The following is a 115,343-nucleotide window of genomic DNA, read 5'->3' as shown; positions in this document are numbered from 1 at the left end:
GGTGAGAACACGGGCCTGGATCTGATCCAGGAGGCTACCCGCTCGGGTTGCCGGGCCCCCATGATCCTGCTAACCGGCCAGGACGATCTCTCCGTTGACCTCTCTGCGCTCGAAAAGGGAGCCGCCGATTATCTGGTAAAAGGGCGCATTGATGCTCAACTGCTGGGCCGGAGCATTCGTTATGCCCTGAAACAGGCCGAAGTTTTAGGCGAACTCTACGAAAAGGAGAATAAGTACCGGTCTCTGTTTGAGCGGTCAATCGATGCTATTTTTGTTACCGACAGCGACCTGCGTTTTCAGGATGCGAACCCGTCGGTCGAGCATCTGCTCGGCTACAGCCGCGAGGAACTCAAGCGGCTAAATGCATTGCGCCTGTTTGCCTCCGGTGATGATTTCCGTAAACTGCGGTTTTACGTGCGGGAATACGAACAGGTAAAAGACTTTGAAACGGTGCTGATCAGCAAGCAGGGCCGGAAGCGGGACTGTCTGGTATCTGTCTGGGCAGTAGAAGATGGAAGTGGTAAACCGGAGTGGTACCAGGGTATTGTCCGGGATATTACCGATCAGAAAAAGGCGCAGCAGGAACTGATTATTGCTGAGAAGCTGAGTATGACCGGAAAAATTGCCCGTAGCATTGCCCACGAGGTACGGAACCCGCTCACTAACCTGAGCCTGGCGCTCGACCAGCTGCGGGAGGAACTGCCGCCGGATGACGATTATTACACGATGTACACCGACATTATCCGCCGGAACGTCGACCGCATTGGGCAACTAATCACCGAAATGCTGAATTCCTCGAAGCCCCGCGACTTGGATCGTAAAGCGCAGGACGTTAACCGGGTTGTGCAGGAAACGCTGCAACTGGTATCAGACCGGCTTAAATTGAAGTCGATGCAGCTGGTTACCGATTTTGGTTCCGACGACTGTACGGCTCTGATTGACCGCGAGCAGGTTAAAACGGCCTTGCTAAACATCTTTATCAATGCCGTAGAGGCAATGGAGCCAGGCAAAGGCGTGCTCACGGTGCGAACCCGCTGTACAGACGACGATAAGGTGTGCATCACCATTTCCGATAACGGCAGTGGCATCAGTGAGGAAAACCGGCAGCGGCTGTTTGATCCGTTCTTCACGGGAAAACAGGGGGGTATGGGGCTTGGACTAACCACCACCCAGAATATTGTCAATAGCCACCGGGGAAGTATTGAGGTTGAAAGTCAGGTTGGTCAGGGGACGGCATTCCGGTTGAACTTTCCCAGGTAGATTCGATTGAACTATTTGCTGACTACAAAATAAAAGAAAGGGTTATGCCTAAACAGGTGTAACCCTTTCAGGTTTAATAGATAAGCAACTTGCTTGACCGATTTGCTGAACGTATTTTTTAGAAAGCGCCAAAATTTGGTTCATATATATACGTGGCGGGGAGTTTAGTATGTAAATTGCTTGGATTTTAAGGATAGGGTAAGACTCGACAGGTATGAGAACGCCAATTAAGATTTCGCTGGTTGTGTTGGGGGTAAGCTGCATAAGTGGATTTATGCAGTTCAGTTGTGATTCGCCGGCCGATCAGCAGGCGGCCACTGTTCAGGAAAAGCCGCAGGATGCCACAACGGAAGGCAGGGCGGCCGAAAAGTCGGTTCGGATTAAGCCGCGGCCGAAAACGACACCTGGGTCAGAAACTCAGGAACAAGCTCCGGAGGTAGCGCAGAATGACCAGGAGGGGCCGGTTGAAAGCACGGATCAGCCATTTGAAGAATCGCAGGAGGATGCCACAAGCTGGGATTCCGAACGAGAGGAGCTGCGCAAGAATGTGAAAGCAGAGATTGACGCTATTGAAACAAAAATCGACGAGTTAAAAGGTGAAATTGACGGTGCCGGCCCGGATGTACGCACCCGATGCCAGCGTGCTATCAGCGAACTGCGGTACGAACGGGCTAAATTAAGCACCCAGCTTAAGTCCATAAGTTCCGCCAGACGGGATAACTGGGAAAAGGTAAAGGTCCGAATCAGCAACGCTATTCACGCCACGGATGAGCGCATCAGCCAGGTATCTGAACAGGTTGCCCGTTAGTCTACCTTACTTACCCCTTTGATCCCCCATACAGGAACCTGATTCCCGCTGATACTGAGCCGGTCAAAAGACCGGCTTTTGTCGTTTTTATACTGTGTAAATTCCTACACAGCCACCCCACTTTTTCCACAACGGGCAGCATATACGTTTATAGGAGTCGAGTCTTATTTAAAGGTTTAGGATCTGCGCAATTTATTGATAGCCAAATACTTGATTTTAAGTTTAACTTTTTTTGCACAGCCGTTGGCGGCTGGCATAATTATCTCATTAGGATTAGCAGACCTGTAAGCAACAAGACTATGATGTGGAGTGCAACCCATTTTCCGGCCGCCATGCGATCCCTTAACCCCACAACGCGGGCTAAGGCTATTGAGATAGCCAACGACTTATTGAGTCGGGGAGGCTTGGAAAAGCAGCAGATCATTTCCACCAGCATTGACGAAGCTCGTAAGTGGGCTCGCCGAAGCTACACGGATGCGGACCGGAACGGAGCCTACATGCCACGCAGGTTTTAATTTCATCATCACTATTGTAAAGGAGACGAGCCATGATTTGGAAGAAAGAGATTTACGAAACCCTGACCAGCTGTGCCACCTTGTGTGACGAATGTGCAACAGAGTGCTCGCGTTCAACTGACATCGAAAACTGGTACCGTTGTATATTCTTAAACCTCGACTGCGCTGATATCTGCCGTCAGGTGGCAATGTTATACGTTCGTGGCTCGGAAAATACTCGTTTACTAGCCAAAACCTGCATTGAGATTTGCGAAAAATGCGCCGAAGAGATGTGTAAATTCGACGCTGAACGCTGCCAGCAGGTTCATGCCATGTGCCAGCAGACCATTCGGAGCTGCGTATCTATTCTGGATATGGCCCAGGATTCTGAACTGGCAAAACCCAGTACAACGCCGACTTCGTTGTTTTACGGCATTGATCTGCGCGAAACTCTTTATAACTAAATACGGCGCGTTTGAATGAGTTGGGCTTTATTCCCTAAACTTCTCAAACCATTCAAACGCTCCAGGTGTTTATAGTATGGTATAGCCGGGAAATCCGGGAGCATAGGTTGTTGGTAGTTAGCGGTTGCGGAAAGTATAGGATGCTGTCTTGTATACCTGCGGAAGCTGTGGAGTGAAATCTAAGCGGAACATGAACTAACAACGACCTGACCCTCCCGGATTTCCCGGTTTTCTTTTTATTCCCGGCGCCCCGACTGGCCCGGGTTAATCAGCAAAGCGTTATGGAAGCAAAAGAACAGAAAAACCCGCAGATGGAGAAAGTCAGGGAGATGATCGAAGACATCCGGATCGGGATGCTTACGACCATTGATGATGACGGTAATCTGGTAAGCCGGCCTATGGCCTGTATGCAGATCGACGAAAACGGCTCTCTGTGGTTTTTTACCAAAAAAGATTCCCCCAAAACAGATCAGATTGAACATCATGAACACAAGGTAAACGTGAGCTTTGCCGATGTAAGTGATGCTGATTATGTATCTATCTCGGGTACCGCTACTGAAATCTACGACCGCAACAAAATTAATGACCTGTGGTCGCCGGCTGCCAAGCCCTGGTTTCCGGACGGTAAAGATGATCCGAGCCTGATCTTGATCCGTGTAGATACTAAAATGGCCGAATACTGGGATTCCAACGCCAGCCGGATGGTTCGGCTCATGGAAATGGCCAGGGCTGCCGTAACGGGTGATACCTATAAGGAAGGCGAGAATAAAAAAGTATATAACTAATAGCAGGGTGCCGGCAAGGGCCCTGATAACCTGGTAAAATGGAGGGGTACCGTTCTGGTACTCCTTTTTTATTGATCTTATTATGATTGTTTCCTCAACTAATTCCGGCTGGGAGGTTATTCACCAGCAGGCGCACGGGTTACTGGCCTTTCAGATCGCCCTGCAGTGGCGGTTCGACAAACGGCCGGTTCACTGGCACGAAACGCTGGTGGCGCTCACCGAACACGATGATGGCCAGGATTCTTGGGAAGGGCAGAACCACCTGACTGCCGCCGGGGCTCCCATGGATTTTCAGATTCTGGAATACTCCGTAGAACAGTGCCGCAATATGATCCGGATTGGGCTGGAAAAAAGCCGGTGGAATGCCCTGATGCTGTCGATGCACACTACCTTTCTCTATGAAGAAAAACGCGGTAAGGATCTGGATCTGGACGCTTTTCTGGACCAGCAGCGCAACAACCAGCAAAAATGGCGGAAACAATGCGGAGCGACCAAAGCCGAAGCCGAATATGCTTATGATTTTCTGCAGTGGTGCGACGCACTATCGCTTCTTCTCTGTCAGGGGCAGGTACCACCCGAAGAGCGTCGGCTTGAGGTGAGCCTGGGACCGGATAAAGCTCCTTATTTCATTTTGCAACGAAAAAACGGTACGCTGACCCTCGACCCCTGGCCGTTTGAGGCTACGGAGTTTTTGGCGCATGTGGAGGTCTATAAACTAAACCAGCTTCAGTTTCGGGACGATCAGGAGCTGTTCAATGCACTGCAGGAGGCTGATGTAGAGCCGCGTGAATGGACTTTTCAGAGGTGAACACCTATATAAACACAACAGGCCGTTCGTTGATGAACGGCCTGTTGTGTTACTGATACTGGTTAAACGGCCCGCAGCAGCAGAACCGAGCGTCCTGGTACCGGTAATGTTGTTCCGCCCACAATGGGCTGGGTTTCCGGGCGAACCTGTCCGGCATTGGTATCTACCAGAACGTCCCAGTTTTTTTTCTTACTGTCTGAAACGGGTAGCACAAAGGGTACATCTTCCCAATAGCTGTTTAGAATCCAAAGCAGATGATCGTTGGCAATATCTACGCCTTCGGGGTCATGCTCCGTGACTTTTGACCCTTCGATAAACAGGCCCATGCAGCGGGTGCCGGGATCATTCAAAGTTTCTTCGTTAACCGGTTTTCCATCCGGACGCAGCCAGTTGATCTGGTCGCTTTCGTAGAACTTCCGACGGTGGAACAGGGGTATCTCGTGCCGGAGCGCCGTCAACTGGCTGGTGAAATCGTACAGAGCCTGCTGGCGCTCGTCCCAACTCCAGTTCATCCAGCTGATCTCGTTGTCCTGGTTATAAGCGTTGTTGTTGCCGTTCTGTGTGCGGCCGCACTCATCACCCATTACGAGCGTCGGGACCCCCTGGCTCAGAAAGAGAGTAGCCAGGAAATTGCGTTTCTGCCGCTCCCGAAGCTCCAGGATGTCTTTGTCTTTGGTTGGTCCTTCGACCCCGCAGTTCCAGCTCAGGTTGTCGTTATGACCGTCGCGGTTGTCTTCGCCATTGGCTTCATTATGCTTTTCGTTGTAGCTGACCAGATCATTCAGCGTAAAGCCATCATGCGCCGTAATGAGGTTAACGCTGTGGGCCGGAGAGCGGCCATCGGTTCCGTACATATCGGGACTACCCAGGAGACGTAAGGCCAGATCGTGGGCCTGGCCTTCATCGCCTTTCCAGTAAGCCCGAACCGTGTCGCGATACCGGCCATTCCATTCGGCCCAGCGTACCGGGAAGTTACCCACGTGGTAAGACTGGATGTCCCACGGCTCGGCAATCAGCTTTACTTCGCACAGTACCGGGTCCTGCGCCACCACGTCCAGGAACGACGACAGGCTCTGCGAGATATCTTCGCCCCGGATCAGCGCAGCCGCCAAATCGAAGCGGAAGCCATCGACGTGCATTTCGCTTACCCAGTACCGCAGGCTGTCCATCACCAGCTGAAGCGCCCGCGGATTGGTCAGGTCCAATGTATTGCCTGTGCCGGTATAGTCCATAAAGAACTGCAGCTGATCGGTTACCTGCCGGTAGTACGAGCGGTTGTCGATACCTTTCAGCGACAGGGTAGGGCCCATGTGGTTGCCTTCGGCGGTATGGTTATACACCACATCCAGAATGACCTCGATGCCGGCCTTGTGCAGCGCTTTCACCATCTCTTTGAATTCCGTCACCTGCTGCCCCATGGTACCCGAGGCCGAGTAGCCGTTGTGGGGCGCAAAGAAGCCGATGCTGTTGTAACCCCAGTAGCTTTCATCGGTAAACTGGTGGATCGGCATTAGTTCTACGGCTGTTACACCTAGTTTTTTCAGGTAGTCGATACTTTCAGGACTACCCAGACCGGCATAGGTTCCCCGCAGTTTTTTGGGAATGGTCGGGTGTTGATGGGTAAAACCTTTGACGTGCAACTCGTAGATGACCGAATCATGCATCGGAATGTCGGGCCGCTTGTCGTCCTCCCAGTCAAATTCGGGATCGACTACTATGCTTTTGGGCGCGATAGGGCCGCTGTCCTCCATGCTGGGAAAAAGAAACCGCTCGTCGGAGTCTATCTGGTAGTCGTAGCCCAGTTGGCGGTCGTCGTGAACAACCAGGGCGTGAATGGCGCGGGCATACGGGTCCAGCAGCAGTTTGTTGGGGTTGAAGTAGTGACCCAGCGCCGGTTCATACGGTCCATCGACGCGGTACCCGTATAGCAGTCCGGGTTTAATGTCTTCCAGGTAAATATGCCAGATGTGTTCAGTTTGCTCGACTACCTGGATACGAGCTAGTTCTTTATCGGGGTGTTTGGGGTCATACAGGCAGAGGAAAACTGCCGTAGCGTTTTCGCTGAACAGGGAGAAGTTTACGCCCTGACCATCATACGTGGCACCCAGCGGATAGGGCCGGCCGGGTTTGGATGTATAATTGGATGCTTCTCTGGGAGAAGTTACATGGTTTATCATAATCTGCGTTAGCCAATATATAAGTGTATCTACGCATAAACTAAAAACAGACCGGCTTGGTTGGCAGGTCTGTTGCTTAATGAGGTTCCGGTCTTCAAAGTATAGTGCGAGACCTGAGCTATCTGGTTATCAGGAGTGTAACAGAATCGTGAGCAAACAAAAAAGCCCTCCACCCAAACGGGAGAGGGCTTTCCGATCCCACCATTCACTACACTACCAAAGCTATTCTGGACATGCCCGAGTGGGCGGCCATTATTTGTTCCTTATGGCGCAACAACAACTCACGGGTGCTGGCCATTAATGTCGTATCATTCAGTATCTCGCTGTAACTATCGAGCGCTATCTGGTCACCGCGCTTACATTCTTCCACCGTCGCTTTATCGTCGTTGGCGGTAAACGCCGTCTTTACGTTAATCCAGGCCCGGTGCAAGTCACTGGCAATACTGGTATCGTGATCGGGTGTGCCACCCAGGGTCCGGATCTCCCGGTCAAGCTCCAGCGCAAACTCCCCACGTTGACGGGACTGAGCCAGAAACAGACTTTTTAATTCGGCATCTTTGGCATTTTCAGCTGCCTGCTGGTAGCCTTTTTCCGCTTCATGATTGCGGGTCATAAGCTGATTCAGCTTATCGAGGATTTCGGCCCTTGTTTCTTGTACGTTCATAACGTTGATGCATTAATATTTTCTAAACGTTGAATAACTGGCGCGTCAAAAAGAAAAGTAGACACAACGTTCAGAAGTAAATCAGAAAGCAGCCGGCCATTGGCGATTGTCAAACTTCACATTCCTCACTCATCTAAAAGCCGGCCGACTGCTTTCTGTTGGGATTGCTCCCTTTTATTTATTCTATAGTTCGGTTATTCCACCTTCCCGAGATCTCCTCGCTTAGCTGCCCGCTTCAACTCATCATTGGCAAAAATGGCAACTTCTACCCGACGGTTTTGCTGACGACCAGCTTCTGTGTCATTGTCAGCCAGTGGCTGTGCCTCTCCATACCCTTTTTCATCGATCCGTGCGCCCAGAACCCCGCGGCTTTGCAAATACCTGGCTACGGCGTTAGACCGCTGCTTCGATAGTCGCAGGTTATAATCGTCGGGACCAGTGGCATCGGCATGACCCTCAATCACGATCTGAGTGTCTTCGTACTTCTGCAGCGTTTTGGCGAAATCGTCCAGCTCCCGTTTTGTGGCAGACTTCAGGTCATATTTGTCTACATCGAACAGAATATCGGAACCAAACGTAATCTTTATTCCTTCGCCAACCCGTTCAACCCGTGCGTCGGGCAACTCGCGTCTCAGTTCTTCGGCCTGCTTATCCATATACCGGCCAATTAAAGCACCAGCGGCACCGCCTATGGTTGCACCCAGAATGGCACCAATTGCTGTTGATCCTTTCCGCTTACCGATCAAACCACCCGCTACGGCACCCGCACCGGCCCCTATCACAGCGCCACGCTGTGTTTTATTCGTATTGTTCTTAATGGATTTACATCCTGTCAGCACTTGTCCCGAAAGAAGGCTGGCTGTCAACACAATCGCTATTGCCTTCGTTCCGGAATATGTTTGCTTACTCTTCATGTTTCGGTGTTTGTTTCGTGATAATTCAGGTTTCCAATTCTATACCAGATTAGATACTAATTAGATAAAAAGGATTAATTAAAGCGCCTAGTCTTTTGTTAATGCTTTGATTGTCAGATGCCTACTTTGATGAATAAGATGCATTAGCTTTTTTTGTGGTCCGTGCGACAGATACGGCCACCAGCTGCCGAATGAACGTATATTCCTCAATCATGTAGAATTGATTCTACAAGTCGAGTTGGTTTGTAGAGAATGCCGAAACGATTTACAACCAATGACTGTTTTTTAAATAGACATTCATGGAAACTTCAACTTGGTAATTCTATCGTTTTTATTCACATACATGATTAAATCCATGTTCACTTTCGCGCTGGTAAGCGGTCTGTCTGTTTTGATGGTATTGGGCTCTACCGGCTGTCAATCGGAGCGACTACAGGAGGAGCAGTCCCAGGAGGCTGTTGCTCCGTTGAAGCCGGCGCTGGTGGATGCGACACTGATTGGCGCCTATTCGGCCGACCAACTGCGAAACCGCTTTTCGGGCTCACAGACGGCCCTCCGGTTCCTGATCCGGCACGGGATCAAGGCCTATCGGATTGTGTATAACACGACCAATACGGATGGTAAAACCATTCAGGCGTCGGGTGCGCTGCTGGTTCCGGATAGTGCCGGCACGTATTCGATGATCAGTATGCAGCACGGAACCATCCACAGTGACTACGAAGCGCCGTCTAACTATAAGCCGGGCAGTGAAGCCTATACCTTTGGGTCGGTATTCTCATCCATCGGCTATATCATTGCTGCTCCGGATTATATCGGTTATGGTGCTTCTAGGAACCTGCCGCATCCATATGAGCACCGGGAGAGCCTGGCCACGGCTTCGTTTGACATGCTGCGGGCGGCCCGCGAGTTTATGGAGAACAACAAAACGGGCTGGGATAAGCGGCTGTTTATTGCCGGCTACTCCGAAGGGGGCTTCGCCACCATGTCGCTGCAGAAGAAGCTGGAAGAAGAGTATCCCGGAGAATTTAACCTGGTAGCGTCGAGCGCCGGGGCTGGGGCGTATCACAAAACGGCCTTTATGAAGTACCTGGTCAATAACCAGACGCACGGGATTTCGGGCTTCAACCGTAATTACCTGTGGGTGATGCTGACCTACAATCGCTTATACAGTCCCGAGCGACCTGTATCGTATTACGCGAAGCCGCCGTATGCGGAGCGGATTAAAACCCAGCAGCAGCATGCCGGCATCTCCGTCAGCCTGAATCAGATTTTTACAGACGAGTTCAGGCAGGCCATCAACAACGGCACCGATAAAGCTTTTTTAGGGGCCGTGGCCGATAATGATGTTTATGACTGGAAGCCGAAAACGCCGACCCAATTATACCACGGCGATGCCGACAACATGGTGTTCTACTTCAATTCCAGGGATGCCTACGACGCCATGCGGAAGCGGGGTGCCACCAATGTAGAACTCATCACGCTGCGCGGCCGCAACCACGGTACGGCTATCATCCATTATATTCTGGGCACATTCAGCTTCTTCAATACGGTAGGGAAGGAGGCTTAAGCGGCTCATTGGATTTTCCATAGGTCATTAGGGTATCTTGCAGTATATTTGTACTTGCCTGAGATTTTTTATAAATCGACTGCTTCCGCTTGTGCAGTAGCGTTTTCAGGTGGAAGCGAACACTGGCGGTGTGTTGCCCGGAATGAGTGATGGACCTTTGCCATGATGAAGTATTTTTTTCTTCCCCTACTGCTTTGGTTCACGCTGAACGCCTGCAACTCCGGTCAGCAACGGAAAACGTATCGTATTGGCTTCTCGCAGTGTACCGGTGCCGACGAATGGCGCCGGTACATGCTCAACGAGATGAACCGTGAACTGACGTTTCATCCGAATTACACCCTCCTTTATCAAGACGCCGGCAACAGCACAGACCGGCAGATCAGCCAGATTCACTCACTGGTCGATGAGGGGATTGACCTGCTGATTGTATCGCCCAATGAAACCTCAACGTCCATCACCCAGGCGGTGGAATCCGTGTTTAAAAAAGGCATTCCCGTGGTGGTGATTGACCGGAAGATTGAGACCGAGTCCTATAACGCCTACATCGGAGCCGATAACGTGGAGATCGGCCGGATGGCTGGTGCCTACATCGGAAATCTGCTGAACGGCAAAGGCCGGATTGTGGAGGTCTGGGGACTTCCCGGCTCGTCGCCCGCGCAGGAGCGGCACCGGGGCTTACGTGAAGCCTTAACCCGTTATCCGCAGGTACAGATTAGTAAGGAACTGAATGGCCAGTGGGAAAAAGACACGGCACGCCGGGTAGCGGCTGCGCATCTTTCCGACCTTAAAGCCGCTGATCTGGTGTTCACCCATAATGATGTGATGGGACTGGGCGTCTACGAAGTTAGTAAAGCAGCCGGTCTTGATAAACAGCTCCGATTTGTGGGCATTGATGCCCTGCCCGGACCGAACGCCGGTATGCAGTTTATTAACGAAGGAATTCTGACGGCCTCATTTCTTTATCCCACCGGGGGACAGGAGGCCATTGAAACAGCTGTGCGTATTCTGGAGGGGAAATCGGTGAAGCGCGATAATATGCTGAATTCCATTCAGGTAGATGCGTCTAACATCCGGGCGCTAAAAGCCCAGACCGACAAACTCCTGGCCCAGCAATACGATATTGAAAAGCAAAGCCGGCGCATCGATGAATTAACCCGTACGTATTCCACCCAGCGAAACACGCTGTACCTTACTCTTGGCAGTCTGGTTATTGTCCTGGTATTGGGGGCCTGGGCGCTGTACTTGGTTCGCGAAAAGCAGGCGGCTTACCGAAAGCTGGAAAAGCAGAACGCGGAAATTCTGGAGCAAAAGGACAAAATAGAAGCCGTCTCTAAACAGGCCCGGCTCGCCACCGAAGATAAGTTGCGGTTCTATTCGTATATCTCCCACGAATTCAATACCCCACTCAGCCTGATTCTGACGCCGACGGAAGACCTGTTGACGAAGAAAAACGTCAGCCCGCACGAACTGAAAAGCAGCCTGTCGCTGGTCCAGAAAAATGCCCACCGCCTGCTGCGACTCGTGAATCAAATGTTGGACCTGCGCAAAACCGATGCCGGCAAGTTGGTGCTGAAAGCCTCAGAGCAGGACATCGTAGCCTTTGCGCGGGACATTGTGCAGGATTTTCGCCGGAAAGCCGACAAGCAGCGCATCGACCTGCAATTCATTACCGCGCGGCCGGAACTGATGGTCTGGTTCGACGGGGAAAAGCTGGACAAAGTATTGTTCAACCTGCTGTCCAACGCCTTTAAATATACCCCCAAGGGTGGCCTGATCCATCTGCTGCTGGATGTACGGGATAACCAGGTGATGATTCAGGTGCAGGATAATGGCGAAGGTATGACACCCGAAGAGCAGGCTCACGCGTTTGATCTTTTTTTCAGCGGTACAAAGCCCTTCAACCTCGGCAACGGGCTGGGTCTTGCCCTCTCCCGCGAGTTTGTAAGCCTCCATCAGGGGTATATAGACGTGCAATCGGAGAAAGGAAAAGGCACCACGTTTACCATGCTGCTGCCGTTGGGCAACACCCACCTGGCCCCGGAAGAGATGGCAGGTACACCCCTCGCCCATACTCCGATGGCTCTGCCCGACATCGAAGAGGTACCGAAAAAACTCGTGCCGGCTTCCGGCCGGAAAGGTACCCTGTTGGTGGTCGAGGATCACGACGATCTACGCCAGTTTCTGGTCAGCCGGCTCAGCGATGAATACGAAATACTAGCCGAGCCGACGGGCGAGAAAGGCTGGGAGCGTATTCTGGAAGCGGTACCGGATTTGATCATCAGCGACATTATGCTGCCGGGTCTGGACGGCTTGCAACTGACCCAGCGTACGAAAACCGATTTCCGGACGTCGCACATACCGGTTATTCTGCTGACGGCGAAAGGGCAGATGGAACACCGTATAGAAGGTACCCGCGCCGGAGCCGATGCCTACATTGCCAAGCCGTTCAACACCACCCATCTGATTGAAACTATCCGGACTACGCTTGCCAACCGCGAAAAATGGCAGCGCCGGATGAATACCGATTTTGTGTCGCAGTCGGGCAACCGGCAGGAAAAGAAATTCCTGAACGAACTCACTGCGCTCATTGAGCAGAACCTCACCGATAACAGCTACGGGGTGGAGCAACTGAGCCGCGATATGGGGCTGTCACGAGTGCAGTTGTACCGCAAGGTACAGGCACTGCTGGACATGACCATTACGGACTACTTTGCCCAGATCCGCCTGAAAAAGGCTAAATACCTCCTCAAAGAATCGACCAGGACCATGGCCGAAATCGCCTACGAAGCCGGTTTCAGTTCACCGGCCTATTTCACCACGTTCTTTAAACAGCATACCCAGCAAACACCGTCGGAATACCGCAGGTCCCCTTCGGTGAATGCCTGAGCGGATTCTTTTTCTCAGGTCCAAATTGGTCGAGCAATGGATAGCTTGTCGCTGAGGTGCTGTTCGACGACAGAATGGCGGTGCGATTACGGTGCAACAAAATCGAAAATCGGCGTAACAATTTTAGAAGTCTCCCTTCCCCCAAAATACCTACCTACTTGATTATAAGCGATTTACTTATACCATCAAATTCGAAAGGATTTGAACGGTTACCGAAAGGCTGTCCGTAGCACCGGCGGTAGCTTTGACTCATCGATTGACGCACAACGATTCCAAATCAGTCAACCATGAGTCAACAACAACGCATCTTTTTTTGGTCCATCACCGCAGCACTCGGCGGCTTTTTATTCGGATTCGACACCGCCGTTATTTCCGGAGTTGAGCAATCCCTGCAAACGTTATGGGGCCTGTCGGTCTGGCAGCACGGCCTCACCGTCTCCATCGCGCTTATCGGTACGGTTTTCGGTGCCATGCTAGGCGGAATCCCGGCTGAAGCGCTGGGACGGAAAAAAACGCTGTTCTGGATTGCCGTATTATATTTAGTATCGTCGCTCGGTACGGCGCTGGCGGTAGACTGGCCCATGTTTCTGGTCTTCCGGTTTCTGGGTGGTCTGGGGGTAGGTGCATCGTCGGTAGCGGCTCCCATGTACATTACCGAGATTTCGCCGGCCAAATCACGCGGCCGACTGGTGGCCCTGTTCCAGTTCAATATCGTGCTGGGTATTCTGGTCGCCTACCTGTCGAACTACCTGCTGGCGGGCATTGGGGCTGACTCGTGGCGGTGGATGCTGGGCGTACAGGTGCTGCCTTCATTGATTTTCCTGGTGGCCGTTTTAAACATTCCGGAGAGCCCGCGGTGGCTGCTACTGAAGAAAGGCCTGGTCGCCGAAGCCCGCGAGGTGCTAAACATGATTGACCCCACTACCAGTGAAGAAACCTTACTGAACCTCCAGGTAAGTGCCGGTCAGACCAACGCATCAAAAATCCGGCTGTTTTCCGCTCAGTACAAAACACCCGTGATGCTGGCCGTACTCTTCGCAATCTTCAACCAGGTATCGGGTATCAACGCCATCATCTACTACGCCCCCCGCATTTTCGAAATGACGGGGCTGGGCAAAAGTTCCGCCCTGCTGTCGTCGGCGGGTATCGGTCTCATCAACCTCGTCTTTACCATGATTTCCATGAACCTCATCGACCGCTTCGGTCGGCGGACGCTCATGAAAATCGGTTCGGTGGGCCTGATTCTGATGCTGGCGCTGGTCGCCCGTGCTTTTTACACCGAAGATTTCGGGGGCATGTCGGTACCGCTGTTCCTGTTCGTTTACATCGCCTTTTTCGCCTTCTCGCAGGGAGCCGTAATCTGGGTGTTCATCTCCGAAATCTTCCCCAACGAAGTCCGGGCCAACGGGCAGGCGCTGGGCAGCTTCACCCACTGGCTGATGGCGGCCGTGATTACGTTCACATTTCCCTACCTGGCCGAGCAGGTCGGTGGCGGCAATACGTTCCTGTTCTTCTCATGCATGATGGTTCTGCAACTGGTCTTTGTTTATCGGCTGATGCCCGAGACCAAAGGCACCAGCCTGGAGCAGGTTGGCAAGACGTTCGTTGTTCACTAATCCTTTTCCCGCGTTACCCCATGACACCAACCCTGATTTGTTTCGGAGAAATTCTCTGGGACGTACTCCCCACCGGCAAGCAGGCCGGGGGCGCTCCGATGAACGTGGCCGTTCACCTGCGTAACTTCGGCCTCGACGCCCAACTCATCAGCCGCGTCGGCACCGACGACCTGGGCCGCGAATTGGTTGAGTTTTTAGAAGCGAAATCTCTGCCCACTACATACGTGCAGACGAGCTATACCCACCTGACGGGCGTCGCCAAAGCCAATATCACCGACCGAAACGAGGTTATCTACAAACTCCTGCAACCGGTGGCCTACGACTACATCCAGTTCGACGACACCTTAAAGAACCTCTGCCGGGGCGCAGTACTGGTCTACGGCAGCCTGGCCGCCCGCAGCCAGACCACCCGCGAAACCCTGTTCCAACTGCTGGATGAAGCCTCACTGCGCATCTTCGATGTCAACCTCCGGGCTCCGCACTACACGCGGGAGGTCATCGAAGGGCTGATGAAGAAGGCAGATATTCTAAAAGTGAACCACAACGAACTCGCCGACATTGTGGGCTGGTACAGCGGGCAAACCGACGAGCAGGAAGCCATGAACCTGCTGCGGCAGCGGTATGCACTTCGCGCCGTGTGCCTGACGCGGGGCGAAAACGGAGCCGCCCTCCTCGACGAAACCGGCTATTACGAAAGCCCCGGCGTACCGGTGCAGGTCGAAGATACCATCGGCAGCGGAGACGCTTTCCTGGCGGCTTTCCTGAAGATGTACCTGGCCGGCGAAACCCCCAAACAAACCCTGCGGTATGCCTGCGCCGTGGGGGCCTACGTGGCCACGCAGCGGGGTGCTACGCCCATCATCCCGGAGACCATACCGGGTTACAACGCCATTACCACCAACCAAACGCTTTAATTTCTCTCAAACCTATTTCACATGAAAAGCTGTCTATTTACCCTCGCAGCCCTGCTGCTGACCCTGCAACTGGCCCTCGCGCAGCGGGTGCTGACGGGGAGCGTCACCGACGCGAAGACCAGTGAGCCCTTACCGGGGGCCAACATCATCGTACCCGGCACCACCACCGGTACCGCTACCGATGCCAAAGGTGTGTTTACTTTATCGGTACCTGCCAGCGCTACGTCGGTACAGGTGTCGTACATCGGCTACGCTACCCAGCAGGTGTCCATTGTCGGCAGGAACAGCATTGAGGTCGCCCTGGCCGATGGTGGTCAACTGTCCGAAGTTGTGGTAGTGGGGTATACTACCTCGCGTAAAGAAGATTTGACCGGTGCCGTAGCGGTGGTGGACCTGGCTCCCATTCGGAACGTCAGTCCGGGCAACCCCATGCAGGCCTTGCAGGGACGCGTACCGGGTCTCTACATCGAGAAAACGGGTACGCCCAGCGGAGCCAACTCCCGCATCCTGATTCGCGGAGCCAATACCCTCGGCAATACTGACCCACTCTACATCATCGATGGCGTTCCCACCAAACGGCCGGAGGTATTTCAGGGATTGAACCCCAACTCCATTGAGTCGGTGCAGGTGCTGAAAGATGCGTCGGCAGCCTCCATTTATGGCTCCAGAGCATCCAACGGCGTTATCATCGTCACTACCAAAAACGGCTCGAATACCAACGGCAAACTCACCATCGACTTTAACAGCAGCATCGCGGCCCAGTCGGAGAAATACGCCCGGTTCAAAATGTTGAATGCCATCGACCGCGGTAAGGCGCTCTGGCAGGCTTCGGTCAACGATGGCGTCAATCCGGAAGATGGCTACGGTGCGCTATACGCCTTCGACTGGAACAAGGATTTTAAAAACCCGAAGCTTAATGGCGTCACCGTAAAGCCGCTGATGGGAGGCAATGCCAATATGCCCACCGGCGATACCGACTGGCAGGATGTAATGTACAAAACCGGTATAGTCACCAACAACGAACTAACCATTTCGGGCGGCACCAAAACCTCTTCGCTGCAGGTCAACCTGGGTTATTACAAGAACAACGGCATGCTGCGCTACACGGGTGCCGACAAACTGAGCGGCCGTATCAATGCGCTGACCAACGCCTTTAACAACCGGCTGAAAATCGGGGCTAACATCCAGGTAGCCAGCCTGAACGAAACCCCCGTGTCGACCGACATTGGCGGAGCCCCTACCCCAGGACTGGCGGTTACCTTGGCGCCGACCATTCCGGTATACGCCAAAGATGGTACCTGGGGTGGCGCTATTGGTGCCGGGTATTCGGACCGCAACAACCCGCTGCACATGCAGTACATCAACCGCTGGGACAACGCCAACCGGTTTACCCTGTTCGGAAATGTGTTTGTCGAAGCGGAGCCCATCAAAAACCTGTTCATCCGGTCCAGCCTCGGTGCCGATAACGCCAATTACTACTACAAGAACATTGAGCAATCGTTTGAGGAGGGTTCGTTCGGCCGCTCCAACAACAACCTGACCATCGATCAGAACCGCTACCTGAGCATCACCTGGTCCAACACAGCCCGCTACAACCTGAATTTGGGTGAGAGCCACTTCAATTTCCTGGTCGGCGTCGAAGCCATCAAGAATGACTTCCGCAGCCAGACAGCCCGCAAGGAAGGCTTTGCTGTCCAGACCGAAGATTACTTCGTGCTGAACGCCGGTACGGGCAACACCAACGTTACAGGTACTGGCTCCGGCAACCGCCTGCTGTCGCAGTTTGCCCGCATCGACTACGGCTTCAACGACCGGTACCTGGTGGCCCTGACGGTACGGCGCGATGGTTCGTCTCGCTTCGGTTCCGAGAACGCCTACGGTATCTTCCCGGCGGCTTCGGTGGGCTGGCGTCTGGATAAGGAAGCGTTCTTCCAGGGCATCAAGGCCATCAGCAACCTGAAACTGCGGGCCGGTATTGGCCGCGTAGGGAACCAGGAAATCGGTGACCTGGCCCGGTTCGGTCTGTACGATACCCGCTACGGTGCCCGACAGTCACAGTTCGGAAACGGCCATAACGGCTTCTTTGACCAATTCTATAATGTCGGCACGGCCTATGACCTGAACGGAGCCAATACGGGTAACCTGCCTTCGGGTTTCGTCTCCATCCAGGGTGCCAACCCCAACCTGAGGTGGGAAACCACGGATGAACTGAACCTGGGTGTAGACTTCGGGTTCCTGAACGGCAGCTTCCAGGGGTCACTCGACTACTTCACCCGGAAAACAACGGATATTCTGATTACCCCGCCGATTGCCTCGGCCGTGGGCGAAGGGCAGTTGAAGGCCGTGAATGGCGCGTCGAAATCGAACCAGGGTTTTGAGTTCTCGCTGGGCTACTACGCCAAGCCGAAGGGGGATTTTACCTACAGCCTTATCACGGAGATTAGCCGGTTCCGCGACCGCATCACCCAGTTGCCCGAAGAAGTCCGGGCTGCGTATCCCGGTAACGCCATCAACAGCATTCTGGGTCACTCGCAGTTCGATATATTCGGCTACAAAACCGCCGGGCTGTTCCAGAGCCAGTCCGAAGTCGATGCCGCTCCGAAGCAGGTGGGGGCTGGTCCGGGCCGGATTCGGTACGTTGACACGAATAACGATGGTCAGATTAACGACGACGACCGGGTCTGGATTGGCACTACCCTGCCGGCCTTTGAATACAATATCCGCGTAGATGCTTACTACAAAAACTTTGATTTCTCGCTGTTTGGTTCGGGTATCGCGGGGCGCACCGGCTTCGATTCGTACACGTTCTACAACAACTTCATCCGGGGCCGCGATAACGTAGGGCCGGGGGTATTCAACGCCTGGTCGGCGACCAATACCAGCTCACGCATACCGGCATTATCACTATCTGACGTAAACGGCGAAACGCGCACCTCGGATTACTTCTTCGTAAACACCGGTTACTGGAAGCTGCGCAACATACAGCTCGGCTACACGCTGAACTCCACGCTGGTGGAAAAGGTCCGCCTGCAGCGGCTCCGGCTGTTTGTGATGGCCGACAACCTGTTCCTGCTTAAAGGTAATAGTTTCCAGGGACCGGACCCCGAGCGCACCGATATCAACGCCATACCCATTCCGCGTACGTACACTGCTGGCATCAATGTTTCATTCTAAGCTGATTCAATCGACATGAAAAATAAACTAACCTTCTCCTTACTGCTCGCAGGTAGCCTGCTGATTACCTCCTCCTGCAGCGATTTTCTGGATTACCAGCCGCAGGGCTTATTATCCGAGGACAACATAAAATCGGCTTCGGGTGCGGATGCACTGGCTACGGCCGCCTACGCCGGTATCGGCAACGACGAGATGATTGGTCCCATGACCAGCATGTGGGTATACGGCAGTGTCCGCTCCGACGACGCCTACAAAGGTGGGGGTGGCGTCGGTGACGTGGCCGACATCGATTTTTACGAGCACTACAACCTGACCCGGCCGGACCAGGGCTCGATGCACCCCTACACCTGGGAGAACTTTTACAAATCCATCTCCCGGTCGAATGCCGCCCTGCGCAGCCTGAATACCGTGTCTGATGCCGAGTTTCCGCTCAAGAAAGTCCGGCAGGCCGAAATGCGCTTCCTGCGGGGCCACGCCCACTTTATGCTGAAGATGCTGTTCAAGAACATTCCGTACATTACGGAGAACCTGTCGAGCGACGATATCCTGAAAGAATCGAATGTGAAGTACAAGAACGATGAACTGTGGAACAAAATAGCCGAAGACTTCCAGTTTGCCCTGGATAACCTGCCGGTTAAACAGACGCAGATTGGACGCGCCAACAAGATAGCGGCTGCGGCCTACCTGGCCAAGCTGCGGTTGTACCAGGCCTACGAGCAGGATGAGACCCACAAGGTCATCAACATCAATAAGACCCGCCTGAAGGAGGTTGTCACCCTGACGCAGCAGGTCATCAGCTCCGGTCAGTACAGCCTGCAGCCCGACTTTGCCGAGAATTTCATTGCCGAAACCGAGAATGGGCCGGAGTCAATTTTTGCCATTCAGTACTCCATCAACGATGGTACGGCGGTAGGCCGGCTGAGCTACGTAACCGGGCTAAACTACCCGCACGGTGCCCCGCAATACGGTTGCTGTGGCTTCCATGCCGCCAGCCAGAACCTGGCCAACGCCTATAAAACCGACGCCAACGGGCTGCCACAAATGGATACGTTCAACGACAAGAACGTCGATTTTAACACGGATACCGTTGACCCCCGCGTGGACCATACCATCGGTATCGACGGCCACCCCTACAAGTACGACCCGACCAAGCCGTTCAGCAATGCCTGGGTGCGTGACGCGGGTGTATACGGGTTCTTCCACACGATGAAAGAGCAGCAGTTGGCAACCAGTTCTTCATACCACAAAGAAGGTCCCTTCATCGGCTCGTCCAAGAACATCGACGTTATCCGTTACGCCGATGTGCTGCTGATGCAGGCCGAAGCGTATATTGAACTGGGCCAGCCGGACATGGCGTTGCCGCTGATCAATCAGGTTCGGCGGAGAGCAGCCGCCAGCACGGGCCGGCTAAAGAAGCTCGACGGCACCTTCGCGTCGAAATACAACCTCAAAGAATACCCGGCTGCCGGCTGGACGCAGGACTACGCCCGCAAGGCCCTGCAGTGGGAACGCCGGCTGGAGTTTGCCACCGAGAGCCCGCGCTTCTTCGACCTGGTGCGCTGGGGTATCGCCGAAAAAACGCTGAACGCATACATTGAGAAGGAAAAGGTTAGACGGCCTTTCCTGACAACGGCTAAATTTACGGCTGGCCGGGATGAGTACCTGCCCATTCCGCAGCGGGAGATTACCTTTACGAAGGGCCTCTACAAACAGAACCCCGGCTTTTAATTATCTGTTTACCCGATCAACCCGCTCAGCGTGGAGTTACCTGGTTAGCGGTAGCTCCGTTTTTCAACTCTTTCCCAAACGATCCTATGAAAAAGTTACTAGTCAGTCTGGCTATGCTGAGTACCCTTGGCACCACGACATTCTGCCAGTCGCAGCCGGCGCAAACCAACCGGGAGCCGCATCGTCCCCAGTACCATTTTTCGCCCAAAACGAACTGGATGAACGACCCGAACGGGATGGTATACCTGAACGGAACCTACCACCTGTTTTTTCAGTACCATCCCAACGGCACCACCTGGGGACCCATGCACTGGGGTCATGCCACCAGCAAAGACATGGTGCATTGGCAGGAACAGCCCATTGCGCTGTATCCGGACAGTTTGGGTACGATTTTTTCGGGTAGCGCCGTGGTCGATGTCAACAACACCAGCGGCTTCGGCAAAAACGGACAGACTCCTCTGGTGGCCATTTTCACGCATCATAATCCCGAGCTGGAAAAGAAAAAGACCGGTACGCATCAGTACCAGAGCCTTGCCTACAGCCTGGACGAAGGTAAAACCTGGACGAAATACGCGGGTAACCCCGTGGTGCCCAACCCTGGTATCGTTGATTTCCGTGACCCTAAAGTCCGGTGGTACGAACCGCAGAAAAAGTGGATTATGACGCTGGCCACCAAAGACCGGATTACCTTCTACTCTTCCCCTAACCTCAAGAACTGGGCAAAAGAGAGCGAGTTTGGCCAGAATGTCGGGGCGCACGGCGGGGTGTGGGAATGTCCGGACCTGTTCCCGCTGACCCATAACGGCAAACAAGCCTGGGTGCTGCTGGTGAGTATTAATCCGGGCGGTCCCAATGGTGGCTCGGCTACGCAGTATTTTGTGGGCGATTTCGACGGCAAAACCTTTAAGCCCTATTCTACCCAAACGAAATGGATGGATTACGGCACCGACAACTACGCCGGTGTTACTTTCGCCAATACCGGCAACCGGACCGTGCTGATGGGCTGGATGAGCAACTGGCAGTACGCCCAGGTGGTGCCTACCTCCGCCTGGCGCAGCGCCACCACCGTCCCTCGTGAGCTTGGCCTGACCGAAGTAAATAAGGAACTGTATTTAACGTCGGCACCCGTGAAGGAACTGGATGCCTTAAACGGCAAGACCATCCGGCTGAACAATATATCGGTAAAAGGCCAGTATGACCTGACCGCCAAAACCGGCGGCCCGTCCGGCCTGTTTAAACTCACCCTGTCGGCAGCGGCTACCCAGGATTTCGCTATCGTGCTCGCCAATGAGCAGGGGAATGAGCTGGTGCTTGGCTACGATAAAGCCGCCAACCAGTACTACATCGACCGGAGCAAAGCGGGTAAAACAGCGTTTGAAAAAGGGTTCGGCAAGCGGCATACCGCCCCGCGTTTATCGACAGACGGGAGCGTGTCGCTTACCCTGCTGGCCGACGTGGCTTCGGTTGAACTGTTTGCCGACAACGGGCTGACGGTAATGACCGACATCTTTTTTCCGGAAACGGATATGAAGAAGGTGTTCATCAAATCGGGTACGGGTGTATCCATCCGTACCCTGCAGTATACCCCATTGACTCCCTCCGTAGATGCCGGACTCTAGGCTACCGGCTGCTTGAACAATGAATTCTATGATGAAAATGTAGTGTTAGGGAAATGTAGTACAGACTGCGGTTAGGGGAATTGCCGGTTGAGGCCGGCACCTCTAACCGTTAGTTTTGGGTCATGTCACGACATCAAAAAAGCCACTCCAAATCGGAGTGGCTTTTTTGATGCACAGCGTATTTTTACTGAATTACTTTCAAGGAGTGAACACCACGAGTGACGCTGACGCGGCCCGACTGCTTGGTCAGCGCGGGTTTGTCGCCTTTAGTGACGCGCCAAAACTCGATACCGCCGGTGCGGGTACCATAATCAAGGTATTCCGAAACGGCGACGGCAATGGCATCGCCGGTCTTGTCGAATTCGACAGCCTGTGGCATGATACCATCGAACGGGTATTCATTGGCCAGCGTCATCTTGCCGTCCTGACCCAGCGAGTATACCGAAAGCGAGCTTTTTCCGGCTTTGCCGCTGTTGAACGGCAGGTACGACTGGTTGGAGTTCGCGATAATCACGGTAGATCCGTCGGGGCTGATGGCCAGGGCTTCGGGGCTTTCGCCGGTAGCTGCCTGCGACACAATTTTGTGCTCACCGGGCTTTTCTTCCGTACTGAACTGAACGACAAAGACTTCACCGGCACCGGTTCCCTGCGCATTGGCGGCTTTCTTGGAATCGGTTACTACGAAGAATTTACCATCGGCGGTGAACTTACCCGTTCCGGGCATGGCGCCCACTTTAATAGGCGCACCGTGGGCAATCAGGTACGGCTTCTTGCTGGCGTTGTCGATGGCGTATTTCATCAGACCTACTTCCTGGCTGCCGGCAATGCTGTAGGCCACGTATTGGCCGCTCGGGTGGAACGTCAGATCAGTAATCTGCCCGCTTTTCGTCGGCGCTTCGGCTGTCAGTACGCGGGTTGGTTTACCCGTATTATCAATTTCGATGATTTTCAATTCCTTACCGGCATCGGCTGAGGCCACAATTAGGGCGTTACTCTGCGGAGTAATGGCCAGGGCGGTGAGCGAACCGCCGGTCGGGAAGCGGAATTTTACCGTTGGTTTGGCTGCATTGCTGATGTCCACGATGTACATAGCGTTGCTGGCGGGTAAGTCGTTGATGCCGTTTTTCAGCGTGGCCACGCTATCGGAAACTTGTCCGCGGCCTTCCAGCACAAAGGCCACGCGGCCGTTGTTGGAAACGGCCAGCGGCTTATCCAGCAGCGTCATCGAATTGGAAACGACAACCGAGCCCATCTTGTCCGAATTTCGGTCGAGCGGGAACTGAATAGTGGTGAGCGCGTCCCGGACACCCTTGTCTTTGTACAAGTTACCATCAACGAAAGCAGAGGCCGCCATGTCGGCATCCGACAGGGCTACAATCCCTCTGGCACTAAACTGAACGGGACCCTGCTGCGCCAGAGCAGCCCCCGCCATCATGGATAAAGTAAAGGCTAAACTTTGTTTTTTCATGTTTTACGGTCGTCGTTAATTTTTAGGATTCCCGCAAATATAACCGAAGCAGGCAAATATCCTACGGAAACACTGCTAATACGATTTAGAATGTATGGTATTGTAAACCGCTGGTAAAATCATGTTCGGACAGGCCATTATTTTTTAATACTTCATCTCACCCCGGTCTTTTTCGACGGCCGAGCGGCCTTCTGTCATCCATACGGGGGCCGGTGTATCTTTCAGGTAATAATCGAAGAACTGGTACATCCGGATGCTCAGGTCTTTGGCATTGTGCCGCTGCGTCAGGTTATGGTCTTCGCCGTTGTACACCAGCATCCAGACGGGTTTGTTCAGCCGGCGGAGGGCCGTGAACATCTCAATGCCCTGGTACCAGGGTACCGAACCGTCGGCATCGTTGTGCATCATCAGCAGGGGCGTTGTTATGCGATTGGCGTAGAACAGCGGTGAGTTTTCGATGTAGTTCAGGGGCTTGTCCCATAACGTGCCACCAATGCGGCTCTGGGTTCGTTCGTACTGGAACATCCGGCTCATACCGGTTCCCCAGCGGATACCGCCATACGCACTGGTCATGTTGGCCACGGGTGCCCCGGCCATGGCGGCTTTGAACATATTGGTGCGGGTAATGATGTAGGCCGTCTGGTAGCCGCCCCAGCTCTGGCCCTGTAACCCAATACGCTCCCGGTCTACAAACCCCCGGTCGATCAGGTTCAAGACGCCCGGCACAATACAGTCGTAGGCGTTGGGCCCCGGTGCGCCGGTGGTGTACACAATGTCCGGCACAAAGACCAGGTACCCATTTGAGATGCAGTACGGGATATTGATGGTGGAGCGGCTGGGAGCCGGAGCGCGGTAGTCGTTCAGGGTCTGGTTGTTGCGCTCGTAATAATACACCAGCATGGGGTATTTCTTCTTCGGGTCGAAATCCTCCGGCTTGTACAGCAGGCCTTCCAGCTGCACGCCGTTGTTGCCCATCCAGTTAACCAGCTCTACGCTACCCCAGCGGATACTGTCCTGCTGTGGGTTCACGCGGGTCAGTTGTACGGGTGTGGCCAGGGTGGTATCGGTCGCGTAGAGGTTGACCGGCTCCCGGAAGTTGCCCCGGTAGAAGGTCAGTGTGGAGGCATTTTTCGCCTTGGCCAGCCCGACGTAGCGGTGGCTGCTGTGGGTCAGTACGGTGGGTTCTGCTGGCAGGTCATTGCCTTTTTTCTTCAGGATACCGGTCGATTTATCGCTTTCCCAGTAGCCGGTGAGCCAGAGTTCGGCGCTGGGGCTGATACCCTGCTCGTCGGTTGGGCCATCGCTGAGATCGGCCCGGCGGATCTGAATCTTGTTTTTGCGTCCGTAGCCGGCCGTCAGGTTAACCGGTTTTTCGCGGCCGGTCGGATCAATCTGCCAGATGTCGTAGCGGTCGTACAGCCAGACGTACCGGTCACCGGTGGTCCAGCCGGCCGCGCCGTAGCTGCCCGGCAGATTTGGGGTATCGTGTTCCTCGTCAAAAAACTTCGCCGGCAAACCACGGGTCAGGTCGATCCGTTTATTGTCCCGCACCGACCACGCCCGCCAGAGCGAATCACGTTCGTCATACCAGGTTACGTACTGGCCACCCGGTGACAGCCGCGGAGCCGAAATCATAGCATCGTTGGCGATTTTAGTGGGCTTCCCGGTTTCGGTATCAATCAGGTACAGGTCGGTATGGCCGGGGTCCCACGAACTGATGATCTGGTAGGGGAGGTCGCTGAGACCGACCAGGTAGCGTTGGTTCGTTTTATAGTCTACCTGCACCGTTGGTATCTCGCGGGTAGCCAACTGGGTCACCCGGCCGGATACTACGTCGAACACTGTCGTGAAGCCCTGCTCTTTTTCCTGCTTCAATCGCTTCTGCTGCATGGGTTGCAGGCGGTTGTCGGTCCAGCTCCAGACATCCATTTTTACCTTTTCGTCGTCTGGCGTCAAGGTATCTTTAGGGGCCGGTACGGGTTTTGGTGCCGTTGCAAAATACAACCGCTGGCCATTCTCGGAGAAGCGGAGCGCTGTAAATTCATTTACGGTCCAGCCTTTCGGCAGACTGGCGGTCGTGGTGTCCACCAGCAGGCGGAACGGTGCTGCGGTGGCCACGACTTTGGTGCGCTTGCTTTTCGCCGGAGCCGGCGGCAGCAGGCTTTTGTAGTACAGCGCAAAGACTTTGGCCTCGGCCCCGGCGCTGTCGGTAGTAGCCATCCAGGCCAACTGGGTACCGGCCTTGTCAATGGCCAGACCTTTGTACACTTTCCGCAGCGAGCTGGTATCGATCAGCGTCTCGGCCTGCTTCTGCGTATCGAACAGGTAAACGCCGGCGGTTTTCAGCGAATCGTTCACAGCTTCCTTGCTGTAGAAAAAAGTCCTGCCGTTTTCTGATACCACCACGTTCGATACGTACCGGAAAGTCTGCCGGGTACCGTCGGCCATGTTAAGCAGGGTCAGCAGGTCGCCCTTTGGTTTTTTGGTGGTGGTTTTCGGCTTAGCGGCAGCCGCCGACCGGGAGTTGGGAGCCGGCACAATGGAATCCGATTTAGCACCCGGTTGTACGGTTACCGATGCGCTTGCTACGGTATTGCCCGCATTGATTTCCTGCAAAATGGCCAGCCACGAGCTGCCTTCTTTACCCATCAGATACGATTTGACATTGGGGAGTTTCGTGCGGTTGCGGGTGTTCAGATCAAAGACCAGCAGGCTGTCTTTCGGCATCTGCTCGGCTTTTACTTTTTTGCGTTTGGCGGTGCGGGTAATAGCGTGGGGAACTTTCAGCCGCATCACCAGAAACCGGCTGTCGTGGCTGAACTGAGCCTGGTAACCACGCGGAAAACTATACTTGGCATTGGCATTCCGGTTACCTCCGTGCGGAAGCTCCCGGAGTTCCAGCATACCATCGCCTTCCTGCGGGTCGATCTGGTAGCTAATCCAGCGACCATCGCCGGATATCTTTTCGGCCCGCACACTCTGCCAGCGATCATAGTCAGCGTGCGTGAGCGGGCGTTTGGTTTGAGCGAAACCCGGGAGGTTCGTCAGGAGCAGAAAAACAAACAGAAAACTACTGCGGTGCATAGGGTAAGATGAAGCAAGATTCCTACGAATTTACAGAAATTTATCCGTTCGTTAACTCGGCCAGCCCCACTCCGTAATCGGCGGCACCGTAATAGACCCAGATTCGGTTGTCGGGCCATTGAATCCAGCCGTTGGCGAACACCACATTGGGAAAGAAACCCTCCCGCTCCCAGGCTAATTCCGGGGTCAGCAGGGGTACTTCGGAGCGGTCTATAAGGCGGCTGGGGTTTTCGTGGTCCAGCAGGGCCAGGGCCAGGGCGTATTCGGTGTTCCGGCTGGTACCGTGGTAGCAGACCAGCCAGCCGTCATCGGTCAGAATGGGCTCCGGCCCGGCCCCGATTTTCTGGTATTCCCAATCTTTCCCCGAAGGACCAAAGACATACCGATGCTGTCCCCAGTGAACGCCGTCCGGTGACTCGCTTAGCCAGACCGACGGTTTACCGATTTCGTGTACCATGGGCCGGTGCAGCATCATGTATTTATCATTGATACGGTCGGGAAACAAACAGGCGTCTTTATTGGGCGCGGGCAAGACTATACCCATGCGGGTGACATCGTTGAAATTAGTTGTCTGCGCCAGACCGACCGCCGGCCCGTGCTCAGAAACGGCCGTATAGGTAATCCAGTATTTGCCTTCCAGAAAGGTGATGCGGGCATCTTCGACCCCGAAGGCTTCATCGACCCGGGCCGGAAACAGAAATGGTTTATTGTCGGTGATAAAGTGAATACCGTCGTAACTACGAGCCAGACGCAGGTGGCTCAGCGACGTCAGGTACACGTTACCGTCGATGGTAACGACCCGGGGGTCGTAGGGTTCACGGGGCTCGCGAAAGGTTTTGACGGTCAGGCGCGGTACGCCGTCGGAATGCTCGACGACAGGGATATGCAGCCACCCTTTTTCGGGCCTTGGCGCTTCGGCTACCCGAAGCAGCAGCAGAATCTGGTCGCCCATCCGGCAGGCGGCCGGGTTAAACGCGCCCAGTACCTCAAACCCTTCCATAGAAGGTTTGAGGTCGGTAGTTTTCAGGATAGGCTGGTCGGAGAGCCGGCGTAGCGAATAGTTTTTCATGGAACAGGTTTCCAAAAAGATGAATCACAGGGAATAAACCAAAACCAGTGGGTTCGGTTACAGGCCGTTTACTCAAATCTTTTTACCACTCAGAAAACCTTCGGGAAAGTGGCGGGTTATGTGGATGAAAATCCAATCAGTTTGTGAACACCCCAACTACTTTGGTACTATGATAAGCCAGCACAAAACGCTCCGCGACGACTTTATGAATCCGGCTACCGCAGGCATGCTGACCGGCAACACCGGCGTTGAGAAAGACCCGACCATGACGAATCCCCGGATGGCAGCCGACTATGATGACACCGGCACTGGTGCCGGTCGGGGGTACGGTGGGGTAGACGATGACGAGAATCTGGACGATGAGGAACTGGAGGACCTGACCATCGACGATGAGGACGATCTCGATGAGGACGATGATTTTGATGATGACGACGAGGATCTTGACGATGATGTCGAAGATGATATGGACGACGACAGCACGTTAAGGGGGCGTTGGTAACAAAAACCCACTTAACAAATTCAATATGAATCCAAGAGAAACTAACCAGGAAAATCAGGAGGCTTACGAGTCGTCTAATTCACCCGAAACCGCGCCCGACAGCGAAACGCAATCCTCGGCCTCCAGCGCCCAGGGGAACCGCAACAACCTGGAGCAGCGGCTGGAAAACACCGGCGGCACCGTGTCGCCGGAGGAAGACAAGGCGGAGGGAAGAGACGATATTTAATCATTCATAACTCTCAGCAGCGTCTGGCATTTCATTTCCGTTTCGTGCCATTCGCGTTCGGGAATGGAATCTTCGGTCAGGCCGGCACCGGCGTACAGGGTGGCGGTCTGACCTTCTAATTTCAGGCAGCGGATATGCACGAACAGATGACTTTCGGACTGGATATTGACCGGCCCGAGAAAGCCACTGTATAACTCACGGTCGTGTGTTTCGTGATGCCGGATAAACGCTTTGGCGGTTTCGCGGGGCATACCGCAGACGGCCGATGTCGGGTGCAGCAACCGGAGCATGACCGTACCCAGCTGCGGAAAATTGACCGCTTTGGTATCGACGGTAAAATCAGACTTCAGGTGCATCAGGTTGCCGGCAATGGCCGTTTTGGGCCCTTCTTCAATATATTCCCGCAGGCGTATTTTTTTAAAGCATTCGATGATGTAGCGGCCAACCAGGGCCTGCTCTTCAATCTCTTTTTGCGTCCAGGCGGCTTCGGAGGTCTGTTTCAGCCGTCCGTCGGCATCGTACGCCGATTGGGTCCCGGCCAGCGAAACCGTTTTGAAAATACCGTTGGCGTCTACGCTAACCAGCCGTTCGGGCGTAGCACTAATCCATACCTGCCGCCGTTCGGGCAGCCATACCACCGAGACAAAGGCCGTGGGATACGCTTCGCAAAGTTTATCAAAAAGCTGTACTACATCCGGCTCCGTCGAAAACTGCACGGTTTTGGTGCGGCTGATGACCACCTTTCGCATCTCACCCTGCTTCATCCGGGCTGTCGCTTCCGCTACCGCAGCTTCAAAGCGCCGTTGCTCGTCGGGTTTCGATACATCGGTAAACAGGGGCGCTGCCGTTGGCTGGGATGCGGGGGCGGCCATCAAACGGTCCACCGCCTGACGGAATGCATCAGCTTGTTTATTTTCTATTTCTGAAACGTGTTCGTCTACTTCATCACCCGTAAAAATATAGTGGGCGTCGGCCCGCAGAAAGAGCGTGCGTTCGTTGTCCGGATTGTGGAAAGGGCTGACGGCAAATCCGGCAGGAAGGTCTTCCAGGTCGGCGGGTAGCTGCGGTAATTCGTCACCAAAATGAATAATCAGGTGTTTTTCGGGGCGATTGGGCAGCCGCCACAGCGCAGCCGGGCAGCCGGTTTCATAGGCGGCCCGCCAGAGGTCCAGGGCGGTGGGCTGGGTATATACGGTTACGGACGATGTCGGATAAAGCTCCATATTAAGCAATATAGACTACGGATCGGTTCATCAAAGTAACAGTTTGTACATGGTTTTTGTGCAAAAAATGAAAGGAAAATGTTCGGGCTAGCATCCCTTCCGGCCCGAACATTACACTGTCAACACCGCAATCGTAATCCGGCTGACGCAGACGAGTTTTTGCTGCTCATCGGTGATGCGTATGTCCCAGACATGGGTAGTGCGGCCCCGGTGAATGGGGGTTACCTTGCCGTAGACCCAGCCTTCGCGCACGGAGCGGATGTGATTGGCGTTGATTTCCAGCCCTACGGCCCGTTGCCGTTCAGGATCGTCCAGGGAAAGGAACGAGGCTACGCTGCCGAGGGTCTCCGCCAGGGCAACGGAGGCTCCCCCGTGCAGGATACCGAAAGGCTGTCGGGTGCGGTGGTCGACGGGCATCCGGGCGATGATATAATCGTCACCGGCTTCGACGTATTCAATGCCTAAATGGGCCGACATCGACTGCTGCCCGAAGCCGTTCAGTTGGTCTAAAGAAAATGGTTTGTTCATATTGAGCGTATTTTTTTCTAATTTTGCGGCTGATTTGGTGTTTATGAGTTAAACGGCAAAGCTAACCGCTTGAAACGAAAAACGATATATCTGATTCGGCACGGAGAGACGAATTACAATCGTCAGGGTGTAGTGCAGGGAAGTGGCGTAGATTCTGACCTGAACGATATGGGCCGCGCGCAGGCCATGGCGTTTTTTCAGGCTTATCAGCACGTCAGCTTCGATAAAATCTACACGTCCAGACTCAAGCGTACTATCCAGACCGTCCAGCCGTTTCTGGACCTCGGCCTGCCTTATGAAAGCCACGAGGGGCTGAACGAGATTAGCTGGGGGATCATGGAAGGCAAAGTGCCGAACAGCTACGACAACGAGTATTACCGTACGCTTATTGACAGCTGGGCCGCCGGCCAGACATCGGTTTCGACCGAAGCAGGCGAAAGTCCCGAGCAGGTGATGGAGCGGCAGAAACCGGTAATTGACCTGATCCTGTCCCGCCCAGAAGAAAAAACCATTCTGGTTGCCATGCACGGCCGCGCCATCCGGATACTGCTGTCGTGGCTCATGAAGCAGCCACTGTCTAATATGGATCAGTACGAACACAGCAACCTCTGCCTCTATAAACTGATCTATTCCTACGAGACCAGCGAGTTTACCATCGAACAGGCCAACGATAGTACTCATCTGCTCACCCTTGCCCTGGCGTAGAAGAAACCCTATATTTGTAATAGCAGGCCATTGCGTGTGGTGGCTTGTTGTTCCTGTTTTCTAAGCGCTACCTGAATGCCTGTTAACCCTGCAACGCTACTGGCCGTGCTTCTGTACGGCTGGTATAGTATTCTGCCTACCGTAACCTGGGCCGCACCCGGCCTGCAGCCCGGACACCTGACCTGCGAATACGTCCAAAATCCCTTTCTCGATGTTCACAAACCCCGGCTGAGCTGGACGCTGACCTCTCCCCGGCGCAATGAGCGCCAGACCGCCTACGAACTGCTCGTCAGCGAGACTCTGGCCGACATAAACCGGCCGCGCGGCACCGTCTGGCAGAGTGGTAAAGTATTATCCGGCCAGAACCTGCATATTGACTACGCCGGTCCTCCGCTCAAGCCGTTTACCCGCTACTACTGGCGGGTGCGGGTGTATGATGCCGGCGGACAGGCATCGGCCTGGAGTCCTCCGGCCTGGTTTGAAACGGCCATGCTGCAACCCGCCGACTGGCAGGCGCAGTGGATTGGCGACGGCAGTAAGCAGTTTGCGCGCGACGAGGACTTTTACCAGCCTGATCCCATGCCGCTGTTTCGCCGGGTCTTTAGCCCCCGGAAGAAAGTAGCTTCGGCGAGACTTTACATCAGCGGCTTAGGGTATTACGAAGCTTACCTGAACGGACAGAAAGTGGGCGACCATGTGCTGGACCCCGGCTGGACGACCTACAGAAAGCAGGTACAGTATGTAGTGTATGATATTACCCCTCAGATTCGGCCGGGGCAGAATGTGGCCGGTATTATGCTGGGCAATGGCTGGTATAACCCGCTACCGCTGCGGCTGTTTGGCCGGTTTAACCTGCGCGATGTACAGCAGACCGGCCGGCCTTGTGTGAAAGCCCAGATCCGTCTGCACTACACCGACGGCAGCACGGAGCTAATAGCTACCGACGAAAGCTGGCAGACGGCTCCGGGGCCGGTCATGCGCAACAATGTCTACCTGGGCGAAGCGTATGACGCCCGGCGGGAGCCGGCTAGCTGGACAACTCCGAACACCAACCCCACCGGCTGGAAACCGGCAGTGCGTACCGAAGGCCCATCCGGTGAGCTGTCGGTGCAGATGCAACCGCCCATCCGGGTGACGAAGGTGCTGAAACCCGTACGAATGACTGAGCCGAAACCCGGTGTGTTTCTGTTCGATATGGGGCAGAATTTTGCCGGTGTGGCCCGAATTCGGGTGCAGGGGCCGGCAGGAACCCAGATAAATCTCCGTTATGGAGAGGATATTCATCCGGATGGAACGCTGAACTACCTGACCACTGTAGCCGGGCAGATCAAAGAGATCTGGAACCTGAAAGGTGGCCCCGGCGCGCCCAAAACAGCCTGGCAGGAAGACCACTATACCCTGAAAGGGGAAGGCCTGGAAACCTGGTCTCCGCGCTTTACATTCCATGGCTTCCGCTACGTAGAGGTAACGGGCTGGCCCGGTGGCAAACCAACCCTGGAGTCCGTTGACGGCCTGCGTATGAATGCTGATTTGCCGGACAACGGCGAGTTCGCCTGCTCCAATGAGATGCTGACCCGGCTTAACGAAGTTATCAAATGGACTTTCCTGAGTAATGTGTTCAGTGTGCAGTCAGACTGCCCTGGCCGGGAGAAGATGGGGTACGGGGCCGATATCGTCACCACCTCCGAAGCCTTTATCTACAATTTCGATATGGCTAATTTCTACCGTAAGTCGGTGCGCGATTACCGCAACGACCAGCAGGCCGACGGCGGCATTACCGAAATTGCGCCCTATACCGGCATTGCCGACCGGGGTCTTGGGGGAGAGTCGGGACCGCTGGGCTGGCAGCTGGCTTTTCCGTACGTGCAAAAACAACTGTACGATTTCTACGGCGACCGGCGCATCATTGAGGACAACTACGAAGCCTTTGCCAGACAGATTGCGTTCCTGCGCTCCAAAGCAGACCGGAACCTGTTTCACTGGGACATCAGCGACCACGAAGCGCTTGACCCCCGGCCGGAGGCTTTCTCGGCCAGTGTTTTCTACCTTCACCACGTTCAGTTAGCCGTTGTGTTTGCGGGCATCCTGGGCAAAACGGCGGATTCTACCGAATATGCCAAACTGGCCGAAACGGTTCGGAAGGCCATCGTTCGCCAGTACCTGGTGCCTAAGACCGGCCGGTTTGACAATGGCACTCAGAGCGCGCAGGCGCTGGCACTCTGGTATGGTATATCACCGGAGAAAGAAGCTTCGTTCCAGGCACTTGCCGATGAGATCGACCGGCACAACGGCCATATCTCCGCCGGTATATTTGGGACCAAGATGTTGTTCGATGTTATGCGCCGGCAGGATCGCAACGATCTGGCGTATCGTGTGGCCAACCAGCGGGATTTTCCGGGTTGGGGGTATATGCTGAGTAAAGGGGCCACCACCTTGTGGGAAACCTGGGCTTATCCGGACAATGCTCCATCGCAGAACCATCCCATGTTTGGCTCCATCAGCGAATGGTTTTACCGGTCCCTGCTGGGCATCAACGCGGCTGCTCCCGGTTTTGCCCGTATTCAGATCAAACCGCAGCCGACGGGTGACCTCACCTGGGCTAAAGGCAGCTACCATTCGGTACGCGGCCCGATTGGCAGTAACTGGAAGCGGGAGGGGGAGCGGTTTACCCTTCAGGTCAGTATTCCTGCCAACACCACCGCCGAAATCTGGATACCGGCAATGCCCGGAACTACGATTACGGAGAGCGGTAAGCCCGTCAGTTCCGTACCGGGGCTGCGGCCGTTGCGGCAGGAGAATGGGTATGCCGTTTTCGAGTCTGGATCAGGTACGTACACGTTCAATTCGGCGTTGCAGGAATAGGTCAGGCACCTGCTGCCACTGTTCATTCTTAATTATTCATTGTTCATTAATATTTCCCGCTGGTGTATTTGCATCACATTTTTTCGTAAAAAGCCGTACTTTCGTATAAGCCCCGTTATTGGGCTGCTTTTATCAAGGCATGTCAAAAAAGAAGATATATTGGTTTTGCCAGATTACCGGCTGGACACTCCTGATCATGGTGGAGTTCCTGGCGTACTGGCTGGAGTATGGTTTTGAGATTGACCTTTTTTACCTGGCCATTGCCAACATTATTCTGGGTATTTTGCTCACCCATATGTACCGGCTGGCCATCCGGCACTGGAACTGGGTACGCCTGCCGTTTCATCAGCTGGTTCCCCGTGTGTTGACATCCGTTCTGGTGCTGGCCTTCATTATGACGGTTGTCAATGTCCCCTTCGACAGTGAACTGCTTCCCGAGTTGTTTGTCAAAGAACCCGTCGCCTTTATGGGTTACATGCTAAGTTGGGGCAAGACTATGCTGGCGTGGATTCTGAGCTATACGGCCTATCACTACGTTGAACGAACCCGCGATGCCGAAATTGAAAAGATTCTGCTGAAAACCTCGATCCGGGAGACGGAAGCCAAAGTACTTCGTTCGCAGCTGAACCCCCATTTCGTATTCAACGCCCTGAATAGCATCCGGGCGCTGGTCATCGAAAACCCCAATAAAGCCCAGCAGGGTATTACCCAACTCTCCAATATACTGCGGAATTCGCTGCTGGCCGACCGCCGGAAAACCGTCGAACTACGCGAAGAGATCAAAACGGTGGAAGATTACCTGGCACTCGAAAAGGTCCGGTACGAAGACCGGCTGGTGTGCCATATGCACGTCGATCCCAAGACAACTTACTGGCAGGTACCGCCCATGATGCTGCAGACCCTGGTGGAGAACGCCATTAAGCACGGGGTATCCAAACCCGTCGGGGGTGGTTTTATCGAACTGACCACCTGGCTGGAAAATGACATGCTGCAGATACGCATCCGCAATACGGGTGTGCTGGGCGACAAAGAGGAGTCTAGTGGTTTTGGTCTGAAAAACACATCGCAGCGGCTCGACCTGCTCTACGGCCCCGAGGCAACGTTCCGGATCTTCCAGGAAACGGACAATGTCGTCTGCGCCGAAATGACCATTCCCATGCAATCTGACAGTATCTTTAAGCGAGTTCCTGAAAAAGCAACAACGGAATAATTGTTTCAGGTTTCAGCGGGGCCGCCCGGCGGTTCCAAGTTTCAGGTTTTAGCTCCTGCCAAACGTAAAACTATGAACCCTGTAACACCTAAACTACACTTATGCGCGCCCTACTGATTGATGATGAGCGGCTGGCCCGGAACGAATTGCGCCGGCTGCTGGAAAATTTCCCCAAGGTTGAAGTGATTGGCGAAGCGGCTAATGCCGAAGAAGGTGTAAGACTGATCGAAGAATTACAGCCCGACCTGCTGTTTCTGGATATTCAGATGCCCGGCAAGAACGGGTTTGAACTGCTGCAGTCCATCGACGGCAAAGCACCGGAGGTTATCTTCACCACGGCTTATGACGAGTATGCCCTGAAGGCTTTTGAGTTTAACGCGCTGGATTACCTGCTGAAGCCCGTTGACCTGAACCGGCTGACCGAGGCCCTGAACCGGGTGGAAGAAAACCACCAGCCGCTGCCGGATTCACCCGTGGGCGAGAATAACAAAATGCTGGGTGAAAGCGACCAGGTGTTTGTCAAGGACGGTGAGAAATGCTGGTTTGTCAAGCTGGGGAAGGTCCGGCTGTTTGAGTCGATGGGTAACTATGTCCGGTTGTATTTCGACGATCAGAAGCCGCTGGTGCTGAAGTCGCTCAACAGCCTGGAAGACCGGCTCGATCCAAATACTTTTTTTCGGGCTAATCGGAAGCACATTATCAACCTGCAATGGATCGATAAGATTGAGCCCTGGTTTAGCGGGGGATTGCTGGTAACCCTGCAGGGAGGAGATAAGATTGAGATCAGCCGGCGGCAGGCAATCCGCTTCAAGGATCTGATGAGTTTATAGCCAAATTTTATTCCGAAAATGCCCCATTCACCAAACATATAAACATAGAAGATAGAAATTCTATAGTTTTAATCTACTTTTCATTTGGTGTGCTGCTAAGGAATCTCTAATTTTCGGCCATCGTAGCGGGATTTCCGGCGCTACGCCTACAATGAAACGGCTATTTCCATTATCACTACTCTGTTTGTTCACGGCTTGCCGTGTTAGTACTTCTTCGATCGAGCTTGATGCACCTGCTGCCCCCGACCAGTTGACCGTTCAGCGTCAGCAGTATGAATACAAGGGGGCCGGACGTTGCGACACCACCACGCGTCGGGGTATTTCGTTTAGGGCGGATTATGTTTTGCTACCGGCTGAAACCAAGGCGAATCAGGTAATCAACGACTCGGTGCAGTCGCTGGTCAGGTCCAGCATCATGGGTTGGCTGGATACCACCCGCGATACGCGTCAGCCTACCGATCTGGCGGCAGCGGCTCATCTGTTTGCGGCTGATTACCGCAGGATCATGAACGATGCCGGTATGATGGGCGGTTGCTGGGAACTGGAAATCAAAGGAGATACGATCTATGTCGGCCCTCAGGTGCTGACCATTCGGATGGAAACGTATGCCAATACCGGTGGCGCCCATCCGAACACCTTTTCCACCTACTATTCCTTTAATCGCGCAACGGGTAAGCGGCTTCGGCTGTCCGACATCGTGACGGATACCACGGCGCTGGCTCCCATTGTCGAACGCATTTTCCGCCTGAAACAGGGCATCCAGGAGGAGCAGACGCTGGAAGAGGAAGGTTACTTTGCCGGGACCGGCCAGTTTGTGCTGCCCGAACACGTTGGCATCGGGCGAAAAGGCCTGATCTTCTACTACAATCCTTACGAAATTGCCGCCTACGCCCAGGGACCAATCGAGATCGTCGTACCATACCGGACAATCAGGGAGGTGCTGCAGGAGGGGGTTTTAAATTAGTTTCAAGTTTACTGTATGCTCGTCCGCGATTGTATCGCGGACGAGCGCGTACACTACTCTTCCAAACTAGTGAGTGCGGCCCGCGCCTTATTGTCGATGCTGTTTTTATATTCGTGTTTCTGGTAGCTGAGGGCCTTTTGGAAATATTGACGGGCTTTGGGCGTATTGCGCTTTTGCTGATAGATATAACCCAACTGCAAAGCCGAGGTGGCCCCGAACGAAAGCTGATCTGCTTCGCTTAACGTAATGGCGCGTTCAAAATAGGGAATAGCCTGGTCGGGCTCGTTGCTGCGCTGGTGGATTCGGCCGAACCGGTAATTGTACTCGGCCCGGTCGGCGGGTTGGGTAAAATAGGTTTCCTTGTAGGAGCGCATGAGGGCCAAGGCACTATCGAGGTAACCGCCATCGGTAGACAGTCGGGCGCGCATCAGGATTTTCTGCTGGGGTGAGATCGCTTTTTTAAAGAAGTTCCCGGCAAATTTCTGGGCCGCTTTGTCCGACTCCACCACAGTGCGGCCGACCTGTTGTACTTTTCGCAAAAGAGGAACCGCACGGGCGTCGTTGTTGTCCAGCCAATAGCACAAAAACTGCTTATAGTACGAGTCTTTCAGAAAGTTCTGCCCGCGGTAGCTGGTCAGAAATTGCTGGTATTGTTGCAGGGCCTGGTTGTATAGGCCTTTCTGGAGGTAAATATCACCCAACAGATTGGCGATGATGGGCATGGTCAGGTAAACTGGCCCGGTTGGGCGGTTAAGCAGGTAGGAGAGGGCTTGTTCGCTATTGCCGTTTTTCATCTCCGTGGTACCTGCAAAAAAACAAATTAGCAGGTTATCCGGATGTTCCTGCACCAGCCGCTTCAGCCGCTGCTCGTCAGCGCCGGTAAACTGGGTGATATAGGCGCTTACCAGTAATTCAATTACCTGCGATTCGGTCCGGAAGATGGGGGCCTGCTGTGCCCGCTGAATTTCCTGTAAACCCTGCCGGATACTGCCTTTCAACCCCAGCAGGTTGGTGACCCAGGTGTAGTTCTCCGGCACCGAGCCGATCATGATGTGCAGCACCCCCAGCGATTTATACGTTGGAAGAAAGGTCGGAAATAATTTCTGATTTTCGGCCAGGAGTTTGTACGCCCGGATGATATCCCAACTGGCGCTGACCTCTTTACCAAACTTCAGTTTAACAAACGCCCAGTGCAGTCGTACCTCCGCCTGCATGAGTCGCTGCCAGGGGGATTTATTGTTGAGTTTCTGAAGCTGCGCCAGTCGCTGATCTTCGCGTTTAGCCAGCCGCTCAAACGCCTGATCCTCGTCTGATACCAGCAGCGTGACCATATCGGCAAAATCCTCGGTGTAAATCTGAATACCGTTGGTTGAGGCTTCTCCTGCGAGCATTTGCCGGCCAGAAGCCACTTTCAGTTTGAGCAGATCGGCATAGGCCCGCTGCAGGCCCGGTGTCCAGACAAAATCCTGGGCTGCGAGCGGTGGGCACAGCAGCAGGCACACAAACAGCAGACAACGATTCATACCGGCAAAGTAAGGCAATAAAAAAAGGCCACCGACGGGCAGCCTTTTCAACTATGTGTTTTCGGCAATTACCGGCGACCGGTCGTTGCGGGTTCGGGAGCGCCTTCGGCATCGGCAAAGATGCGGCCGCAGTGCTCACAAACAATGATTTTCTTCTTGTCCCGGATATCAGCCTGGCGCTGGGGCGGAACCACGTTGAAGCAGCCTCCGCAGGCACCCCGCTTCACCGTTACCACGGCCAGACCGTTGATGGCGTTGTTCCGGATCTTGTTGTATGATTTTAGCAAACGCTCTTCAATATGATGCGACTGCTCTTCCCGATGCTGCATCAGCTTCTTTTCATCTTCCTGACTTTCGGAGGTAAGCTGATCCAGTTCGCCTTTTTTGGCTTTCAGGTCTTCCTGCCGCTCTTTCAGAGTGTTCTGCGTCACCTTTATTTCCTCTTCCTTCGTCCGGATGCGGAAAGTCGCTTCGTTAATACGCTTGTCGGCCAGTTCGATTTCGAGCGATTGCAGTTCGATTTCTTTAGAGATGGCGTCGTATTCGCGGTTGTTGCGGACGTTCATCTGCTGATCCTTGTACTTGTTGATGAGCTTCTCGGCGTCTTTTTTAACGTTGCGGTTCCGCTCAATCTCTTCTTCCAGTGCCTGGATTTCGGCGTTGAATTTGCCGATGCGGGTTTCGAAACCGGCGATCTCATCTTCCAGATCGCGTACTTCTTCCGGCAGGTCACCGCGCAGTTTTATGATTTCGTCTAATTGAGAGTCAATGGATTGCAGTTTTAGAAGGGCCTCCAGCTTCTGAGCAATCGTAAGTTCCATTCGGAGTAGGTTTTGTGCTACAAAAAGTACCGGACGGGGTTCGTCACCGTTTCGGCTAAAATTACCGCAAAGGTATGGAATTTTTTCGATAAATATTCCTGAATCAGCTCTTTTGTAAAGGCTTCGCTTTCGTAATGGCCAATGTCGGCGATGATAATGCGGCTGTCGGCGTCAAAAAATTCGTGGTATTTATAATCGGCCGTCACAAATACATCGGCACTGGCCCGCACGGCATCGTTCAGCAGAAAACCGCCGGCTCCTCCGCAGACGGCCACGCGCCTGACTGGCCTGTCCCGAAAGGGTGTATGGCGGATCAGGGGCAGGTTCATGCTATTCTTGAGGTGGTTCAGAAATTCGTACTCGTTCAGTGGTCTGGGCAGTTCGCCCACGGCACCGGAGCCGACTTCCTGGTTTTGGTTATCCAGCAATGTCAGGTAATGGGCTACTTCTTCATAAGGATGCGCCTTGCGGAGGGCACTCATGATTTGACCCTGCTGGTGGGAAGGAAAGATTACCTCAATCCGGTGTTCGCTGACCTCCTCGTCACGGCCCACTTCGCCAATGGTCGGGTCGGCCCCGGCTTCCGGTTTAAACGTGCCGAAACCTTCTACCCGGAAGCTGCAATGGCTGTACTGGCCGATCTCTCCGGCCCCGGCCTCGTACAGGGCATCCAGGACTTTTTGCGTATCGGCAACCGGAACAAACGTGACCAGCTTCGTCAGCACCTGATTCTTTGGTGTCAGAATCCGGACATTCTCCAGACCTAGTTTTTCGGCAATTTTGTAATTTACCCCGCCGACCACATTGTCGAGATTGGTATGGGCAGCATACAGGGCTACATCGTTTTTGATGGCTTTGATTACCGCCCGTTCCACGTAGTTGCGACCGTTGAGCTTTTTCAGGCCCTTAAACACAATCGGGTGGTGAGCAACTACCACGTTGCAGCCTCTCCGGATGGCTTCGTCAACCACGTCTTCGGTAGCGTCGAGGGTGACCAGTACACCGGTAACAACGGCTTCGGGGTCGCCCACGATCAGGCCGGCATTGTCGTAACTTTCCTGGTAGGCCAGCGGAGCCCATTGTTCGAGGGAGCGGGTGAGGGTGCGAATGGTTGTTGTCATGCCGCCAAAGATACACAGTAGTAAAAATCCGGTCAAAACGCTTTACTAAACAGATACACCTTAACTACCTATGCGTTTCAGAACCCTGCGGTCTTCGCTCTTTTTTCTTCTCATACTATTGCCCTGGCTGGGACAAGGCCAGTCGCCAGCTACGCAGTCCACACCATCCATTCCGTTGCCCGAACATCCCCGACCTGATTTCGAACGCACCAACTGGCTTAACCTGAACGGGGCCTGGTCATTCCGCTTCGACCCGAAAGACCAGGGACTACAGCAGCGCTGGTTTGCCGGTACGCAGCCGTTTCCGCTTTCCATCAATGTACCGTTTCCCTGGGGCGCTCCGCTGTCGGGCGTAAAAGACGAAGCCGATATTGCCTGGTACCAGCGCAGCATTACGGTGCCGGCCAACTGGAAAGGCCAGCGGGTGTTTGTGACCATCGGTGCCAGCGACTGGCTGACAACCGTGTGGCTCGACGGGCAGGAACTAGGAAAACATCAGGGTGGTTATACACCCTTCTCGTTTGAACTGACACGGTTTCTGAAGCCAGGGCAGCCGCAGAAACTGGTGGTGCGGGTCGACGACAAACGGCGCGACTTTACCCTCTACGGCAAGCAGGGGTACGGCAACGCCCGCGGCATCTGGCAAACCATTTATCTCGAAAGCCGGGGTGATGCCTACCTCGACGCGCTGCATTTTACGCCCGATATCGACAACAACCGGGTGCGGGTAACCGCCTACCTGCCCGAAGCCGCTCAGAAAGAGCTGAAGCTGAACCTGCGCATCAACGGGAATAATAACCCGATTACAGCCACGCAGAACATACCCAAAGGCCAGCGACAGGTAGCGTTTGAGGTCGCGATCCCCAACGCCAGGCGCTGGACGCTGGATGATCCATACCTGCATACGGTAGAAGCCCGGCTGAGTGGGGGTACGACCGACGATGTGCTGAAAAGCTATTTCGGTATGCGCAAAATTTCGGTGATGGATATGCCGGGTACCAGTATTCCGTATGTAGCCCTTAACAACCAGCCGATCTACCTGCAACTGGCCCTAGATCAGTCGTACCATCCCGAAGGGTACTACACGTTCCCGAGCGACGCCTTTATGCGTAACGAAATCCTGATGGCCCGCCAAATTGGACTGAACGGTATCCGTACCCACATTAAAGCCGATGTGCCGCGCAAGCTGTACTGGGCCGACAAACTGGGTGTGCTGGTCATGGCCGACCTTCCCAATAGCTGGGGACAGCCCGACGAGCCGATGCAGAAAGAGTCGGAATATACCTTGCGGGAGATGATCAAACGGGATTACAACCACCCGGCCATTTTTTCCTGGATCACCTTTAACGAAACCTGGGGACTTACCACAAAGCAGAAGAAGGCCAACGGTAAGGATACGGCTGTTTACACGCCCGAAACGCAGAAGTGGGTGGCCTCGGTGTACCGGCTGGCGAAGTCGCTGGATGGCTCCCGAATTGTGGAGGATAATTCCATCTGCTGCGGTCGCGGCCACACCGAAACCGACCTGAACTCCTGGCACGAATACCTGCCCGGCTATGCCTGGGAAGAATACCTGGCTAAACTGACGAAGAATATCTATCCCGGCTCTACCGCCAATCTCGAAAAGGGATACAAACAGGGCCGTCAGCCCAACATCAATTCCGAGTTCGGTAATGTGTGGGGCTACGAAGGCAGCACCGGCGATGTGGACTATACATATGATTACCACCGCGCCATCAACACCTTCCGCAAGTACCCGCAGGTGGCCGGCTGGCTCTACACCGAGCACCACGACGTGATCAATGAATGGAACGGCTACTGGCGCTACGACCGCACTGAGAAGCTTACCGGCCTCGATGAACTGGTGCCCGGCATGAGCCTGCTCGATTTTCACGCGCCACTTTATATCTCGACAGGGCAGGATATTACCCGCACCGTAAAGCCCGGCACTACGGCCGCTGTGCCTCTGTTTGCTTCCTTCATGACGGGGCGTACCGACTTAGGCAATTCTATGGTGGTGAGTGCCAAACTCTACGGATGGGATGCGCTGGGGCAGGAAAAGACCTGGTGGTCGTCGGATAAGGACATACCGTATCAGCCGTGGATGCAGCGGGCACTGGATTCGCTGCGGGTGCCGATTCCTAATGAGAAATCGGTGGCCATACTGGCGCTGCAACTGAAAGACCGCAGTGGTACGGTTCACCACCGCAACTTCATGACGTTTGTCGTTGATGCGCCGGCTCCCACTGAACTGGCGCTGACCGATGGCCGCAAATCCCGGCTGGTAAGGTTTCCGGCGGCTTCGTTTAAAGATGCTAAATGGAGCCAGAAGCAATGGAATGTGCTGGATGGCAAGAAGGTAAACGGTGCCGGCACCGGCTACTTTGAATACCGCGTAGCTGTACCCAAAGACATTAATCTGGCCAATGTAGCTATGGCCTCGCTGGTGATGGAAGCGGGTGCCAAGCAGTTGTTCGGCAAAGACATGGGTGGCGGAAAGATTGACGGGGACTATATGCTCGGCAAAGGCACCGCCGATCCCAGCCGTAACCCCAATTCGTACCCGCAAACGGATCAGACCCGCTTCCCCAGCGCCGTCACCGTCTGGGTCAACGGCGAAAACAGCGGCCGCTACGACCTGCCCGACGATCCCGGCGACCACCGGGGTATCCTCTCCTGGCACGCGCAGCCGCAGAACCGCAAACTCAACGAAGCCGGCTCGTACGGCTACCGGGTAAGTGTACCCATTGCCGCCGAAGCCCTGCGCAAAGCCGCCCAAACCGGCGAACTGGTGATCCGCCTGGCCGTGGACGACAGCCTGCCCGGCGGCTTAGCCATCTACGGTGCCGACTTCGGCCGCTACCCCATTGACCCGACCGTTGTGCTGGTGCTGAAGTAGGAGCCACCAGGATGGTGGCTCCTACTGGGGCTTACTTCTGCGGACTTTAGCCCAGTCAGACGAATTGCGGTCGTCATCGTTGGGAATGGCGGGGGGAAGGCCAAATACCTTGTACGACAGCAGCCGCGCTTTGCGGGCTATCTCCGAATGGGCCCGCAGGTAGTTGAGGGAGTTATAATCATACACCGATTTTGCCGGAAGTACCCCCAGCGTTTTGGGCATGTTGTTAATGGAAAAGGTGGTGAGGGTACTCTCGTTCCAGTCCAGTGGTTTGTGAATGTCAATAACGGCAAGGTCTTTCCAGGGGTAAATGGTATCATTCCAGGGAACCATATTGTTGAAGATCTCGGGGTCCTCATCGTCGGTGGCTATCCGCGTCTGGATCAGCATCAGGTATTTGGCGCCCTGGGTGTGTACCCGGTGCTCGTATTCATACTTCAGGTAGTTGCGGCCTCTGGTTTCGTGGGGGAGTATGCGCTGGTTGCAGGTATCTACCTCACTGGGATTGGTATTAATGCCCGTTTCGGGCTCGTTGTCAAAGGGCCGCACCCGATATTTCGCATAGCGTTTTACGCCGTCTTTTCCGATAAAGAGAAACGGTGTTTTGCAGTAATACCGAAGGTTATGGTAGGAGCTGGGGTCCCGGCGGAGGGAGATCTGGGCTCCTTTCAGGCCTTCCGGATACTTGCGGTAGTACTCCTGGTACTCGACGCCCCATTTTTCTTTCCGCAGGGCGGCAAATTTGAGAAAACTTTTTGCTGACCAGAACAGGCTATACTCGCCGGTATTCATTTCAATATCAAAAGGGCTGCGGAACCGGTGGTCCGAAAATTTGATCGACATACTCCGGATGCAGTTCATGGCATCGTCGAGGAAGGTGGCGCACGCGTGCCGGACGCGGACGGGGAAGATACGTCCCGCTTCGAAAAATTCATGGTCGGGGAATTCCGGATCATCGACAATCCGGACGGTGCCCGACCCCGCTACGCCGTTGTTATGCGACATGCGCTCGCGCTTGGGAAAGCTCAGGAAAACCGCCAGACCAAGCCCGAACATACGGGCTGTAAACCATAGAATCGTTTTATCGATCACCGCTCTGATCCAGTTTCGGATAATGCGCCAGATGGTTAGTGTATTTTGGGGTATAGGTATCGCCGTGTTCATGATGGCTGCGATTAGATGTTGGTTCTTGATTCAATATCGTCGACGTTGACGCCTAATTTGGCGAAGGCTTCTTTCTTTGCCAGCAGCATCCGGCTGAATACCGGGTTGATGTCGCCTTCTTCATCCCGGGTGATAAAGCCGTACTCGGTGCGGGAGAGCAGGTTGCTGAACCACATCATCTGCGTGCTGCGGGTGAGGTCAGGGGCAATGCTGAGGTCCGATTCCGGTGCCATCACGCCGGACACTTTATCGCCAAACCGCAGGCCAAGACAACTGTAGAGAACTTCCCCAATATCTTCGTACTGGTGCTCATTCACCCAGGTGTGCATGAACGTGGCCATCATAATGATATACCGGCAGGCATCCTTCAGGTTCTGCATATCTTCGGGTTTGAGCGGATCATACTCGGGTGAGGTAGTAATGGGCGAGAGCGCTTTTACTTCACCGTTGATCGTCATCCTAGGCAGGCTGGTATCCAGGCGGTATTGCGCGGCATAGTATTCCAACCGCTTCTGTTCGTGGTCGCGCTCCTCTGGCGACAATTTATCCAGGTCTACGGTAGCATGATACAGGGGGACGCCATGTTCCAGCAACTCGGTTGAAAAGCGGTAAACTTCAAACCAGTACGTCCGGATGCCCTCCTGATTCTTTTCAAAGAAATCTTCAATGTAGTCGCCGAGCATTTCCCAGAACAGGTTTTCGGCTTTAGCGTATTTATGCGCGTCGCTTATCGGCCGCATGGGCATCCAGCCTTTCCAGTCCTGAGCCCCCAGCAGGTCTCTGGCCCGCTGTCCGCACCCGTTGGCCGTCATAGCCGAGGCTCTGGGGATATAATCGTTGATCAGGATCTTATCGGCGGTATGGTCGATTAGCACTACCTCTTTCAGGTGAGGCAGCAGCAGACACGCCACCGGGCTAAGCCGCAGGTTCCGGTAAGCAGCAATGGCGTATTGTTCGGTATTCAGGTGGGTGGCCGTCAGGTGTTCATCCAGTTCGGTACATAAGCCGCCGTTCACCCTGGCTACCCGCTTGGCCTGTAGCCACTTTTCGCCGTCGGCCGGGGTAAACACATGCTTCTGCCAGGGATCTTTGTTGAAGGCATTCAGCGGTCCGGTCAGGTGAATCTCCACGGGCGTGGGCAGTCCGTTGGATTTGAGCTTAAACTTAATCTCAGCGGTTGGGAAGGCATATTCGTCGTTTACTTCGTAATTGCAGGCCCCGAAATATTTCACCCAGTAATGATCTTTCTCCGCTTTGTCGGGCAGGAAATGGGCCGCGTTCATGCCGTTCATCATGCGCTGCCCGAACCAGTGGTCGCTCCGCGTATAGCCGGGCAGCTTTTTCTCAATACAGCCGGTCAGGTTCAGTGGGTAGTCGTTCTGGATTTCCTGCAGGGTGATGGTTTCCGGGGCCAGTTCGATCTGGTCGAGGTGCTTCACTTTGGTTAGTTCAACGGGCATCATCTGCTCGTACATGGCATCGGTGCGGCCCTGGCTGTAATACTGTGGGGCGTCCCAGTCGTGGTCCTTAATGACGACCCGTGGTACCGGCGTTTCGGTCCGGTATTCCCAGTAAAATAGCTGAATGGTCCGTAAGTTATAAGACATACCAACCAGGTCCGACTTAGGGATTCTGGTCACCTGAAACAGCGCATAATTGGAAACCGGCTCGTCGCCTTTAAAATAAATATGGGTGGTCTGGTAAATTTCAAACTGAACCTTACGGTTTTTCCAGCTCCGGGCTGTCCGCAGATCGAACGGCAGGCTAAAGTAACCATCCTGATCGGTCAGGCCGGCGCTGAGCTTCCGCCATTGCCACCACCAGGTACGGGCCCAGAATTCTACCCGCATGTTGTGGATCGGCACGTGCAGGTCGCCCCGTTTGGCAAACGTAATCCGCCCGACCAACTGGCTGTCCATATGGTGGCCGTAGATCTTGTCCCGGCGCGGAAACAGTTTCTTTTTTAGCTGCTGCCACCAGTCGCGGATGGCTTTGTACTGCACATAAAGCCACTCGGCCAGGATCAAAAAGGGATTGGAGATGATTTTCGAGCGGCCGACCTCCAGGTGATTAATGCTTTTCAGCCTGGGGGTAAAGAAGCCTCCTCCGTAGCGGTAGCCGATCTTTGTTTTCTCGTAACATTCCTGGCAGATTTTCTCCGCCGGCGTTTCATCAAACGCAATAACAACCGGCGGATTCGGTCTTTGGGGAATGTCGATGATGACCGGGATGTCTTTTTTTTCTTTGGTAGCCATGGGCGAAGAGGGGGTAAGGGTCTAAACGTTTGTATTCAGCGCATCTTCTACAAAGTACATTCTTATATTTCCTTTATTCTTGGCGGGAACTTCGCCCCGGAAGGAGCAATTGAACCGGTGCCGGATCAGTTCGTAGGTATCGCCGGAAATATTTACCTTACCCGGCTCCCCGCTCGACTCCATCCGGCTGGCGGTGTTTACCGTGTCGCCCCAGATGTCGTAGGCAAACTTTTTGGAACCGACTACTCCCGCTACCACCGGTCCGGTATGCAGCCCGATACGAATGTCGAAGTAAGGCAGTCCCTGAGCTTTCCGGCTCTCCTTGTTTTGCTCAATCCACCGCTGAATTTCCAGCGCTGCCTTGACCACGTCTTCGGGATGGGTCGAATTGGGTACCGGCAGGCCACCGACGCACATGTAGGCATCCCCAATTGTTTTTATTTTCTCGATGCCGTATTTCTCAATGATTTCGTCGAAGGCGCCGAAGCAGGTATCGACTTCCGTTACCAGTTGTTCCGGATTCAGCTTTTCGGCGACCATGGTGAAGCCCTTAAAGTCGGTAAACATAACGGTAACGCTTTCAAACTTGCGCGGCAGGGTACGGCCGTTGCGCTTCAGTTCCTCCGCCGTCTCAACGGGCAGGATGTTGTACAGCAGGTCGTCGGATTTCTTTTTCTCGGCCGTTAGTTCGACGGTGCGGTCCCTGACTTTCTGCTCCATCTGGTCGTACAGAATAGCGTTGTCGATGGAGACGGCGATCTGGCCGGAGAGCAGCGAGAGCAGGTCAATCCGCTCCTGGGTGAAGGCTCCGGTGGTCAGGTTGTTTTCGAGGTAAAGAATACCGATAAACTTGCCCTGGTTGACAATAGGCAGACACAGCATCGATTGCGGCTGGTGCTGAACAACATAAGGGTCTTTCTCCCAGCGGCTGTCTGTACTGGCGTTATGAATGACCACACTCTGCCCGGTTCGCCGGACGTACTTTACCACCGTTTCGGCCAGCAGGCCAGAATCCAGAACCGGAATGCTTTGCAGAATGGCGGCTTCTTCGCCGGCCCCGTGGGTCTGGGCTTCAATGTACAGCCCGCCTTCTTTCTCCAGCAACAGCATACCCTGCTGGGCTCCTGCGTTTTCGATGACGATCTCCATAAGCTTCCGCAGCAGTTTGGGCAGCATAATCATCCCCGAGATGGTGGTGGCCGCTTTCAGTACCGTCGACATATCGAGCATGGTACCGTGTACCATAGAGGTGGTGGTACCCATCGTGGTGGTTTGCCCCAGACTGCCGGCGGTTCGGTTAACGCCGGATACGTACTTGGGATACGTCTGCTCCAGATGACGGAGTTTGGCTTCGGCACCCCATTCCCGGTAAGCGTTGTAAGCCGCTTTCATGTAGAACTCCGTCAGGTCTTCCGACTTGAGTTCGAGGTAGCACCGGCCGGCCAGTTCGTAGCCCAGGGCTTCTTCGTGGATGTAGTCGTTCCTGGAGGCTCCTTCAATGGCTTTATCGTACATCAGCCGGGCATCGGCCGAGCGGCCCAGGACCCGCAGCCGCTCGGCTTCCATGAGGTGGTGCTTGTGCAGATAGTTCTCGGGCGCGTCTTTGGCCCATTTCTTCATCTGCTTCATGTTTTTCTGCACCCGACTCATGTACCGGCGCTGGTCGGCCGGGCCGGCTTTCGGGTAGAGTGCCAGCAGGGTCAGGGCCTCGTAGAAGTGATGGTTCGGAATCTCAAACTTGGCCAGCACGGCGTCCAGCAGCTTGCGCGATTCTTCGGCATACTGAGCGGCCCGACCGTAGTCGTGGAAGTAATAGGAGAGAATGAGTTTGTTGAAGTGGATGAAGAAGGTACCGGTCTTGTCTTTGCGCTCGGTATTCTGCTTCATCATCCTATCTTCATCGTAAGCCTCGCCGGTGAGCTTCAGCGGGTCGGCCGACTTGCCCATGAAGTTGAGCATGGGCTGGCGGTACACTTCGTTGTAGTTGACGTTGGTCTCCTGCTTGAACTGACTAAAACTCTGGCTGTACGCCCTGGTTTCTTCTTCCAGCCGGGCCAGCCGCTTGCCGCTGAGGTATGCGTGAATGCAGTAGATGTTGGTATTGATGCAGGCAAACTCAATGGCCCCGGTTTCCATGCCGATATGGTACGACTCCTGCAGCGGCCGCAGGGTGTTATGTACGTGCTCGTTCCAGTTGACGATCAGGGCGTAGATCGGCGTATAAATCTGCGTTTTCCACTCCTTGGCGTTGAACTTCTCCAGCAGGATCAGTCCCAGCTTGCCAAACTCGTAGCCGTTTTTCATATCGCCCAATACCCCGCACATGATCACCCCATAGGTGGCAAAAGCAAACGCCGATACCGCCGTGTTGCCGTATTTGAGCGACAGGTGAACCATCCGGAAAATAACCAGCGGGAATAGGGTAGGGGTAGCCCAGTAGCTCGACGAAGCAATATCGGCCATGATGCGCATGGCGGCAATTTTGTACGGGTCCTCCATGATTGGTAGGGCCTGCAGCTTGTCGTTGTTTTTGCCCCGCAGCATGAATTTGGTCTTCACCAGATCCAGCATCACGTGAACCATCGCGGGCTTCTTCGGGAATTTCTCGCCCAACTGAGCCAGCAGCTCCAGACCGGTGTTGATGGCGTCGTGGAGTTTGTTTTCGGCCTTGTACGCCAGAATGCGGATTTCGTAGGGCTTTATTTTCTCAATCAGGTCCCGGGCGTTATCCAGCACGGTCCGGTACATCTGATCCATCGGCCCGAAGTCGCCGTTCAGGTAGGCGGCCTCAGTGGCTTCGGTGTACAGGTCGCGGCAGAGTTCGTATTGCGTATGCCAGGGATCAGCTTTGAGTAGTCTGATACCGGTTTCGAAGTACTCGAAGGCGGGTTTGAAGGCGGAGGTCTGTTTGGCCCTGATACCAGCTTTCAGGTTAAGCCGGGCGAGCAGTTCCCGGTCTTCTTCGGTCGTGACGATATCGATGCCCCAGTTCCACTGGTTCACGATGTCGAATAGCCGCTCCTCCTGCTGGTCGGCCGGAATGTTGTTGAGCAGCAGGCGGCCGATGCTGAGGTGGACGGCATTCTTCTCTGAGTCGGGGATGAGGGAGTAAACAGCCTGCTGAATGCGGTCGTGCGAGAAGCGGAGGTTATCGCCGGCGGGCACAATCAGGCCTTCGGAGAGAGCCGGGTAAAGGTCTTCTTTGGTCTGCAACGGATCTTTCTGGTGGATCACCGACAGCGTATCCAGGTCGAAGCTATTGCCGATGCAGGCGGCCAGTTTCATGGCCTGCTGCGTTTCCGGTTCCAGCTTCCGGATTTTACCGGCCATCAGGGCCACCACGTTGTCGGTGATGTTTTGCTCCCTGACCTTTTGCAGGTTCCAGGTCCATTGTTTTTGCTCGTAGTAGAACGTCAGTAGCCCTTCCTGGTAGAGGGTCATCAGAAACTGGGTAACAAAGAAAGCGTTCCCCTGTGTTTTGGCGTACACCAGGTCGGTCAGTTCCCGGGTGGTCTGCTCTTCGGCGCCCGCTGCCCCGGCGATCAACTGGTTGACGTGCATTGCCGATAGGTTACCGATCTGGACCGTGCTGACACGGGCACCGGCCTCCTGCATCTCGCCCACCGTGATCATGAACGGGTGCGACGCACTGACCTCATTGTCCCGGTAGGCACCGATGCAAAGCAGGTAAGTACTCTCCGGGTTGGTCATCAGGACATTGAGCAGACTCAGCGAAGCCGAATCGGCCCATTGCAGGTCGTCGATGAACAGCACGATCGGATGCGCTTCGGTGGCAATGGCGGTAACCAGTTTCCGGAAAACATAATTGAAGCGGTTCTGGGCTTCGGTACCGCCGATCTCCGGCACCTCAGGCTGCTTGCCGATAATGTGCTCCAGGTTCGGAATCACATCCGTTAAGACTTTCCCCTCAGCCCCAACGGTCGCCTGAATCGTATCCCGGAGGGTGTTCAGCGTCTGCTCGTTTTCCGTCAGCAGGATATTGACAAACTCCCGAAACGCCTGAATAATGGCAAAGTAAGGCACCGACCGCTGAAACTGGTCGAACTTGCCTTCAATGAAATAGCCACGCTTCTGGGTAATCGGTTTATGCACCTCGCGCACCAGTACCGACTTACCCGTACCCGAATACCCGGCCACCAGAATCATTTCCCGGTTGCCCAGAGCGCTTCGCTCAAAGGCTTCCAGCAGGGCGTCGAGTTCCTGTCCGCGGCCGTAAAGTTTCTGTGGGATCTGGAATTTGCCGGAGAAGTCATTCTGCGCCAGCCTGAACGGGGCAATACTCCGTTTCGCCTGATACTGCGTCAGGCAGTACTCCAGGTCGTATTTTACGCCCAGGGCCGACTGGTACCGGTCTTCAGCGTTTTTGGCCAGCAGCCGGTCAATGATATCCGACAGGGAGCGGGGTACTTTAGGGTTGACCAGGTAAACAGGTTTTGGTGTCTGGGCAATGTGGCAATGCACCAGTTCCATGGCATCGTTGGCCGCAAACGGCGGCTGCCCCGTCAGCATCTCGTAAAACGTAACACCCATCGAATACAGATCGGTGCGGTAATCGACCACCCGGTTCATGCGGCCGGTCTGTTCGGGGGAGATGTAGGTCAGGGTACCTTCCAGCCGTTCGGGGTTGCCGAGGTGCTGCTGTTTCAGGTCGATTTTGGAGGAGATGCCGAAGTCGATGATCTTAACCGTGCGCTTCTGCAGGTTGACCAGGATATTGTTGGGGTTAATATCCTTGTGAATGATGTTGTTCCGGTGAATGTCGCTGATAGACTGGGCAATGGCACTGGCTATATACAGAAAATCAAGAATGTCTTCCTGCTTGCTGCGGAACGCTTCGGTCAGGGTTTGGGAGTCGACCCATTCCAGAAACATACCGTGGCGATTTTTCGCTTTGGCCCGCTTCAGTACGTTTCGGATGCCGGGCAGATTGAGGCCGCTGATGATATCATACTCATTGTAAAACTGGGATATATCGATTGGAGTCGGGAACTCGTAATTGAGGATTTTCATGACTACCGGCTGTCCCCACTCATTATCGTCTACCAGGTATATCTTTGATTTTTTGCTTTCATAAATAAGTTTCTCGGCCATAGCACTAGGAGTTTAGGAAGGTTCGCATCTGAAGCGAGGCACTAAAAAATAATAGATTCTGACTAGCCGATGGGGGGCGAGCCGGTTGCGCGGACTATCGGATAAGGTGGTAGCCTACAGCAAATTGAAGACAATATACGAATTCTTGTAACCTGGTGGTACTACGTAGGAATACCTATTAGCAAAAGGTAATAGTCAGCCCGCCATCTGCTGTCAGCTACATTTTGGGTATCGGCCTTCACCAACAGGGACGTATCAAAACCGGGTGCAGAGGCATTGGCAAAAGGATCTGGCGAGGCTTTTCAGTATTTCCCTGCCTCTAAAATTGCTAAATAAGTTTTACTGCGAATTTCTAGTGGTTTCGCGGAATAGTACAAATAAATGCAAAAAATATGATGAAACCTTCGCATATTTGCGAGGAACGGCTTATTTTAAAAGACCGATACAAAAAGACAAAGAGAATCCGAATTGAAAGACAAAATATATATAATCGGACTGTAGCCAGAACCAAAACGCGAAACGGCAATAAACCATTAATCGTCATGATGACAAAGCTTTTACTGACAACGTTTCTTTTTTTTCTGGTGGTGACTTGCGTTGGGCAGGATACCCAATACGCCGACTCGTTGCACAAGGCGTATCGGGCTGATATGAAACTTGTGAGCAATTCTTTTTCAAAAGCTTTTTATCCTGAAAGGCAGGCCATTTACGCATTACACGAACGTAAGTTTATCAACGTCATTGATTCGTTAAAACAGCCATTTATGCATGTTGTCAATAAATATGCTAAAGCATTTCAGAGAATGGACAAAAAATTTGTACCCAACGAACAAAGAGATATCGCTTACTTTTTTGACAGACTATTGTTGGACTACCCTTACTTTCACGAAAATCATACGGACAATAAAGTCCAACTATCAAAAGCTATCCAGACAAGATTAAACCGACATATACGAGATTTTAATAACCCCAACAGACTGGCAAGCAAAGATTTTCAGGGTTATGTTGAGGCTTTTTTAAGGCACCAGTCTACCAATGAAGTGAAAAAAGCGAGATACCGAAAATCGGACAACAAACGACTCGATGCCTACCTGACGTTAATTCCGAAGTATTTTACAAACCAGCTGTGTAACGATTACTGGCAGTATCATTACCTGTTGGCTCACCTGGATAACTGGGGAAGCAAAAATACTGACAGGGCAGTACGGTCATTTTTGGCTACTTGCAAAAATGCCTCTTACCGCAAAACGATTGACAGTATTTATACCGAAGCTGCAAGTTCTTATAAGGGACATTTGATTGCAGCGTACAAAACAGTCGACAGTTATACCCTTGATCTTCACATTTTTCTTCCAGATACCGCGTATCAAAAAACGGAAAGGCCAGCCATGGTTTATTTTAGTGGGGGCAGCTGGACCGAGGGTACGCCCGAATGGGATTTTTACAATTGCGCAACCTATGCCAGGAGAGGCTGGGTTGCTGTTGCTGTAGAATACAGAGTGGCCGACAGGCATGAAACCACTCCGTTTGAGGCAGTAAAAGATGCCCGAAGCGCAATACGCTGGCTGCGCATGAATGCGGCTGCGTATAACATCGACACCAATCGGATTGTAGCCTCGGGAAATTCGGCCGGTGGGCATTTGGTACTAACGACGGCTTTGGCAACAGAAGTAAATGAACGGACCGATAACTTTACGTTTAGCGCTACACCAAACCTGCTGCTGGTAAATGCTGGTGTGTATGATTTATATACCCAGAGTAGTACGGATTGGATAAGAAAAGGGCTTGCCGATAAAAACGTAGTAAAACAAATATCTCCTCAGCATCTGCTACGAAACGGACTACCGCCGATGCTGATACTCCATGGCACCAATGATCAAAGCGTTGCGTATGCTTCAGCCACAGCGTTTGCCGCAGCGATGAAAAATTCAGGTAACGAATTTGAATTTCACCCAATTGAAAGTGCTCCTCATTATATATGGTATGACAGACGCTTTTCCGGAAAAGTGGCCACTTTGCGAAAAGACTTTTTAGCCAAATATGGCTATGAGTAAGTTCCGGCGTTTACCGCAGCGTTAAGGTCAGCTACTCATCACAACCACAAAATCGACCTGTCTGGGGGTTCTTTGCAGCAGAATTGGGGAATCCTGCCACATTTCCTCATGATTATTTGTTGATGCTCTTTTTATTAGGGGCTGATTATCAGTTAGTTTTCTCTGATTGGCTTTTTGGCATTATGTTCGCTATTTAGTTGGCAGGCGAAAGCCATTTTGGATCAGGGATACGCTACAGGTGTAGCACTTGCAATAAATTAAGCATAAGTACACATTACTCAACTTTTGAAAAACGTTATGGAAATCTTAGTAACAATTCTGGTAGGTGCCATTGCCGGTTGGCTGGCCGACCTCGTGTTTAAGCGCTTCTCGCTCTCTCTGCTTACAGAGATCATTTTGGGTATCGTTGGTGCCTTTATCGGTGGCTGGATCTTTGGAAATGCTTTTGACACCGGTGCCGGTGGCATTCTGGACCGTATCCTGACTGCTTTTGTGGGTGCCTGTATTGTGTTAGGTATCGCAGCCCTGATCAAGGGATCGAGACGCACTGTGTAAGATTATCGAGATAAACATGTATGAAAAAGGGCCGGCAATGTGTCGGCCCTTTTTCGTTATGGGTGCTCACTAGGTTGATTACTTCACCACCACCCGCACCCGGTCAAGGTTCTGTATACGGGTATAGGGTGTTTTAGTATTTCCCTGTCGTTGCGCGGCTACCCGCAGCGTGGGGAAATAGGTGCCGGGTTTGGAGAACGTGTAGGTGGTTTTTAGCGTAACACGGGACCCTGTTTTATCGGTAGGGGTGAAGGTACCGGCAACCGGGTAAACCGTGGAGTTCTCAAAATTCCAGCCGGACAGCTTGCCGATGTCTTCCGGAAGACCCTCGAAATTCCAGGCAGTTGCAACGACCTTACCCCTATTTTTTGGTACTTCCACTTCGGCCGTAAAGGTGACGGATTGGCCTACGTTCACATCGGCGCGTTTGCCGCCGTTGGCTTTCACCGTTACAACGGGTTGTATACCGTTGCGCTCATCGGCGGCCTGCGGAACTATCACCTGCCCGTCCACGATTTTGTAGCTGGTGGTAGCGGCCGGCGCAATGCCTTTTTCAACCCACGCACTCAGGTCAAGCAGGGCCTGTTGCAGTACCCCCAGGTAGCTAACGGTGCGGGTTGGGTCATCCTCGATGGATACATCACCGTGCAGGGCGTGGTCGGTGTACCAAAGTCGGAAGTTATCGTTTATACGCTCCCCCAGGTTCTCTTTGACTTTGGAGCGATACCAGTCGGCCTGCCACGCAAAGGCTTCCCGGTCCCAAAGCGATTCCAGCAGAATCATCTTCCCTTTGAACTTACCCGTCGGCAAGACACCAGCGGCCCCCCGCGTAAACAGCGGTCCGAGCAACATGGGCCGCTGGGGGTATATGGGTTTACCAGTACTATCCCGGAACTGATCGTACACATAGTATTCCTTACCGGGTATCTGGTGCCGGTGGTAAGTTTGAACCGCCAGAAAATTAGAGTTATCCACCTGTACGTCGTCCCCCGGCTTAACCAGGGCGAGCACGGTAGGATCAACGGGACCCAGCACCACGTTATTCCCGGCAATTTTGGTGATCTGCAGCGTTTTACCGGCAGCGGCACCACTCTTAATGATTAGGTCTCCACCCAGAAAATCAGTATTGGCGGTCCCGCGATCGGGCAGCATATCGGTAAGTTGAAAGGCAACGGGCATCCCGCCTTCAACCCCACCCATGGCCTTCCAGGCAGCGTCGGCCGTGCCCCGCTCGGTTGGCGACATAGGCTTCGTTAATCCCAGATTGACGGCCTCGTCAATAGAAATGCCCGCTTTGATCTTGTTTGGCTGTTGGATACGGGCCTTTAGCAGCGAAGCCGGCGGATTGGCTCCCAGGTAACCGGGAACCTTCCAGAAGTCTTCAGTAAAGTATTTTTGATCGGCCCGGACCACTCCCTGATACAGCACCAGAAAACCATGAATACCCATGTTCTTGTATCCGAACCAGGCTTTCGGCGGAAAGCCCATGCGGGTTACCTCCTGCAGGGCCTCCTTTTCTTCGGCGTTCAGTCCGGCGTACATGTCGCCACTACCGCCCGGCTCCAGGGCATCAATAATCTGCGGAAACTTGTCTTTCAACACCCGCATGGCGTGCATCCGGACCGTGAACACGTTGGGGATCGCCATCGGTGAACCTAATACATACGGCACAACGCCATCCCATACGCCTTCGGTATTTTCGATGCTGCCAACGGTCCGATAAGCACCTCCGCTGCCCCCAAAGGCATAGCCATACGGACGCTTACCAGCGTAGATCTGCAAGGCTACGATTCTGGAGAACTCCGCGGCAGCCGCATTCACCCGGTAGGCCCCAATGGTAGGGTCTTTCGATTCTGGTCTGGCAAAGTCTACTCGCCCGCCCCCGTTAGTTTCAATGAAATAAGAGCCGTGGGTAACCGCAAAGCCAATTTTGTCTTCTTCGCCGGAGGCACCCTGTGACAGGGTTTCATTATCGGGGAAAGGGGTAATGTATTGAAAAAAGCGGCCCTGGTATTGTTCTTTCGGGGGGAAGTAAAAAGAGAAACGGGCGTTTATGTTCCTGAAGCCACCGTGTACGTATCGATGACGAACGGGTTTATCCCGCCACTCATCTACATCCACATAAGGTTCTTTAAATAGCGTGTCTTTGGTGGTGAACTTCTTCGCCAGGTCGCTGCTCAACCTGGGTAAATTGGTTTGTGCCTGACCGAGGGTAACATTAGCAACCCACAAACAAAGCAAGACGGTGCAAACGAGGGGAGCGCGCATTGAGTGATGATATAATCTTGGAAGCAATCGTTAATTCAGTGTCAGGCGTTCACTACCGCTTTGGCTGGCTGCAGGGTTCGGATATGCTCATCCAAAGCCTTCATGCCCTCCTCCGTGCAAAGGCCCCGGATGTAATTGGCTGTTGTATTCAACAGCAAATCGGTAGCCGACAAGTGAAAGCGATTATAGACCTCTGACCGCACTGCCGCCCGGTGAAGCGTTAGTATACTTTGTAGAGCAACCTCCGGAAGGATGTCGGGTCGGAAGGCACCCTGTTCGATGCCGCAATGAATAATGGACAGAAAGTGCTGTTCGAATCGTTTGCCGATAGCCTGCTCTACTTTTTTTTCCAGTTCCGGGTAGTAGCGGTGAAGATCCTGGTAGAAAACCTGATTGATTGTGTACTCGGTTTCCACGGCTATCTGCCAGACATCAAAAAATAGAGAGGCCACGTTTTGCTCATTCGGCAGATTTAGCAGCATTTCGTACTGCCTGTTGTGGTAGAGGTAGAGGACCTCCTCCAGTAACTCCTCTTTGTTTGTGAAGTATTTATAAATGGTTTTGGTGGAAATGCCCAGCCAGTCGACGAGCTTCTGGTTAGACATCTCCCGAATCCCATGCTTCAGAAACAACTTCAGCGATTTTTCTAAAATTTCTTCTTTCATACCGCCTTGTTTATCCACCAGCTTTTGCACCTTGATAAAAAGTGCTTCCGGACTATTTAACCCGTTTGGCGGTCGCGTCAAAATTGAACACCATACCTTTCAGGGTATCATTATCTACTTTAGCCAGATCCATGGCCATTTCACCACCTTGTGACGACTCAAAGTAAATAATCAGCTTCGTCGTACTCTCCTCCACTCTCAGGATTTGAAGACTACCGTTGGCAGGGTCAGCCTTATCAACCAGTTTCCCGGTGAGTTTGCCGTCAGTACGTACCAGGTCTGTTTGAAAGACAACATCTCCTCGGGGTGAGCCTAAAATGGTGATCTCCCATTTACCGGCGTAGAAGTCAGTAGAAGTAGAGTTCTGTGAAAAACCGGTGAAGGCAACGCCCAGCAGCAGAACAAAGAAAAGGATACTTACTTTTTTCATGATACACATGGATTGAAGTGAAAATGAACAGAATGGCTTATTCAGGAAATTTTTTTGATGCTAAAAATTTCCTACAAAGGAAATGGAAATTATTTTAATAAAAAAAGTTTCCATTGTAAAATCTTCGCCACTTCAATCTGGCTGAGAGCATACGTGTTCAATAAAAAAGGTGGTGACCAGTCACCACCTCCCGTGAAGCTTTGCAAATGTATTTTCTTATTCTTTCACGCGCTTGGCAGTGGCGTCAAACATACCCAACAGTGAGCCTTTCAGATCATCGTCAGTTGCCTTCTCTAAAGCAATGTTTACGTCGTAGCCCTGAGCGCTGAAGTAGATAGTAATCTTGTTGGCTTCTTCCTCGATTTTCTCGATGGGAATCGCTTCCGTCATTTTGCCGGTCGGGTCTTTCAGTTCACCGGTCAGCTTACCGTCCTTCCGGGTCAGATCGGTTACAAATTTGGCGTCGCCATTGGGTGTTCCGGTTACGGTAATCTCCCATTTTCCGGCGAAGAAGTCAGCCAGCGTAGTTGTTTGTGAAATGCCGTTGAATGCCACACCCAGCAGCAGAACAAAGAAAAAGAAGCTTACTTTTTTCATGATTGACAGAATGAATTATAAACGTGAACAATTAGATTAGTTACTGTGCCCCGCCGTTCAGGACGAATTCGGTACCCATTACCACCATCAGGCTGCCGAGCGGCTCTTTGGGGTTGACAAAGATAATGTAGACATCACGGGGCTTGCCCTCAGCTGAAGCCGGCAACTTAATGGGCACCGCTAACGGGGATGGGGTAAAGCTCATTTTATCAGAAGCTTCCAGGAAGGCTGACTCCCCAACCAGCGGACCGGTCGGACTATCCAGACGTACTTCCACTTTACCCCCTTTGGCATTCAGTTGCGGTTTGGGGGCTGTAGCCATCACGCGCACTTCGCTGATACCGGTTAAATCGACTTGTTTAATGCCCATATAAGCGCCGGACTTAGCCGGAATGGCCAGGTTGTTGCCGCCGTACGCCATTTTGTTGACGTTGTCGTAGGTGTCATACCCATGCACATCCACTTTGGCGTTGCGCAACACGTAGGTCTGTTCTGACCGGAGTGAAGGCAATCCATTGGCACCTTTATCTTCATAAGAGGCCCGTACAATGTACACTCCTTTACCCTTGTCGCCCGCCGGCAGGTTAGCTGTATAGGTGCCCTTTACCGGTAATGAAGTGCCCGCAGTGGCTTCGCCCGATGCGCTGAGGATGTACTTGACCATTTCGGCGGCATCGGCGGTGGAGAGCTGTGGGTGTGCCGACATCGGTGTTTCGCCCCAGACGCCACCTCCTCCCGAGATTATTTTTTTGGTCAATCGTTCCAGCGCCGAAGCATCACCCTTGTACTTTCCGGATACATCTGCGTAGGCCGGGCCAATGGACTTTTTGGTCATACTATGGCACGCTTTGCAATCACTGGCTTCGATTAGTTTTTTACCCGTCGCTAACAAGGCACCCGCATCCGCTGAGCGGTGTCCCTGGGCAATGGCGATCTGGTCGTAGCCTTCCGCCAGGTAATCGATGCTAACGGCTACCCGCTCCGGAGTTATGCCTTTATCCAGTGTACCGTCTTCCTTATCGCTTACCTTGACGCTATACGGAAACGCTTTTCCGACCGTATAAAACGATTTATTATGGCCCGCCATATCCACCGTCAACACGGGCGGTTCGTTACCCACGCTAATGTCCATCGATTGCGACGCAATGCCGCCTTTGCCGTCGCTCACCGTCAGAGTCGCTTTGTAAAGTCCCTTGTTAGTCAGCGTAAGGTTGGCGTCAGGCGTATTAACGACCTTGGTGAAGCCGTTCCTGGATGTAACTTTCCAGAAGTAGGTCAGCGCATCGCCATCGGCGTCGGTTGTGCCCTGAGCGGTCAATTTCAGATTGAGGGGGGCCGAGCCGCCCAGTTTATTAGCTGCTATCTGCAGCTGCGGTTTGCGGTTGCCGCCATTGTATTCGATGCGAATCAGCCGGGCGTCGTCGTTGGCCGTGAACCAGCCTGAGCCGTATTCCAGCATATACAGGTCGCCGTTATCGGCAAACTCCATATCCATCGGGTTGCTGAATTTATAGCTCGGCATAAACCGCTCCATCGACTGGTAGTTACCGGTCTTATCCATCGTCACTGCCATCGCCCAGCCGCGCATCCAGTCGTAGGTCAGCAGCTTGCCGTCGTAGTAATTCGGGAAGGCGTTCGTTGCATTTTTGAATGCATCGGCGTAGAAAACCGGACCAGCCATGGCGTTGCGGCCACCGGCACCCACCAGCGGGAATTCTGGTGAGCCATCGTACGGATACCAGATGAACGCCTTCTGCGCCGGGGGCAATACCTTCAGACCTGTGTTGTTGGGGGAGGTATTGGTCGGCGCGTTGGCATCCCACTTTTCCCCGATTTGATTTGTTGTAAAGTCGAACTTGTTATAGGCTTTGTTGTCGCCCACAAAATGCGGCCAGCCGAAGTTGCCGGCTTTCCGGGCCTGTCCTACTTCGTCGTGACCGGCCGGGCCGCGGTTCGGGTCGGGTTTGGCGGCATCAGGCCCCACTTCACCCCAGTACACATAGCCGGTCTTCTGGTCTACGGAGATTCGGAAGGGGTTACGGTGTCCCATGGTGTAGATTTCAGGACGAGTTTGGTCGGTGCCTTTCGGAAAAAGGTTGCCATTCGGAATGGTGTAGGTACCGTCCGGCTGTGGCTTGATGCGGATGATCTTACCGCGCAGGTCGTTGGTATTGGCAGACGACTTCTGGGCATCCCAGGCGCTGCGGCCTTCGCGCTCATCGCTGGGGCTAAAGCCGTTGGAGCCGTGGGGGTTGGTGTTATCGCCCGTCGATAGGTACAGGTTACCCTGACGGTCCCAGGCAATGGAGCCGCCCGTATGGCAGCACTCCTCACGCTGGGTGGCTACGTCCAGTATCTCCTTCTTAGATGACAGCACCAGCTCATCACCTGTCAGCTCAAAGCGCGCCAGGACGTTTTTAGAAGCATTGGGGTCTGAGTAATATAGGTAAATCCAGTGGTTCTGCGCAAAGTTGGGGTCTTTGCTCAGGCCCAGCAGCCCATCTTCACCCATCGACTCTTTGCCTTCCTTGCTGACGTATTTGATATTGACGGGCAGTTTGGCAATGGTCTTCAACTCCTTTGTTTTGGTGTTATACAGCCGCACCTCGCCTTTGCGCTGGATGAACAGAATGCGTCCGTCGCCGAGTACGCTCAACTCCATCGGCTCGTCCAGTTTCTCGGCCAGTACTACTTTGCTGAACCGGTTCTCTTCGGGCCGGGCTTTGGAATAATCCAGCGGTTTGGGGGCATCGCCACCGGTGGTATACTGGATACCCGCCCAGAGGTGATTCAGAAACAGGGGCTCCGCAAAAGTCTCATCGGTATGCCCCATGGCGGTGTAGAACGAGCGGCCGCCGTCGAACGCCTGATACCAGCTCATAGGGTGGTTGGCTCCATTCTTACCGCCGGTATAGCTCTTTTCGTCGATGGTCAGCACGACGTTGATTTTGGGCGAAATATCCTTAAAGCTGTAAAACTCATCGGTCCGCTCAAACTCATCGGACATGCCTTTGGTCGCCCAGTGATTTTTCATTGCCACGATAAATTTGCCCTTCTGGACATTATTGGGGTTGGGGTGGTCCAGGAAATAGGCCCCCGCCAGTTGACCGTACCAGGGCCACTCGTACTCAGTATCGGTAGCCGCGTGAATACCCACATAGCCGCCACCCGCCTGGATGTAGCGCTCGAAGGCCGTTTGCTGCTCCGGGTTCAGAATGTCGCCCGTGGTGTTCAGGAAGACAATCGTGTTGTACTTCTTCAGATTGGCGTCACTGAACTGCGTGGCGTCTTCGGTAAAGTTTACTACAAACCCCTTGTCGGTAGCCATCCTGGCCAGGGCCTTTTTGCCGGCTTCGATGGACTGGTGACGGAAAGCCGCCGTTTTGCTAAACACCAGCAGGTTGATTTTAGGAGACTGGGCAAAGGCAGCCTGTGCAAGAAACCAGAAACCTGCGAACAGGACGCTGATTCTGAGAGAGTTTTTAGACATCCAGGTTAGGTATGTTGCGATTGATAAGCAAAGGTAAAAAAGAATATACATCATTGTCTATTTTTTAGACAATAAATTTTAGTCAATTCTCTACCTTTGTATTGCAATGTTCGTTCTGGCCCTCTTTTATCGTTTAACCAAAACCTCATGACGACTCGTTACCTGCTCCTGCTGCTTCTGGCGGTACCCTTAATGCCCGCTCAGGCGCAACCTTTCACCGCTGCCGACCCGACCCGGATTGCCCTGTATCCACAACAGAATGACCTGCGGAATACCCTAAGCTTATCGGGCATCTGGCAGTTCAAAAAAGACTCGCTGGCTGTCGGCGAAAAAGAAGGCTGGCAGAATGGCTTGACGGAAGCTCGTTCTATTGCCGTGCCGGGGAGCTGGAACGAACAGTTTACCGACAGCCGCGACTACCTGGGTGTAGTCTGGTACCAGAAAGAAACCTACGTGCCCAGCGCCTGGCGGGGGCAGCGTATCTTTATCCGCGTTGGCTCGGCCAACTACGCGGCTAAGCTGTGGATCAACGGCAAACCCGTCGGAATACACGAGGGCGGGAATCTGCCGTTTACGTTTGAGATTGGTTCCCTGGTGAACTGGGGAGGGAGTAACCGCATTACGGTTCAGGTCGAGAATATCCTGAAGCCTTCGCGGGTGCCGACGGGCAATGTGCCGGGTAGCCCCTTCACCAACTTTCCCAAATCCAACTACGACTTCTTCCCGTTTGCGGGTCTGCACCGCGACGTGTGGCTGTATTCCCTGCCTGCGGTAGCCTCTATCAAAGACATTACCGTTAAAACAAACTTTACCGGCACCACCGGCAGCGTAGAAGTTGCCGTTGCCACCGAAGGCAAAGCCAGCCGGGGTACTATCGTCATTACCGGCCAGGGAAAGCGATATGAAGCACCCATCCGGCTGACGGCCAATGCAGCTACAGCTACCATCTCTATTCCCGATGTGCGGCTTTGGGCGCCCGAAGACCCCTATCTGTACCAGGTGGATGTGACCATTGGCGACGGCAAAACGCTCCTCGACCACTACACGCTCGAAACCGGTGTGCGGACCATCACGACAACTAATAAACAATTATTACTCAACGGAAAGCCGATCCTTCTGAAGGGTTTCGGCAAGCACGAGGACTTCCCTATATTCGGCCGGGGCACGGCTCAGCCGGTCATTGTCAAGGACTTTTCGCTGATGAAGTGGGTCGGGGCCAACTCGTTCCGCACCTCGCACTATCCCTACGACGAAGAGTTTATGCGCATGGCCGACCGGGAGGGTTTTCTGGTCATCGACGAAATTCCGGCGGTAGGCCTGTACTTCCACGGCGATACCAACGACCTCGCCCAGCGGCAGGCGATGTGTAAGCAGTACCTTAACGAACTGATTACCCGCGACAAGAACCACCCCTCGGTGATTATGTGGTGCGTAGTCAACGAGCCATTCCCCAGGGAGGTCAGCGTGACCGGCGGGCCGGGTGGCCGGGAAGCTACCCCGCAGAGCATTGCCCTTTTCAACGAGCTGTTTGCCTTAGTGAAGCAAAAAGACAACACCCGGCTGGCTACGCTGGTGGGGGTGATGGGTGGCCCTATGGAGTGGATTGGTCTGGCCGATGTCATCTGCATCAACCGCTACTACGGCTGGTACACCCACGCGGGCGATCTGGCCGGGGCGGCTAAGCTGCTGGCTATTGAAGCCGACGCCATTCACAAACGGTTTAATAAGCCCATCATCTATACCGAATTTGGCGCCGATACCTACCCCGGCATGCACGCCGAAGACCCGGAAATGTTTACCGAAGAGTTTCAGACCAATTACCTCAAAATGTACCTGGACTTTGCCCAATCCAGAGACTACATCGCCGGCATGCACGTATGGGCTTTCACGGATTTTAAAACCGGGCAAGGCATTATCCGGTTCGGGGGCATGAACTACAAAGGGGTATTCACCCGCGACCGGAAGCCCAAGGCTGCGGCCCACTACCTGCGGTCGCGCTGGCTAAAGAAGGCGACCCTATGATACAATTTGATTACCCTTAAAATGGTAAGAACCTATAAGTTTGTGGTGAGACCGCTTACCGGTATAAACAGACGCTTTATGCATTCGCCCAGCGAGCAAAACTACATTCAACAGCTTTCCATTGATTGCGTCATCTTTGGCTATCAGGATAAGCAGCTTAAAGTATTGGTGCCTAAACTCAATTTCCGGGGTGACTTCTGGGCGCTGCCCGGCGGCTTTATCGACCAGAACGAAAGCATCGATGAGGCCGCCCATCGTATATTGGAATCCCGGACCGGCATCATAGACATTTACCTGGAGCAGTTTCGGGTATTCGGCGATACCGGCCGCACCAACAAACCCTTTCTGGAACGGTTGATTGAACTGAACGAGGAAACCCTGGGGGCTAACCGATTTAACCAGAAAGAATTTGAGTGGGTAACCCGTCGCTTTATCTCCATTGGTTATTACGCGCTGGTGGACATCAACAAGGTAATCCCGCAGAAGCACGAGATTGACGAATCCATCGGCTGGTATAGCATCAGGCAATTGCCGCCGATGATCATGGACCATAACGAAATCGTGGCCAGAGCGCTCGACACCTTGCGCTCGAACCTCGATGAAAAGCTGATTGCGTTTAACCTGCTGCCGGACACGTTTACCATGCGGGAAGTGCAGGAGCTGTACGAAGCGATTTTTGACAAACCCTTTGCCCGCAATAACTTTCAGAAAAAGATTCTGGACATGAACGTGCTGGAGCGGCTGGAGAAGAAATATACGGGCGCGGCTAACAAGGCTCCGTATCTGTACCGGTTTGTGCGATAGTCCTTACTTCTCTACATAATCCAGATCTTTCTTAAACGTCTCTTCCAGGTAGAAAAGGGCAACCAGGGCGAGGGTTAAGGTCAGGCCACCGACAAGTAAGGCGCTGCTGACAGTACCCACTGACGGCTTAAACAGCGTAAACAGACTGGCCAGCGGGATGACCGCCCCCCGGACAAAATTGGGCACCGTAGTGGCTACCGTAGCACGCAGGTTGGTGCCGAACAGCTCGGCGGCAATGGTCACGAACAGGGCCCAGTACCCGTTGGCGAAGCCGAGCAGGGTACAGATAATGTAAAATGCCGTGATGTCTTTGACCGGGGCCAGCAGGTAGACCGCGATGAACACCGACGACAGCAGGACAAACAGCAGAATGACCTTCTTACGGCTCTTCAGGTACTGACTCAGGAAACCACTGGCAATATCGCCGAATACCTGCCCTGTGAAGGCCAGCATCACCGCCTTACCCGCTACCACCGGCTCCGAGAGACCTAGTGCCTGCCCAAACTCGGGGGAGAAGGTAATCAGAATACCCACCACAAACCAGATCGGCAGGCCGATCAGAATGCACTGCAGGTATTTCAGAAAACGGGTTTTGTTGTTGAACAGCATCAATAGATTGCCCCGGTCCACGCTCTTCTCTTTCGCCTTAACAAAGGCAGCGGATTCAAATACATTGATCCGCAGCACCAGCAGCATCAGGCCCAGTCCACCGCCAATAAAGTACGAAATACGCCAGTCGAAAAGGTCAGCTACAAAATACGCCATAATGGCTCCGAGTACACCCATAGTGGCGACAATGGTGGTGCCATACCCACGGATCTCTTTCGGCAGTACCTCGGTCACCAGCGTAACGCCCGCACCGAGTTCCCCGGCCAGGCCTACCCCGGCGATAAACCGCAACAGGGCGTATTGACCGACCGTATTGACCAGGCCATTGCCGATGTTCGCCAGTGAATAGAGCAGGATAGAGCCAAATAAAACGGAAAGTCTACCTCGCTTATCACCCATAACCCCCCAGAAAACGCCCCCGATCAGCATCCCGGCCATCTGCATATTGAGCAGAAAAATACCGTCGGATAACAGGGCGTCGCCGGTTACGCCTATGGCTTTGAGACTGGGTACGCGCACGACGCTGAACAGAAACAGATCGTACATATCGACGAGGTAGCCGAGGGCCGCTACCATGACCGGTATGGATAACAATTGCCGGACGACACTGGGTTGAACGCTTGCGTCTGGTTGGGTGACAGGTTGGTTAAGCATGAGACGGGGAGTAGGAAATAAAGACAAAAGGTTCACGCAAAGCCACTACAACACAAAGAGAAGGCTGCGCTTTAGTGGCTTTGCATGAAAAACTATCGCTTGGAAATCGGGGCTGCAATGTTATCCGGAATAACATAGGGCGCCCGGTATTTGCGGGTCAGCATGGCGTTGGCTTCCTTATCGCCGATGAACTGCTCCTTTTGCGGATCGAACTTCAGCGTGCGACCCAGGCGGTACGATATATTGCCCAGGTGCGCAATACCCGATGCCAGGTGAGCCGTTTCGACCGGTCCGTTCAGCAGTTTCTTGTCGTGGGCCCGAACGGCGTCAATAAAGTTCTTGTAGTGGTCGCCACCGGCGTTGCGGGCGGGACCCGGCTGGCGGTCGCGGCCCAGAAAGATCTTGTAATCCGCATAGCCGTTGATGACCATATAGCCTTTATCGCCGTAGAAGATGTTGCCGACTTCGACGCCGTCTTCCTTGTTGGTCATCCAGGGGCGCACCTCAAACTGAATTACCTTACCTTCTTTGGGGTATTTATACGTGGTAGTCAGAACTTCTGGAGTCTCCTTAACGTCATTCCAGAGGAACTTGCCACCAGATGAGGAGATTTCTTCCGGCAGTCCTACATCGAGGCCCCACATGCAAAGGTCGGTTTCGTGGATACCCTGGTTGCCGATATCGCCGTTGCCGTAGTCCCAGAACCAGTGCCAGTTGTAGTGTACATAGTTTTTGCTGAACGCTTTTGCCTGCGCTGGCCCCTGCCACAGATCCCAGTTGAGCCCTTCGGGAACGGGTGAATTGCCCTGGTTACCAATGTCGGGCCGCCACTTAAACACCAGCCCTCTCGCCATGTATACCTTACCGATGGTACCGTTGCGGAGGTGCTGGATGGCTTCTTTCATGGCCTCCGAACTGCGAAGCTGCACGCCATGCTGGACAATGCGGTCGTAGCGCTCGGCCGCTTCGATCATCCGGCGGCCTTCCATGAACGTATGCGAACCGGGTTTCTCCACGTACACATCTTTGCCCGCCTGACAGGCCCAGATCGTCGCCAGCGCGTGCCAGTGGTTCGGCATGGCGATGCTGACGGCATCAACCTCCTTATCGTCGAATACCCGGCGCAGGTCCTGCTCGGTCTTTACCTTTTTGCTGTACTTGGTCTCGAACTCCTTCGCCCGCTCCTGCAGCACCACGTTATCGGCATCGCAAAGGGTAACCACCTCTACCTTGTTCTCCAGATGGCGCATGAAGCCGGAAATATGGTCTTTGCCCCGGCCATTTACGCCGAGTACCGCTACCCGGACACGGTCGTTGGCCCCGAATACCTTCGAGGGAATGATCGTCGGCATGACGTTACTGCTGCCGATGGGCGTGTCAGCACCGGCCATGGCCAGGCCAGGAACCGCAGTGGCCGCCAGCGAACCGACCGTGACTTTTTTCAGGAACTCTCTTCTTGAATCGTGTTTGTCTTTCATGCGGAATAAGGGTTTATTTTTAAGACGTTCGACACCAGACTTTAGACGAAGAATTACGTTAGTAATAAAGGATTATAGGATAACTACAAGTCTAAAGTCCAGTGTCTAGTATCCAGCGTCTTACTTCTCTAAATCAAAAAAAGCAGTAACCCTACTTACTTAGTCGGAAAAGGTTACAGACGGGGCATGGTCAAGCCACCGTCGACCATGATGACCTGCCCGGTGGAGTAGGGGAAATCGCCCCGCGCCAGAGCCGCCACAGCCTTGCCGACATCGTCCGGATAGCCCCATCGTTTCTGCACACAAAGGCCACCTTCGATGAGCCGGTCGTACTTGTCGGTGACGCCCGCAGTCATATCGGTTTTGATGACGCCCGGCCGTACTTCGTAGACGGGGATGTTAAACTCACCCAGCCGGGAGGCAAAAAGCTGGGTGGCCATGCTGAGTCCCGCTTTGGCAATGCAGTATTCGCCCCGATTCACCGAAACGACCGTCGCCGAGATGGACGATACGTTAATGATGCAGCCGAAGAAGTCATCATTAACCCGTTGCTGCTCGATCATGACGTTAGCCGCTGCCTGCGTTAAAAAGTAAGCTCCGCGCAGGTTAGTCGATATGACGTAATCGAAGCTTTCTTCCGTTGCTTCCAGTATATCCCGACGCTCTTTGGGGGCTACCCCCGCATTATTAACCAGCACATTCAGCCGCCCGAAATGGCTTTTGATTTGTGCTAGCATCGCTTCCCGCGCTTCCCGCGAGGCTATATCGCCCTGACAGTAGATGACGTCGGCTCCAGCCTGGCGCAACTGGCCCAGTGCTTCGGTGACGGATTCTTCCGGACGGACACCATTGATGGCCAGATCGAAACCGTTTTTGGCCAGGTGTTCGGCAATACCGAACCCGATACCCCGGCTGCCGCCGGTGACAAATGCTACTTTTTTCATTTTAGGAGTTTTTTACACCCCCTGCCCCCCTTGTTAGGGGGGATAGCTTCGCTACTCCTGACCTATGGCAAAAGCATTTCTCTAGATTGGCTACATGAAAGCTCTTAGAAGTCCGTAGATGTTAGGCGTAAGCAAATCATGCGTTAGCGATAGTGTGCGCCAGCTATCCCCCTAACAAGGGGGGCAGGGGGTGTCGTTTTACAGTTCAGGAACATCAACCCAGCAGCGCTTCGCCCAGCTTTCGAGTCCTTTTTCGGCCAGTTGCACGCCCTTAGCGCCTTCGTACAGCGTCCAGGGGAAGGGCTCGTCTTTCACCACGTGCTTCAGGAACAGCTCCCACTGCGCTTTGAAGGCGTTGTCGAATAGCTCCTGCTCGGGTACCTTCGCCCAGCCTTCGAAAAACTTGATCGGCTGCTCGATATCCGGGTTCCAGACGGGTTTGGGGGTGTTGCCGTAATGCTGAACATAGCATTCACGCAGACCGGCCACGGCGGAGCCTTTGGTGCCGTCGACCTGCAGGGTCAGCAGATCGTCGCGACGGACGCGGACGGTCCAGGAAGAGTTGAACTGGGCAATAATGCCGTTTTCGAGTTCAAACGTAGCGTAAGCGGCATCATCGGCGGTACACTTATAGGGACGCCCCTGCTCGTCGATGCGCTCCGGAATGTGAGTGGCACCCAGGCAGGATACCGCTTTTACTTTGCCAAATACCTGGTCCAGCACGTAGCGCCAGTGGCAAAGCATATCCACAATGATACCGCCATCGTCTTCTTTGCGGTAGTTCCACGACGGCCGCTGCGCCGGAATGGAATGACCCTCAAATACCCAGTACCCAAACTCACCGCGCACCGACAGAATTTTGCCGAAGAAGTCGTTTTGCATCAGCCGCTTCAGCTTCATGATGCCCGGCAGCCAAAGCTTGTCCTGCACCACGCCGTTTTTCAGCCCGGCCTCTTTGCAGAGATGGTAGAGTTCCAGCGCCGTTTCGGTGCTGACGGCCGTTGGCTTCTCGCAATAGACGTGCTTACCGGCTTCTACGGCTTTGCGTACACCGTCGGCCCGGCGGCCGGTGGTCTGAGCGTCGAAATAGATAATATTGTTCGGATCGGCTAAGGCTTCATCCAGGTTGGTGGTGAATTTCTGAACGCCGGATTGTTGGCATAATTGCTCCAGCTTAGTGGCGTTGCGGCCGACCAGAATAGGATCGGGCATGATCACTTCATCGGCCCCTACTTTTACGCCACCCTGTTTCATAATGGCGGCAATGGAGCGCAGCAGGTGCTGGTTGGTACCCATCCGGCCCGTTACGCCGTTCATGATGATACCTACTTTGTGTTCTTGCATGGGGGTATGTTCGGTTGGTAATTATGAGTGGTGCAGGTACGCCTGCTTAATTTCGTCCAGAAAAACGTGCTGGTCTTTGGCCCAATGAGCAGTCGAAAAGATTTCTACCTCATTAAACCCGTCGAAACCGGCCGCTTCGACCCAGCTGCGAATCTGTGGGACGTTGATGCAGCCCTCGCCCATTAGGCCGCGGTCGAGCAGGAAATCGGTTGTCGGCGTTTTCCAGTCGCACATGTGGAAGGCGTAGAGGTTGCCGTTCCGGCCGCAGCGGGCAATTTCCTGCTCCAGCGTCGGGTCCCACCAGAGGTGGTAGACATCCACGGCCACCCCTACCCAGGGCGAGTTGATCGCTTCGGCCATGTCGTTCGCCTGCGCTAGGGTATTGATGGCTGATCGATTGTCGGCGTACATCGGGTGGAGGGGCTCAATGGCGAGTTTTACCCCGGCGGCTTCGGCTTGGGGTAGTACGGCCATGATACCGTCCTGAATCTGCTTGCGGGATTCGGTCAGTGGCTGACGCGGGTCGGCTCCGCAGACCAGCACGATGAGCGGAGCGCCCAATTCGGCGGCTTCTTCGATGGCCCGGCGGTTATCGTCGATGGCTTCCTGCCGGCCGGCTGCGTCGGCGTTCGGAAAGAAACCACCCCGGCAGAGGGACACGACGGTCAGGCCGTGGTCGCGGAGCATCTGGCCGGTGTGCCGGATGTAGCGGCCGGCGAGGGTATCGCGCCAGACAGTGATGCCGCCAATGCCCATTTTGGAATAATTTTGAGCGGCTTCTTCAATGGTCCACGGCTTGGTGGTGATGGTATGCACGCAGAGCCGCGACAGGTCGGTTAGCGGTTTGGCGCTCATTGTACGGCTCCGAAAAAGGTGTAATAGGTTTCGTCGTTGATAACGCGCTGCAGGTAGAGTGCTGCTTCGCGGGCGTGATAATCGCCCCACATGCTCGATTCGCCATACGGGATTTTGCTGCCTTCGGGGATATAATCCCAGCCGTTCGGGCGGTGGTAAATGGAGTGCAGCAGCAGGCCCTGGTGGTTCGGATCAGTGCTGAGGTAGGGCTCGTCGAAGATGGTGTTCAGAACCGTCAGACCGGCCTGCCAGTATTTGTTGCCCGCTTCGGCATCGCCCTTGCTGGTCAGGTATTTGCCCAGCCGCAGCAGGCCCTGCGCGCCGATGGCAGCCGCTGAGCCATCCACCGGTTCGTGTTCATTGTACGGATCAGCCGGGCGGCTGAGGTAATCGCCGAGTTTGTGTAGATTGGGAGCACCGGTGTCCCAGTACGGAACACCATCAACGGGCGTATGCTCAATGTAGAAGTCGCAGGTAGCACGGGCGGCTTTCAGCATATAGGCTTCAATGGCCTCGCGGCCGCCGAAGGGGGCCAATTCGCTATCGTCCAGCGTCGCCAGAAATTCGAGTTCTTCGGGGAATCCGCACATAGCCCAGGCCAGTCCGCGGGTCCAGGTACTAAAGCCGGTATAGCCCTGCTGCGAATTGGGGCAGCGGAAGTTGCCGTCTTTGGTGTTGAATACGCTTTCATGAGCAGTACGGCCCCAGATGTCGTAGGAGTCGCGGCCTTCGCCGTAGAAAACGGAAAAGTCAGCCGTGGCTTTGATGTGTTGCAAGGCCCGGTCGAGCAGGTTGATTTTTATGTCGTTCTCGGCCTGGAAAACATGACCCAGCCGGTGACTAATCATCAACGCCCGGCAGGAGCGGATGGTATCGACAAAGAGCGAGTGAGGGCCGTTGAAGGAGTGGATAAAGCCGGCAAGCCGGTCCGCCGGTGCGGACCCTGCTCCATTCTTGATAGTAGTCCAGCGGCTGGCCTGTACGGCCCCGGAGATTTTCAGGGCCAGTTCGTAGAAGTTCTTTTCCCACTCATTAAAGCCAATCTTACCCTCCTGCATGAGTCGCAGCAGGTTGCCGTAGGTACTAACGTTGTTGAAGCCGTGGTCGTGTACGCCGATATGGCTGATGTGCGGGGCCATCACCTGTAGCGTCTTCTGTCGGCCCGACTCCAGAAACGATTCTTCTTCCGTGGCGTCGTACTGCAGAATGGCCGAGCCGAACTGGAAGCCCTGCGTCCATTCTGTCCAGCCACGGGTGGTATACCGGCCCTGTACGGTGAAGACGGGCGAGCCTTTGGAAACGTCGTACTGGCTCTCGATCAGGTTAATTTTTTGTCCGGACAGCTCCCAGAAGCGGGTGAGTTTGTTGGTTAAATCGGCGGGTTGTAACGCGTAGTCAATCTGAATCATTCGATGGAATGGGACAAGGTGGTTGGTTGCGGCAAGCGAACAATGAACAGCCGCCCGGCACCCGGAGCGGCTGTTCATATACCACTAAAGAGCAGATGTCCTCAATTTTTTACTTATCCATCCGGTGACTTATTACTTAAGCGGTTGCCAGTTTCGACTGAACGTCGCTGGTCGTCGGAATACGCTGGGTGCGGTATTTCAGCAGGTTAATAATTTCCTCGTCGCTCTGGAATGTGCCGTTGATATTGACCACGTGCTTTGCCAGTACATCGTACCGTTTGTTCATCAGGTAATAAAAGACCTTCAGGAAGTCCAGGCCGTCGAATACCACTGCTTTATTTTTGGCGTAGTTGTCGATGGTTTTCAGGAAGAAACCGGGGTGTTCGGTCCAGTGCATGGCCGGGCGACAGTGATGGCTGATGTGGTAGCCATCGTTCCAGCACTTTTTGTTGTATTTGACGTTGATGCACGTAATGCTGTTTTTGTACGGATTGCCGGGATCGACCGGGTCTACGAACGAATGCTGCGTCCAGTTACCCAGCATCGTAATCAGCCGGAAAATAAAGAACGGTATGATAAATACGACGAGCGTTGCCTGCCAGTTAACCAGACACAAAACCAGGCAAAACGCGTAAAAGCTTAATTCGCCGATAAGCGCCTTACGGGCAATTTTCTGCCGGTTTTTCCGGTTCAGGTAGCTCAGCAGTTCTTTGATGCCGTTGAGCATGAAGTCGGCGTAGTAGCGAAAGAAATCCCGCAGACTATCCCGCTTGTAGTCCATGGTGCTGCTCTCGTCTTCCGGCATGTTGTTTTCTACATGGTGCATACCGATATGGTGACCGTAATAGGTCTCCGGACTTTGCCCGAAGAAAGGACCGACTACCCAGGGAAGGTAGTTGTTCATGAACTGGTACTCTGGCTTAAAGAACGGCCGGTGGTTAACACAGTGGAACATCAGGCCAAACGGCCCTTTAAATACCAGGTTATTTAAGACCAGGTAGGTCCAGGCAATAGCCCACCAGACCCATCCGGTGACAAACGGCATGTACAGCAGAACACCCAGCGGGATCAGGGTCAGAGTAATCTTGAGCGTTAAATACGCGAAGGGTAGATCACGCTCATCTTTGATAAACTGCAGGAAAAAACGATCAAGTGACGTGTGTGGTCTGGGTACAAAAACAGGGTCATTCAGCGTTGACAAAACTTTCATAGGGTATCCAGGGGTAAAATGAACGTATCAAATAAACGAATTGTAAAACGGAATTGCATTCCGTTTCGAGGTAACTTATCCAAAGAGCCGGGTGTCCGGACCGTTTTACAGCAACCCATCCAGCCTTTTAACAACCTGAACCATGGACCGTACCGTATGGTAGTTGATCTTCCAGGAGTGACTCATGTGCGTCCAGATGGGCTCGGTGCCCTCGCGGTTCATCAGTGGCCACCACTCGCCAATGTGGTGCAGAATCATCTTATCAAAGACAAACCGGTGGACGTTCTCATAGGCTCTGGCAAACTTTTCATCCCCCAGAAACCGGTAGGCATCCAGGAATCCGATCAGCACTTCAGCCTGCTGCCAGAACTCCTTCTCGCGGTCATAAACGGTACCGGCATGGGAGCCCTCCACAAATACACCCCCATATTCCCAGTCGACACCATGATCGGCAGTATGATTGAGTGATTTTTCCAGTTGGTCTTTATACGTGGAGTAGGGGATACCCAATACGTCGAGGGCGTGGATGAGCAGCCAGGCGAACTCGGCATTGTGGCCGTAGCTGGTGTTGTCTTCGGCTTCATGCTTGACGCCGTCTTCGGTAAAGCGGTCCCAGCCCCAGATGATGTCGAATTTGATCTGGGGCGCTACCTGCCAGTCGGGCCAGAACTGCGGAACGCCGGTGCCGTACTGCGGGTGCATGATCTTGCGGACCAGCAGTTCGATCACCTCCAGCAGCTTGCGCCGGTGAACATCCTGCTGGCTGCACTCGTACAGCGTGGTGAAAGCCTCCATCAGGTGCATATGCGCGTCGAGCGTTTTGCGGTCGCCACCCGCCGGGCCTGGACCTTTCAGTGTCCAGTCGCGGTGGAACATTTCAAAGTACCCGCCATAGTGGGTATCGGTGGCGTATTTCTGCAGCAGGTCAAAGACTTCTTCGGCAAAGACAATGCCCCGCTGGTCGCCGGTAGCCAGGGTGTATTCGCTGAGGGCGTACATGGCGAAGCTCTGGCCGTATACAATTTTCTGATCGTTCAGCACCTCGCCGTTGCGGTTGGTCATCCAGTAAAAACCGCCATGTTCGGGATCCCACATCCGCTCCAGCAGGTAATCGGCCCCGTGTCGGGCCAGGTCGGCGAGTTCGCCATTGCCGTGGCCAGCCCGGTGCGCTGAGGCAAAGGTATACAGGCAACGCGTCTGGGCGATCAGCGATTTTTCGTCTTCGCCGGTATCCTGGCCATGCTGATCGAAATGGGTGATATAGCCGCCATTTGCCTTGTCGATGCAGCGACTAGTCCAGAAGGGAAGTAGTTCTTCGCTTAAGTGGAGATAGGCTTCCTGACGAAGCTGACTGATTTTTTCCTCGTCCATAAATAGTTACTGGGCTAGTGGTAACCTGGTCAGCGCCAGAATTTCGTCTGGGCTGGCCGTGCCGGTCTGGTGTAGTTTCTGCACGGTAACGGCAGCCGCCAGATTCGCGATCTCAATGGCCTGGGCCGGGCTGACGCCCGCGCCAATGCAGGCCGAAAAGGTTGCCACCACCGTATCACCGGCCCCAACAGTATCCAGTTCGCCCGTTAGCGCCAGACCGTCGATTACCTGAACGTCCGGGCCATCGACATACGCAATGCCCTGTTCACCACGGGTGATCAGAACGGGTCCCTGGATGTGCTCGTTCAACGCCCGGCCGTGTTCGCTGCACCAGTCCAAAGAGGGTGTATCGGGGTGGTCAATGCCGCGCAGCACCGCCAGTTCTTTGGTATTTACCTTCAGGATAGCCCCCCGAATGGCGTTGCCATGGTGGCGCAGGTCGGCCACAAACCGGCAGTTAGGATATAGCGCCATCAGCGTATTCAGCTTCCCGACCCGTTCGGCCGTCACCAGGGGCGACAGGAACTGCTGGTTAATAATGAGCACGTCGAGGTAAGGCAACTGGTTTCGGAGATTTTGCAGCAGGGTTGTAAACCCTTCATCCGGGAGGGTGTTGCGGGTGCCAAAATCGATCCGGTTTTCTTCCGTCGGGCCGGCCATCGGCTTAATGTATGTGCAGGTATCCCAGCCCTGGGCCGGTGCCAGGAGTGAATGGGTATCTGCCCCGACCTGCTGAAACAAGTGCCGCATCTCCCGCCCGTACAGGTCATTGCCGGTGCAGCCAAAGACTGAAATGCCGGAGATACCCAGGGCCGCCAGATTGGCCACCACGTTGCCGGCTCCGCCCAGCGAAGCCTGCGGCCGCGAGCCCCAATGCACCGCTTTACCGGTTTCAATGGAGTATTCGCCGGAATTTTTGTCAATGGCAAAATACAGGTCAACGGCAAAGTCGCCGATGACGCCGACCCGGAGTGATGAGAGAGATGAAAAAATAGCGGTAAGTTCGGAAGGTGCCATCCGGGCAGATTGAGGTATATCGGTTAGGACTTGCACAAATAAAGCATCTTTTAGGATAAAATACTGCACTGCGCCGGGCCGTTGCGAGATTCTTCCAAACAAAACGGGCTGATTCGGTTTTACTATGTACGTGTTGACGACGAGCCGGTCCGGAAAGAATCCGTTCGGTGGCCGGCAGCGGATGTAAAATGTTGAACTGAAAACCGTGAATCCAATGAGTAAGCAGGAAAGTTTAGATGATGTACGATTAGATATTCAGGCGGTAAATTTTGATCTGACAGATGGGCTGCGGGATCGTATCCTGCAATCGCTCGGCAAACTGCGCCGGTACTATAGCGGAGATGTAATTACCGCCGAAGTATACATGCGATTGGAGGAAAGTCATGGCCCCAATGATAAATCGTACCGGGTCAAGTATGGTGTACCCGGCAATGATGTGTTTGCCGAGGATACCGGCGACAACTGGGGCGCTCTGATCAGCAGCGTGGCCGCCAAATTGAATCGCCAGCTGGAGAAGCAGTTTGCCCGGTCATAAACCAGTGGTTGCCCCATGCATCTTTGAGTAACCGGCACGGAAAGAAGCCTGTAAACGTCTCTCGGTAAGAGAGATCTTTACAGGCTTCTCGCTTGAGTTGGCTTCCTCCGAAAATTTACGCCCTATTTTCCGAACACTTCCGGGCTGATCCTGTTAAATCTAGTTGATACATAGTGTAAGCCCCTTAAACCAGCCAATCGTTTTTTAATTACTCAAAGTTTATGGAAGATCAAAACAAGAAGGCCGGCAACGGCCAGACCAATGGTCAGTCCAACGGACATTCAAACCAGGGCGGTAATGGTGATCAGACCTTAACGACCCGTCAGGGCCACCCGGTAACCGACAACCAGAACATCAGGACGGTGGGTAATCGCGGGCCGGCCACCATGGAGAATTACCATTTTATTGAGAAAATCACCCACTTTGACCGAGAGCGGATTCCCGAACGTGTCGTACACGCCCGCGGAGCGGGTGCGCACGGCGTTTTTGAGGCTTATGGTACGGTGGGCGATGAGCCGGTTGCCAAATACACCCGGGCTAAGCTGTTCCAGGAAAAAGGGAAACAGACGCCGGTATTTGTCCGCTTCTCCACGGTGGGCCACGGCACCCACTCGCCGGAAACCCTGCGTGATCCACGCGGTTTTGCGGTAAAATTCTACACCGAGGATGGTAACTGGGATTTAGTGGGCAACAACCTGAAGATTTTCTTTATCCGGGATGCCATGAAATTCCCGGACCTGATTCACTCGCAGAAGCCCGATCCGGTGACCAACATCCAGAGCGGGGAGCGTATTTTCGATTTTATCGCCAATACGCCGGAAGCGACCCATATGGCCACCTTCCTGTTCTCGCCCTGGGGGATTCCGGCCAACTACCGCCAGATGCAAGGCTCGGGCGTAAATACCTACAAATGGGTGAACGCCGATGGCGAAGCCGTACTGGTGAAGTACCACTGGGAACCGCTGCAAGGGATTAAGAACTTAACCCAGGCCGAGGCCGAAGCGATTCAGGCCAAGAACTTCAACCATGCTACCCAGGATCTCTTTGAAGCCATTAAGGATGGAAATTTCCCCGAGTGGGAACTCTGTGTCCAAATCATGAGTGACGATGAGCACCCGGAACTAGACTTTGATCCGCTGGATGACACCAAGCTGTGGCCAAAAGAGCAGTTTCCGTGGTTGCCGGTAGGCAAAATGACTCTGAATCGCAACCCGGTAGATTATTTCAATGAAGTAGAATTGTCGGCGTTTGGTACCGGGGTACTGGTTGACGGCCTTGATTTCTCTGATGACAAAATGCTGCAGGGCCGGACATTATCCTACTCGGATACCCAACGCTACCGCGTAGGAGCCAACTACCTGCAGTTGCCCATCAACGCCCCTAAAACGCGCGTGGCTACCAACCAGCGCGGAGGTCAGATGTCGTTCAGGACGGACTTCGCCGAAGGGCAGAACCCGCATATTAATTATGAGCCATCGTTCCTGGGCGGCCTGAAAGAAGCGCCAAAGCCCGGAAAGGACTATACCCCTCGCTATGAGGCTAGCCTGGTACGGCAGAAAATTGATCGTACCAATGACTTCAAGCAAGCCGGTGATACCTACCGCAACTTTGAAGACTGGGAGCGTGATGACCTGATTAATAACTTGGTGAACACCCTGGCTACCTGCGACAAGCGCATTCAGGACAAGATGATTGAGCACTTCACGCTGGCCGACGAAGATTATGGTCGCCGGGTGGCAGAAGGTCTGCAAAAAGCGTCCAAGTCTAAGGATGACAAAGGTCCGATTGGCGCTACTTCGCCTAAAGAAGGCGTGGAAGCAGCCAAAGAAACGTCACATCCGGCACAGCCGTATTAATTGTAAAAATTATGGATTGAAGGCCATCCCGCATCGGGATGGCCTTTGCTTTACCAGAACAAAAGCTAACCTACTTTATGGATAATGTACAAAAATCACTGCTTAGCGGCTTGACGGGAGCCATTGCGCTGACGCTCCTCCACGAAACGGTCCGCCGGTTTGTTCCGGAAGCACCCCGCGCCGATATATTGGGCATGCGGGCTATTGCCAAAGGCTATAAAGCTGCCAATAAGGAGTTGCCTGACGAAGATACTCTGCACCAGATGGCGCTGGCGGGCGATGTGGTGTCCAATTCCCTCTACTATAGTCTGGTAGGCCTGAGTAAAGGCAAAGACACTATGTTGTTTGGCGCTGCACTAGGGGCTTTGGCCGGCGTGGGAGCCCTGGTCTTACCGGGTCCGATGAAATTGGGCGAAGCGCCAACCAATCGCACCCGCGAGACCATGGCCATGACCGTAGCCTGGTATTTTATCGGTGGTATTGCGGCTGCCGGAGCGTATGAACTGCTGGACGAGTAAGTTGATAATTTGAGTCGTTCGAACGGATAATGACAGTCAATTTAGACGGACAGGTCGCGCTGGTTACGGGTGCGGCCAAAGGCATCGGCAGAGCCTGTGCGGTAGCGTTGGCGGAGGCTGGTGCCCATGTTATTTTAGGCCTTCGGGATAGAAACACCGGTGGAGATGTAACTGATCAAATCAGGCAGATGGGTCGGGAAGTACTGCCTGTGCAGATGGATACCTCCCGCCTGGCGGAGATCCGGGAGGCCGTAGCCGCCGGACATCGTCACTTTGGCCGGATTGATATTCTGGTGAACAATGCCGGACTTGGCTTTCCCAGCAAGGCGGAAGATGTAACGGAGGAGGACTTTGACTATACCCTCGACGTCAATCTGAAGGGTACGTTCTTTACGTCGCAGGCGGTCGGGAAGATCATGATAGCGCAGCGCCGGGGGCGGATCATTAACATCAGCTCGCAGGCTGGCTTCGTAGCCTTACCCACCGAATCGGTTTACTGCATGACCAAGGCCGGCATATCGCACCTGACCAAATGCCTCGCTCTGGAATGGGCACCTTACAACATTACCGTCAATGCCGTTGCTCCAACCTTTATCGAAACACCCGGCACCCGAAAGTGGCTGGACGATGAGACATTCCGTGCGTCGGTGCGACAGCGGATTCCGCTGGGGCGGATCGGTGAACCTATAGAGGTAGCAGGTCCGGTTGTATTTCTGGCGTCTCCCGCTGCTTCCCTCATTACCGGCGAAACGCTCATGATCGATGGCGGGTGGACTATTCAGTGAGGAAATTTGTCTTTTGCCGAATAATGACTAAATCGGCTAACTATTTCCTTACTGAACCTGACACCCTTATTCGCCATGAAGAAGCTAGTCTTTGCTATCAGTCTGTTTGGTTGCCTTTTCGGTCGTGTTGCGGCTCAGCCGGATGCCGTGCCGCAGGTGGATATTGTCAATGACGTGATCCGGGCCAAACTGTATCTGCCCGATGAGCAGCAGGGCTACTACCGGGGTGTCCGCTTCGACTGGTCGGGGCTGATTGCCAGCTTGGAGTATAAAGGGCATACCTATTTTGGAAAGTGGTTCGGGCCCTATGATCCCAAGATGCACGATGCCGTCACCGGACCGGTAGAGGAGTTTGGGCCTATCGGCTACGAGGCTGCCCGGCCGGGCGAAAACTTTCTGAAGATTGGGGTAGGGGTGCTGCGCCGGCTCGACGATAAAGCTTATCACTTCACGACACCCTATGAACTGGTTAATCCCGGTAAATGGACGGTTACTACAGGACCCGACCGCGCCGAGTTTATGCACTACCTGACCGATCAGGAGGGGCACTCGTACATCTACCGTAAGTCTCTGCGGCTCGTCAAAGGCAAGCCGGAACTTGTGCTGGCGCATAGTCTCGAAAACACCGGTTCGCGGCTGATCGAGACTAACGTCTATAACCATAACTTCTTTATGCTGGATAAGCAGCCGACCGGGCCTGATTTTGTGGTCAGATTTCCCTTTACCCTGAAAGCCACCGGCGAAAAAGCTGGCCTGCTGGAAACCCGTGGCAATGAACTCGTGTATCTGCGACCTCAGCAGCGGGGCGACCAGATCTATGTGATCCTGGAGGGTTATGGCACCAGCACCAACGACTACGATATCCGGGTTGAAAATACGAAGACAAAAGCCGGGGTACGTGTCACCGCCGACCGGCCACTGTCGAAACTGGCGTTTTGGTCAAACCCGGCCAATCTATCGCCGGAGCCTTACATTGGGGTGCGAGTGGAGCCGGGTAAAACAGTTACCTGGACGCTGACGTACCAGTTTTACACCCTCCCATAGCCGCTGTGGGCAAAAAGGCTGCACGCTACCTACGAACTGCGGCCTTACTTCCGGGCAGGGTGATTTTCCAGATACTGCCGGAGGGATTGCCGTATTCCAGCACGTAGATGACGTTACCTATCATCAGCGCATCAGTGGGGCTGTTGAAGCCCTGCGCAATCTTGGTGGTCTGCACCACATAATTGTCGGTATCGCGTCGGTAGGTCAGCTTCAGGTGGAGCATATCTTCACCGTCCAGGGCAATGGGTCGCATGAGTGGGGATTTCCGGCCGTTGCTCCAGCTTAGGACAAAGCCATCACCTTTCATGTTGCCGCTGAGTACACTGTCTGTATCGAACACTAGCCCCAGCGGGGAGCGGTGGGCTGTGAAGGTGCCCAGGGTAATGCCCTCCTTATCGGCATCCTTGATTTGGCCGGTTGACCGGTCGCGGTACTGGTTGGCGTCGGGCCCCAGGTTCTGAACGGAAGGGGTGATTTTGGCTGGTCGCTTCGGAAATTTGGGGTCGTTATGAAAGTATTTGGCCGTGTGGGCGTGGCTGGTGGTATTGATAAATGGATCTTTCTTCGGGTCGGCATCCCAGTTGGGAAACTGCTGCGGATTATCAACACCGCCCATTACCCACGGAAAGCCATAGTGGTGGCCTTCCCGCAGCCAGAACATATCTTCCGGGTGATCATAGTCACTGGAGTTGGACACGGCAAACAGGTGACCGTTCGGCGCAAAAGCCAGGTCATAGGCATTACGGATTCCCTTCGCAAACAGGTAGCCAGCTGCCTTCAGTTTGGCATCGTCGTTGGGGAGCAGCAGGTTGGTCGCATCGGTGGGGATGCGCAGAATGCAGGCGGTGAGGGGCTCGTCGCGGGAGTTGGGGTAATGGCCGTCGTTGTCCTGCACCTCGCCGTGGTCGGTGCGGGCTCCGCTGCTGACGTAGGCATATTTACCGTCGGGGCTGATGGCAATGCCGTTGAAGCCGTGGTCGTACAGGGTTTTGGTACTGCCCACATCATCCGTCATAAACACGACGGACATAGTGCCCTTGCCAGATGGCTGAAACTGGTACCGCACCATCCGGCCTTTGGTACCCTTGCCCTGGTTGACGCTGATGTTGCCGACCAGAAACAGCGCGTTACCGTTGAACGCAGCTCCCTGTAACCGGGTAATGCCGTGATCCTTATCTGACAGTATTCGGGTAGCTACCGGTTTGCCCGTTCGGGTGCTGACGCGGTAGACCTCACCAGGAAAGGTGGTATAGAAGAAGTCTTTGCTGACGGGATCCTGCAGCAGCCGCACACAGCCTGGGCCTACAGTCATATACTTCTCGATGGTAATGTTAGGGCGCAGGGCTTTTGGCTTTTGCTGCGCCAGAGCAGGGTTGGGGAGCAGGAAGCCTGTAAGGCAGCAAAGAAACAGGCTCAATGTCGAAATGGATTTAGTCATCTCCTGACGGTATTACGGCTACGCTGCCTATGGCAGGCAATCTTTCTTAAACAGGCAAATATTACAAAAATGTTGGCGTAATCTGATAACCCGGCGCAGCTGATTGGGATACAAAGGTGTCACAGTTTAACACCTGTCGCCATGTTTACCGATCTGCTAACCCCGTTTTTCCCCAAGACCCTGACGTTTGATGTCAACCGTCCGGCCGAAACCGTGCTGCAACCGGGTAGTCCCTTCAGCAGTCAACATAACCCACAGGTTCATCCGGTACTTGGCCGGTCGGCTGGATCTTCCTGTTTTTCCGTAAAGGCTAGTTCGTCCGGCATGATCATCCGCGGCCAGGTCAGTGGCGCTTCCCTGACCGGTACCCTGTATCCGGCTGCAAACGGAACGGCCAGACTGGTGGTGCAGATCAAACCCAGTCCGCTGTTCGGTCTGTTATTTCTGAGCTTCCTGGGTTGTGCTGGTAAGCTGCTTTGGCTGGGATTTTCGGCCGGTGGCAATAGGGTACTGTACCTGGTGGTTGGCCTGGTACTGCTGGTGGTGGACCTTCCCTGCCTGCGGGGGGTCGCGATGGGCATGACTTATCGGCTGCAGAAAGATTTTAAGCGATATATGCACCTCAAGGTAAGGGATACCTGTTGCTAACTCGAAGACGGGCTTTAGCCTGTGACCTCCGTGTCTAGGAATATAATTCCGGGGTACAGGCACCGACCAGCAAAATTTTTGGCGGTAGCTGGCCCTGTAAATACGGGCAATTGCCTAAATTACAAATACATTGTCAGTCTGAACCCGTATGAAGATTGTCTGTAGCCTGCTTATGTTGTTCCACCTTGTTGCTGCGCCATCATTTGTGTTTGTAAAACCACGGTTATGGAGCGGTCAGTAATGCAACTCCTACTGGAGCGGGAAAACTACCGCTTCTATGCGGCTTCGATTGCCACCATGGCTGAGTTTACGCTTTCCCTCCTGATTCTGGGCTATTTTTTGAGTCTGAAGGGCAAAACGCGGGATACCTGGCTGATGGCTGCCTATATAGGGCTCAACATGCTCGTTTATCTGGTCGATATTGGCGTCACCTCCAGTAAGCCTGCCGTCTATATGTACTTCCGGGTTGCGCACACAATTTTATTATCAGCGTTAACCATTTTCTGGACGTGGTGTGCGTATACCTACCGGGGAAAACCAATGTATCGGGAAGCAATTGGTATAATTTTATTGGAGACAGCAGGGCTGGTATGGCTAATCACCTATCAAAGCCAGAACATCACAAATTTATCGTTTACTAGCCCTGTCTTTTATCCTTTTATCCTGGTTATAGGCTTCCATGCCTGGACAGTCGTGGTGCTGTTGAGAAGATCTACCAATAGGTTCAGGGAGCAGGAGCGTATCAGGGAAAATACACCTATTAATCAGGCAAGATCGGCCCGGTCGCTGCAAATACTGGCTTTGCTATTTGCCTGCTGGCTCTCCTTTGTTTTAGGCGCGATCATATCGGTCTCTCCGCTTATCTACCACTTGGGTCAGATGGTGCTGCTTTTAGGAATCCTGATCCTGCATTTAAATTATGCCGAAGAAGTAACTACTTTTCAGGTAAAGCTGGTCTCCCTGCCCCTGGCTACCACGCTGGCGCTGCTGGGCATTCTCCCGTTTCTCCTGTATGGCGGTTTTGCACCCGAATACAAAGAGGGCGTAAATGATGCAACGGTCCAATACCAGCTTAGCGTCTTTGCCTGGCTGATTCCGGGGGCAACAATCTTTATTCTCGTCGCGTTCGTCCTGTTTTATTGGATTGGTCTGCTTAGACCTTTAGGTATGTTGCTGTCGACGGTCCGCCGGATTGAAGCCGGTGAGTTTGACACCCAGGTGCCTGTATTAGGTCAGGATGAGCTGGGCTATTTTGCCCGAAGTCTACAGCGGATGGCTGCTTCGTTGAAAGTATCCTACGATGAATTGGAAAATCGGGTGGCCGAGCGAACGGCCGAATTACAGAGCTCCCTGGAGCAGTTGCAGGCCACGCAGCAGCAACTCATCCAAAAAGAGAAAATGGCTTCGCTAGGAGAACTTACCGCCGGTATCGCCCACGAAATCCAGAATCCACTGAATTTTGTGAACAACCTATCCGAAGTAAGTACCGAACTGGTTGAGGAATTGGTCGAAGAAGCCAAAGCTGGCCATACTGAGGATGTGCTGGAGATCGCCGGTGACTTAAAAGAAACCCTAGAGAAAGTAAACCACCACGGCAAACGGGCCGACAGCATCGTCAAAGGCATGCTCCAGCACAGCCGCGCCGGCAGCGGAGAAAAGCAGCCCACCGACCTGAACGCCTTGATTGATGAGTACCTGAGGCTGGCCTATCAGGGATTACGGGCCAAAGACAAAAACTATAACGCCAACCTGCAACTGAATTTTGATCCTGCTTTGGGCTATGTAAACATAGCTCCGCAGGAGATGGGTCGTGTGCTGTTGAATCTATTTAACAACGCTTTCTATGCTACGCAGGAAAGACAAAAGCAGCTTGGACAAGCAGATTACCAGCCCCACATTGAGGTAACTACCCATGCGGGGAATGGAAAGGTGGAGCTAAAGGTAAAAGACAATGGTACAGGAATACCGAAAGATATTGTGGAGAAAATTTATCAGCCTTTCTTTACCACCAAGCCTACTGGTCAGGGAACCGGGTTGGGCCTAAGCCTCAGCTACGATATTGTGACCAAAGGCCATGGGGGTGAACTTCGTGTACAAACCGAAGAGGGGCAGTATACTGAATTTAGGGTCAGCTTACCAACCGCAGGCTTTTCTGCTTTTTGAGTGTGCGTCCGGTCAGGTCCTGATCAGGCGAAGTACCTTGCGGCCGGCGTCGGTCTGTATGCCGTACAGGTAATATCCCGGTACCAGCAGGTATCCATCCACCCGTACCACGTAAGTTCCCTTGTCATGACTGCCTTCGCGCAGTACCAACAGCTCACGGCCCTGTATGTCGTATAGGGCAAGTCGTGCGTACTGGGCTTTGCTGAGTGAGTATACAATCTCGGTGGTATCGTGGAACGGATTGGGTGTATTCTGCTCCAGCACCACGCCGTCGGCCGACGGCAGCGTAGCCGATGACCGACGGTAAATAGGTAATGTCTCAAACTCCTGCCCCAGAATTGATCGGGTCGTCGCTACATCGACTCCCATATGGTCGCGTAGCACACTGGCGTATACCTGGCGGAAATCATTGGTAAATTTCAGGTCGCCATTTGAATCCAGATTGGTCAAATTCGGGACGGAGCCGACAAACCCGCCCCGTACAGTGTTGCCCACTACAAACAGCGGAGCCGCCGTACCATGGTCGGTGCCCAGGGTACCGTTCTGGTTCACACGCCGGCCAAACTCCGAGAAGGTCATCACCGTCACCTTATCAGCCAGGCCCTGTTTGTCGAGGTCTTTCTGGAAAGCGGCTACGGCATCGGCAATGGTTTTCAGCAGCGTAGCGTGCGTCCCGTTGGTTATGTTACCGTTAACCACCTGATTGGCGTGCGTGTCGAAGCCGCCAAGGGTGGTCAGGTATACGGGTGTCTCCATCCCCCCGGCAATTAGTTCTGCCACAATGGCCAGTTGCCGCCCCAGGTTGGTATTCGGGTAGGTGATAGCGTTTTGGCCCGTATCGGCTTTTTGTTTGATAAGGTCGGAATACTGAATGGATTGCAGGGCGATCTGTTGCAGAAACCGGAGTTCCTCACCGGCAATGGTATTCTCAATCGGATCGGTTTCGGCGGGTGTGCCTTTCACCAACTGGTAAAAAGATTCCGGATTGTCGAACACCACGCCCATTGACCCCATGCCACTCAGGGTCAGCATCGACTCTACAGCCCCGATCTGAACCGCCATGGGGTGCCGGGGCAGCGCCATCGGAAATTCCGGAAAAGCTTTGGCCAGGTAGCGGCCTACCCATCCCTCCGTCCAGTACTCAGTCGCGCTGGAACCGGATTGCCAGATGTCCGTCGACCGGAAGTGCGAGCGGTTAGGATTCTGGTAACCCACATTCTGTACCACCGATACCTTCCCATTGTCGTAGAGTTCCCGCAGGGTCTTCAGCGCGGGATGAAATCCCTGCTGGTCGGTCACCGGCAGTACGCTGGTTTTTGGAATCGCCAGATTGGGTCGTTTGGCATAGTAGGTGTCATTATGGTACGGTATCACGGTATTGAGGCCGTCGTTACCACCGGCCAGTTGCACCAGCACCATGATATTGCCATCAGTGCCTTCCAGGTCAAGCTGTAATGGATTTTGGGCAAACGCCCGAACCGGCATCCCCTGTACCCCAAACGCTACTCCGCCGGAAAGAAGCCCTAACTGACGTAAAAATTCGCTGCGTTTCATGAGATTAGCATAGTTGAAACTCCGGCTGGCGCATGACCGTCCGCAAAAATTTCTGGATACGGACGTCGGCCATGGGGGTGTTGGTTGACCAGTTTTCGCTGATGGTCCCATCGAGGAGGGTGTCGAGCAGAAACTCCCGTTTTTTAGGGGCAATCGGGTAGGCAAGCAGGTAGTCCGTTACGTCCCTGACAAACAGCTCCGCTTTCTCCGAACTGGGGTAGCTCCGGGCGTAGGTCAGCGCGTCGATGGAAAACGGCAGCCGCTGGCCATTCAGTCGACGGCCATTGATAACCGAGTCCGTAAAGCTGCCCCTCAGTGGGAGGGTACTAGAGCTAATCCAATCGCGCTGCCCAATCCAGCCCTGCACAGTGGGCGGGTTAAAGAGCTGCTGCTGCAGGGTGCGGCTGGCTTCAGTTACATACCCCCAATCGGGGTTGGTGATGCTGAGTGCCTTCAGGGTGCCAATCAGCAATTCGACAGGAGATTTTATTTTAGCACCCCGGTAATCGGTCCGGTAAAACTCATCCGACGTCAGCAAAAACTGCAGGACCGGCTTCAACTCATAATCAGCTTGCCTAAACACCGCTGCCATTTCGCTGACAAAGGCACCGTTGGGTTTGTAGTACACAAACTCTTTGTAGAGCTTCTGACAGATGAAATTGGCCAGAATGTCTTTTGTAAACAGAATATCGATAATGTCGGTGTAGGTAAAGTTGCCGGTTTTGCCCAGAAACGTCTTGTTAGTATTGGCAAACCCATTCTGGTTGAATACCGCTTTGAGCCCATCTACCCGCCAGCCGGTCAGGGCCAGGGCGGCCTGCTTAATATCATCCTCGGTGTAATTGCCGATGCCCACTGTAAAGAGCTCCATCAGTTCCCTGGCAAAGTTCTCGTTAGGCGCGTTGCGGTTATTCTGCCGGCCATCCAGATAGATGAGCATCGCCGGATCAATGGTAACGTCTTTGGTAAATTGCTTGAAATTGCCGAAAGCGTATTTCCGGAACAGCATATTCTGCTGGTACATATGTTGCGGAAAATTCACCTTTTCGCGGTCAGACGTAAAGTGGTTGTGCCAGAACAGCACCATTTTCTCCCGCATGTGTGTTTGTTCCGTCAGCATACGCTGGAGCCACCAAAAGGTCAGGTCCCGGTAGCGGGTTCCGTCTACCGTGCCGTTATTAGCTACAGGGGCTTCGGCCACCCAGGTTCCGGGTGGGTCGGGGAGGGATTTATCAGCCAGCAATTCCTTACTGACAAAATCGGTGGCCGTGCTGTACGACAGGGCTTTGTCCAAATCGCCCCGTGTATAGCCAAACAGACAACGCGTCAGCAGGTGACGGGCGTTTTCAAAATTCCAGGCAGACATCTCTGTGATGATTGATTAGTACTGTCAACCGCTACGAATTTGCATTCAATTTAGCAATTGTTACCGCGTGCGGTAGTACTTTGCTGGTTTTATTTTTTACCGGGAAAATTTTGTATTCTAGGTAGAGGATAACGTGCAGAGATCTATTTAAACCGAAGAAAGTTTGGATAAAATTTATCAGCCTTTCTTTACCACCAATCCTACCGGGCAGGGGACAGGTCTGGACTTGTCGCTAAGCTACGACATTGTTGCAAAGGCGATTACCGGCCGTGAACAAGCTTTGATACCATCTGAGACGTTGATTCTCTGACAACCAGCTCAGCCTGAAGGTTGACTTGTGTAATTTTGTTGGTCTTGTCGATGGTTTCGAGCAGAATCCGGGTTGCCTGTTGGCCGATCTCCCGCAGGGGCTGCCGGATGTGCGTGATCGGCGTGTAGAACAGATCAAGGGCATCGGTTTCGTCAAAGCAGACGATAGCCAGATCATCGGGGATGCGGAGCCGCAGTGACTGAAGGTATTTGAGGCCGTGAAGGGCTACCGTGTTGTTGGTAAAGAGCAGAGCCTCCACCGGCTGAGGGCCGGCCAGCAAATCGTCGGTCGCTCGTTCGATTTCAGGTTTCAGAATATCAGGAGATATCTCTTTGAGCCAGTGTTTGTGGAAGGTGAGGTTTCGGTCTTTTAACGCGGCCAGGTAACCCCGTTTCCGCTCGTTCATGTGATAAAGGGAGGACTGTAACGTAACCAGACCGATGCGCCGGTAGCCCCTGTCGATCAGGTGATCGACGGCAGCGTATACTGCCGCGCAGTTGTCGAGCGCGACATAACTGGTCTTGAGATCCGGAAAATACCGGTCGATCAGCACGAACGGAACATGGTGCCGCTGCAGGTCGGCAATTTGTGAGGCGGCACCGTCGGGTGGGGCAATGATCAGGCCGTCGACCTGCCGTTTGAGCAGGGTATCAATAAGCTTCCGGGACTTCTGCGGGTTTTCATCCGAACTGCCGAAGATGACAGTGTAATTATGCCGGTCGGCTTCATCCTCGATAATCCGGGCCAGGCTGGACGAAAAAGGGTTAGCAATATCGGCTACGATCAGGCCAAGCGTAAAGGTTTTTTTAGTTTTCAGGCTTTTGGCAATCTGGTTGGTGCGGTAGTTCAGTTCCTGAGCTACATCCCGGATTTTCTGAGCCACATCCTTTCTGATCCGGTTTTCTTTCTGGTTGTTCAACACGTAGGAAACCAGCGTGGTGGAAACCCCAACCCGCTGCGCAATGTCCTTCAGGGAAACTTTCTTGTTCATGAGAAAGAGAATTAGATGAAGCTCATAAATGCTTTACTCATTTCGCTCTCAAAAGGTTTGGAATACCAGCCAAGACTATAGCCTGCCATGCTTTAATCAAATTTACAAGACTTTTTTTGCATTATCCTAATGCCAACAGGGGTGAATTTAAGGAAAATGACGGGTAAAGTCGGATTTTGTTGAAACGATTAAACAAATCCGAAAAATGTAGTGTTAACCCGGTAACCGTTTATTAATCAATACATTTTACCCGGTGCAGGTGAATACCCTGCGCTGTTTTTGCTCAGACCAGGCGGTCCGGCGGACCTAATCAGACAGGTGTAATTAATTGGCCGACCATAAAAAGGCTGCCCTAAGCAAAAGACATTAAATTTGAATCCAATGAATACATTACAACATCATATAGCTTCTATACAGCAACAAATCGCTTATCTGACCGAAACCTTATCGTTTATCAGGCAGCAGGTCGAAAGCAAAGGATTAAAAGAGTATAATACAGAGGAACCCGAAAGTGAGATAGGCATCAACCGGTATCGAAAACTGCATGGCAGAGGATGGCATTACAGCCAGGGCTATACCTCGTAATATCACAGCCACTCCCAATATCCATGAAACGTTTTTCGGTAGTGTACCGGCTCAAGGAGCAGTACTACCATATCCCATGCTCTACCTACATCAAAGCTACGATGCTCCTGCGAAAAGCGCATAGCACCCCGTTTGGAAAGCCTGTTGGTATCTACGATGCCAAAACAGAACTGTTTCAGTGGGGGCCTTTGCAACAGCATCTCTACAATACCCTGAGCCTCGGCGAACAGGGGCGGCAGGGTAGTGCCATTATCAATCAGGTGCAGGTATTGCGCCAGCAGGACGAACGGCTCGCCCGTCCTGACGAAATACCGCTCGGGTTGTATTAAGGTCAAACGGTCACTTTTAATATAAATAAAGGCTATTTTGGGGCGTTTTGAGCTTAACTAATGCCAGATTCTCTGAGCCATAAATTGTATCAATAGCTTTTTCAGGAAGTTGATCTGCTAATAGCTTTAGATCATCTGTAAGGATATACTCATATTTCCAGTCTTTCCGGGCGTTTTTCAGTAAGGCATACTTTCTTTTATACCGTATGTAATGCATATCTACTTTACCAGAGGAGTTATACTGAAAGGCACTCCAGAAGTGGTAAAAGCCAACTTCATGCTTAAAGAAAACGCCAATTCTGGATGCTCTCTCCGGAAAATACTGAATTGATTTTAATTTAAAGTAGTCTGCCAGGTGGCTTTGAAATGTGAGCTTCAGCCGATCATCGTTAAAAATGTTCCGGTCTCTTTCTTCTCCGTAATAGCCTAACTTGTCAAGTTTGTAAAAAACCAGAGATCGTTGACTGTAATCCAGGTTTTTATGCAGCAAAGGATAAACTTTTTCCGACCGATTGATAGCGTAGTATTTCCCGACCTCCCGTTGATACGTTATAATATTATTAGAGTCTGAGATTGTAATGTCTCTTGGAATATGGTTAAATGTCTTTTTGAAAATATATTTAAACGAAATAATATTTTTACTTGGGTTTCCGTATATGATTGGAATTACGGTAAGTAGCAAAAAGCAGGAAAGCAGGTAATCCGCATTTTTAAAAACCCTGGTAAAGGTATAGCTAATTGCCAATGATAGCATAGCGAAAAAAGGCATCTGGGTGCGTGAACTCCAGAATTGAAATTTTAATAAAAAGCTTGATAAAATAAAGCCCGTAATAGCTAATGCTATAAGTAAAAGTATTTGGTAATTTCGTGCTTTGGTCAGCAATAGAGGAAGGACCAGTATAAATAAGTAGAAATGAAAAGAGTTTGGTGCCATATCCTCCTGGATTGAAAACCGGGTATAGTACCTGTCCAGACTAGTGGAAGGGTCATGAAGAGGAACATTGATGGTTTTATGAAAGGAAGCTATTAAAGAGTCTACTTTAACATTATAGTTATTATAAGGAAGACCGAGGTGCAAGCCTATATTTTTAACGACATTAGATAGTGTACCACCAACTGAATGTCTCTCAACCGGAATGCTTTCAGTGTATAGTTCAGAATTTTTTATCGGACTTAGAACAGAGTCAAACAACTCAAGGTTTCTATAGAAGAACGGAGAGAATACCAACGCTAAAATTAAAATGGCAACGACAGTCAGTTGCAGAAATTGCTTAATTGAGTACCTTATTAAAACACTGATACCGAAATATATACTAAAGGGTAAGGCATAAAGCAAAGCTGAGTATTTTGTGAAACCAGCAAATGCAAGCGATAGCAAGCAAAACAAGGTGGCCTCACGACTGCCTGTATGAATCATTCTATACCCAAATAGCAGAAAGCATAGAAAAAAGTAGCAGGTTATATAATCAACCTGAGTCGTTGTACTCTCAAAAATACCGATTGGCAGGCAAAATAATAAGACGGCAGCCAGTAACTGATAGCGATACGAAAAGTTAAAATGCTTTCCCAGTAATGAGATCGCAGCGAGGGAGCCTATCATTGCACCGAATTGAAACAAACTGGCAAATGTGTCATACTGCGTTAGTAGAAAGCTATGTAGCATCAAATACTCACCAAATGCATTGTGATATAACTGCTGAACATGCATGGTCGGAAAATGCCCAACGTTTTGGTTTAGAAACCATTCCAATACCCTGTGCAAATGATAATTATTTGAGTCGAAGTTGTTGGGCGGAACAAAAACTGTTAAAAATAAGAGCGGTAGAATAAAGAATATGACTATTATATATATAAGAATTCTTCGCTTTGCTGTTAATGGGCGAAGTTGAATAACATTCAGAAACGCTCGAAGGGTTACATTTACAGTAGTAGTCGAATAGGTCTTGGTAAGGTAAAAAAGAAACACTCCATTGACCAGGGCCCAGAACAGAGTGGCTGTAAGTGGGGTGATCAGATTAAAATGAGTAAGAGTTTCATTGTAAACAAAGATTAATAAGCTATTTATAAGCAAAGTGTATAGAAAAGCGTACCGAATGGCTGTGTACGGTGAAAATCTTCTTAGATTAACAGTGAATAAAATAAAAACCAGTAAAGCTACGGACGTAACAAGTAGAAGATATGCCATAGAAACTTAACGGTATAAAATTAAATTTTTTTATGAGAGGAGGGTATCTGTGTAAATGTAGCATTTTTTTGTTTTATGGATACTTTGTCTTAATATAATGTAAAGATTTTTGCATAAAAATTGTTATTGTCCGATGTTGCCTGACGTTTGCTTATCTCTTCGAACATCTGGCTGCTGGTCCTGTTCTTTGGCCAATATGTAGTTGGAAGAATTTTTCCGTATCTGCCGACTGCCTGGCATCAGCGACTTACAGTTGATGACGTAATGACCGGTTCTAAATGATCATGTAAAAATCGGCCTACCAGAGCAGATTGCTTTCTGATTGTTCTACCTGTCTGATAGCAGGCTATCAGATTTGGGAGTAATTTGTTGGGGTGATAAATTCTAAATCGCGGCCGCCCGGAGGTCGTTTTCGGCGACTTGGTATTGGGCTTCTGTCTTAAGTCGATATACGTTCAAATTCGTAATACTGCTTTTTTAGCGGCCTGGGCTAGGCGAAAGAGATACGCGCAGCAGCGAATCAGAAAAAAATAGGGCTGTCTGTTTCATACAGGGGCTGAATAATGGGTGAGTTAAGAGAAATGGAAACCTTTACCTCATACTAAAATCACTGTGGGCCCAAAACTCATTACATTTGTCCCCAAATGAGCGGTTGCCGCTTATCGGCACCCTAATCCTTACCTCATCCATGACGAATCAGTATGTAATCGGCGTTGACTACGGCACCGACTCGGTAAGAGCCCTGCTGGTGAATGCTCATACCGGCGAAATAGCTGGCACGCACGTATACGAATACACCCGCTGGAAACAGGGATTATACTGCAACCCGAACCAGTCGCAGTTCCGGCAGCACCCGCTGGATTACCTGGAAGGACTGGAGCAATCCATAACCGGAGCCCTGGCCCAGGCACCGGTTGCAGTTCGCCAACAGGTAAAAGCGATCTCGGTAGATACCACCGGCTCTACTCCTGTAGCGGTGGATGAGCGCGGAACCCCCCTGGCGCTGCTGCCAGGGTTTGAAGATAATCCGAACGGGATGTTTATCCTGTGGAAAGACCACACAGCTAATGCCGAAGCGGAGGAAATCAACGCCCTTGCACACCGCTGGGATACCGATTTTACTAAATATGTCGGCCGTGTCTACTCTTCTGAATGGTTCTGGGCCAAGATCCTGCACACGCTGCGTGTCGATGCCGCCGTGCAGGAGAAAGCCTATTCGTGGATGGAGCACTGCGACTGGATTTCGGCCGTGCTGACGGGAAATACCACTCCCGGTACCATCAAGCGCTCCCGCTGTGCCGCCGGGCATAAGGCCATGTGGCATGAAGAATTTGAAGGACTCCCCTCCGAAGAGTTCCTGAAGGCGCTTGACCCGCGGCTGGCGGGGTTGCGGGAGCGGCTTTACCGCAATACGTTTACGTCTGACGAGGCTATGGGTACGATCTCGACGGAATGGGCTGAAAAACTGGGCCTGCCTGCCGATGTGACCATCGGGGTGGGAGCCTTCGATGCGCATATGGGAGCCGTAGGAGCGGAGATTACGCCGTATACCTTTGTCCGGGTGATGGGTACGTCGACCTGCGATATGCTGCTGGCCCCCACCGAAGAAATTGGTCACCTGCTGATTCGCGGCATCTGTGGGCAAGTAGATGGCTCCATTATTCCCGATATGCTGGGGATGGAAGCCGGTCAGTCGGCGTTTGGTGATGTATATGCCTGGTTTCAGCGGGTCATTACGGAGCCGGTACGCGACCTACTGGGTAACGAAGCCGCTAATGAACTGGCGAAGAATCTCATCCCGCATCTGGCTGAAAAAGCTGCCCAACTGCCGGTTACGGAAAATGATCCGGTAGCGGTAGACTGGTTCAACGGACGTCGGACGCCGGATGCCAACCATACCCTGAAAGGGGCTATAACCGGCCTGAACCTCGGCAGCGATGCTCCCCGTATTTTCAAGGCCCTGGTGGAGGCTACTGCTTTCGGCTCCAAAGCCATAGTCGACCGCTTTCTGGGTGAGGGGGTACCCATCAAACAGGTAATCGCTATCGGAGGGGTAGCCAAAAAATCGGCGTTTGTGATGCAGACGCTGGCCGACGTGCTCCAAATGCCTATCAAAATTGCCAGTTCCGATCAGGCCTGTGCGCTCGGAGCCGCTATGTGTGCGGCTGTAGCCGCCGGCATTCACCCTGATATGGCGACTGCCCAGGCGGCTATGGGTTCCGGCTTCGACGCGAGCTACGAACCCCGGACGGACGTATCCGTTGTATACCAGAAACTCTATCAGAAATACCAGCAGCTCGGCAGCTTTATCGAAGCCGCCACCTCCCAGCATACTCCTGTTGCCGAAGCCGTTTAACCACACGTAATCATTGTTCTTATTCATTCTAACGAATGCTCGATCTTAACCAATTCGAAATCTGGTTTGTCACCGGCAGCCAGCACCTTTATGGTGAAGAAACCCTGCGGCAGGTGGCCGAACACTCCACCATTATCGCTGACGCTTTTGCCACCGCAGCACAAATACCGGTGCGGGTGGTGTTTAAGCCCGTTGTGAAAACGCCCGACGAAATATATGCACTCTGTCAGGAAGCCAACGTGTCTCCTGAATGCGTGGGCGTGATTACCTGGATGCATACCTTCTCGCCCGCCAAAATGTGGATTCGGGGCCTGACCGTGCTGAAGAAGCCGATTCTGCACCTGCACACGCAGTTTAACCGCGATATTCCGTGGGACGACATTGACATGGATTTCATGAACCTGAACCAGTCGGCGCACGGTGACCGGGAGTTTGGCTTCATGATGTCGCGGATGCGCCTGAACCGTAAAGTCGTGGTGGGACACTGGCAGCAGCCCGATGTCCTGGAAACGATTGGCTTATGGACGCGGGTAGCCGTGGCCGCCCACGACATGAAAACCATGAAAGTGGTACGTTTTGGCGACAACATGCGCCAGGTGGCGGTAACGGATGGGGATAAAGTGGCGGCCGAAATGACCTTTGGGGTATCGGTCAACACCCACGGCATCGGCGATCTGGTGGCGGTAGTCAATCAGGTAACGGATACGGAGGTAGACCGGCTGGTGCAGGAGTACGCCGATACTTATACCCTGATGGATTCCCTTCGGAAAGGCGGTGCGCAGCACAACTCGCTCCGGGAAGCGGCTAAGATTGAGATCGGTTTACGGGCTTTTTTACAGGATGGTAACTTCAGCGCCTTCAGTGATACATTTGAAGACCTGCACGGCATGGCCCAACTACCGGGAATTGGGGCTCAGCGGTTGATGGCCGATGGGTATGGTTTCGCGGGGGAAGGCGACTGGAAGACGGCCGCTATGGTACGTACGTTGAAAGTGATGGCAGCCGGACTGCCCGGCGGTAACTCCTTCATGGAAGATTACACGTACCATTTCAACCCTGCCAGTCCGCTCGTTCTCGGTTCGCATATGCTTGAAATCTGCCCGACTATTGCCGCCGGTAAACCTTCCTGCGAAGTGCACCCACTGGGCATCGGTGGCAAAGCTGATCCGGTGCGACTGGTGTTCAATGCCCCGGCTGGCCCCGCCATCAATGTGTCGCTGATCGACATGGGGAACCGGTTCCGGCTGCTGGTCAACGAAGTAGAAGCTGTGGAGGTAACCGAAGCGTTGCCGAAACTACCCGTAGCCCGCGCCTTGTGGAAACCTATGCCGGATATGGCCACCGGTTGTGCCGCCTGGATTTTGGCCGGGGGCGCCCACCATACCGTCTACAGCCAGAACCTAACCACGGAATCCATCGAAGATTTTGCGGAAATATTCGGTGTAGAGTTGGTGGTCATTGATAAAAATACCAATCTTCGCCAGCTCAAAAACGAACTGCGGTGGAGCGAAGCCGCCTACCGGTAGAGCCGCAAACCGGGTTGCCGGCGCGATTGTTCGCCGGGTCTGATCAACCAATTAACCACTGAACCAGTCAACCACCCATGTACGCAACGCTCAGAGACGAGTGCTACGAAGCTAACATGCAACTGCCGAAGCTCGGGCTGGTGCTGTTTACTTTCGGCAACGTCAGCGCCGTCGACCGCGACAAAGCCGTGTTTGCCATCAAACCGAGTGGAGTACCCTACGACCGCCTTAAGCCGGAGGACATCGTCATTATGGATTATGACGCGAAGGTAGTGGATGGTACCATGCGGCCGTCGTCAGATACCAAGACGCACGCCCTGCTCTACAAGACCTGGGCGGATATTGGCGGTATCACCCACACCCACAGCACCTATGCCGTAGCCTGGGCGCAGGCGGGGCTGGATATTCCCATCTTCGGAACTACCCACGCCGATCACACGCATCAGGATATTCCCTGTGCTCCCGTGCTGACAGACGCCATGATTGAGGGGGATTACGAGCACGAAACCGGCAACCAGATTTTCGACTTCTTTCGAGAAAAGGGTCTTTCCCATCAGGAGGTGGAGATGGTCCTGCTGCAAAACCACGGGCCGTTTACCTGGGGGAAAACCGCAGAAAAATCGGTATACAATGCAGCCGTCCTGGAAGAAGTTGCCCGCATGGCTTACCTGACTTTGCAGATAAACCCTGATACACCCCGCATCAAAGATACCCTCCGGATGAAGCACTACGAGCGGAAGCACGGCAGCAATGCTTATTACGGACAAGGATGTTAATGTCTTACAAACCCAAACCCATGCGTACTCTTACACTAACCTTTTTATCATCCCTGCTCGGAGTAGCCCTGCTGAATTCGTGCGGCTCAAATCAGGAAAACAAGCAGAAAGCTATGATTGAAAAAAGCGCGTTTGGCACAACCGCCGATGGACAGGCTGCAGACCTCTATACGCTCCGGAATGCGGAAGGAATGGAAGCCAGAATCACTAATTTTGGCGGTGTGATCGTCTCGCTGACCGCCCCGGATAGAAATGGAAATTATCAGGACGTTACCCTCGGCTTCGATTCGCTGGCATCCTATGAAAAAGGCAGCCCATACTTCGGCTCGCTGATCGGTCGCTACGGCAACCGTATCGCCAAAGGACGCTTTACCCTCGACGGCAAACAGTATACCCTCGCCACCAACAACATGGGCAACCACCTGCACGGGGGCATTAAAGGCTTCGATAAGGTAATATGGAACGCCCAGCCTATAGAAGGGGAGGAGCCCGCCCTGAAACTGACATACACCTCAAAGGACGGCGAAGAAGGATATCCGGGTAATCTGGCGGTTGAAGTGACCTACACGCTTCAGAAAGATAACTCGCTGAAAATTGACTACAAAGCTACTACCGACAAGCCTACGGTCGTTAACCTGACCAACCATAGTTATTTCAACCTGGCCGGAAAGGGCGATATTCTCGGTCACGAACTGACCCTCAACGCTGATCGTTTTCTGCCGGTTGACCAGACGCTGATCCCGACGGGTGAACTGAAGCCGGTGGCCGGCACTGTATTTGACTTTACCAAATCGACGCCCATGGGGGCCCGCATCAATGACTCCACAGATACGCAAATCAAATACGGTCTGGGCTATGACCATGCCTGGGTATTCAGCGATACCAGCAATACGCTCAAACAGGTAGCTACCGTGTACGAACCTACCACCGGCCGCGTCATGGAGGTTTCGACCACCGAACCGGCCATTCAGTTCTACACGGGTAATTTCCTGGATGGTACCCTAACGGGCAAAGGCGGGGTGACCTACGCCAAACGGACCGGCTTCTGCCTCGAAACCGAGCACTATCCCGATTCGCCGAACCTGCCAAAGTTTCCGTCAACGACACTGCGGCCGGGCGAAACCTACCAGAGTACAACCATCTATACCTTTTCGGCGCGGAAATAACACCTGTCAATCCAGATTGACCAGCCGGGGGGCGGCCGTTTATCCGGCGACCCTCCGGTTTAACATTTTATAACTTTTCAGCCCTGATTCGCGCTTCGTATGTTTGGCGGTAACTGCTACTTTTGCGGTCAAAATAGTTCTTGGTCTCCGGGCGTTACATCATCATGCGGCTACTGATTGCACTGCTTTTTATTTCCTGTTCGCTTTTGGCCCAAACGCCGGGCAACTCCTCCGGTACGTCGTCCGGCACGCCAACCCCGAAATTCATCCTGGGCAAAGTACTGGATCAGGAGACGGGCGCGCCTGTCGATAATGGGAGTGTGATCAACAAGCGGTCGCAGGCGGTAGGCCGGACGAACCAGACGGGGGCATTCTATCTCCAGGTAAAACCGGGCGATTCGGTCATCGTCACCAGTCCCAGCCACGGTCGGGCGGGTATCAAATGGGATGGCGTAACGCCCAGTCCGGTCATAAAAATGCAGCGGCAGTACAGTGGCATCACCCTCGCCGAAGTCACCGTCACCGCCAAACGCGAGGCTGAAATTCGTCGGGAATTGGAAGTCCTACTCCGGGAGCCCGAAGCCCGCCGAAATCTCTCCGCCGAAGAAATTGTGGGGCTGGCTCAATCGCCGGTGACGCTGCTATACGAACTGTTCAGCCGACAGGCTAAAGCCAACCGGAAAGCAGCTGTGATTGCCCAGGAACATCGGCGGCATATGCTGGCCGGTTACCGGATGGGCCTGATTGCCGGCCGGGCCACCGACCTGAAAGGGGATGACCTAGAACGGTTTATCGATTACACCAACTTCAGTGATGAGTTCATTCTGTTTTCGTCGGAATACGACCTTACCTTCGCCGTGCTCCAGCGCTACAAACAATACCAGAGCCGACGGTAACGTTGGGATCTGCGCGAACAACATTTGTTGATGAAAAGCAAATGGTAATCTGATTGTTCTCATGGAATGAAGCGGTTCGTAGTGGATGAAGGGAAACTCGTCGGCATTGTTACCACCACCGATATCATTCGGTACCTGCTGGAGCAATATTAAAACCAGGTAACTTTGCCGGGCTTCCAGATGAAATCAAAATTCGTCTGGAAGCGCGATTTCTTTACTGCACCACCAATACCGAGTTCTCGTTGCCCTGTTCGTCCCGCTGGCGGTTAGGATTTGCCGGATCATTGATCCACTTGCCGTCTACAAAAATCTTATAGGTATAGGTACCGGGTTTCAGGTCCAGCGAGCACTCCCAGGCCGTGTTTTTGCGGGTAAAGAAGGTGTGCAGATTATTCCAGTCGTTAAAACTGCCTGCCAGCGTTACCAGCCTGGCGTTCGGGTAATCCTTCAGAACAAGCCGGATCGGTCCCTGCTGGCTCCGGGCGTTGGTTAATCCGCTCAGCGTCTGTCGAAGCCTTTCGTTATCCGGTTTCAGGTCCAGGGCTTTTTTGAGATACTCAACTGCCCTGGGCTGGTCGCCGGAGCGTAACAAAGCATACGCGTAGGAAGCGTTTACAGTGGCCGATCGGGGGTACGCCTTCAGGGTGTGTTCCAATACCGCCAGGGCCTCCGGAACGCGTCCGATGCGGAGCAGCTGGTTACCCACCCAATTCATATTGTCTTCCGGAATTGTAGTCACCCCGGCGTCATTCCGGAAGGGTTCCAAGGCGGTCGGCACGCCTTTCTTTAACACCGCATTGGCAAACAGATTACCTGGTGTTTTGTATGAGTCATAGCCGAGAAAGCTGAACAACGGGTGCTGACCACCCAGCAGGCCGGGAATCAATTCGCGGGCAAGGCTCAGCCCATTGAAACTATTCGTAAACAGAATGACCGCTTTCTGCTGCGCCTGGTTAGCCCCCACAAAGCACCGGAACGTGCCATTGTCGCCCCAGTGCCAGAAGTAATCGCCCGATGGTGTCTTTTCCAGGCCAAACCCCAGCCCCCAGAAAAGATCAGGGGCCAGTGTGGTATCTCCGCTGAACCGCTTCGGCAACTGACTCTGGGGGGATAACATCCGGCCGACCGTGGTCGGCGACAGGCCTTTGCTCTGCATAATGGCCAGCATAAAGCGGGCGTAGTCCTCGGCTGTCGTCTGGAGCGAATAGGCTGTATTGGCCTGCGTCGGTTTTCGTTTGGTGTCGGCAATACCAAAATTGTCGTGCGGGTAAGCGAAATCGGTATCCATCTGCGGCTGCCAGACATACCCGCTGCGGGTCATTTGCAACGGCCGGAACACCCGCTGGCTGATAAATTCATTGATTTGCTGACCGCTGATTGTTTCAATAACCTTCTGCAGATACACAAACCCTTCGCCGGAATAGCCGAAGCGCTTACCCGGTTCCCAGCGGATCGAGAGCGGCCGGGAGCCGCGCCAGTTTGGGAAGCCGGTGGTGTGGCTAAGCACCATGCGGGCGGTAATCTGTTTGTACCGCTCGTCGGATTCAATGTCGGGGTAGGGCAGGTACTGGTACAGAGGTTTATCCAGGTCAAATTTGTTTTCCTGAACCAGTTGCAGCACGGCATAGGCAAAGACTGGTTTGCTGAGCGAAGCGGCATCAAACACGGTGGCGGCCGTTACGCGCTGGCTGGAGTCGTTTTTTGTAAGCCCATAGCCCTCGCAGTGGGTCAGCCGGCCTTTCTGAATAATGGCCACCGATGCGCCCGGCACGTTGGCGCTGTCCATTGCCTGCTGAATGCGCCGGCTGAGGCTCATGGTAGTCTGGGCTGAAGCAGGCACAGACGCTACCCAGCACACAAAAATAAGCGCTAAGACCGATGGGCGCAGGATGGAGCTTATAGTCATCGGTTGCAGGGGTTTTGGTAAGGACAGGGTAATCGAACAAGATGTTGCCTGGTTTTGGCTACTAAAAATAACATGAGTCGGGCAGGAACCGATGTCGTACGGTAAAAAAGCTGGTACATTTTACCCGGTCCATAACCTTCCCCATTGCCGGCGGTTGTGTGTAAAAATCAACGTTATGATAGGAACTATTGCTTCACTGGAGCCGCTGTTGAACTCCGACCTGAGTCCCGGAGAGAAATTAAGCCAGATTGTCGGTCAATTGGGGGAGATCCTCCGGGTCGACCGCTGTTTTCTATACGTACGCGACCCGGCAGCCGGCAGAGGCCGCATTGCCTTCTGCTGGCTTCGGGATACCACCATACCTGATGTTTTCCAGCCTTCCTGGCAGGATGACACAACGGATTTGCCTGACGAAGATCCCCTGTTTGCGGCTGCGCTGGCCGGGAAACCGTCGGTGTATGTCGATGATGTAAAAATGGCCGAACCCGATGTGCTGAACCGCGACTTTGAAGACCGGACCTTCGGCCATAGCGCGCTGGTGCATGCCCACATTATGGAAGGGGAGACGCTATGGGGTATTCTGCAGCCGTGCATGTTTGGCAAGCCACGGCACTGGACCGAGCAGGACCGCGCTTTTATCGAACCGCTGCTGCCGAGACTAGCGCCCATCATTCAGTCTTTTGTACGCATGATGTTGTAGCTTGCGGCTCCAATTAATGGGCTTCCCTTGCTATGCTTACCATCAGCCAAATCCACCATATCGCCATTATCTGTTCGGATTACGAGGAGTCGAAACGCTTTTACACCGACGTGTTAGGGCTTACCATACGCCAGGAGGTATACCGGGCCGAGCGGGATTCGTACAAGCTCGATCTGCAACTCAACGGACAGTACGTGATCGAACTGTTCTCGTTCCCTGATCCAGCCCGGCGACCGTCGCGCCCCGAGGCTGCCGGGCTGCGGCATCTGGCGTTTGCCGTGCCGGATGTGGCGGCCGCCAAAGCTGCGCTGGAGCAGCAGGGTATTGCCGTAGAGCCGATCCGCGTGGATGCCTACACCAATCGGAGGTTTACTTTCTTCAGTGACCCGGACGGCCTCCCGCTGGAGCTCTACGAGCACTAAAATTAAATTAAGTAAACCTATAGGATATACAGGAAGTTGGAAGCAGGTACGCACCAGACTACTGGCAGAAAAGCCGGAGGTGCATCACAAATCCATAAGAACGATGAGCGTATTTTTCAGATGGACCCTGCTGCCGGTAATCCTGGGCGTTGTTGCCGGCTGCAACCGGGCGGTAAACGTGGGGCAGCAGCGGCTGATTCCCGAAACAGAGGAACAGCCAACGGCGGCGGCCATAACCGGTCACGTGTTTAAACCCGCGCTTATTCAAGCTACTGAAGAACGAATCCGGCAACTGCGCGTACCGGCCGGGTTTCAGATTACCAAATTTGCCAGTGACGTCGGGAAGCCCCGGATGATTGCCGTCAGTGCAACGGGGCACGTATACGTCACTGACCGGGAGAACGGAAAGGTACTGGTGCTACGGGATACAAACGGCGACGGCAAGGCTGATGAACAGAAAACGCTGGCTACTGTCAAAGATGCGCACGGACTGGCCATTCATAACGGTAAACTGTATCTGGTGACGGTAAACGACTTGTACTCAGCTCCCATGAACCAGGACGGTACGCTGGGCACGATGCAGAAACTGCTGGATGACCTGCCCGATGCCGGGCAGCACCCGAACCGGACCCTGGCGTTTGGCCCCGACGGCAAGCTGTACATTACGGTGGGTAGTACCTGCAACGCCTGTGCGGAACCCAATCCCGAGCATGCCACGATACTGGTTGCCAACCCCGACGGTTCGAACCGGAAGGTATTTGCCAGGGGACTGCGCAACACCATCGGGTTTGGATGGCATCCTGAAACCAAAGCACTGTACGGCCTGGACCACGGCATTGACTGGCTCGGCGACGATGAGCAGCGGGAAGAAGTGAACCAGATTGTGGAGGGCGCTCATTACGGCTGGCCGTATATTTACGGCGACGGCAAGTACAACCCGGCCGACCGGCCCAAAGGCGATACTACCTATCAGCAGTTCCTCCAGAAGACGAAGCTGCCCCTGCTGACTTACGAAGCCCATAGCGCTCCGCTGGGCATGGTTTTTTACACCGGCAACAACTTTCCGGCTGCTTACCGCCATGATGCCTTCGTGGCTATGCGGGGCTCCTGGAACCGCAGTAAGCCGTCGGGTTATAAGGTGGTGCGGCTGCGGTTCGAGAATGGGCGACCGGCCGGATTCGAGGATTTTGTGACGGGTTTTCTGGTCGATAACAACCAGGGGCAGTTCGGCCGGCCGGTGGGTATTGCCGTGTATACCGATGGCTCTCTTCTGTTTTCGGACGACAACAATGGCGTGATTTACCGGGTGGCGTATGTTCGGTAGCGGCAGATAAAATGAAAAAACAATCCGGGTTTCAGCTTGTTGACCTGTCAAACAAATAAGGAGCAGCCTGTCTGCTACTCAACTCAACTAATCAGGTACGTATGGAATCACAAACGTTGCCCGAAACCCGCGACGATGACCAGTCGCCGTATTCGGTTGCCCACGATGTGGCCGGCATGAAAATCGTGTTCGTCAACGTCTTTTTCGTCGGCGAACCTCGTCCCGGTGCCGATTGGGTGCTGGTGGATGGCGGTCTGCAAAGCACGGCCGGGCGTATTAAACGGGAAGCGGCCCGACTCTTCGGGGAGAATAATCCGCCGAAAGCCATTGTGCTGACGCACGGTCACTTCGACCATGTGGGGGCTCTGCCCGAACTGCTGAAAGAATGGCATGTGCCGGTGTACGCACATCCGCTGGAACTGCCTTTCCTGACCGGCAAATCCAACTATCCGCCACCGGACCCGACAGCCGGGGGGGGCGCAATGGCCTACATGTCGTGGATCTTCCCGACCAGTTCACCCAATCTGGGCGACAAGGTAAAGCCGATGCCGGAGGGTGAGATCCCCGAAATGCCGGGCTGGCGGGTCATTCATACTCCCGGTCATGCACCGGGCCATGTGTCTTTTTACCGGGAAAGCGACCGCGTGTTGATTGCCGGTGATGCCTTTACAACCACCGACCAGAACTCGGCATTTTCGGTAATGACCCAGAAGGAAGAACTTCACGGGCCGCCGGCCTACTTCACCATCGACTGGCAGGCGGCTAAAGAATCCATCCGGAAACTGGCCGAGCTGAACCCAACGGCCGCCGGTACAGGTCACGGTAAGTCATTCCGGGGCGTGCAGTTAGGCACCCGGTTGACATCGCTGGTGGAGAATTTCGAGGAGGAAGAGGTGCCAACCGGCGGCCGGTACGTAAAACAACCGGCACATACCGACGAAGACGGGATTGTGGATATGCCGGCACCAACATCGTACAACGTGGCCCGCACCATCGGCATTGGCCTGCTGGCGGGTACGGCAGCATTCCTGATCGGTCGGCTGATCCAGGATAATACAGACGGCTTCCGCGAGGAAGTTAAACGGGGAGGCCGGAAGATTCGCCGGAGATTCAGCTGATCATTCCGTTTTTTGTCATTCCGACGCAGGAGGGATCTTGGCGTCAAATCAACCAAATGGATTAAGCAACCAGCAAGATCCCTCCTGCGTCGGAATGACAAAATAACGGGATGACAAAAGCGGCTGCTTACTTATCCCCCTCCAGAACCACACAACTGTACGCTGGCACCCGTACTTTTCCGCCTTTGATCAGCCGGCCTTTGCCGGAGGTGTCAAAAATAATCCGTTTCCCTTCGGCCGCACTCGCGGGATAGAGAATGACATCCCGCCCATCTTTCGAGAGGTTATGCACCACCAGCACCGAGCGGTTGCCGGAGCGCCGGGTGAAGGCGATAATGCCTTTTTGCTGAATACTACTCGCTTCCAGTACGCTCAGGTTATCGTTTAAGACCGGATGGCTGTTGCGGAAGCGGATCAGCTTTCTGTAATGGGTAAACAGCGAGTTTGGGTCCTGCTGCTGGCTGGCCAGCGGCACAACGGATGAATCGGCGGAGTAGCGGGGGCGTCTCCAGCGGCTGCGCTGCAAATCCTTTTCTTTGGTATCCCACAGGAACGGCTCACGAATGTATTCATCGGGTTTCATGCCCAGCATACCGATTTCTTCGCCGTAGTAGATATACGGATTGCCGGAGAGCGTCAGCAGGAGGGAGGCTGCTACTTTCAGGTGATTTACGTTTCCTTTCAGGACACTGCCGATCCGGTTCTGATCATGGTTGGTCAGCATGGTGGCGTCAATGAACCGGGGATTCACCTGCCGGAATATGGTGTGATTATTGACCAGCATGGTCACCACCTCCGCCGTATCCCGCTCTTTGGCGACAATCTCCTGTAACGCCAGGCTGAGGTCAAAATTGAAATTGGCTTTTAGGCCCCGAAAATACGGCGCAATATGTTCGGCGCGGGTCCAGACTTCGCCTACGGTATAGACGCCCGGCTTTGCGGCTTCCATCTCCCGGCCAAACTCCTCCCAAAACTGATGATTTTTGGGTTCTTCCCAATCCGGGTAAATATGGCGGGCCGCATCGAGCCGGAACCCGTCGACACCTACTTCCTGCAACCAGAATTTGCCGGCTTTGTAAATTTCCTGCCGAACCTTCGGATTATCGTAGTTCAGGTCGGGCATACCGCTCCAGAACAGAGCGTAATATTTTTCGGAGAACGGTGCCCCGCTGACCCGGTGCCAGGGATTGCGTTCGCCGGAGTCGGCGGTGGTTTCGCGGGTAGCGATGTTCAGCGAGTCAATTTCTTTCTGCGACATCCAGACATACCAGTCGTGGTAAGGGTTGTCTTTGCCTTTGATGGCTTCCTGAAACCACGGATGCTGCCGGCTGCTATGGTTAATCACAAAATCTATAATGACTTTGATGTCCCGCTTGTGCGCTTCGGCCAGCAGTCGTTTAAAATCGTCCAGTGTGCCGTATTCCGGGTCAATGCCGTAATAATCCGTTACGTCATATTTATGATAAGTCGGTGAGGGATTGACGGGCATCAGCCAGATGGCCGATACGCCAAGGTCTTTCAGGTAATCCAGTTTGGACGTAACACCGTTGAGGTCGCCGATGCCGTCGCCGTTGGAGTCGCAGAAGGCGCGGACAAAGATCTCGTAGTGGACACCGGTTTCACCCAGTTTGGGCTGGCTATTGGAGGCTTTACGTGTCGGTATTGACTGAGCGGGTGCGTTGGCAATCATGCAAATCAGAAAGAGAATACTGAGCGGTAAACGTTGAAGAAGGTCCATAAAGTTTTGGTAGAAAAAAGGCATAGCGGGAATTTTCCCGCTATGCCCGCATCATCATAGGTTTACTCAGGCATTATTGTTTGGTAAGCGTATACGAATAGTTACCCGCATTACCCAGATTCAGCGTCACCAGGTACCGGCCGGCTGAGGTTATCTTAATATTTTCGCCCTCATACTCCAGCAGCCCGTCCGCTTTTGTATCGCCGAGGTTGATCGTCCAGGCGTCGTTGGCCCGGAATTTTATCTCCCCTTCTTTCAGGTCCGTCGTAATGCGCCAGGTACCGGTGGCGGCATCGTAGGTCATGTCCAGATCCGAGTCCCAGCCGGTCGATGTACCGGAGCCGATCAACCCCCAGGTTGTGCGGGTAGCCGACCAGGTATTAGCGTTCAGATCGGCTTTCAGCAGGTAATAGCCAGGACCGGTTACCTTGAGGTTATCACCCGGTGAGGCAAGGCCGGCAGCCGCCCCGGCAGCTGCTCCAAAAATACCGCTGTCCCAGTTTGGCGCATCGGTAAGCTTGAACTCGGTCGTTGCTTCGGTGAAGTTCACATACCCTTCGTACACTTTATTGTCCCGCACTGAGGCAATTTTGGCGGCCGTTGCCGGTGCCCAGTTCTGATAACTGCCCGGCACATACAGCGACGGGTATTGAATCAGCGACAGATAAGGCGTAGCCGTAATGGTAGTCGTGCCCGAGTAAACCGGCGTTACACTCGGATTTACATCCGATTTTACCCGTACCTGCACCTGGGCGGGTGTGCCGGGTACCAGACCCAACCGGAGCAGCAGCGCATTCAGTTCGCTCACCGTAAAGGCTTTCTGCAGCGCATTGCCTACCGTTACTTCGGCGGGTTCAGTAAAGTTACTGCCCGCTCTGGCAAATTGCAGAACATAATTCACGGCCGCATTGAAGCCGTAATCGGCGGCAGGCCAGCTAAACCGCAACGCTTCATTCGCGGCATTGCTACTGCTCAGCGTTACGCTCTGGGCGCTCGGTGTCACCGTCATGGTACCGGTACCGGGTCGCAGTACCAGCCGTTCTTCGTCTTTCTCACAGGCCGTAAACGCCAGCAGAACGGCAATCAGTCCAAAAAGTTTAGTATACCAGGTTTTCATCTTCTTTGGGTTGACGTCTGCAGGTTGAACCGGTTGGCCGGTTCAACCTGCAGACAAAATTAATAGCCAGGATTTTGCTTCAGATTCGGATTGGCAACGAGATCGGATGCCGGAATCGGGAACAGGGTGCGGAAATCTTCCACCGCACGACCCTGTTGTACGCCCCCTTTCCACGGCCAAACATACGCCTGGGTTGTAAACAGACCGAAGCGAATCAGGTCTGTCCGGCGGTGTGCTTCCCAGTACAGTTCACGAGCCCGTTCATCGATGATAAATTGGAGGTTGATTGACGAGACGTTGCCGCTGGCGCCACCATAAGCCCGCTGGCGCAACAGGTTTACGTAGTTCAGGGCTGTGGTCAGGTCGCCACCGGTGCCTCCCCGTAATACAGCCTCGGCGTACATCAGGTAGACATCGGCCAGCCGGAGCATCGGGAAATCGGTGTCCGGGAAGTTTCCTTCCGGATCGGAGCCGGCAACCCCGGCCGTGGTGAGATTTTTGTACTTTGTAATGGCGTAGCCGTTACTGAACGTAAAAATGTCACTAATCTCCAGGGTTTGGCCGTTGGTATAAAACATGGCTCTGGTATCGGTCTTGCCTGTCACATCGCTGAACTTTTCAACAAATGACCTGGTAGCGCGCACACCGGCCCAGCCACCGTTAATACCAAACTGTTTCGGGTCCATACTGCCACCCACCGGCGCGTGTACCAAGAAAGTCATTCCCCCCCAGGTCTTGGTCCGCTGACCGTCGAACGTAATTGCGAAGATGATCTCTTTCGAGTTGTTGTTGTCGGCCAGGAACAACCGCTGGTAAGTAGGCTCAAGCGCGTACGCGTTGGATTGAATCACCTTATTGGCGTAGGTAATGGCATCGGTATACCGGCCAGCGCCGGTGTACACCTGCGCGTTCAGGTACAGCTTGGTCAGCAGCGTCCAGGCGGCTCCCTTATCGGCGCGGCCGTATTCGTTCTGGCGTGGAGCAGCCAGTTCGTTCTCAATGGCTTTCAGCTCCGACTCTATGTAGTTAAACAACTCCGTACGCGTTGTCTGGCGCGGCAGGAAGGAGCCCGGCGCGTCGGCTTCGGTCACAAACGGGACGTTACCGAACATATCCAGCGCGTGGTAGTAGCTCAACGCCCGCAGAAAACGTGCTTCGGCGCGGAACAGGCGGGCATCGGTAGCGGCCTGGCCCGAAATTCCCCGGCTGCTCAATTTGTCGTCGGTCGTTTCGCGGATAAACTCGTTGCAGAGCGTAATCTGGTAGTAGATCCGGTTGTACATGGCCGAGATGAATTCGTTGGCCGATGTCCAGTCCATCTCGTGGTAATCGGGCAGCGAGCCGTCGTTCCAGCCAATAACGGCTTCGTCGGTCGTCAGCTCCTGCGCTTTCCAGTACTGCCGCAGGTAGGTGGAGAAGCCTTCGTCAATCCCGCTGATGTCGGGCTTACCAGCGGGACCCTGCTGACCGCTGACCGCTAAACCCGCGTATAGTTTGGCAAGCACTAGTTTGTAATTAGCCGGATCGTTGTACACCGATGCCGACGTCAGCTCCGTAGAGGGCGTCAGGTCGAGGGTGCCGCACGAGGTGGCCGTCAGCGCGATTGCGATGATGCCGGCCCTGGCAATGGTTATGATACGTTCCATAGTCTTGGTATACGGTTGCTTTAGAGGCCGGTTCCACCTTACCCGCCGGAACCGGCGCAATAGATACGCGTTTGTTAAAAGTCAAGATTTAATCCCAGGGCAAAAATGCGCGGCCGCGGGTAAATGTTGTTGTCGATGCCACCGGCTACTTCGGGGTCCAGCCCTGTGTATTTGGTAATGACAAAGGCATTCTGAATATTGCCCGTCAGGCGCAGGTTTGCCCGGTTGTTAATAATCCGGCCAACGTTGTAGCCCAGGTTGATATTATCCATCCGCACAAAGGAGGCATTCTCTAGGTAGTAATCCGAGAAGTACTGCGGGTTGGCAAAAGCTGTATTGTAAATACCCGGTACGACATTGGCCAGGAAGCCCTGCGAACTGGTAAAGTTGGCGTAACTGGTCCGCGACGACAGCACGTTGTTGTACACGTAATTGCCGAAGTTGCCCCGCATGGTAAAGCCCACGTTGAAATCCCGGTACGTCAGCTGTGAACTCAGTCCCAGAAACACCAGCGGAGCCGGGAACTTGTAGCGGTAACGATCGTCGGGCGTAATGCGGCCGTCGGCGTTACGGTCCTCGTACAGCCCTTCAATGGGTCGGCCGTTTTCATTGTACACCTGGCGGTACACGTAGTACGAGAACGTCGGATAGCCAACCGTATGGATCTGGATGGTATTCCCTACGCCACCGGCAATGCCGCCCACCAGCACCCCCTGATCGTTCGGGTTTGGTACTTTGGCCAGCCGGGTAATCTCATTCTGGTTGTAGGTCACGTTAAACCCTAAATCCCAGTTGATGCCTTCGCCCCGCACCGGCGTGGTGTTAATGGCAAATTCGATGCCCCGGTTGCGCAGACTGCCCACGTTGGTCAGGATCTGGTTGGTCAGGTTAGAACCGGCCGGTACCGGAATTACGCTCAGCAGGTTGCTGGTGTTTTTCTGGTACAGTTCAATGGTACCCGAGATGCGACCCTCCAGGAAGGCATAGTCCACGGCAGCGTTATAGGTAGCCGTTTCTTCCCAGCGGATATCCCGGTCGTACCCTTCCGGCCGCAGCGTCTGGATGAATGTGTTCCCTAACTGGTACTGGGCCGTCGGGTCGCTGAAGGTGTAGCGGGCCAGGTACGGATAATCGTTCAGCACATCCTGCTGACCGGTAACCCCGTAGCCCAGGCGCAGTTTCAGCGCCGACAGGGTGCGGGCGTTGGCCAGGAACGGCTCCTCCTTGATGTTCCAGGCAATGGCCGCCGACGGGAAGATACCCCAGCGGTTCTCGGGGCTGAAGCGCGAGGAGCCATCGGCCCGCAGGGTAGCTGTCAGCAAATACCGGTTCCGCAGCGAGTAATTCACCCGGCCGAAGTACGACCGCAGGCGGTTTTTCGGGTCGGATGGCGTACCCGCCGGGTTAATGACCGTCCCGATTACGTTTACGTCCGGATAAGTAGGCTGTTCGCGCCGGAAATACTGCTCCGAATAACCCGCCGTGATGTCGATCCGGCTGTTGATGCCGGTCAGGTCTTTCACGTAGTTCAGGTACGATTCCAGCGTGGTATTGTACCGCTTCTGCGAGTAGATGTTATTGATACCCTGCCGGTTGAAGTTCGAGGCTGCCTCTCGCGGCACAAAGATGGTACCATCGCTGTCCGAAATATCGTAAGCCAGATTCAGGTTGGCCCGCAGGTCGGTCAGGAAGGGGAGTCGGTAATCCAACTGGAGGTTACCGATGCTCCGGCGGGCGGTGCTGCGGTCTTCGCGCTGCTCCAGCAGACCCAGCGGATTGCGTACCGCCAGCGTGCGGGGGGCGTTGGTTGCCGGATCGATCGACTCGTAAAAGCCGCCGTACAGTTCCGTGTTGCTGTATACCGGCTGGGTTGGGTCAAAGGCCACTGCCGCGCCGATGGCGCCCTGGTCGGCAAAGCGGTTTCTGATGATTGTGCCTTTCAGGTTCAGGTCTACCCGCAGGTTGTTGTCGAAGAAGCGCGGGGTCAGACCAATCGAAGCCGACGTACGGCCAAATTCCGAGGTTTTCAGAATACCCTGCTGGTTCAGGTAGCCCACCGATACCCGATACGGAATGTTCAGGGCGGTACCGGTCACGCTCAGGTTGTTGTCGGTGCTGAAGGCGTTGCGGTAGATCAGCTGCTGCCAATCGGTATTGGCCGTGCCCAGCAGCGCCCGCTGGGTTGCGTTGCCGCGCTCGTTGACCAGCGTCCGGAACTCATCGCCCGATAAAACGGGTAGGTATTTAATGGGCGTCGACACCGAGCCGAGGGTGCTGAAGCTAACGCGCAGCTTGTCGCCACTACGGCCTTTCTTAGTGGTAATGAGAATAACGCCGTTGGCCGCCCGTGAGCCGTAGATGGCCGCAGCGCTGGCGTCTTTCAGAACAGTAAAGGTTTCGATATCCTGCGGGTTGATGAAGCTCAGGGCATTGGAGGCACCGGTAATCCCGCTGTTGTCGAGGGGGACACCATCGAGGACGATCAGTGGGTCATTACTGGCGTTCAGCGACGAACCACCCCGAATCCGGATTTGGCTGCCACCGCCCGGCTGCCCGGAGCTGGGGGTAATATTCACCCCGGCAATTTTACCGGCTACCAGTTGTTCGGGGTTCACGATATTCCCTTTCTGGAAGTCTTCGGCCGATACCGACGCAATGGAGCCGGTCAGATCCTGCCGGCGCTGCGTACCGTAGCCGATCACCACCACTTCCTGCAGGGATTTTGAATCATCGGCCAGGATTACATCGACCGTGTTCTGGTTACCAACCGCTACTTCCTGGTTTGTTTTGCCGATAAAGCTGAAGATTAACGTTGCGTTCTCCGGAACGTTAATCCGGTATACACCCGTACCATCGGTGTTGGTACCCCGGGTAGTGCCTTTGATCTGGACCGTAACGCCGGGTAGGGGAGTGCCGTCGGATTCTTTTACCGTACCGGTCACGGCCCGCTCCTGAGCTAAAACGGGTACGCTCAGCAAGGCCAACACCAGTAGCATCAGGAGACGGTATCCCCGTTGGCTGCTCGTTCGGAACAGCTTCGAAGAGGCTAATTGAACTCCGCGAAGCATCATGTAATTCTGTCTCATTAACGAGTTTGAGTTAGGTAATCGGATAAACAGGGTAACTAATAGTGGCAGGCGATTCAAGAGTTTCCTGCAAAAGTACCATCCCACGCAGTCCGTGTCGCCCCACTTTACTTTTCACGTGATTAACTAACTGTTGAAGGAGATGTTTGCCGGTAAAGTGCCTGAAATCGTAGATTTAGAGCTGAAAAAAGGGGTGCCACTTTTAAAAGATGGCACCCCTTTTTCGGCTTAAACCGCTTCGATGTCGGCCTGAGTGGCCGAAAAGTACTCGCTTGGCGTTTGGTTCGTAATCTTTTTAAACGCGCGGTTGAAGGAGGTCTTGGAGTTGAATCCAACATCAAAGGCCTGGCTGAGCAGGGTGTAGTTTTTATAACGCGGGTCTTCCATCCGCTTCTTCAGTTCCTCGACCCGGTAGTGATTAATGAAGTCGAAAAAGTTTTTCTGGAACCCTTCATTAATGACCTTCGACAGCACGTGCGGCTGGAGCTTCAGCCGGTTGGCCATTTCGTTAATGGTCAGGCTGGGGTTGGTATACGGTTTGTACCGCTTCATGTACAGTTCGACCTGTTGCTTCAAGGGGAGCAGGTCTTCGCCCAGCGACCGTTCTTCCGGCTGAACCTCCGTACTGGCCAGTGGCTCATCGGGTGCCGGTTCCAGCACTGGCGACGGCTCCGGCTGGTTGAAGAGCTTAACCGGCTGCAGGCTACGCAGTTTAAAGATCTCCGGCTGGTGAATGGCAAAGTAGCCCAGGAAGTAGGTAATCGTTGAAAACGCCAGCCAGATAATATCGACACTGCGCTCGGCGATCATAGCAATGTCGAAACCGAAAAACTTTTCGAGGGAAACCAGTATAAACGTAAACAGCCACAACACCAGGCAGACCGCCTGAATAATCAGTACCGTATTGAAATACTGAAGGTTCTGCTCGTAGGAGATACTGGTCTGGTACCGCGCCTTGTACTCCTGAATGGTCCGCCGGCAGATAAGCCAGTACCCCGCATTGAACAGAAGCCCCAGCAAACCGCTGGCGTAAAAGAGCGTCTGCACATCCCAGTCGTGGTTAACGATCTTTAACTGGAACAGCTTACTTTCCATCAGAAAGAAGGGCAGGTAAGCAAAAAACTGAACGGCCGCCGGAATAAAATGCAGGTACCAGTTGGACCGGAGCCGTCCTTCGTTGAAGAGGAGCTTGCGGATGTAGATGTAAAACAGCGGAGCGTAGGTAAAGATGATAAAGTCGGGAACCAGCAGCAGCCTGGTATAGGTCTGGGCCACGTCGCGGTAGGTGCTGACGGTCCGGATGAGCAGCATGACCGAGGCCATGCCCAGCAGAATAACCAGCCAGTTGTTGGCCGACCGGTTGTAATTCTGAATGGTCGGGATGGTAATTATCAGCAGCAGGCCCTGAAACGCCGAAAACAGCAACAGTAGGTCGTAAATCGAATAAAAGGTAAACGTGCCGGTGAGGTCTTCCCAGTTCTGAATGGTTACCTCAATGGCTTTGTTGTCGATGTTGTCGTGGCGGAAGATGACCCGGTTCGGCCGGGCTTTGCCGCTCTCCCAGGATTCTATGGACTCCCAGTTCCCCCGCGTAAACTTGTATTCCAGCCGCTCCAGGTCCGTAGAAACCGTTACCTGGTAGGTGCCGTCGGGCTGGCGCTGCAATTCGAGCGACTCGTCGCCGGGGTCCCATTTGTTGAAATTTCCGGTGATGTATATGTTGGCGTCGTGGGGCGTATTGGCAGGAATGGACGTGATGATAAACCGGTAGGCGGGCTTCTGCTCCCAGCCGGCAATCACCACGCGGACGTGGTTTGGGTTGGGTTCGGTCGCAGCATCGTAAAACCGGTTCGGGCGGTTACCCCCTTTGGCGTTCCCCTCCACGGTCATCCAACTGCCCTGCGTAAACTTGTACTCAAACTGCTTCAGCGTAGCCGGCAGCGTAATGGTGTAGTGGCCATTGGCGGTCTTTTTCAATTTGTAAGCCGGATCGCCCGGATTCCAGTTGTTGAACTCACCGGCAATAAACACCGCGTCGGACCCTGGTAAGAATGCCGGAAGCGCCACAACCTCAATTACCAGCTGCGCCCAGCTTTCTACACTCAGAAAGAAAAGGCCAAAGACAACGCTTAGTAATACTCTCATCTACCCGTGCTCATATCGTGTCGTATCGTCAAAGATAACACGTTAAGCAGGAAAGCTATTGGTGGCGGAGGAAAGAAAATCGGGTTAATCGGTCTGCTCAGCCGCTGACCAGACCGACCGGGCCTGCACCAGTTCTTTACCGTGCTGGTTGAGCAGCCGGTGGGCATATTCGCCGGGCTGCGCTTCGCTGACCTGGGCAATGATCTCGTCTTCCCGGTTGCTTTCGGCCCGGAACAGCACATCCAGCGACTGGAGGACTGGCTGTTGCGTCCCCGACGGCATACTTTCCAGCAGCCATTGGAAATACACGCTGTTGTTGACATGACCGTTGACGTCCAGATCCTGTCCCCGAATCTGAAAAGAAACCTGCGTTACTGGTTCGGTCGGTGCGGGCAGCCGGTCATTGGCTTTCGGTAGGGCCGTAACGCCGGCGAAGGGCGTGAAGGTGTCCTGAATAAAAGCCGGCACTGAAACCAGCTGGCGTTTCCGGATGTCCATGACCAGCCAGGTGCTGGTGGCGTGGGCAATGCAGGTTCCTTCGGCATCGTACACGTAAAAATCGCGGTAGAAAAACCGTTTTTCGATCCCGGTTGGCAGCGTTTCCAGCCGGATTGGGTCGCGGTGCTGCGGCCAGCGACTCACCGCCAGCTTCATCCGGTACAGCACCCAGGTAAGGCCTTCATCCAGCAGGCGGTAAACCGATACCCCCAGTGCGTCGGCATGGTTCCAGGCCACCTCCTGAAATAGGTTCACTAAGGCATACGGGGTAAGCTGCCGGTTTGCGTCGATTTCGCTCACCCGAATCGTAAAGGTCTCTCCATGAGGTTGCATGAGGCCAAAGGTACGTGGAAAGCAAAAAGGAATTTTCTTTTTAGTAATATTGTATATACATTAAATGTAATTGTAAATAATTTACGCCATGAAAAGGGAAAGAAGTATTGATAAAATTGTTTACGGTCAATGGGTAGATATGGGCGGTATGAACATACGGCAGCCGTTACCCTCGCGCCAGTTAGAGTACCTGGACCCGTTTGTGTTGCTGCACCACGGGCATACTATAATAGACGAAGACAAACCGATGAATCAGGCTGGTGTTGGGCCGCATCCACACCGGGGCTTTTCGCCTGTTACTTTTGTTTTTACGGGTGGGGTACATCACCGCGACAGTCGGCAGAACAACAGCAAAGTGTACGCCGGTGGTACGCAATGGATGAATGCTGGTATGGGTATTATCCACAGTGAACGGCCGCTTGAACCTGAGCAGGAAATCATTCAGATGTGGGTAAACTCGCCGGCAGCTCATAAAATGGACCAGCCTGCTTATTTTCCGCTCACCAGAGAAGAAACGCCAACGGTCACTAGCGACGATGGTCGGGTAACGGTATATGTGATCTCCGGCGAACTGAACGACGTAAAAGGCACCATTCCGACGCTGACGCCGATTAATGCCTGGACGATCTATTTACAGGAGTCCGGCAAAATATACCTGCCGTTACCGGCCACGCATAATGCGTTCATCTACCTGCTGGACGGCCGCGTGCGTATAAGTGAACAGACAGAGGTAAACGGTAAAAACATGGTTGTACCGGCCAATGACGGTGCGGGCATCACATTGGAAGCGCTGAAGGAAACCAGGGCGCTGTTGATGACGGGTGAGCCGATCGGCGAGAAGATCGTTGCGCAGGGACCGTTTGTGATGAACAGCGAAATAGAAATAATGGAAGCTTACCGCGATTTCCGAAAAGGCAAAATGGGGATTCTGATCGAGGAGTAAATCTTTTTTTGTCATGCTGACGCAGCCGGGCGGATTTCTATGATCTATGCAAGAGTTGAGGCATAAAATTTGTCATATTTTTTGCCCCGCTTTACTACGGCATAGATTCGATGAATTAGCTTA

85 protein-coding genes (1 of these 85 running past the window's edge) are annotated in these 115,343 nt (G+C 53.6%); 45 read left to right on the top strand and 40 right to left on the bottom strand.

What is annotated here, in order from left to right; translation table 11 throughout:
- From ABD949_RS24535 to ABD949_RS24510, 6 genes are all read left to right on the top strand, one after another.
- Positions 1 to 1,260, top strand: the 3' portion of a protein-coding gene (locus tag ABD949_RS24535) for a hybrid sensor histidine kinase/response regulator (RefSeq protein WP_345247989.1). It extends 219 nt beyond the left edge of the window; 1,260 of the gene's 1,479 nt are visible here — the last part of the coding sequence; the start codon falls outside the window, past its left edge; its stop codon occupies positions 1,258 to 1,260.
- A 214-nt stretch (positions 1,261 to 1,474) separates the two neighbouring features.
- On the top strand, positions 1,475 to 2,068 hold the full coding sequence (locus ABD949_RS24530; protein WP_345247987.1) for a sll1863 family stress response protein: 594 nt from the start codon (positions 1,475 to 1,477) through the stop codon (positions 2,066 to 2,068).
- Positions 2,069 to 2,367: 299 nt separating this feature from the next.
- Positions 2,368 to 2,583, top strand: a complete 216-nt coding sequence (locus ABD949_RS24525) for a DUF2188 domain-containing protein (RefSeq protein ID WP_345247985.1) — start codon at positions 2,368 to 2,370, stop codon at positions 2,581 to 2,583.
- A 32-nt stretch (positions 2,584 to 2,615) separates the two neighbouring features.
- Complete coding sequence (locus ABD949_RS24520) at positions 2,616 to 3,026, top strand: four-helix bundle copper-binding protein (RefSeq protein WP_345247983.1); 411 nt, start codon at positions 2,616 to 2,618, stop codon at positions 3,024 to 3,026.
- Positions 3,027 to 3,307: 281 nt separating this feature from the next.
- Positions 3,308 to 3,811, top strand: a complete 504-nt coding sequence (locus ABD949_RS24515) for a pyridoxamine 5'-phosphate oxidase family protein (protein WP_345247981.1) — start codon at positions 3,308 to 3,310, stop codon at positions 3,809 to 3,811.
- Positions 3,812 to 3,893: 82 nt separating this feature from the next.
- Positions 3,894 to 4,619, top strand: coding sequence for a DUF3891 family protein (locus ABD949_RS24510; RefSeq protein ID WP_345247979.1), 726 nt, complete (start codon positions 3,894 to 3,896; stop codon positions 4,617 to 4,619).
- 62 nt (positions 4,620 to 4,681) lie between these two features.
- On the opposite strand, the gene glgX is transcribed toward ABD949_RS24510, so the two are convergent.
- The 3 genes from glgX to ABD949_RS24495 all read right to left on the bottom strand — a co-directional run bounded on the left by glgX (position 4,682) and on the right by ABD949_RS24495 (position 8,374).
- The gene (gene glgX, locus ABD949_RS24505) at positions 4,682 to 6,796 is read right to left on the bottom strand and encodes a glycogen debranching protein GlgX (protein ID WP_345247977.1); all 2,115 of its coding nucleotides are present in this window, start codon (positions 6,794 to 6,796) and stop codon (positions 4,682 to 4,684) included.
- Positions 6,797 to 7,004: 208 nt separating this feature from the next.
- Complete coding sequence (locus tag ABD949_RS24500) at positions 7,005 to 7,460, bottom strand: ferritin-like domain-containing protein (RefSeq protein WP_345247975.1); 456 nt, start codon at positions 7,458 to 7,460, stop codon at positions 7,005 to 7,007.
- A gap of 194 nt (positions 7,461 to 7,654) precedes the next feature.
- Positions 7,655 to 8,374, bottom strand: coding sequence for a YiaD family glycine zipper/OmpA-like lipoprotein (locus tag ABD949_RS24495; RefSeq protein WP_345247973.1), 720 nt, complete (start codon positions 8,372 to 8,374; stop codon positions 7,655 to 7,657).
- 355 nt (positions 8,375 to 8,729) lie between these two features.
- Between ABD949_RS24495 and ABD949_RS24490 the strand changes: the two genes are divergently transcribed.
- The 7 genes from ABD949_RS24490 to ABD949_RS24460 all read left to right on the top strand — a co-directional run bounded on the left by ABD949_RS24490 (position 8,730) and on the right by ABD949_RS24460 (position 21,878).
- Complete coding sequence (locus ABD949_RS24490; RefSeq protein WP_345247971.1) at positions 8,730 to 9,941, top strand: alpha/beta hydrolase family protein; 1,212 nt, start codon at positions 8,730 to 8,732, stop codon at positions 9,939 to 9,941.
- Positions 9,942 to 10,103: 162 nt separating this feature from the next.
- Entirely contained in the window at positions 10,104 to 12,827 is a 2,724-nt protein-coding gene (locus ABD949_RS24485; protein WP_345247969.1) for a substrate-binding domain-containing protein, read from the top strand.
- 287 nt (positions 12,828 to 13,114) lie between these two features.
- Positions 13,115 to 14,443, top strand: coding sequence for a sugar porter family MFS transporter (locus tag ABD949_RS24480; RefSeq protein WP_345247967.1), 1,329 nt, complete (start codon positions 13,115 to 13,117; stop codon positions 14,441 to 14,443).
- A 20-nt stretch (positions 14,444 to 14,463) separates the two neighbouring features.
- Positions 14,464 to 15,357, top strand: coding sequence for a carbohydrate kinase family protein (locus ABD949_RS24475; RefSeq protein ID WP_345247965.1), 894 nt, complete (start codon positions 14,464 to 14,466; stop codon positions 15,355 to 15,357).
- A 21-nt stretch (positions 15,358 to 15,378) separates the two neighbouring features.
- On the top strand, positions 15,379 to 18,531 hold the full coding sequence (locus ABD949_RS24470) for a SusC/RagA family TonB-linked outer membrane protein (protein WP_345247963.1): 3,153 nt from the start codon (positions 15,379 to 15,381) through the stop codon (positions 18,529 to 18,531).
- A 15-nt stretch (positions 18,532 to 18,546) separates the two neighbouring features.
- A complete protein-coding gene (locus ABD949_RS24465; protein WP_345247960.1) occupies positions 18,547 to 20,259 on the top strand; it encodes a RagB/SusD family nutrient uptake outer membrane protein in 1,713 nt (570 codons plus the stop codon).
- Positions 20,260 to 20,345: 86 nt separating this feature from the next.
- Positions 20,346 to 21,878 carry a glycoside hydrolase family 32 protein gene (locus tag ABD949_RS24460; RefSeq protein ID WP_345247958.1) on the top strand — a complete coding sequence of 511 codons (1,533 nt, stop codon included), beginning with the start codon at positions 20,346 to 20,348 and terminating at the stop codon, positions 21,876 to 21,878.
- A 184-nt stretch (positions 21,879 to 22,062) separates the two neighbouring features.
- On the opposite strand, the gene ABD949_RS24455 is transcribed toward ABD949_RS24460, so the two are convergent.
- The 3 genes from ABD949_RS24455 to ABD949_RS24445 form a co-directional block, all read right to left on the bottom strand.
- Entirely contained in the window at positions 22,063 to 23,346 is a 1,284-nt protein-coding gene (locus ABD949_RS24455) for a beta-propeller fold lactonase family protein (RefSeq protein ID WP_345247957.1), read from the bottom strand.
- Between the two features lie 144 nt (positions 23,347 to 23,490).
- Complete coding sequence (locus tag ABD949_RS24450) at positions 23,491 to 26,430, bottom strand: S9 family peptidase (protein WP_345247955.1); 2,940 nt, start codon at positions 26,428 to 26,430, stop codon at positions 23,491 to 23,493.
- Between the two features lie 40 nt (positions 26,431 to 26,470).
- Entirely contained in the window at positions 26,471 to 27,499 is a 1,029-nt protein-coding gene (locus tag ABD949_RS24445) for a glycoside hydrolase family 130 protein (RefSeq protein ID WP_345247953.1), read from the bottom strand.
- 124 nt (positions 27,500 to 27,623) lie between these two features.
- Between ABD949_RS24445 and ABD949_RS24440 the strand changes: the two genes are divergently transcribed.
- The gene (locus ABD949_RS24440; protein ID WP_345247951.1) at positions 27,624 to 27,998 is read left to right on the top strand and encodes a hypothetical protein; all 375 of its coding nucleotides are present in this window, start codon (positions 27,624 to 27,626) and stop codon (positions 27,996 to 27,998) included.
- Between the two features lie 25 nt (positions 27,999 to 28,023).
- A complete protein-coding gene (locus ABD949_RS24435; RefSeq protein ID WP_345247949.1) occupies positions 28,024 to 28,224 on the top strand; it encodes a hypothetical protein in 201 nt (66 codons plus the stop codon).
- Here ABD949_RS24435 and ABD949_RS24430 read toward each other — a convergent pair.
- Positions 28,221 to 29,447: an isochorismate synthase gene (locus tag ABD949_RS24430; protein ID WP_345247947.1), complete on the bottom strand. Its 1,227-nt coding sequence runs from the start codon at positions 29,445 to 29,447 to the stop codon at positions 28,221 to 28,223. The two genes, ABD949_RS24435 and ABD949_RS24430, sit on opposite strands and share 4 nt — an antisense overlap.
- 111 nt (positions 29,448 to 29,558) lie before the next feature.
- Positions 29,559 to 29,975 carry a hotdog fold thioesterase gene (locus tag ABD949_RS24425; RefSeq protein ID WP_345247945.1) on the bottom strand — a complete coding sequence of 139 codons (417 nt, stop codon included), beginning with the start codon at positions 29,973 to 29,975 and terminating at the stop codon, positions 29,559 to 29,561.
- Between the two features lie 69 nt (positions 29,976 to 30,044).
- Here ABD949_RS24425 and ABD949_RS24420 point away from each other — a divergent pair, with 69 nt between their 5' ends.
- From ABD949_RS24420 to ABD949_RS24400, 5 genes are all read left to right on the top strand, one after another.
- Entirely contained in the window at positions 30,045 to 30,680 is a 636-nt protein-coding gene (locus ABD949_RS24420; RefSeq protein ID WP_345247943.1) for a histidine phosphatase family protein, read from the top strand.
- Positions 30,681 to 30,755: 75 nt separating this feature from the next.
- Positions 30,756 to 33,542 carry a family 78 glycoside hydrolase catalytic domain gene (locus tag ABD949_RS24415; RefSeq protein WP_345247941.1) on the top strand — a complete coding sequence of 929 codons (2,787 nt, stop codon included), beginning with the start codon at positions 30,756 to 30,758 and terminating at the stop codon, positions 33,540 to 33,542.
- Between the two features lie 139 nt (positions 33,543 to 33,681).
- Positions 33,682 to 34,752: a sensor histidine kinase gene (locus ABD949_RS24410; RefSeq protein ID WP_345247939.1), complete on the top strand. Its 1,071-nt coding sequence runs from the start codon at positions 33,682 to 33,684 to the stop codon at positions 34,750 to 34,752.
- Between the two features lie 101 nt (positions 34,753 to 34,853).
- Positions 34,854 to 35,582: a LytR/AlgR family response regulator transcription factor gene (locus ABD949_RS24405; RefSeq protein WP_345247937.1), complete on the top strand. Its 729-nt coding sequence runs from the start codon at positions 34,854 to 34,856 to the stop codon at positions 35,580 to 35,582.
- A 184-nt stretch (positions 35,583 to 35,766) separates the two neighbouring features.
- On the top strand, positions 35,767 to 36,546 hold the full coding sequence (locus tag ABD949_RS24400) for a DUF3298 and DUF4163 domain-containing protein (protein ID WP_345247935.1): 780 nt from the start codon (positions 35,767 to 35,769) through the stop codon (positions 36,544 to 36,546).
- A 53-nt stretch (positions 36,547 to 36,599) separates the two neighbouring features.
- On the opposite strand, the gene ABD949_RS24395 is transcribed toward ABD949_RS24400, so the two are convergent.
- The 3 genes from ABD949_RS24395 to ABD949_RS24385 form a co-directional block, all read right to left on the bottom strand.
- Positions 36,600 to 38,069 (bottom strand): tetratricopeptide repeat protein, encoded by a 1,470-nt coding sequence (locus tag ABD949_RS24395; protein ID WP_345247933.1) that lies wholly within the window; start codon positions 38,067 to 38,069, stop codon positions 36,600 to 36,602.
- Between the two features lie 68 nt (positions 38,070 to 38,137).
- Positions 38,138 to 38,890: a zinc ribbon domain-containing protein gene (locus ABD949_RS24390; RefSeq protein ID WP_345247931.1), complete on the bottom strand. Its 753-nt coding sequence runs from the start codon at positions 38,888 to 38,890 to the stop codon at positions 38,138 to 38,140.
- 17 nt (positions 38,891 to 38,907) lie between these two features.
- A complete protein-coding gene (locus ABD949_RS24385) occupies positions 38,908 to 40,011 on the bottom strand; it encodes a Nif3-like dinuclear metal center hexameric protein (protein WP_345247929.1) in 1,104 nt (367 codons plus the stop codon).
- 70 nt (positions 40,012 to 40,081) lie between these two features.
- On the opposite strand from ABD949_RS24385, the gene ABD949_RS24380 reads away from it, so the two are divergent.
- A complete protein-coding gene (locus ABD949_RS24380) occupies positions 40,082 to 42,910 on the top strand; it encodes a glycoside hydrolase family 2 protein (RefSeq protein ID WP_345247927.1) in 2,829 nt (942 codons plus the stop codon).
- A gap of 21 nt (positions 42,911 to 42,931) precedes the next feature.
- On the opposite strand, the gene ABD949_RS24375 is transcribed toward ABD949_RS24380, so the two are convergent.
- Genes ABD949_RS24375 through ABD949_RS24365 form a run of 3 tightly spaced genes read right to left on the bottom strand, consistent with a single transcriptional unit; the run spans position 42,932 to position 51,441 of the window.
- The gene (locus ABD949_RS24375) at positions 42,932 to 44,074 is read right to left on the bottom strand and encodes a catalase family protein (RefSeq protein WP_345247925.1); all 1,143 of its coding nucleotides are present in this window, start codon (positions 44,072 to 44,074) and stop codon (positions 42,932 to 42,934) included.
- An 11-nt stretch (positions 44,075 to 44,085) separates the two neighbouring features.
- The gene (locus tag ABD949_RS24370; RefSeq protein ID WP_345247923.1) at positions 44,086 to 46,329 is read right to left on the bottom strand and encodes a lipoxygenase family protein; all 2,244 of its coding nucleotides are present in this window, start codon (positions 46,327 to 46,329) and stop codon (positions 44,086 to 44,088) included.
- 21 nt (positions 46,330 to 46,350) lie between these two features.
- Positions 46,351 to 51,441 carry an adenylate/guanylate cyclase domain-containing protein gene (locus ABD949_RS24365; RefSeq protein WP_345247922.1) on the bottom strand — a complete coding sequence of 1,697 codons (5,091 nt, stop codon included), beginning with the start codon at positions 51,439 to 51,441 and terminating at the stop codon, positions 46,351 to 46,353.
- A gap of 542 nt (positions 51,442 to 51,983) precedes the next feature.
- On the opposite strand from ABD949_RS24365, the gene ABD949_RS24360 reads away from it, so the two are divergent.
- On the top strand, positions 51,984 to 53,495 hold the full coding sequence (locus ABD949_RS24360; RefSeq protein ID WP_345247921.1) for an alpha/beta hydrolase: 1,512 nt from the start codon (positions 51,984 to 51,986) through the stop codon (positions 53,493 to 53,495).
- A gap of 297 nt (positions 53,496 to 53,792) precedes the next feature.
- Positions 53,793 to 54,050 (top strand): GlsB/YeaQ/YmgE family stress response membrane protein, encoded by a 258-nt coding sequence (locus tag ABD949_RS24355; RefSeq protein ID WP_345247920.1) that lies wholly within the window; start codon positions 53,793 to 53,795, stop codon positions 54,048 to 54,050.
- Positions 54,051 to 54,128: 78 nt separating this feature from the next.
- Here ABD949_RS24355 and ABD949_RS24350 read toward each other — a convergent pair whose 3' ends face one another.
- The 5 genes from ABD949_RS24350 to ABD949_RS24330 form a co-directional block, all read right to left on the bottom strand.
- Positions 54,129 to 56,318 (bottom strand): hypothetical protein, encoded by a 2,190-nt coding sequence (locus tag ABD949_RS24350; RefSeq protein WP_345247919.1) that lies wholly within the window; start codon positions 56,316 to 56,318, stop codon positions 54,129 to 54,131.
- A gap of 41 nt (positions 56,319 to 56,359) precedes the next feature.
- Positions 56,360 to 56,983: a TetR/AcrR family transcriptional regulator gene (locus tag ABD949_RS24345; RefSeq protein WP_345247918.1), complete on the bottom strand. Its 624-nt coding sequence runs from the start codon at positions 56,981 to 56,983 to the stop codon at positions 56,360 to 56,362.
- 52 nt (positions 56,984 to 57,035) lie between these two features.
- Positions 57,036 to 57,413 carry a hypothetical protein gene (locus ABD949_RS24340; RefSeq protein ID WP_345247916.1) on the bottom strand — a complete coding sequence of 126 codons (378 nt, stop codon included), beginning with the start codon at positions 57,411 to 57,413 and terminating at the stop codon, positions 57,036 to 57,038.
- 216 nt (positions 57,414 to 57,629) lie between these two features.
- Positions 57,630 to 58,010 (bottom strand): hypothetical protein, encoded by a 381-nt coding sequence (locus ABD949_RS24335; RefSeq protein WP_345247914.1) that lies wholly within the window; start codon positions 58,008 to 58,010, stop codon positions 57,630 to 57,632.
- A 40-nt stretch (positions 58,011 to 58,050) separates the two neighbouring features.
- Positions 58,051 to 61,500, bottom strand: a complete 3,450-nt coding sequence (locus tag ABD949_RS24330) for a ThuA domain-containing protein (RefSeq protein ID WP_345247912.1) — start codon at positions 61,498 to 61,500, stop codon at positions 58,051 to 58,053.
- A gap of 147 nt (positions 61,501 to 61,647) precedes the next feature.
- Between ABD949_RS24330 and uidA the strand changes: the two genes are divergently transcribed.
- Positions 61,648 to 63,522: a beta-glucuronidase gene (uidA, locus tag ABD949_RS24325; RefSeq protein WP_345247910.1), complete on the top strand. Its 1,875-nt coding sequence runs from the start codon at positions 61,648 to 61,650 to the stop codon at positions 63,520 to 63,522.
- 78 nt (positions 63,523 to 63,600) lie between these two features.
- Positions 63,601 to 64,326 carry an NUDIX hydrolase gene (locus ABD949_RS24320; protein ID WP_345247908.1) on the top strand — a complete coding sequence of 242 codons (726 nt, stop codon included), beginning with the start codon at positions 63,601 to 63,603 and terminating at the stop codon, positions 64,324 to 64,326.
- 3 nt (positions 64,327 to 64,329) lie between these two features.
- Here the strand turns inward: ABD949_RS24320 and ABD949_RS24315 are convergent, their stop codons facing one another.
- The 9 genes from ABD949_RS24315 to ABD949_RS24275 form a co-directional block, all read right to left on the bottom strand.
- Entirely contained in the window at positions 64,330 to 65,589 is a 1,260-nt protein-coding gene (locus tag ABD949_RS24315) for an MFS transporter (RefSeq protein WP_345247906.1), read from the bottom strand.
- Between the two features lie 92 nt (positions 65,590 to 65,681).
- A complete protein-coding gene (locus tag ABD949_RS24310; protein ID WP_345247904.1) occupies positions 65,682 to 67,067 on the bottom strand; it encodes a Gfo/Idh/MocA family protein in 1,386 nt (461 codons plus the stop codon).
- 173 nt (positions 67,068 to 67,240) lie between these two features.
- Positions 67,241 to 68,011 carry a 3-ketoacyl-ACP reductase gene (locus ABD949_RS24305; RefSeq protein ID WP_345247902.1) on the bottom strand — a complete coding sequence of 257 codons (771 nt, stop codon included), beginning with the start codon at positions 68,009 to 68,011 and terminating at the stop codon, positions 67,241 to 67,243.
- A gap of 198 nt (positions 68,012 to 68,209) precedes the next feature.
- Entirely contained in the window at positions 68,210 to 69,355 is a 1,146-nt protein-coding gene (locus tag ABD949_RS24300; RefSeq protein ID WP_345247900.1) for a Gfo/Idh/MocA family protein, read from the bottom strand.
- Positions 69,356 to 69,376: 21 nt separating this feature from the next.
- Positions 69,377 to 70,210, bottom strand: a complete 834-nt coding sequence (locus ABD949_RS24295; RefSeq protein ID WP_345247898.1) for a sugar phosphate isomerase/epimerase family protein — start codon at positions 70,208 to 70,210, stop codon at positions 69,377 to 69,379.
- A complete protein-coding gene (locus ABD949_RS24290; protein ID WP_345247896.1) occupies positions 70,207 to 71,619 on the bottom strand; it encodes a glycosyl hydrolase in 1,413 nt (470 codons plus the stop codon). Before ABD949_RS24290 ends, ABD949_RS24295 begins: the two co-directional genes overlap by 4 nt.
- A 136-nt stretch (positions 71,620 to 71,755) precedes the next feature.
- On the bottom strand, positions 71,756 to 72,829 hold the full coding sequence (locus ABD949_RS24285; RefSeq protein WP_345247894.1) for a fatty acid desaturase family protein: 1,074 nt from the start codon (positions 72,827 to 72,829) through the stop codon (positions 71,756 to 71,758).
- Positions 72,830 to 72,934: 105 nt separating this feature from the next.
- Complete coding sequence (locus ABD949_RS24280; protein WP_345247892.1) at positions 72,935 to 74,200, bottom strand: AGE family epimerase/isomerase; 1,266 nt, start codon at positions 74,198 to 74,200, stop codon at positions 72,935 to 72,937.
- A gap of 6 nt (positions 74,201 to 74,206) precedes the next feature.
- Positions 74,207 to 75,253, bottom strand: coding sequence for a bifunctional heptose 7-phosphate kinase/heptose 1-phosphate adenyltransferase (locus ABD949_RS24275; protein ID WP_345247890.1), 1,047 nt, complete (start codon positions 75,251 to 75,253; stop codon positions 74,207 to 74,209).
- A 178-nt stretch (positions 75,254 to 75,431) separates the two neighbouring features.
- Between ABD949_RS24275 and ABD949_RS24270 the strand changes: the two genes are divergently transcribed.
- The 5 genes from ABD949_RS24270 (at position 75,432) to ABD949_RS24250 (ending at position 79,955) form a co-directional block, all read left to right on the top strand.
- Entirely contained in the window at positions 75,432 to 75,752 is a 321-nt protein-coding gene (locus ABD949_RS24270; protein WP_345247888.1) for an HPF/RaiA family ribosome-associated protein, read from the top strand.
- 221 nt (positions 75,753 to 75,973) lie between these two features.
- On the top strand, positions 75,974 to 77,608 hold the full coding sequence (locus ABD949_RS24265; RefSeq protein WP_345247886.1) for a catalase: 1,635 nt from the start codon (positions 75,974 to 75,976) through the stop codon (positions 77,606 to 77,608).
- A gap of 77 nt (positions 77,609 to 77,685) precedes the next feature.
- Positions 77,686 to 78,126 (top strand): hypothetical protein, encoded by a 441-nt coding sequence (locus tag ABD949_RS24260; RefSeq protein ID WP_345247883.1) that lies wholly within the window; start codon positions 77,686 to 77,688, stop codon positions 78,124 to 78,126.
- Positions 78,127 to 78,155: 29 nt separating this feature from the next.
- Positions 78,156 to 78,911 (top strand): SDR family NAD(P)-dependent oxidoreductase, encoded by a 756-nt coding sequence (locus ABD949_RS24255; protein WP_345247881.1) that lies wholly within the window; start codon positions 78,156 to 78,158, stop codon positions 78,909 to 78,911.
- Positions 78,912 to 78,986: 75 nt separating this feature from the next.
- A complete protein-coding gene (locus ABD949_RS24250; protein WP_345247879.1) occupies positions 78,987 to 79,955 on the top strand; it encodes a hypothetical protein in 969 nt (322 codons plus the stop codon).
- 25 nt (positions 79,956 to 79,980) lie between these two features.
- On the opposite strand, the gene ABD949_RS24245 is transcribed toward ABD949_RS24250, so the two are convergent.
- A complete protein-coding gene (locus ABD949_RS24245; protein ID WP_345247877.1) occupies positions 79,981 to 81,393 on the bottom strand; it encodes a PQQ-dependent sugar dehydrogenase in 1,413 nt (470 codons plus the stop codon).
- Positions 81,394 to 81,534: 141 nt separating this feature from the next.
- Here ABD949_RS24245 and ABD949_RS24240 point away from each other — a divergent pair, with 141 nt between their 5' ends.
- Entirely contained in the window at positions 81,535 to 82,041 is a 507-nt protein-coding gene (locus tag ABD949_RS24240; protein ID WP_345247875.1) for a hypothetical protein, read from the top strand.
- A gap of 225 nt (positions 82,042 to 82,266) precedes the next feature.
- Positions 82,267 to 84,204, top strand: a complete 1,938-nt coding sequence (locus tag ABD949_RS24235; protein WP_345247873.1) for a HAMP domain-containing sensor histidine kinase — start codon at positions 82,267 to 82,269, stop codon at positions 84,202 to 84,204.
- A gap of 12 nt (positions 84,205 to 84,216) precedes the next feature.
- Here the strand turns inward: ABD949_RS24235 and ABD949_RS24230 are convergent, their stop codons facing one another.
- From ABD949_RS24230 to ABD949_RS24220, 3 genes are all read right to left on the bottom strand, one after another.
- Entirely contained in the window at positions 84,217 to 85,758 is a 1,542-nt protein-coding gene (locus ABD949_RS24230) for a DUF1501 domain-containing protein (protein WP_345247871.1), read from the bottom strand.
- 4 nt (positions 85,759 to 85,762) lie between these two features.
- The gene (locus tag ABD949_RS24225; RefSeq protein WP_345247869.1) at positions 85,763 to 87,124 is read right to left on the bottom strand and encodes a DUF1800 domain-containing protein; all 1,362 of its coding nucleotides are present in this window, start codon (positions 87,122 to 87,124) and stop codon (positions 85,763 to 85,765) included.
- 260 nt (positions 87,125 to 87,384) lie between these two features.
- Complete coding sequence (locus tag ABD949_RS24220; RefSeq protein ID WP_345247867.1) at positions 87,385 to 88,425, bottom strand: LacI family DNA-binding transcriptional regulator; 1,041 nt, start codon at positions 88,423 to 88,425, stop codon at positions 87,385 to 87,387.
- Between the two features lie 381 nt (positions 88,426 to 88,806).
- Here ABD949_RS24220 and ABD949_RS24215 point away from each other — a divergent pair, with 381 nt between their 5' ends.
- Positions 88,807 to 89,010: a hypothetical protein gene (locus tag ABD949_RS24215; RefSeq protein ID WP_345247865.1), complete on the top strand. Its 204-nt coding sequence runs from the start codon at positions 88,807 to 88,809 to the stop codon at positions 89,008 to 89,010.
- 23 nt (positions 89,011 to 89,033) lie between these two features.
- Positions 89,034 to 89,339, top strand: a complete 306-nt coding sequence (locus ABD949_RS24210; RefSeq protein ID WP_345247863.1) for a hypothetical protein — start codon at positions 89,034 to 89,036, stop codon at positions 89,337 to 89,339.
- A gap of 16 nt (positions 89,340 to 89,355) precedes the next feature.
- Here ABD949_RS24210 and ABD949_RS24205 read toward each other — a convergent pair whose 3' ends face one another.
- Complete coding sequence (locus tag ABD949_RS24205) at positions 89,356 to 91,047, bottom strand: glycosyltransferase family protein (RefSeq protein ID WP_345247861.1); 1,692 nt, start codon at positions 91,045 to 91,047, stop codon at positions 89,356 to 89,358.
- Between the two features lie 1,165 nt (positions 91,048 to 92,212).
- On the opposite strand from ABD949_RS24205, the gene ABD949_RS24200 reads away from it, so the two are divergent.
- The 6 genes from ABD949_RS24200 to ABD949_RS30870 all read left to right on the top strand — a co-directional run bounded on the left by ABD949_RS24200 (position 92,213) and on the right by ABD949_RS30870 (position 98,397).
- Positions 92,213 to 93,880, top strand: coding sequence for a ribulokinase (locus tag ABD949_RS24200; protein WP_345248194.1), 1,668 nt, complete (start codon positions 92,213 to 92,215; stop codon positions 93,878 to 93,880).
- A gap of 35 nt (positions 93,881 to 93,915) precedes the next feature.
- Positions 93,916 to 95,406 carry an L-arabinose isomerase gene (gene araA, locus ABD949_RS24195; RefSeq protein ID WP_345247859.1) on the top strand — a complete coding sequence of 497 codons (1,491 nt, stop codon included), beginning with the start codon at positions 93,916 to 93,918 and terminating at the stop codon, positions 95,404 to 95,406.
- A 77-nt stretch (positions 95,407 to 95,483) separates the two neighbouring features.
- The gene (locus ABD949_RS24190; protein WP_345247857.1) at positions 95,484 to 96,182 is read left to right on the top strand and encodes an L-ribulose-5-phosphate 4-epimerase; all 699 of its coding nucleotides are present in this window, start codon (positions 95,484 to 95,486) and stop codon (positions 96,180 to 96,182) included.
- Positions 96,183 to 96,202: 20 nt separating this feature from the next.
- On the top strand, positions 96,203 to 97,348 hold the full coding sequence (locus ABD949_RS24185) for an aldose epimerase family protein (RefSeq protein WP_345247855.1): 1,146 nt from the start codon (positions 96,203 to 96,205) through the stop codon (positions 97,346 to 97,348).
- A gap of 164 nt (positions 97,349 to 97,512) precedes the next feature.
- Positions 97,513 to 98,244: a hypothetical protein gene (locus ABD949_RS24180; RefSeq protein ID WP_345247853.1), complete on the top strand. Its 732-nt coding sequence runs from the start codon at positions 97,513 to 97,515 to the stop codon at positions 98,242 to 98,244.
- Positions 98,245 to 98,310: 66 nt separating this feature from the next.
- Positions 98,311 to 98,397 (top strand): CBS domain-containing protein, encoded by an 87-nt coding sequence (locus ABD949_RS30870; protein ID WP_425576807.1) that lies wholly within the window; start codon positions 98,311 to 98,313, stop codon positions 98,395 to 98,397.
- A gap of 61 nt (positions 98,398 to 98,458) precedes the next feature.
- Here the strand turns inward: ABD949_RS30870 and ABD949_RS24175 are convergent, their stop codons facing one another.
- A complete protein-coding gene (locus tag ABD949_RS24175; protein WP_345247851.1) occupies positions 98,459 to 100,150 on the bottom strand; it encodes a serine hydrolase in 1,692 nt (563 codons plus the stop codon).
- Between the two features lie 175 nt (positions 100,151 to 100,325).
- On the opposite strand from ABD949_RS24175, the gene ABD949_RS24170 reads away from it, so the two are divergent.
- The 4 genes from ABD949_RS24170 to ABD949_RS24155 all read left to right on the top strand — a co-directional run bounded on the left by ABD949_RS24170 (position 100,326) and on the right by ABD949_RS24155 (position 103,714).
- Positions 100,326 to 100,850, top strand: coding sequence for a GAF domain-containing protein (locus ABD949_RS24170; protein WP_345247849.1), 525 nt, complete (start codon positions 100,326 to 100,328; stop codon positions 100,848 to 100,850).
- Between the two features lie 32 nt (positions 100,851 to 100,882).
- A complete protein-coding gene (gloA2, locus tag ABD949_RS24165) occupies positions 100,883 to 101,272 on the top strand; it encodes an SMU1112c/YaeR family gloxylase I-like metalloprotein (protein WP_345247847.1) in 390 nt (129 codons plus the stop codon).
- A gap of 103 nt (positions 101,273 to 101,375) precedes the next feature.
- The gene (locus ABD949_RS24160) at positions 101,376 to 102,596 is read left to right on the top strand and encodes a PQQ-dependent sugar dehydrogenase (protein ID WP_345247845.1); all 1,221 of its coding nucleotides are present in this window, start codon (positions 101,376 to 101,378) and stop codon (positions 102,594 to 102,596) included.
- A 101-nt stretch (positions 102,597 to 102,697) separates the two neighbouring features.
- Positions 102,698 to 103,714: an MBL fold metallo-hydrolase gene (locus tag ABD949_RS24155; RefSeq protein WP_345247843.1), complete on the top strand. Its 1,017-nt coding sequence runs from the start codon at positions 102,698 to 102,700 to the stop codon at positions 103,712 to 103,714.
- Between the two features lie 127 nt (positions 103,715 to 103,841).
- Here ABD949_RS24155 and ABD949_RS24150 read toward each other — a convergent pair whose 3' ends face one another.
- The 6 genes from ABD949_RS24150 to ABD949_RS24125 form a co-directional block, all read right to left on the bottom strand.
- Positions 103,842 to 105,452: an alpha-amylase family glycosyl hydrolase gene (locus tag ABD949_RS24150; RefSeq protein WP_345247841.1), complete on the bottom strand. Its 1,611-nt coding sequence runs from the start codon at positions 105,450 to 105,452 to the stop codon at positions 103,842 to 103,844.
- Positions 105,453 to 105,525: 73 nt separating this feature from the next.
- A complete protein-coding gene (locus ABD949_RS24145) occupies positions 105,526 to 106,569 on the bottom strand; it encodes a SusE domain-containing protein (protein WP_345247839.1) in 1,044 nt (347 codons plus the stop codon).
- A gap of 59 nt (positions 106,570 to 106,628) precedes the next feature.
- The gene (locus ABD949_RS24140; RefSeq protein ID WP_345247837.1) at positions 106,629 to 108,215 is read right to left on the bottom strand and encodes a RagB/SusD family nutrient uptake outer membrane protein; all 1,587 of its coding nucleotides are present in this window, start codon (positions 108,213 to 108,215) and stop codon (positions 106,629 to 106,631) included.
- 74 nt (positions 108,216 to 108,289) lie between these two features.
- Positions 108,290 to 111,301, bottom strand: coding sequence for a SusC/RagA family TonB-linked outer membrane protein (locus tag ABD949_RS24135; RefSeq protein WP_345247835.1), 3,012 nt, complete (start codon positions 111,299 to 111,301; stop codon positions 108,290 to 108,292).
- A gap of 228 nt (positions 111,302 to 111,529) precedes the next feature.
- Positions 111,530 to 113,446, bottom strand: a complete 1,917-nt coding sequence (locus ABD949_RS24130) for a helix-turn-helix domain-containing protein (protein WP_345247832.1) — start codon at positions 113,444 to 113,446, stop codon at positions 111,530 to 111,532.
- 84 nt (positions 113,447 to 113,530) lie between these two features.
- Positions 113,531 to 114,277, bottom strand: a complete 747-nt coding sequence (locus tag ABD949_RS24125) for an acyl-[acyl-carrier-protein] thioesterase (RefSeq protein ID WP_345247830.1) — start codon at positions 114,275 to 114,277, stop codon at positions 113,531 to 113,533.
- Between the two features lie 88 nt (positions 114,278 to 114,365).
- On the opposite strand from ABD949_RS24125, the gene ABD949_RS24120 reads away from it, so the two are divergent.
- The gene (locus tag ABD949_RS24120) at positions 114,366 to 115,220 is read left to right on the top strand and encodes a pirin family protein (protein WP_345247828.1); all 855 of its coding nucleotides are present in this window, start codon (positions 114,366 to 114,368) and stop codon (positions 115,218 to 115,220) included.
- The last annotated feature ends 123 nt before the right edge of the window (positions 115,221 to 115,343 follow it).

This window comes from Nibrella saemangeumensis, from assembly GCF_039541915.1.
GTDB classification, from domain to species: Bacteria; Bacteroidota; Bacteroidia; order Cytophagales; family Spirosomataceae; genus Nibrella; species Nibrella saemangeumensis.
This window is presented reverse-complemented; position numbering and strand designations above follow the sequence as displayed.

Excerpts from the sequence above, each read along its gene's own strand:
- ABD949_RS24530 (WP_345247987.1), top strand. The coding sequence starts at position 1,475 with ATGAGAACGCCAATTAAGATTTCGCTGGTTGTGTTGGGGGTAAGCTGC.
- ABD949_RS24525 (WP_345247985.1), top strand. The coding sequence starts at position 2,368 with ATGATGTGGAGTGCAACCCATTTTCCGGCCGCCATGCGATCCCTTAAC.
- ABD949_RS24520 (WP_345247983.1), top strand. The coding sequence starts at position 2,616 with ATGATTTGGAAGAAAGAGATTTACGAAACCCTGACCAGCTGTGCCACC.
- ABD949_RS24515 (WP_345247981.1), top strand. The coding sequence starts at position 3,308 with ATGGAAGCAAAAGAACAGAAAAACCCGCAGATGGAGAAAGTCAGGGAG.
- ABD949_RS24510 (WP_345247979.1), top strand. The coding sequence starts at position 3,894 with ATGATTGTTTCCTCAACTAATTCCGGCTGGGAGGTTATTCACCAGCAG.
- glgX (WP_345247977.1), bottom strand. The coding sequence starts at position 6,796 with ATGATAAACCATGTAACTTCTCCCAGAGAAGCATCCAATTATACATCC.
- ABD949_RS24500 (WP_345247975.1), bottom strand. The coding sequence starts at position 7,460 with ATGAACGTACAAGAAACAAGGGCCGAAATCCTCGATAAGCTGAATCAG.
- ABD949_RS24495 (WP_345247973.1), bottom strand. The coding sequence starts at position 8,374 with ATGAAGAGTAAGCAAACATATTCCGGAACGAAGGCAATAGCGATTGTG.
- ABD949_RS24490 (WP_345247971.1), top strand. The coding sequence starts at position 8,730 with ATGTTCACTTTCGCGCTGGTAAGCGGTCTGTCTGTTTTGATGGTATTG.
- ABD949_RS24485 (WP_345247969.1), top strand. The coding sequence starts at position 10,104 with ATGATGAAGTATTTTTTTCTTCCCCTACTGCTTTGGTTCACGCTGAAC.
- ABD949_RS24480 (WP_345247967.1), top strand. The coding sequence starts at position 13,115 with ATGAGTCAACAACAACGCATCTTTTTTTGGTCCATCACCGCAGCACTC.
- ABD949_RS24475 (WP_345247965.1), top strand. The coding sequence starts at position 14,464 with ATGACACCAACCCTGATTTGTTTCGGAGAAATTCTCTGGGACGTACTC.
- ABD949_RS24470 (WP_345247963.1), top strand. The coding sequence starts at position 15,379 with ATGAAAAGCTGTCTATTTACCCTCGCAGCCCTGCTGCTGACCCTGCAA.
- ABD949_RS24465 (WP_345247960.1), top strand. The coding sequence starts at position 18,547 with ATGAAAAATAAACTAACCTTCTCCTTACTGCTCGCAGGTAGCCTGCTG.
- ABD949_RS24460 (WP_345247958.1), top strand. The coding sequence starts at position 20,346 with ATGAAAAAGTTACTAGTCAGTCTGGCTATGCTGAGTACCCTTGGCACC.
- ABD949_RS24455 (WP_345247957.1), bottom strand. The coding sequence starts at position 23,346 with ATGAAAAAACAAAGTTTAGCCTTTACTTTATCCATGATGGCGGGGGCT.
- ABD949_RS24450 (WP_345247955.1), bottom strand. The coding sequence starts at position 26,430 with ATGCACCGCAGTAGTTTTCTGTTTGTTTTTCTGCTCCTGACGAACCTC.
- ABD949_RS24445 (WP_345247953.1), bottom strand. The coding sequence starts at position 27,499 with ATGAAAAACTATTCGCTACGCCGGCTCTCCGACCAGCCTATCCTGAAA.
- ABD949_RS24440 (WP_345247951.1), top strand. The coding sequence starts at position 27,624 with ATGAAAATCCAATCAGTTTGTGAACACCCCAACTACTTTGGTACTATG.
- ABD949_RS24435 (WP_345247949.1), top strand. The coding sequence starts at position 28,024 with ATGAATCCAAGAGAAACTAACCAGGAAAATCAGGAGGCTTACGAGTCG.
- ABD949_RS24430 (WP_345247947.1), bottom strand. The coding sequence starts at position 29,447 with ATGGAGCTTTATCCGACATCGTCCGTAACCGTATATACCCAGCCCACC.
- ABD949_RS24425 (WP_345247945.1), bottom strand. The coding sequence starts at position 29,975 with ATGAACAAACCATTTTCTTTAGACCAACTGAACGGCTTCGGGCAGCAG.
- ABD949_RS24415 (WP_345247941.1), top strand. The coding sequence starts at position 30,756 with ATGCCTGTTAACCCTGCAACGCTACTGGCCGTGCTTCTGTACGGCTGG.
- ABD949_RS24410 (WP_345247939.1), top strand. The coding sequence starts at position 33,682 with ATGTCAAAAAAGAAGATATATTGGTTTTGCCAGATTACCGGCTGGACA.
- ABD949_RS24405 (WP_345247937.1), top strand. The coding sequence starts at position 34,854 with ATGCGCGCCCTACTGATTGATGATGAGCGGCTGGCCCGGAACGAATTG.
- ABD949_RS24395 (WP_345247933.1), bottom strand. The coding sequence starts at position 38,069 with ATGAATCGTTGTCTGCTGTTTGTGTGCCTGCTGCTGTGCCCACCGCTC.
- ABD949_RS24390 (WP_345247931.1), bottom strand. The coding sequence starts at position 38,890 with ATGGAACTTACGATTGCTCAGAAGCTGGAGGCCCTTCTAAAACTGCAA.
- ABD949_RS24385 (WP_345247929.1), bottom strand. The coding sequence starts at position 40,011 with ATGACAACAACCATTCGCACCCTCACCCGCTCCCTCGAACAATGGGCT.
- ABD949_RS24380 (WP_345247927.1), top strand. The coding sequence starts at position 40,082 with ATGCGTTTCAGAACCCTGCGGTCTTCGCTCTTTTTTCTTCTCATACTA.
- ABD949_RS24375 (WP_345247925.1), bottom strand. The coding sequence starts at position 44,074 with ATGAACACGGCGATACCTATACCCCAAAATACACTAACCATCTGGCGC.
- ABD949_RS24370 (WP_345247923.1), bottom strand. The coding sequence starts at position 46,329 with ATGGCTACCAAAGAAAAAAAAGACATCCCGGTCATCATCGACATTCCC.
- ABD949_RS24365 (WP_345247922.1), bottom strand. The coding sequence starts at position 51,441 with ATGGCCGAGAAACTTATTTATGAAAGCAAAAAATCAAAGATATACCTG.
- ABD949_RS24360 (WP_345247921.1), top strand. The coding sequence starts at position 51,984 with ATGATGACAAAGCTTTTACTGACAACGTTTCTTTTTTTTCTGGTGGTG.
- ABD949_RS24355 (WP_345247920.1), top strand. The coding sequence starts at position 53,793 with ATGGAAATCTTAGTAACAATTCTGGTAGGTGCCATTGCCGGTTGGCTG.
- ABD949_RS24350 (WP_345247919.1), bottom strand. The coding sequence starts at position 56,318 with ATGCGCGCTCCCCTCGTTTGCACCGTCTTGCTTTGTTTGTGGGTTGCT.
- ABD949_RS24345 (WP_345247918.1), bottom strand. The coding sequence starts at position 56,983 with ATGAAAGAAGAAATTTTAGAAAAATCGCTGAAGTTGTTTCTGAAGCAT.
- ABD949_RS24340 (WP_345247916.1), bottom strand. The coding sequence starts at position 57,413 with ATGAAAAAAGTAAGTATCCTTTTCTTTGTTCTGCTGCTGGGCGTTGCC.
- ABD949_RS24335 (WP_345247914.1), bottom strand. The coding sequence starts at position 58,010 with ATGAAAAAAGTAAGCTTCTTTTTCTTTGTTCTGCTGCTGGGTGTGGCA.
- ABD949_RS24330 (WP_345247912.1), bottom strand. The coding sequence starts at position 61,500 with ATGTCTAAAAACTCTCTCAGAATCAGCGTCCTGTTCGCAGGTTTCTGG.
- uidA (WP_345247910.1), top strand. The coding sequence starts at position 61,648 with ATGACGACTCGTTACCTGCTCCTGCTGCTTCTGGCGGTACCCTTAATG.
- ABD949_RS24320 (WP_345247908.1), top strand. The coding sequence starts at position 63,601 with ATGCATTCGCCCAGCGAGCAAAACTACATTCAACAGCTTTCCATTGAT.
- ABD949_RS24315 (WP_345247906.1), bottom strand. The coding sequence starts at position 65,589 with ATGCTTAACCAACCTGTCACCCAACCAGACGCAAGCGTTCAACCCAGT.
- ABD949_RS24310 (WP_345247904.1), bottom strand. The coding sequence starts at position 67,067 with ATGAAAGACAAACACGATTCAAGAAGAGAGTTCCTGAAAAAAGTCACG.
- ABD949_RS24305 (WP_345247902.1), bottom strand. The coding sequence starts at position 68,011 with ATGAAAAAAGTAGCATTTGTCACCGGCGGCAGCCGGGGTATCGGGTTC.
- ABD949_RS24300 (WP_345247900.1), bottom strand. The coding sequence starts at position 69,355 with ATGCAAGAACACAAAGTAGGTATCATCATGAACGGCGTAACGGGCCGG.
- ABD949_RS24295 (WP_345247898.1), bottom strand. The coding sequence starts at position 70,210 with ATGAGCGCCAAACCGCTAACCGACCTGTCGCGGCTCTGCGTGCATACC.
- ABD949_RS24290 (WP_345247896.1), bottom strand. The coding sequence starts at position 71,619 with ATGATTCAGATTGACTACGCGTTACAACCCGCCGATTTAACCAACAAA.
- ABD949_RS24285 (WP_345247894.1), bottom strand. The coding sequence starts at position 72,829 with ATGAAAGTTTTGTCAACGCTGAATGACCCTGTTTTTGTACCCAGACCA.
- ABD949_RS24280 (WP_345247892.1), bottom strand. The coding sequence starts at position 74,200 with ATGGACGAGGAAAAAATCAGTCAGCTTCGTCAGGAAGCCTATCTCCAC.
- ABD949_RS24270 (WP_345247888.1), top strand. The coding sequence starts at position 75,432 with ATGAGTAAGCAGGAAAGTTTAGATGATGTACGATTAGATATTCAGGCG.
- ABD949_RS24265 (WP_345247886.1), top strand. The coding sequence starts at position 75,974 with ATGGAAGATCAAAACAAGAAGGCCGGCAACGGCCAGACCAATGGTCAG.
- ABD949_RS24260 (WP_345247883.1), top strand. The coding sequence starts at position 77,686 with ATGGATAATGTACAAAAATCACTGCTTAGCGGCTTGACGGGAGCCATT.
- ABD949_RS24255 (WP_345247881.1), top strand. The coding sequence starts at position 78,156 with ATGACAGTCAATTTAGACGGACAGGTCGCGCTGGTTACGGGTGCGGCC.
- ABD949_RS24250 (WP_345247879.1), top strand. The coding sequence starts at position 78,987 with ATGAAGAAGCTAGTCTTTGCTATCAGTCTGTTTGGTTGCCTTTTCGGT.
- ABD949_RS24245 (WP_345247877.1), bottom strand. The coding sequence starts at position 81,393 with ATGACTAAATCCATTTCGACATTGAGCCTGTTTCTTTGCTGCCTTACA.
- ABD949_RS24240 (WP_345247875.1), top strand. The coding sequence starts at position 81,535 with ATGTTTACCGATCTGCTAACCCCGTTTTTCCCCAAGACCCTGACGTTT.
- ABD949_RS24235 (WP_345247873.1), top strand. The coding sequence starts at position 82,267 with ATGGAGCGGTCAGTAATGCAACTCCTACTGGAGCGGGAAAACTACCGC.
- ABD949_RS24230 (WP_345247871.1), bottom strand. The coding sequence starts at position 85,758 with ATGAAACGCAGCGAATTTTTACGTCAGTTAGGGCTTCTTTCCGGCGGA.
- ABD949_RS24225 (WP_345247869.1), bottom strand. The coding sequence starts at position 87,124 with ATGTCTGCCTGGAATTTTGAAAACGCCCGTCACCTGCTGACGCGTTGT.
- ABD949_RS24220 (WP_345247867.1), bottom strand. The coding sequence starts at position 88,425 with ATGAACAAGAAAGTTTCCCTGAAGGACATTGCGCAGCGGGTTGGGGTT.
- ABD949_RS24215 (WP_345247865.1), top strand. The coding sequence starts at position 88,807 with ATGAATACATTACAACATCATATAGCTTCTATACAGCAACAAATCGCT.
- ABD949_RS24210 (WP_345247863.1), top strand. The coding sequence starts at position 89,034 with ATGAAACGTTTTTCGGTAGTGTACCGGCTCAAGGAGCAGTACTACCAT.
- ABD949_RS24205 (WP_345247861.1), bottom strand. The coding sequence starts at position 91,047 with ATGCATGTTCAGCAGTTATATCACAATGCATTTGGTGAGTATTTGATG.
- ABD949_RS24200 (WP_345248194.1), top strand. The coding sequence starts at position 92,213 with ATGACGAATCAGTATGTAATCGGCGTTGACTACGGCACCGACTCGGTA.
- araA (WP_345247859.1), top strand. The coding sequence starts at position 93,916 with ATGCTCGATCTTAACCAATTCGAAATCTGGTTTGTCACCGGCAGCCAG.
- ABD949_RS24190 (WP_345247857.1), top strand. The coding sequence starts at position 95,484 with ATGTACGCAACGCTCAGAGACGAGTGCTACGAAGCTAACATGCAACTG.
- ABD949_RS24185 (WP_345247855.1), top strand. The coding sequence starts at position 96,203 with ATGCGTACTCTTACACTAACCTTTTTATCATCCCTGCTCGGAGTAGCC.
- ABD949_RS24180 (WP_345247853.1), top strand. The coding sequence starts at position 97,513 with ATGCGGCTACTGATTGCACTGCTTTTTATTTCCTGTTCGCTTTTGGCC.
- ABD949_RS30870 (WP_425576807.1), top strand. The coding sequence starts at position 98,311 with ATGAAGCGGTTCGTAGTGGATGAAGGGAAACTCGTCGGCATTGTTACC.
- ABD949_RS24175 (WP_345247851.1), bottom strand. The coding sequence starts at position 100,150 with ATGACTATAAGCTCCATCCTGCGCCCATCGGTCTTAGCGCTTATTTTT.
- ABD949_RS24170 (WP_345247849.1), top strand. The coding sequence starts at position 100,326 with ATGATAGGAACTATTGCTTCACTGGAGCCGCTGTTGAACTCCGACCTG.
- gloA2 (WP_345247847.1), top strand. The coding sequence starts at position 100,883 with ATGCTTACCATCAGCCAAATCCACCATATCGCCATTATCTGTTCGGAT.
- ABD949_RS24160 (WP_345247845.1), top strand. The coding sequence starts at position 101,376 with ATGAGCGTATTTTTCAGATGGACCCTGCTGCCGGTAATCCTGGGCGTT.
- ABD949_RS24155 (WP_345247843.1), top strand. The coding sequence starts at position 102,698 with ATGGAATCACAAACGTTGCCCGAAACCCGCGACGATGACCAGTCGCCG.
- ABD949_RS24150 (WP_345247841.1), bottom strand. The coding sequence starts at position 105,452 with ATGGACCTTCTTCAACGTTTACCGCTCAGTATTCTCTTTCTGATTTGC.
- ABD949_RS24145 (WP_345247839.1), bottom strand. The coding sequence starts at position 106,569 with ATGAAAACCTGGTATACTAAACTTTTTGGACTGATTGCCGTTCTGCTG.
- ABD949_RS24140 (WP_345247837.1), bottom strand. The coding sequence starts at position 108,215 with ATGGAACGTATCATAACCATTGCCAGGGCCGGCATCATCGCAATCGCG.
- ABD949_RS24135 (WP_345247835.1), bottom strand. The coding sequence starts at position 111,301 with ATGAGACAGAATTACATGATGCTTCGCGGAGTTCAATTAGCCTCTTCG.
- ABD949_RS24130 (WP_345247832.1), bottom strand. The coding sequence starts at position 113,446 with ATGAGAGTATTACTAAGCGTTGTCTTTGGCCTTTTCTTTCTGAGTGTA.
- ABD949_RS24125 (WP_345247830.1), bottom strand. The coding sequence starts at position 114,277 with ATGCAACCTCATGGAGAGACCTTTACGATTCGGGTGAGCGAAATCGAC.
- ABD949_RS24120 (WP_345247828.1), top strand. The coding sequence starts at position 114,366 with ATGAAAAGGGAAAGAAGTATTGATAAAATTGTTTACGGTCAATGGGTA.